This is a genomic window from Gracilimonas amylolytica (genome assembly GCF_002911695.1).
GTDB classification, from domain to species: domain Bacteria; phylum Bacteroidota; class Rhodothermia; order Balneolales; family Balneolaceae; genus Gracilimonas; species Gracilimonas amylolytica.
Map to the genome: position 1 here is coordinate 115343 of NZ_PQBS01000010.1, position 115343 is coordinate 230685.

A 115343-nucleotide genomic window follows, 5' to 3' on the forward strand; every position below is an offset into this window, starting at 1 on the left:
TTCCACCGCCCCTCCACCGGTCATCCCCGCGCAGGCGGGGATCTAATAGCTTGATAATGCACCACCATTCAACTTAGCACTAGCGCGGGCGTCTCGCCTGTGCGGTGGCAGAATAAAGTTTGTTACTTAATCATAAGTAAATCCCGTAGGGGCAATTCATGAATTGCCCCTACGGGATTTATCTTCTCGAATCCATGCCCCACATTTTTCCCAAAGATGTTGACAAAGGGTATTATCTTTGGGTGTTTTTGAATTAAATAATTACGCAATAAGGTATGGACCTAAGTACTCCTTTTAGATCGCAATCTGTGGATGAAACCATTCGGGCCGGATCTGAGTTTGGTAAGCAACTCAGTGCCGGAGACGTGGTTTGCCTGACCGGTGATCTTGGAGCCGGCAAGACACATTTTGTGAAAGGTGTGGCCTCACATTTTGGAGTGCCCCCGGGCAAGGTCCATTCACCGACCTATACCCTGATCAACGAGTATCACGGGGATATGCCGGTGTACCATTTTGACTGTTACCGCCTTGAGCATGAAGAGGAAGCCCTGGAGATCGGAGCCGAGGAATATTTTTACGGCGACGGCGTTTGTTTGGTCGAATGGCCCGAAAAGATCGACTCTCTCATCCCCGACGATGCGATTTGGATCAAAATTTCACATCTTTCGGGCACTGAACGCGAAATACATATTCATCAGAAGAACCCAGAGTGATGGCACTCTCCAAAAAACGAAAATTATCATACCGGCTTGACCTGCTTCCCGTGATCAAACCCTATCACCGGCGGGCGAATAATACCCTGAAGACAGGTGACCTGGTCTATTATGGCCCCAGTCCTGAGTATTATGGCATCGGCGAGGTGGTTCAAACGGCCGAAAAAGTGTGTATGGTCGATTTCAGAGGAACGGGTGAGCTGGGTATCCATAAAGATGAAATGCTTTCTTCTTATCTCATTCCTATTCATAAGCTGAATCTTTCCGGTGTTTTGAAAGGGCGGTGAAAATTGGGAACATTCAACACTCAACATTGAAGTTTGGGGTTGATGTTGTTTTGTGTTTGTGCAGATAATTCATGCCTGAACAGCCTTATCGGTTATGCTGATCCGCCAGCCGGCGGAAAAGCACCTTCAAAAGGTTGGTGTTACTTCGCACTTTTGCAGGTCCTTCGGTTCCTCAGGATGACCCTCTTTCGTTATTGGTGTCTTATCCATACCTATCTATCCTTATCAGTCATGCTGAGGGTACCCCCGAAGCATCTTGCATATTTAAGGTTGCCAACTAAGCCCGGCAACAATCTATACACTACAACTACTGTTGGTGCAAAGAACATCCATGCTTCGCTAAAAGCAAGATCTTTCGGAGGTATCCTCAAGATGACTCTGGGGGCAATGTTTTATATGGTGGCCACTCCCCAAGAACATTCTCATTCAATGAATTCCAATAAGGATTACGCTTTCTGATCAAATCTTCTTTCCACTTTCTGTTCTTCCCCTTTATCAATTTCTCTGCTTGAATAGCTTCATTCATGGTAGGAAAGGCTTCATACCAAATGAGAAGATAACAATAATACTTCCCTGCAAAGGATTTGGACGTCCCGCGGTCCATGTAATGCTCTACAATCCTCCTTCTCAGGTCATTGGTTACCCCGGTATAAAGTGTGGTCTTTTTAGGATTGGTTACTATATATGTATAGGCTTTCATAGCTAAATAAAATAAAAAAAGTCATTCTGAGGGTACTCCCGAAGAACCTTGCATATTTAAGACTGCGCACATAAACCCAGCATCAAACTATCCACTGCAACTATTAATACTGCAAACCGCATCTATGCTTCGCTAAAAGCAAGATCTTTCGGAGGCATCCTCAGGATGACCTTTTTTCGTTATTGGTGTCTTATCCATACCTGATCAGCCTTATCGGTTATGCTGATCCGCCAACTGGCGGAGCAGGATGACTCGTTGGTTGTTTTTGTTTTCATTGAAAACTGATTGGTCTTTTTAGATAATATCCACAGGGCTTTTTATATAGTTTCCGCCTTTGTTGATGACGTAGGCCTCGTTAGAAATTAATCCTCACCAAAATACCTTTTGAGCCTTGAGCCTATTTCTGATATTTCTTTTTCCAGCACTTGAGATTCTAAACTGTTTATGTCCTTACTTTTGGCTTGATCCGCCGAATTTCGGACAGGCTCCAAAAGTAACAAAAGGTCAAGGCTGCGAAAAAAGAGCTAAAGATGTCTTCATTCCGCTATAATAAATCAATGCTCCTTAACAGGGCTTGCAAGTAATTTAATTGCCACGCGGTATGATTTATTTCTTAACGCTCTTTTTTCTGAGGCCGAATTAATAACTCTCGACGTCCAACTTTAAAGATTTCGGCTTTTCAGTATGAAATTAAACAATTTCACAAATCGGTCATTCGGTCCATCGGTTAATCGTTATTCTTAATGATTGACGAAAGACCGAATCACCGAACTACGATGAACGATCTATAAAATATCCACAGGGCTTTTAATATAGTTGCCCCCTTTATTGATGACATGGGTATATATCATGGTGGTCTTGAGGTTTTTGTGGCCGAGGAGTTCCTGGACGGTTCGGATGTCGTAGCCGTTTTGGAGGAGATGGGTGGCAAAGGAATGGCGCAGGGTGTGGCAGGTTATTTTTTTGTTGAGCCCTGCTTTTTTAGCGGCTCTTTTCAGTCTCCGTTGCACGAAACGATCCGAAATATGATACCTGTGTTTTAATCCGCTTCGGGGATCTTTAGAAATTCGTTTTGAGGGAAATAAGTATTGCCACCGGAGCTGTATCTGTTCGTCCTGATATTTCCTGGCGAGTGCTTTAGGCAGTAAGGCTCGCCCATGTCCTTTGGACAGGTCTTTTTTATGTAATGTATCTACCTTGTTGATCTGTTCTTTGAGTTTAGGAATACATGTTTGCGGAAGAAGTGCCACACGATCTTTTTGTCCCTTTCCTGAGCGAACCCAAATTTGCTCCATATCAAAATCAATGTCCTGTACCCGTAACCTCAGGCATTCTGATATCCTCAGGCCGCTGCCGTAAAGCAGTTCACAAATAAGCAATGCCAAACCGTCCAGCTTTTTCAAAAGAGCTGATGCTTCTGCAGAAGACAATACCACCGGTAATCTTTTTGGTTTCTTCGCCCGTTCGAGATGATGAAGGGTCAACTCTTCTTTACCTAAAACCTCTTTATAGAGAAATACCAGAGCGGCTAAAGCCTGGTTCTGAGTACCGGCTGCCACATTTTGTTCATTTGCGAGATGATTCAGAAACTGCTCCACATCCTGATCAGTTAATTTTAAAGGATGGACCGTACCGTGGAATTTCACAAAACGAACCACCCACTGTGTGTAGGCCTGTTCAGTCTTGAAGCTGTAATTTCTTCTTCTGATCTCTCTTCTAACCTTCTCTAACAATTCAGACTTAGCCATATCACCCGTTGACTTTATAGATTATGGTATTATCTTGTTAGAGCGATGAGGAAGCAATTCCTTACAAAAAATGTTGTTATCCGGCGACTTTATCCGCCTAATGAGACGGATAACATCCCAATATCACCGAATAATGTGTGTGAATGGCGATTCGTGGATCTTATCCACCGCGTCCTAACAAAACCCTTGTTCGGATAATATTATGTTAGGCATATTTCATATATCTACTTTTAAAAAACTGAAATGAGACATCGAATCAATCATGAAGCGGAAAGAATACATTAAGAGTTTTTTGGGAATTTTAATCGGAATAATGTTTTATGAATTTTTCATTGATATTTCAGAGCCTTTCCAAAACGCTTGGGCAAACTATTTCACCGAAATAGGGATACTTTTAGCTTGTATCTACGGAGGTATAGGTATCATAACATTCCTCTCAAATAAATATTCTCATTTCCAGGCTAAAGAAAATGCCTAACAAAGCTTTTTAAATCGGACGCGGACGGGGTGCGATGGAAACTTGTTCCTAAAAATTTAATTTCGCTACTTCAAAAGAACTCATAATCCCCGCGCCGTTTAAACGCGGGGTCGTTATACGTACCTGTTTCTAATCTGTCAAAATTTGTAAGCAATACATCATGAATAAGCTCATAGTTATTATTGGTTCAGTTTTTACTTTTTGCAGTTGCGCATCAATTCAGACAGAGAATGTTAACGTGAAAAAACTTTACTCCATTGAACATTATACATCAGCTTCTTATGGGTCAACTTATTTAAATCTTCAATCTTTCAGTTTTGAAGATAAAGACCAATTAATTCCAGCCGCTTATCACATTAATAATATTCCATTTTATGATAGAGATAATCCAGTTAACAAAGTTCTACCTGTACTACCGGGTCAATTTAAAATAAGAGCGCTGGCTATTGGTAAAGAACCTACAGAACTAATGATAGAATTGGAGAAACGTGATTCAGTTGTCGTAACCATATATTTAAAAGACGATACTGAACCTTTGCATAAGTATGAAAAGATCGGTACGTATAACAATGCGCATTAACAGGGGACGCGGACGTGCTGTTGGTTTCCAAAGTTGCTTGTTTAAAATTTTTAACCGTTTATTAACCCATAATCTCCGCGCCCGTTATGCGCTGGGTCGTTATAATGCTTGCCAGTTAAGAACTTTTATTCACTTTTTGGTATATTAGAGGCATGAAATCAAAGAAAAATATCGAGTCTATTTCCCGTGGAGCTATGAAATCACAGCGGGCATCTTTTCGTATTGAAGGGATTAATATATCCAAAAAGAAAGCTGAGCAAATCCGCCGAGAAGTAGTTCAGGAATTTCAGCAAAAGGTTACTTCTCCAACATCCTGAAAAGCTCGATCATCGGCTGGTAATTCTTTTCTGCTGCCGATTGCACAGCTTTTATGTATTCCGTCATCTTCTTCTCTGTAATCTTTCCGAAGCTGAATTTTTCGAAATCAAACTTTTCCGCAATTAAATCTACGAAGAGTCGAGCTGTACGTCCATTCCCCTCTCTGAATGGATGAATAAATAGTAATTCTGCGTGTATTGGGGCAACATATTGTATGAGCTCTTCATATCCTTCTACATGCTTTGGAAGATCACCAAGAAACTCAGTTTCAAATTCCTGAATAATGTCTGGCAGAAATTTAGCCGTTGGAAAAGTAAATCCACCTTTGGACATATTCACTTGTCTGAGTTCTCCTGCAAATTCGTATAAATGATGTAGAGCAGTCTTGTGAATTTCCGAGATCAAATTCCAATCGAAGGAATCCACTTTATCTAATTCGGATTCAAACTTAATTTCAGCTCTAAGAAATCCCCGATACTCTTCTTCTGCGATCTTATCAGGATCGGTTAGTCCAAGTTTGTTGGGCAGGATTTCATCTTCTGATTTTGGCGTTTGATATTTCATGTCTAAAAGATAAGCCGAAACGAAGTAAAGCGCATTATAACAAGGCGTTTCAAATCGGACGCGGACGAAGATCGATCAAACTTGTTTGTATGGTATTAATTTCGCTACTTCAAAAGAAACTCATAATCTCCGCGCCCGTTATGCGCTGGGTCGTTATACCCACTACATTAATGTATCTCGCTTCCACTTCTCTTCAGTAATAATTACATTCAAGTAAACCAACTCATTTATTATGATTACCGACTTCAAAGAGATAGAAATTTCTGCCTTAAATCTTGACCGGAAGAATAAAGCCCGTCTGGCTGATAAATTATTACAAAGTATTCATGGTAAAATTGATCCTGAAATAGAACAGGCTTGGATTGATGAAGTTCAAAAGAGAAAAGAATCGCTTAAATCTGGCGAAGCCTCCCTTCATTCAGCTACTGACGTTTTAAAAGAAGCAAGAAAACGTATTCAAAAATGACTATTAAATTTCATTCAGAAGCTAGGAAAGAGTTTTTTGAAGCTTCAGAATATTATGAAGAACAAGTAGTAGGGCTTGGCGATGATTTTATTGATGAGATAGAAAAAGTTTTGGATGTCATTGAACAACAACCTTCCTCAGGAACTAAAATCACTAAAACAGAACGAAGATTTTTAGTTTCCCGCTTTCCGTACGGAATCATCTATTCGGTAGAAGATAAACTTATTACGATATTTGCATTTATGAATTTAAAGCGGAAGCCAGGGTATTGGAAGTCTCGAACATAAAATCGTGGGTATAACAAGTGTTACAAGCGGATGAGACGGAGTTCTTCGAAATTTTTATCCGTTAAAGAATTGAGTTACTTTCCTAAAATCATAATCCCCGCGCCGTTTAAACGCTGGGTCGTTATGTGGTTTTCAAAGCTTCCTAATAGATCGATTTTCCTTATATTGATTTGTAAGTACATTGTAATTATATTTGCACATGTGTTCACAAATAACCAAAGCTATGAAAACCAAGATAATTCGTATTGGTAACTCTCAAGGAGTTCGGATTCCAAAACCTTTAATTGAAGAAAGTGGGATAACCAAAGAAATTGAAATGATTCTCAGAGACAATGAAATTGTTCTTCGCTCGGCTGAAACTATTCGAAAGGGTTGGGATTCGTCTTTCAAAAAAATGGCTGAACAAAGTGATGATGTTTTATTGGATCAAAATGAGATTGAAAAATCTTCAGACTGGGATGATACTGAGTGGACATGGTAAAAGCAGATCCAGTTCAAAGGTTTGAAGTTCATCTGATTTCACTTGATCCAACAAAAGGCTCTGAAATTAAAAAAACTCGCCCCTGTTTGATCATTTCTCCTAATGAAATGAACAAATATATTAGAACTGTTATCATTGCTCCAATGACTTCTACAATCAAAAATTATCCAACGCGTGTCACTACTACATTTCAAGGCAAGAAAGGACAAATTGTATTAGATCAAATTCGAACAGTCGATAAAAGCAGATTGATTAAAAGCCTTGGGACAATCAGTTCTTCAGCTGAAGAAAAGGTATTGAGTACATTACAAGAAATGTTTGCCCCATAGATTCGCCACCTAACAATGCTTTTCAAATCGCACGCGGACGGTGTGCGATGAAACTTGACTACCAAGAATTAATTTCGCTACTTCAAAAAAAGCCCCCAAACACCGCTTAATTGCCAAACTGTTTACCCTAATAACCTTTCCCTTCTTAGACCTTTTTATTGAAACCAGTGTGATCTACAAGAATGATCTGCTTGATGATTGCAGTACTCATTAATTTTGTATCATGATCGTTCTTTTCACAAAATATTCTTCAATAAGAGCTGTATTTTTCTAACTTACCTGCATAAAAATACAGACAATATGCGCCTGACTTATTCCTTTACCTTACTTTTTCTTTTTCTACTCGCTTCGTACGGTTGTTCAGATCAGGAATCGGTTCAGGTTAAAAAAATGGATCTCGTTCAGGGGGTTTATGCTTCGGGAAATGTGATGCCGTTCGGACATTATGAGGTAACGAGTAAAGTTTCGGGGATTGTGGATGAGATCTTAGTAAAGGTGGGTGAGAAGGTGGAAGTGGGCTCTCCGCTGGTAACCTTGAAAAATGAACCGAATGAAGCCAATCTTCAGATCGCCAGAAATCAGATGGAGCTGGCCCGGAGTAAAGCCCGTGATGGTTCAGACATCCTAAGTCAGCTTTCGAAACAGGTTGAGATATCGCGAGCTACTTTTTCGCAGGATTCTGTCGAGTATGTGCGATATCAAAAGCTTCGGGATGATGACATCGGTTCCGAACTTGAGTTTGACCGGATCCGGCTTCGCTATCAAAACTCAAAGAATAATTTACAGATCGCACAAAGCAAGTATCAGGAAACCAAAGAGCGCCTTCAGATCGAACTGGATAATGCCCAAAACAACTTTCTAGCTCAACAAAGTATGACCGGCGACTATACCATACTATCGGCCATTGATGGAAAAGTATATGACATCATTCCGGAAGAGGGAGAACTTATTGCCGGCAATCGGCCGATCATGGAGATCGGAGCCACTGATCGTTTTGAAACCGAACTTCAGGTAGATGAAACCGATATCGTTATGGTGAAAGAAGGTCAACCCGTGTTTTATGATCTGGATGCCATAGAGGATACTGTGCTGAGCGGCGTGGTAAGCCTGATCTACCCACGGATCAACACCATTGAACGTACGGCTAAAGTGATCGCTTCTATCGACCCTGCTCAGTTTCCGATGTATCCGGGAATGGCACTGGAGGCAAACATTGTGATCAACGAAAAAGACAGCGTTCTGGTGCTTCCGATCACCTATATCAATGAGAATAATGAAGTGATCTTGGAAAACGGAGATCTGAAACAGATAACCACCGGCATCCGTGACCTGAACTATGTTGAGATCCTCTCCGGGCTTGAAGAAGGCGATGTTGTTTTAAAACCTGAGTCATGAACCGCTTCCCCATCCTAAAGATCGTACTTACGCATCTCACCAGCCGAAAGCGGCAGACCATCGTTTCCATGTTGGGTGTTACCTTTGGCATTACGGTATTTATCTTTCAGGCAGGTGTGATCACCGGACTTCAGGATTTTTTTATTGAGAAGACCATCAACTCCACGGCTCATATTCATATCTATCAGGATAAGAATCAAAAATCACCTCCCGTTCTCCTGGATGTTTATGATGCTGACAAAACCTGGATATCGGTACCCAACATCAAAAGCAAAGAGGAGCTCCCAAAACTAAAGCGTGGGTTGCAGATCGTGGAAATACTGGAGTCCTATCCTGAGGTGACCGGAGTTTCACCCAGCCTAAGTACACAGGCAATTTTGAAACTCGGGGTGGCCGATATATCGGGTATCATAAACGGGGTTAATGTCCGCAAGGAAAACCGATTGTTTGACCTTGAGCAGGATATGGTGAGTGGTTCCATCATTCGGCTTGAAACGGTGAATAACGGCATCATCTTAGGTTCGGGTCTGGCAGAATCACTGGGGGCGATATTGAATGATAACATTACGGTGGTTTCGCCCGGTGGCGTAGCCCTTCAAATGAAGGTTGTGGGTATTTTAGATACCGGCCTTCGGGATCTTGACAACAACCGTGCTTACAGCAGTATCCGAAATACCCAAAAGCTGATGAATGTAACCGGAAGCTATATCACCGACATTAAGATCAAGCTGGAGAATGTTGAGCGATCCGGAACACTGGCCCGTGAGTTTCAATCCCGTTTCGGTTATACCGCTGAAGACTGGAAAGAGGCTAATGAAGGCATTTTCAGCGTCTTCAGGATTCAGAACATCGTCACGTATCTGGTCATCATATCCATTTTGCTGGTCTCGGGTTTTGGGATATTCAATATCCTTTCAATGATGATCTACGAGAAAATGAATGATATCGCCATATTGAAATCTATTGGTTACACGGATGTTGATATCAGAAATGTATTCCTTCTGGAAGCCTTGATCATCGGTTTTATTGGCGGGTTGATCGGATTACTGATCGGGTTCGTGTTCTCCTGGATCACCTCCATCATACCGACCAATATTGAAGGATTTGTCTCATCTGAATACCTGAACATCAATTTTGACCCGGCCTTTTACCTGCTGGCATTGGTGTTTGGATTGGTGGCTACAGGTATAGCCGGTTATCTGCCTGCCAAAAAAGCCTCTAAGATCGACCCGATCAACATCATCAGATCACAGTAGTCATGAAGAAAGTAATAGAAGCCAAACACCTGAATAAATATTTCTACAAGCCTGTAGAATTTCATGTGTTGAAGGATATTGATCTTTCTATCTATTCCGGGGAGTTTGCTGCCATAGTAGGCCCCTCGGGAAGCGGTAAATCCACTTTGTTATATGCTCTTTCTTCATTGGATCGTGAATATGAGGGAGAGGTTTTATTTAATGATGTAGAACTAAAGACACTGACCAACCAAAAACTGGCCTATCTCAGAAACAGATCCATAGGCTTTATTTTTCAGTTTCATTATCTGCTGGCTGATTTTACTGCCCTGGATAATGTAATGCTGCCAGGACTCAAACTTGGTGAACTCCCTCCTGAAGAGCTGAAGGAAAAAGCTATGCAAAAGCTTGATCTGCTTGGGATCGCAGACCAGGCTATGAAAAAAGTGAACCGATTGTCCGGAGGGCAACAGCAGCGGGTATCTATAGCCAGAGCCCTGATCAACGAACCGCGCATCATTTTTTGTGATGAACCGACCGGCAACCTTGATTCTAAAAACGCTATGGTGGTATTCGATATGCTCAAAAACCTGACCCGTGAGTATGACCAAACCATTCTGATGGTAACCCACGACGATTCCTTTTCATCCAAAACAGACCGGCAGATACAGCTATTGGATGGGAAGATCATTGACAGGGAAACTCCATAAATATCAATTACGCCATACCCATTTGATGAAAACCTTGCTTTTACTCGCCACAGCACTGCTATTCTTTTTCCTGCAACTCATCAGATCCAAAGCCAATACCGCATGGAACCTGAATCGGTTATCTGATCTCGATAAACCATCCTAACATGAAAAATGAGGTCAGTTACAACGTCCATAACATTGAAGGCGAGCTTCAAATTGAACTTACAGGACCGGGTTGAGCCCCTATCCAAACCGACACTCCTAAGTTAAACAATGACTCCCTTTTTTATATATTCAATGAGCCGGAGGAAGGCGTAACTTTGACCTGCGATCTGGCACGATCAGAAACCGGAACCTTCGAAGGTCGATGCACCGATCCTTCCGGGAAATGGGCCCTGTTTTCTATGATTCCCCCTGAAACCCAATGACCTTAAAATATCATCGGTTTTTTATGTTCAACTCTCTTCCGCACTTGTTATCTTCACGGCTCAATTTCCCGCAATCATCACTATGGAATTTTTAGATTACATCATTGACGGTATCATCACCGGAGTTATTAATACCACCCTGCTTGAGTGGATAGCCGTTGCTACCGGACTGGCCAGCGTCTGGTATTCCATGAAGGAAAATATCCTGGTTTACCCTACGGGAATTGTCAGCGTACTCATCTATGTGTACATCGCTTTTCAATACAAGCTGTACGCCGACATGGGAGTGAATTTCTACTACTTTGTGGTGAGTGTATATGGCTGGTATTACTGGGTTCATCCAAAAAGCGATTCGAGGGAACAAGTACCGGTTACCATGAATTCACGTAACGAAAACCTATTTTCTGTGGCCCTGACGGTCGGTTCTTTCAGTATCCTGTATTTCGTGCTTTCCAATTTTACAGACAGTGATGTGGCTTTTTGGGATTCCCTGACCACTTGTTTCGCCATCCTCGGTATGTTTTTGATGGCCCGAAAAAAACTGGAGAGCTGGGTGGCATGGATCATTACAGACCTGATCTCAATTCCTCTTTATTTCTACAAGGGATTGGTCCTTACCAGTTTTCAGTTCCTGGTATTTACAGGCATTGCCTTTGCCGGCTATTTTGCCTGGAAGAAATCGATGGAGAAGGAGCAGGAATCCAAAAAAAGCAATTCGAACTCAATGGCTTCCACATCAACGTAAGGAAGTGGCATCAGCGCTCAAAGAAAAGCACTAACTCCCCCTTTTGTATCTGAATAGATATCTCATCCGAAATGGATTCATTGGAAGTGCCGTCACGCACACCGTTTTTCAGGCTTTCGTTATCAAGTGCGTATTTAAGTCCCTCAGTGGTGATCCCGGTCACCTCACCCGAGATGGGAAATAATGATACTATATTCCCAACCGGAAGCCGCTTTCTCACCTCATCCTGAACCAGAATGGCATCAAACACCTCACCCCTAAAAACAAGCTGCCTGAACCGGGAATGAAACTGGTTCAGAACGGACAGGTTTTTCAGGGAATGATCCATTCGCCGGCCGAATGCGCCCAATACCACACAGGTTTCTACACCCTGTTTGAGGGCATAAGTGAGAGCCTTTTCCAGGTCGTTGGTTTCCTGATCAGGTTTGTGGATCACTTTAAAAGCAGGACTCTCAGGAGCTTCAAAACTATCTAAATCACCGATCACCGCATCCGGGGTATAGCCATGCTTGAGAATGGTCCGGCTCCCGCCATCGGCTCCAAATAACAGGTCAGCGGTTTCAATTTCCTGCTCCAGAAGTTCTTTGGTCGGGGGAAATCCGTTACTAACTATAACTGCATGCATCAGGTTAATTCTGTTCCTTTAATTCGTCTTAAAATACATGGATTTGTGCCAATCTTCGCCTATTTTTGGTGCAAGGAGAACTTATGTTTAAAGAATTTATATCAAAAGTATTACAACACGATAAAGTAGCCATTTTTTCACACCTCAGGCCGGATGGAGATTGCCTTGGTTCGCAGGTCGCCCTGGCGCTTTGGCTGAAGAAAAACGGAGTGGAGGTATCAGCCTATAATGAAGATGCGATCCCCGAGAATATGAGCTGGCTGCTCAACTCGGTTTCCATCAAAAAACCCAGACCGGCAGACCTTGAAAATTATGATGCCTTCATTCTGGTAGATGGTAATGCCCTGCATCGGTTTGGTGGTGTAGCCGAACAGATCCTGAAAACGGATAAACCGGTGTATATGATCGATCATCACCCTGAACCTGATGATATCTTTGAGGTGCCGGTATCCGTCGTTTCGGCATCATCTACCTGCGAGCTGATTTACCATTTATATGCGGACCATAATGTGGATCAAATTGATGAGGAAGCCGCAAAAGCCATGTACCTCGGCATGGTCACCGATACCGGTTCCTTCCAGTTCGACAGCGTTAAACCGGCTACCATGCATGCCGCGGCCGACCTGCTGGAACGCGGACGGTTCACCCCAAATCTGATCGCGGAAAAGATCTACTCATCCCGGCCCCTGAGGCAGCTTAAGTTATTAAGTCAGGCTTTGGATACCATCACTTTGCATGAAAATGGAGTTTTCGCCTCCATCACCATCACACAAGAAATGTTCAGGCTGACAGACACCAGCAGTGAGGATACTGAAGGGTTTGTTCAATATCCGCTGAGCGTGGAAGGCGTAAAGGCCTGCATTCTCTTCAGAGAAGATGATAACGGCAGGATCAAGCTGAGCCTGCGCTCACAAAGTGATGACATTGACGTTAACAAATGGGCCCGAAATTTTAATGGCGGAGGACATCAGAAAGCAGCCGGAGCTCATTATGAGGGAACCCTTGCGGATGCAATAAAGGATGTGATCGCTGTTGGTGCTGAACAATTATAAACACAGCCTTATATTCCTTTAACACACTGGTACCAAGAAATTTAAACAACCCCTGACAGATGGATAAGGATTATACCCTTTTGATAATTGATGATGACCCGGCTATGCATATTATGCTTAAAACCATGCTGGGTACAGATTATAATATCATCAACGCAAATACCGCACAGGAAGGGATCAATAAGCTGGCAGAAGAGAAGATCCATTTTATCCTGACCGATATTCATATGCCCGGAATGAGTGGCCTGGAATTCCTGGAGGCCTTGATGGCCGACGCAGAAATGCAGAACATTCCGGTCCTGATCATGACCAGCCTGCCTACTATTGATAAGGAGCAAAAGGCCCTGGGACTTGGAGCAGCTGATTTCATCGACAAATCCCTGTTTAACTCAGACCGGGAAGAGCTGATCAATCGCATACGTATGAAGCTGGTGGCCAATGTGGACATCCCGGATCTGCCTGAAAAGCTTGAGCTTGATAAGAAAGAGATCACTAAAAGCGTGTTGTTTGAGGTTTCATCCGGTGATTTTGTTAGCACAGCCCAGAAACTTTGTAAGATCATCTTCAATAAGCTGGAAGCTGACCACCTTTCCTTCTGGACCTTAAACGAGGAAAACGTACAAATGCTTCTTGCTTATGGAATTCAACTTCCCCGAAAATATGGCCCCAAAGACCTTAAAGAGGAGCCTACCTTTAAGCTGGTTCAGGAGCAAAAAAGGCCCTATCTGGTGAATAATGTGTTCAATTCTGAGAAAGGGATCCTTCCGGAACTTTCGGAGGATGAAGGTTTGCCGGCAGAGATCGGTATTCCATTGTTTGCCCTCACAGAAAAGGAACTGATACAGAATAAAATGAAGATCCCGCCAAATGTGGCTTTGTTTGGCTATGTGGTCATTAAAAGAAAACGTGTATTCACCTCGCATGAGTATAAACTGACCACTCTTATGATGATGCAACTCGGCACCACACTTTGGCGACTTTACAAAGACCTGTAAGAATCTCTGCCTGTTATGGCAATTGTATGACGAATTTCTCGTTTGTAATATCCATTCAGCCAAAACATTTGAATAAGGCACGCAACCGTTATCATGATCAAATACAGTTTTAAAGTCCTATTACTTCTGATATTCGCCGCATGTTCAGCTCAGGAACCTGCCCCGGCTGATAAACCCATACCTGTCGCATCCCTAAGCCCGGCCACCGAACCACAGGAAGTGCGATCTGAGGAGGCGGCTCAGGATGAAGGAACCCCACAGATCGAAGTGGATGATTCGCGCCGGAATGCCATAACCAATGCCGTGCAAAAAGCTGGACCTGCCGTTGTAAGTATCACCGTTACAGAATTACAACGTGGATACACCCGGGAATTCGATTCCTTCTTCTTCCGATATTTTGACGTCCCCATTCAGCGTGAAGTGCAGAGTGTGGGATCCGGATTCATTATCTCTGAGGATGGTTTGATCGTGACCAACGAACATGTAGCCAGTAAAAATTCAAAGACCATCATGGTGGCTTTATCTGATGGCAATACGTATGAAGCTGAACTATTAGGCTCAGACGAACTCGCCGACCTTTCCCTTTTAAGGATCAAAGATCAAGACAGAAGCTATCCATTTGTTGAATTTGCAGATTCTGAAAATATCATGGTGGGCGAGTGGAGTATTGCCATGGGTAATCCTTTTGGATTATTTGCTGATGGGCAACCTTCCGTAACCGTTGGCGTAGTGAGTGCCAAGGAACGTGATTTCCGTCCCGACCCACAGGATCCACGTGTTTATGTTGAAATGATCCAAACCGATGCGGCCATTAACCGGGGAAATTCCGGCGGTCCTTTAGTGAATAGCAATGGAGAAGTGATGGGGGTGAATACCTTCATCTTTACGGGAGGAACCAGCAGTGGTTTTGTGGGGCTTGGGTTTGCCATTCCCAGCAATCGCGTACAAAAGATCATCTCTCAGCTTAAGGAATCAGGAACCGTTTCACTGGATTATGATCCCGGTATGAAGTTTGTGCCTGTGACCCGACAGCTTATTATGCAGTACCCCGGCATTCCGCGCGTATTGGGATTATTCGTCACAGAAGTAAACAAAAACGGGCCTGCTTATGAAAGCGGGGTCATGCCCGGCGATGTTATTGTTCAGATCGGGGAGGAACGGGTAACAAGTGATATGCACGCCTGGGCTCTTATGCGGGAATATGGTGAAGGTGAAACAATGGAGTTACACCTCATTCGTGATAATAAGCAGTATAAGACCGAAATGACCCTTAGAAAAAGAGTACAGGGCCGGTAACAAACACCCGCCCTGTTCACCGGTCAGATTGTTAACGATCACTGATCCCACTTTTCAAAAAAGACCCCTCTGGTTCTGCCGTTTGAAGCTTCAAAACCTGTGATATTTCCGGCTTCATCACGAATAAAAATAACTTCAGATATTGGGAACCCGGCACTGAATTTATCTTCGGTCGTGGGGGAAAGCGGCATGTTATCCTCGATCAGGAATGTCTTCATGGCCAGGGTACTATCATCCATGATGATATCATAAATGGTGTCAATTTCCTCACTGAAGTAACGGCCTACGTAGGTTTTCAGCTCATCGATGGAAGGTTCAAACTCGATCTTTTTCGCCAGATGATTTCCATTTTGATGTAATGTCAAAGAATCGGCCGAACCATCTTCATTCCTGTGAAAAGTAATAGAGGCATTTACCCCAACCAAACTAAAGGTAGAATCGCTGGTGGCTGTGAGATTAACCTCCGGCTGATTCGTTGCCTGAGTGTAGATCCGGTCACCCTCCCGGTCAAACTTCAAAATAAAGCCCGGCATAATGCTTAATTCGTACCGACCGGCGAGAGGATCAAATTTTTCAGGATCATATTCAAAGGCTGCCATGTCTTCGTTGGCAACCTCTTCATTTTCTTCTTCCTGAAGATGACCTGAGAAATATATGTCCGCTACTTTGTTCGCAATGCTGCCATCAAAATTCGAGAAGTTACTTTGAGTTACAACAGCTCCGTTGATCTCAGGAAATACCATGAGCATTGATCGGTGTGCAACGTCAGCTCCACTATGCTCAAACCGCTTGAGTCCTTTATATTCGCCAACAAACAATCCAAGTCCATAGCCTGTTTCTGTTCCGCTATTCAGCTTAAACGAGGTGGTCATCTCCTGAATCATACCTTCTGTTCCAACCTGAGGGTCTAACAAATTTTCGATCCATTTTTTCAGGTCCCCCATTGTGGAATGAATACCCCCTGCCCCGGCTCCACCGCCCAGGTCAGTCACTTCCTGATATCCTCCGTCTTCTGCGTAGGTGTACCCATGAGACCGATTTTCAACAATTTGATACGGACCATTTCGGACCACCGTGTGAGACATGCCAATCGGTTCAAACACATTCTGTTTCATCCAGGTGGGGAAATCCAATTCGGTCACACGCTCGATCACTTCCGTCATTAGCACATACCCGGTGTTATTGTAATTGAATTCTGCCCCGGGTACGTTTTGTAATTCAGGTTGATTTTGTACGATCTCGATAACCTTTTCCTGAGATAAATTCTGACTCATACTCTGTCCGGTCATAGCCATAAGGTTCAGGAATTCACGATACCCACTGGTGTGATTCACCAGATGGCGTAAAGTTACAACGTGTTCGAATTCCGGCAACTCAGGTATGTATTTCCTTACATCATCATCCAGCGATATCTTCCCCTGCTCTTGTAAAAGCAAGAGCCCGAAGGTCAGGAACTGTTTTGAGGTTGACCCAATATTATGCAAGGTCTGCTCATCCATTTTCAGATCGTAGGCTAAATTTTCCATCCCGTATGATCTTTGTAATACTACCTCTCCATCCTGAATGACCATGACCGCCGCTCCCGGAACCTCTCCCGAATATTCTGCCATCATCTGGTCAACTTTACCTACCGGGGTCTCGGCAACCGGCTCAATTATTGGAATTAAAATTGAGTAATCACCTTCACCCTGCTCAAAGGGTGTGATCTGTATTACATACCTGCCTTCTTGTTCAGTACTGAACCGAAATGTTTCTTTCCCACGTGCCGGGCCGTCAAACTGAGCTGCTAATTCCCCATTCGGATCAGTGATCTTAACGACCACGTCAACTGTTTTTTGATCAGCATGACCAAATACAAATATACCTGCATCTAGATCAAGTGTGTAAATGTGTTCATCACTTTTTGTTAACGACCTGTTGATCTCTTCTCCCTGTTTCAACTGAGTCGTATCCTGAGCCATCCCGTTCACCGAGAAAATGACTGCAACTATTAGTATCCATATACACCGTTTCATAAACTATCCCTGTATTTGATTAATGACGCCGTAAACGTTTGGTTTGAACACCCTAAAATGAATGCTCGGGTTTTATTCGGTCAACGTCAAATTATGTTTCAAAGCTCACCTTTTCAGGTATATCATTTGTAATAACCACTTATTGAAAACCTAAATCTTTAGTACATTCAGCCTACTCACTCACACATAATGTTTTTACCTAAACTATGGCTCAAGAAACCGACGACCTCTCCTACCCTAAAGATCAGATCAAAGTCCTTTTACTGGAAGGCATTCACCCCAAAGCTCTCGAAAATTTCAATCAGAACGGGTTTTATAATGTAGAAACCCATGATGTAGCTTTTAGCGAAGAGGAGCTTCTCGATAAGATCGAAGATGTACAATTGATCGGTATTCGCTCCAAGACCCACATCACAGAAAAGGTGATCAGGAAGGCCAGTAAATTAAAAGCCATCGGCTGTTTTTGTATCGGCACCAATCAGGTTGATCTGAAAGCCGCAACCCTGGATGGTATTACGGTATTCAACTCACCCTATTCTAATACACGCTCTGTGGCAGAATTGGTGATCGCCGAGTCCATCATGCTGATGCGTCGAATCCCGCTTCGCGATAAAAAAGCTCATGAGGGAGTCTGGCTTAAAGATGCCAATGAAAGCTATGAAGTCCGTGGCAAGAAGATCGGGATCATCGGATATGGGCATATCGGCTCACAGGTTTCCGTACTGGCAGAAAATATGGGAATGGATGTGTTCTATTATGATATCGAACCCAAACTTCCTATGGGAAATGCCACCCGGGTCGATTCCCTTAAAGAACTGCTTTCCATTTCTGACATTATCACCCTTCACGTGCCTGCCACCCCCGATACTTATATGATGATCGGCAAACAGGAACTGGCTCAAATGAAGGAAAAAAGCATTCTTCTGAACCTGGCAAGAGGCTCCGTTGTTGATATCGATGCCCTGAAGGAAGCCATAGCATCCGGCCACATTGCGGGTGCAGGTATTGATGTATATCCGGAAGAACCTGAATCGAAAGGGGAAACCTTCACGTCTGAACTTCAGAATATGCCCAATGTCATCTTAACTCCACATATTGGGGGATCTACGCTTGAGGCTCAATACAATATCGGGCTCGATGTCTCTACCAAACTTATCAAACTGATCGATAATGGCACCACGGTCGATTCGCATACGGTTCCATCGCTAAATCTTCCGGTTCAGAAAGATGCACACCGCATTCTTCATATCCACGAGAACAAACCGGGGGTGCTTTCGGAGATCAACAGCTGCCTGTCTGATATGGATATTAACATCCTTGGGCAGTACCTGAAAACCAACGAGTACATCGGTTATGTGGTCCTGGATATCGACAAGGATTACAACGATGAAGTTCTCAACGAGCTTAATAATGTGAAGCACACTATTAAGACACGGATCTTGTATTGATACTTGTTCATTCAGCCTGATTGGCTGTTTTAACAAGCTCCTTAAAGATATTGCGCTGGCGGGCTATCTGAATCAGATACTCGGGATGCCACTGCACCCCGATCACAAAAGGATACTCCGAATGCTCAATAGCCTGCCTGACTTCCGTATTCAATTCACGTGCCACGATCTGCAGTCCTTCACCCGGTTCATCGATGGCCTGATTATGAAGGGCATTTACATTACAGACATCTGTTTTCAGGATCTCACAAAGCTTACTTCCATCTTTGATCATCACCCGTTTTTTAGGAAATATGGACGACACCTGTGACTTTTCGCCATAAAACCCTCGTATATCCTGATGCAAGGTTCCATTAAAGTGCACATTCATCAGCTGCATACCACGGCATATACCCAGTACGGGGAGTCCTCTTTCAATAGCCTGACCCAACAGTTTGAATTCCAGATCATCCCGTTTTGGGTCGACGGGAGAACGCTTGGTATGCTGAAAATACCTGGCCAGCCAGTACACCGGAAAGAAGATTATGGATAACAACCACTCGAAGATGGTCCGCTTATTCCGAACCAATTTTGCCCGCTCAATTCGTTGCTGACCGTATTTCATGGGTTCCACATCGGCCCCGCCTCCCAATATCAGGGCATCTACTTCATCGATCTCTTTGGGGTTTTCGGGGGTGATGCGAAGCGGTTTACCACCCGCAAGCCTTACTGACAAGGCTGTGAACAGCCACGCCCCACCGCCACCTTCATCCGGACCTGTGATACCAACAACCGGTTTTTTATTCCACATTCTGTACCCACCTGTCCATCAATTCTACCCATTTCTTTTTCATGCTGAATACAGACTTGTCGTCCATATTTAAAAATGCTCTTGAATATTGACTTAGGGATTGTTCGTCATCTGCCAGCTTTTCTACCAACACCCAACGGTTCCATTCTGCTGCCAGCGACCATGACTTATCACCGAGTGAACAATTTGGAAGTCGGTAATGGAAAGTTGGCCGGGCAGAAGTGAGTTCCTCCTTCATCAGTCCGGAGGTAAATTCCTTCTCCATAAACATAAAGACCGGCAGCATATCCAGTGGGCGATTTCTTGAATTTTTGAAAGTAAAATAATCCCTGATCAATTCTTTTAACGCTGGCTGATAATCCTCACGAAGGATATACCTGATATAATCCATCTCATACTCATTGATATACGGAGTGAGTTTGCGGGATATATTCACATCAGCATCCTTACGGATCCACCCATCCAGCATCACATACGCCTTCAGGTGGCGAAGCAAACTATCAGCACTTAATTCCGGCACTTCAGGATTGAGATGTAACCCAAATGCATAAAAAAACGAGTCTCCTGTCCCCTTTGCTTTCCATTCGCGTAACCGATCTACCAGTTCGTTCAACCGTTTCAAATCAGAAAATCCTATGGGTGGTGTTATGATCTCAAATGGAACCACGGTCGATGCCATATCGCGCAGAGCCTCTTCAAGCTTTTCCTTGTTTTTCAGCTTGTTCACATCCAAACCAACTGTTTTAAGGACCTTCTCATATTTTTTATTCAGGAACAAACTGGCATCCAGTTCCAGTGAAAATTCACCGAATTCAGTGTCTTTTACTTTGTATTCGTATCCGCTGATCTGTTCAACTTTACCTCCATACAGCTCACAGATCATCTCGGCGGCATCATTCATTTCCACACCGGTGAATTCAAACTCGAATCCGACCGAGCGTTCTTGCCCATCCTGATTGTTTATAATTGGCGGTGTTTTAAATGTCACGTTCTTTTTCCTTTGATTTCCATCACTTTAAACAGATAGAAGGTGAGTTTCAATCCTAAAAAATTAAGATACCTGTATCCTTAAATGTTCCCGCACTTTCCTTATTTTAATGTTTCATCAACAGAGTTTTTAACTGAACGTTTTACATGACCTACCTCTCCACCGAAAACCTTTCCAAGACCTTTGGGATCAAGCCACTTTTTGAAGATCTGACCTTTGGGATCTCTCAGGGTGATAAAACCGCATTGATCGCTCCCAACGGTACCGGTAAATCCACTTTATTAAAGATCCTGGCGGGAGAAATGGAACCGGATTCAGGTAAGGTCATGACCCAGAAAGGCATTCAGATTGGATATCTTGCGCAGGAGCCGGAGCTGGATGAAAACATGACCATCAGTGAATTCATCGCTCACGGTGACTCTGACAAGATCAAGGTGGTGCAGCGTTATGAGAAAGCTGTTCAGGCTCAGGCTGAAAATTTCAATGAACAAACTCAAAAGCAGTTCGAAAAAGCATCAGCCGCCATGGATGCAGCCGAAGCCTGGGATGTGGAACAACAAATGGAGCAGATCCTGAGTGCGTTGAATATTCACGATCTGGATCAATCGATCAGCTCCTTATCAGGCGGTGAGCGCAAAAGAGTGGCTCTTGCATTTGTACTGTTGGATGAACCGGACCTGCTGATCCTGGATGAGCCCACCAACCACCTGGATGTGGAGATGATCGAATGGCTGGAACAGTATCTGGCTAAAAGTAAAATGACCTTATTGATGGTGACTCACGATCGCTACTTCCTGGACAGAGTGTGTAATCATATTCTGGAACTGGATTATGGCAAGCTCTATCACCACAAGGGGAATTACGAATATTATCTGAAGAAGAAGGCGGAACGGGAAGAGATCGAAGCGACCGAGATCGCCAAGGCCGGCAAGCTGATGAAGAAGGAACTGGAATGGATGCGCCGGGGACCGAAAGCCCGTACCACGAAATCCAAGTCCCGCATCAAGGCCTTTTATGAGACGAAAGATAAAGCCAACTCTGCCCGCGAGGAAACAGAGATGCAGCTGGATGTGAATATGAGCCGCATGGGCGGGAAGGTATTGGAAGTGGAACATCTCTCAAAAGCCTTTGACGACACTGTGATCCTGGATGATTTCAGTTATCAGTTTCTGCAAGGCGAACGCATCGGTATTCTTGGAAAGAATGGAGTTGGTAAGAGTACTTTCCTGAAAATTCTGATGGGTGAGATGAAACCAGATTCAGGCACCATCGACACCGGCGAGACCATTATATTTGGGCATTATCAGCAAAAGGGCTTTCCGATCGATGAGAGTAAGCGGGTGATCGAGGTGATCAAGGAAGTGGCTGAGGTCATCGAACTGGCGAACGGAGATAAGATCACGGCTTCACAGTTTTTAGAGCATTTCATGTTTCCCGGCAAAATGCAGTACACTCCGGTTGAGAAACTAAGCGGTGGTGAAAAACGCCGGCTCATGCTGATGATGGTTCTGATCAAAAATCCCAATTTCCTGATATTGGATGAGCCAACTAATGATCTGGATCTGCTTACTCTGAACAAACTGGAAGATTTCCTTCAGAACTTTGGTGGCTGCCTTATCATCGTTTCTCATGACAGGTTTTTCATGGATAAACTGGTCGACCACTATTTTGTATTTGAGGGACAGGGCGTGATCAGGGACTTTCACGGCACTTATGACGAATACCGTGATGAGATCCTAAGCCGTATTTCTGATGAAGACAAATCCAAACCTCAGTCTAAATCGTCTCCACAAAAAACCAAAGAAGATAAACCCGCTTCGGAATCGGTTCAAAAACTCACCTACAACGAGAGACGGGAGTTCAATAAACTGGAAAAAGAGATCGCAAAATTAGAGAAACAGAAAACCACTCTGGAAAAAGAGATGGCTGACGGGAATCTGGAATATGGCGAACTGAATGAACTGTCTAAAGAATTTGAGGCTCTTAAAGAAGAACTTGAAGAAAAAGAATTAACCTGGCTGGAAATGGCAGAGCGTGCCTGATTCTGAGTTCTGAAACATATTTCCGTATCAAACACTAAAACCTATTCAAATCCGTATCTTCCATACACTTTAAAATTTTATATACACATCATGGATATTCAAAGTAATCGTGGACTTACCATTATCGGGGCAGCCATTTTTTTAGGATTGATCGCCTTTGGGTTTATTCTTGGCAATGCAGCCATCACTTTTAAGGAATATGAGCGAACGGTAACCGTAAAAGGGCTGGCAGAGGAAGAGCATCTCGCTGATATCGTAATATGGCCCATTCAGTTTACGGAAGCCAGTAATCAGCTCGAGGACATCTACCAACAGCTTGAAAACAGTGGCGAGAAAGTGCGAAACTTTCTGACCGAACGCGGAGTGAGTGAGGATGAGATCTCGATCTCAACCCCTTTAGTGACTGATAAATCGGCACAGCGATGGGGTGGGCAACAGGATGCACAGTTTCGGTACGTTGCCGATCAGACCGTTACTATTTATTCAGAGGATGTGGAGAAAGTACGTGAGGTCATGAGCCAGCTGGCTGACCTGGGTAAACAGGGCATCACTCTTTCAGGTGACGAATATCAGGTGCGGCCGGAATACATTTTCAACAGCCTGAATGACATCAAGCCTCAGATGATCGAAGCAGCTACCAAAGAAGCACGGGCCGTGGCTGAGAAATTCGCGGAAGATTCCAACAGTCAGCTGGGTAAGATCAAAACCGCCTATCAGGGTCAGTTCAGTATCTCTCCAAGAGACAATAACAACCCACACATCAAGAATGTGAGAGTGGTTTCTACCGTGGTCTATTATTTGTCAGACTGATGTGATGTTAAAAGCTATTTCACCCAGAACATCAGATTGTGAACTCAGGCAAATCACGTTATCTTAGCAGTAAATTAAGACTTTAAAAATCAGTTCATATGCCAACGGTAAAACTCCTGAAAATTGCACACGGTCGCAGTGGCGACAAAGGAAATGGAAGTAATGTCGGGATCATTGCACGTCACCCTGAGATCTATTCCTTTCTTGAAAAAAACCTGACAGCCGACCGTGTAAAAGATCACATGAAACATGTGTGCAAGGGTGAAGTTGAACGCTATGAAATGCCAAATATCGGTGCCCTTAATTTTATACTGAATGAAAGTCTTGGCGGTGGTGGAACCGTATCCCTGAAACTAGATGCCCAGGGTAAAACCCATGCCTCTCAGGTTTTAAGAATGGATATTGACGTACCTGAAGAACTCCTGAAGCTGGTAGAAAATTAAGTTTCTGCCCATAGCCTATCACCACTTCTCATAAACGGCCGCTTTTATTTGAATTTTCAAATAGATTAAACAGTTCTATTATTTTATAATAATAGCGTACTGATTTTAAATAACTTCAATAAAAGCTACACCTCCTTGTTCTATAGGCTGCTGACGCTGAACTGGCGTATCTTTATTTCTAACCTGAACCGATTTCAGCTTTTGCTGACCATCGGCTACATCCTGTTTCTGGGGATCATGCTGGTGAACCTGATCGGTACGGCCATCGTGGTGGTATTGATGGATAGCCGCCCATGGATGCAGGTGGAACTGCCATGGCTGACTCCGGATATTTATAAGTTCATCCTCCTTGTCTTTGGAAATGCGTATTGGCTCATGCATTTCTCGTTCACCAACATGAGGCTCCTCAACATCGAAGAAAACCGGAAGCTTCTGGGATTTGGCTTTCCGCTGAAACGGCTGGCAAAATATCTGACCATCATTGGCTTTTGTCACCCCGTAAATATTATTTACAATTTTACCTGGGTGGTCTTCCTGATGATACAGGTCGACTTTGCCTATCAGATCCCGGTTGGGCTGGCGGCCATTGCCCTCAATTATGTACTTATCTATTCTGTGAAGCACCGCTTTATACGCGTGGTGGAAAAGAGATTCATTGCCGTAGTGATCGGTTTTCTCTTCCTAATCTTTGGACTGTTTCAGCTGGTTTCCCTTTTTGCCTCTAACTCAAGCCGCATCTTTGCAGAGTTCATACCCCAGGTAGAAACGGTGAATTATTTTCTTGGCTGGTTGCCGGGTGGTCTCATGATCCAAACGGTCACAGTAGAGTATGGTTGGCTGAATGCCGGTATCATATTTGTGTTTTCGACCATATTGGTTGGTCTTACCGTGATCGATCATTTCAACAAGACCAAGGAGGGATTGTTGAATCCGGGGCTCAAAAAAGCGGAAGAGGAAAGCAGTAAGCTCTGGCTCTTTCTCAGAAAGGTACTGGGAAGGAATGCCGGTAAATATTATTTCTATGTGATGAAGCATCCTTACAACCGGTTGCAGGTGCTTACGCTAACCGTTATTCCCATTGTGTACGTCCCGCTGTTATTGAACGTAGATTTTGAGATCGCCAAGACCATTCTCATACCAACCATACTTGCCGGCATACCGGTGGCCCTTTTAGCCATGGGTATGGCCAATATGTACGGCTATGAGAACCGGGAATTTCTTCTGCATCTTCAGTTTCCGATTAACCTGGAAAAGCAACTAAAAGAGCGATTTCTCGGAGTGATCGTTTTGCCACTGCTGGTGTTTTATTTGATCACCGTGTTTGAATTGCTCGTTATCCCCAAGATCGGTTCACCCTTGCAAATTTTTGTAGCCAATACTTTTTTCTTTTTGATGTTCATGCTGCTTTTTGTGTGGAGTTCTTACTTTCAATATCAACGGGCAACCTACTCCTCCTTCAGTTACAAACACCCGATCATTCCTCAGAAAGTTACCTTTGCCATCTCTTTCCTCATTTTTTCGATGGGTTACCTGGTGTTTGTACCCCTGGAAGGACTGGAATGGTACCGGCTCACGATTATGAGTACCGTTATTGTGATCATGGTGATCTACCTGTGGCGGCACATGGAAGTTTTAGTTAACCTGTTTAAAAACCGAGTATTGATGAGATTATGGAACGAGCTATAGAGATCAAACATCTGGTTAAATGTTATGAGGATGAACCGGTACTGAAAGACCTGAATCTTGAGGTCCCCAAAGGAAATATCTTCGGCTTGATCGGCCCAAATGGCGCCGGAAAAAGCACCCTGATCGGAGTGCTGACCGGTTTATTGAGTTTTGAGGAAGGATCTGTGGCTATCCACGATATGGAGCTGAATGCCAGAAACGAGCTGGAGATCAAGAAGATCATTGCTTCGGTCCTGCAGCCCCCCCTGTTATTTGAACAATTCACGAGCCTGGAGTTCATCGAATACGTTTGTGAGATCTACGAGATCGACAAGGATGGTTTGGTTGAAAAGGCCTATTCACTGATGGACTTTTTTGACATCAAGGACTTTGCCAAGATCAAGATCAACAAACTCTCATCAGGCAGCCGAAAGAAACTCGCTTTTGTCACGGCTGTTTTGGTTGAACCGAAATTAATGCTGCTGGATGAGCCCTTTGAATCGGTGGACGTCATTTCCATTGAGCGCATGAAGACGGTGATCAGGCGGCTGAAGGAAAAAGGAGTGACCATCATCATCACAAGCCACATTCTGGAAGTGGTTGAAAACCTGTGTGATGACATCGCCATTCTGCATCAGGGCAAGATCAAAGCCTATCTGGATTCAGTAAGTCGCAAGGAATTACAAAAAGATTCGAGCTTGCACGAGATCTTTGAAAAATATGTAGAGATTGAAAAGAAAGATCAGATCGTAGACTGGTTGTAGTCTTACACATCTCCCTCAAATATTGTATAATGGTCAGGTACGATCATTTAATAAAAATGGGGAGAATCATGAAATTTCTTATTCAATCAACTGTATTGGCCTTGCTTTGCTCATCGTTTGCGCTGGCTCAAAACCGACCTGATCCCGAGGTGCCACAGGGAGAAAATCTTGATGTTCCTGAGGGATGGGAAGTTCGTTTAGACCGTGATATGGACGATTTAGTCATAGGGTCAGATCCGGAATCATCTGACATTTATTTTGTGAATATGACTCCCGGCTGGCATATTACTTCAGGTCCTGCTGCAATTTACCACCACCCATCCAACACCGCTTCTGGTAGTTACGATATCTCTGCGGTTCTGCACCTGTTTGACCCCGGTGAGAGGAACAGAGAAGCCTTCGGTATTTTTATGGGAGGAAACGATCTTGATAACAACAATCAAAATTACCTCTATTTCCTGATCCGCAATACCGGAGAATTTCTGATCAAAGAGCGGATAGGCAGTGAAACTGAGGTCATTCAGAACTGGACCTCTAATGAATCCATTAATCTCTACACAGACGACCTGGAGGATTCATCCGCTCAAAACACACTAAGTGTATCAGTCACGGATTCAGATATTAAGTTTTATATCAATGACACAGAAGTTGCCTCTGTGCCGACTGATAATTACACAACCGACGGCCTTTATGGATTGAGGGTTAACCACAGTATTAACCTGCATATTTCAGACCTGACTTATACCTCACTTGATTAACTGATACATGACCTCATTTCGAGAAAAATTCGAGACCCAGATTCAACAGATCATTGAGTCTTTTCCTCAGATCCTTGGAGCGGTCGTGGCCATCATCATCTTCTTTTTTCTTGGAAGGCTGGTTAGCAATGGCATACATCAGATCCTCGGGAAGCGAAAAAGTACTGCTACCAAACAGACGCGTCAGATTCGCCGCATAATTCGCTGGGGATTCAATCTCATTGGCTTTTACATTGCCCTCAATATTCTCGGATTAACACAGGTAGCTATGAGTTTTTTAGCAGCCGGTGGTGTCGTGGCTGTGGTTCTTGGATTTGCCTTCCGTGAGATCGGCGAAAACCTGCTGGCCGGGTTTTTTCTCTCGTTCAGCCGGTCCTTTGATGTTGGCGATCTGATCGAAAGTAATGGATTGAGAGGCATTGTTAAAAGGATCGAGATCCGCGATGTGCACATCCGAACGGCGGACGGATGTGATATTTATATTCCAAGTGCCACCATCTACAAAAACCCGCTCCATAATTTTACCCGGGATGGGCTTCGCAGAACCGACTTCACCATTGGCATTGACTATGGGGACGACTTGGGGGAGGCCATTCAATTACTGCATAATACTCTCAGAAACAATCCATTGGTCTTGGATGATCCTGCCCCCGCTATTCAGATCTCGAATTTCACTCCCACCTACGTTGAGCTTCAGATCTATTTTTGGGTGAACCTCTTTGATACAGACCTGGATTTGTATGAAGTAAGATCTCGCATCATGGATGCAAGCCATCAGTCCCTTTCAGATAAAAAATATACTTTCAGCTCTAATGTTACCACCGCTATCGATATGCTGCCTGTTCAGGTACAGATCGGGGACAAGAAAGATCAGAATTCGGATTCTACCAGTTGAGCGATCTGTTCCAGCAGTGTTCGTTGCGCTTTGGTGATCGAGCCGCGGGTATTGGAATCAATATCGATCTGAGCTACAAAGGTATCACCCTTCATTATCGGAACCACGATCTCAGATTGCACATCCACGCTGCAGGCTATGTAGTTATCTTCTTCATGCACATTCTGAGAGATAAAGGTCTCGTGTGATACAGCTACCTGCCCGCAAATTCCACGCCCAAAGGGAATGCGTGCATGATCCGTAGGTTCCCCCACATAAGGACCTAAATGCAACTCTTCTTTTCCCTCCGGATCTGCAAAATAAAAGCCTACCCAGTCGAAGGTATCTACCTCCCTCTCAAGTAACTTACAGATCTCAAGCAGTTTTTCATCCCGGGCTGTGTTTTGGCAGAGAATGGTTTTAGTCTCAGTTAAGATGTGATCAATAGTTTGTTCTGTCAGGCTCATTCTTTTAATCAAAAAGTATAGAATAAAAAGGAGTTCAGGTATTTCAACCCGGTTAAATAATATAAAGCCAAAGTTAAGCTTTACCGGATGCAAAAACATCTTCTTTAAAATCAAAAAAAGCTCCTTATCTTTGGAGCTCTATGGAAGAATTTTTTAAAGATATCATTCCCTTTTCCACACTCTTTATGAGTGCGCTTGGGCTGTTTGCAGCGAGCTTTTCCTCCCTGTTCTCAGTGGTCAATCCCTTTGCGGCCATGCCTATCTATATTTCGCTGATGGAAGGGCACACGGACTCAGAAAAAATTCGCACGGCCCGAAAAGCCAGCACGTACATGTTCTTCGTGCTCATCATCTTTTTGTTGATCGGTACTTTTATCCTGAGCTTTTTCGGTATCAGCCTGCCCGGTATTCAAATTGCCGGCGGACTTGTGATCGTGCGTTCAGGATTCTCCATGTTAAGTCCCCAGAACGGTGGCAAGAAACTCACCAAAAAGGATCAGGAAGCCGCCATGGAAAAAGAGGACGTCTCTTTCAGCCCGCTTGCCATGCCCCTGCTTTCAGGACCGGGAAGTATCGCGGTTGTGATCGGTTTTGGCTCCGAAGCACAGGGGATCACTGATTATATCGTCAATGGCGTGGCGGTATTTGCCACAGCCTTTCTGGCTTATCTTATTCTTAGAGTTTCACCTAAACTCGTTAAATACATTGGCAGTTCAGGCATGTCGGTCATCACGCGTATGATGGGTTTCATTGTACTTGCCATTGGTGTGCAGTTTGTGATAAACGGTATTTCCAAGTTTTACGGCATTGGGTGATGGATCCCGAAAAAATGCTGAGATACGACAACTGGGCAAACACCCGTATCTTTAGAGCATTTAGTAACCTTGATCCTTCACAAGAAAAAAGTGAGATCCGAAAATTACTGGCCCATCTGTTAACGGCACAACGCGTTTGGGTGAACCGCATAAAAGGCGAACCCGCTCCCACTGAGATCTGGCCTGATCTTTCCGTTGAAGAACTGGTAAACCTTCTGAATGAAAATCCACCTTTGCTCCTGTCACTCATTCCTGACAAGGATCTGTCGGTCGAATATCAAAACTCAAGGGGTGAGTCCTTTCAGAATTCTGTCGAGGATATTTTGATGCACCTTATCATTCATGGTCAGCACCACCGTGCTCAAATCGCCAGCTTATTGAGAACCACAGGTGCAACCCCACCGGCAACTGATTTCATCTTTTTTCTTCGCACATTAGAAAATTAGCTGTCCGTTAGTTAGTTTCTATGCTTAATTGCAATTAAACGGACATCACTCTGCAACTGCTCGAAGAATATTTAGCGGCCTTTTCCTCTTTCATGTGGGGATACCCCCTCGTCATCCTATTGGTTGGTGGCGGACTTTGGTTTTTGATCTACTCCGGTTTCACCCCTTTCAAATTCTTCTTCCATGCCATTGATCTGGTTCGGGGAAGGTATGATAATCCGGACGATCCCGGTGATATCAATCACTTTGAAGCACTTTCAACGGCCCTGGCTTCCACGGTTGGTATGGGGAACATCAGTGGGGTTGCCGTAGCTATCTTTATGGGTGGGCCCGGGGCTCTCTTCTGGATGTGGATGAGTGCCATTGTTGGAATGGCCACCAAATTCTTTACCTGTACGCTTTCCATCATGTACCGGGGTGAAGACAGCAAAGGTAAAATTCAGGGTGGGCCCATGTACGTTATCCGGGAAGGCCTGAACAAAAAATGGATGCCCCTGGCGTATTTATTTGCCCTGGCCGGACTATTTGGTCCCCTACCCATCTTTCAAACCAATCAGCTGGTTCAGATCTTAAGAGATTTTGTGTATATCCCGAATGGCTGGGTTGAAGCTGATGCAGCCTTTTCCGGAAACCTGATCACCGGAATTGCTTTGGTCGGGCTGGTATCACTCGTGATATTTGGCGGGATCACCAAGATCGGTAAAGTGGCCTCCAAACTCGTACCTGCCATGGTGGTGATCTACTTTGTATCCGTGGTATTTATTCTGGCCGTTCATATCGGAGATGTTCCATACTATCTGGGACTGATCGTTTCAGATGCCTTTACCGGTAAAGCAGTAATGGGCGGAGCTGTTGGACAGCTGATCATCATCGGTATTCAGCGTGCAGCTTTCTCAAACGAAGCAGGAATCGGTACGGAGTCACTGGCTCACGGTGCATCCAAAACCAAAGAACCGGTCAGGGAAGGACTCGTAGCCATGATGGAGCCGGCCATCGATACGCTGATCGTATGTACGATGACCGCTCTTGCCATTCTGGTAACCGGAGTGTGGCAAACCACCGAAGCCAACGGTGTCACACTCACCCTGAATGCCTTCAATGAAGCCTTACCCACCTTTGGAACCTATCTGCTGATGATCTCAGTATTTACCTTCAGCGTCAGTTCGATGCTGTCCTATTCCTACTATGGCTCCAAATGCCTTGGGTTTCTCATCGGTGCCGAGAAGCAACATCTTTACAATTACTTCTATGTGTTCTCCATCATCTTCGGTGCCGTAGCCTCGCTTGATGCCGTGATCAATCTGATCGATGGAATGTTTGCCCTGATGGCGGTCCCTACAATGATCTCAGCCCTGCTGTTGTCTCCAAAAGTCAGAGCTGCGTCTGTAGATTACTTCAAGAGACTCAGAGCCGGCGAGTTTAAAGAATTCAAGAAGTGATGTAAATTGCCCCGGCCTTCAGGCCGGTGGTGCTAAAGAAACCCATATTACATCGAGTTTTTTTTAAAAGGACTGAAGTCCTGAAGGGCGGAGCAATTTTTTGGGGCCAATACTTTACTTTTATTTTATTCATTCTATTTTTCCTGAGGGTACAAATAATAATCAGGAGTAAGAGATATGCCTTATATAAGAATGTATGGACACTTTGTGTGGGCTACAAAGAGTCGAAAAAAGCTACTCAGTATTGAAAACAAAGATCTATTGTGTGAACACATCAGGGAATATGCCAGATCTAAAAATATTCAACTCCTGAACATTAATGGCTGGCATGATCATTTGCATGCTATCATTTCCCTTTCATCCGATCAGAATATTGCTACAATCATGAACCTGATCAAAGGTGAATCATCATTTTGGGCCAATAGAAACTTAAAGCTCCCTGAAAAATTTGGCTGGCAGGAAGAATATTTTGCCGTTTCAGTAAGTCAATCACAGCTCAAACAATTAAATCAATACATAGATCGTCAGGAAGAGCACCATATGATCAAATCATTCAAAAATGAGTATGATGAATTCATTAAAAAGTACAATTTCGATGTTATGATTTGAATTGATCATTTTTGCTCCTGTCTTAAGTTTTGCTCCGGCCTTCAGGCCGGTGATGACTATAATTGAATAGTGTAGGGCTTTAGCCCTTTACGGTTGTTAAACTCTGTACCCGAAGTTTTTGCCACTTTCCTTACCGCTTCATCTTTTGCATATTCTGAGCTGATTCTCTATTCAACATTCATCCCGTGCATTCGGGGATAATTCCAAATTCTCAGTCTTATGAAGCGAACACTACTTTTCCTGATCATGGCTTTGGTTTCATTTCAGGCCTTTGCCCAACTCCCAACTATTTCAGAAAAAACTGAAGGACTAACCAAAACCGAAGGCTTTTTCGATTACTATTATGATGAAGCCAAAGATCAGCTGTGGCTCGAGATCGATAAACTGGAAACAGAGTTCATCTACGTAAATTCGCTTACAGCAGGAATTGGATCGAATGATATCGGACTGGATCGTGGGCAGCTCGGCGATACCCGCATTGTTTATTTTGAGCGACGCGGGCCAAAGGTGATGATGATACAACCCAATTATGGCTTCAGGGCAGAGACGGATAATGCTCTTGAGAAAAAATCCGTACAGGAAGCCTTTGCCAAATCCATTCTCGGCGGATTTGAGATCGCGGCTGAAGAAAATGGAAAAGTACTCATCGACCTCACCCCATTTTTGATACAGGATGCTCATGGTGTCACTAATTCACTGCGCCGCTCCAATCAGGGTTCGTACAGTTTGGATAAGAATCGCTCGGCCTTGTACTCCGAAGGAACCATGAACTTCCCGAAGAACACCGAATTTGAAGTCACCTTAACCTTTGCCGGAAGTAATCCCGGTGGCTGGGTTCGCTCCGTGGTTCCAACCCCAGAGGCGATCACGGTTCGCCAGCATCATTCATTTGTACAACTCCCCGATGACGGTTACGAAAAAAGAGAATATGACCCACGTGCCGGCTATTTCGGGATCACCTATCAGGATTATGGCACCCCTATTGATGAGCCGCTTGTAAAACGATATATCTCCCGCCATCGTCTTGAGAAGAAAGATCCCGGTGCACGTTTAAGTGAACCTGTAGAACCGATCGTGTATTACCTGGATAACGGAACGCCCGAACCGGTCAGAAGCGCCCTCCTGGATGGTGCCCGCTGGTGGAATCAGGCTTTTGAAGCAGCCGGCTATAAAGATGCTTTTATCGTTAAGGTACTTCCTGAAGATGCTCACCCCCTGGATGTTCGATATAATGTCATACAGTGGATCCACCGCTCAACCCGTGGCTGGTCGTATGGTTCGTCCGTGCGTGATCCGCGAACGGGTGAGATCATTAAAGGGCATGTATCACTCGGTTCACTCCGTGTCCGTCAGGATTTCCTGATCGCGGAAGGGCTTCTCGCTCCTTATGCCGATGAATCTAAGGAAAACACTATGATGCAAGAAATGGCCCTCGCCCGGATCCGACAGCTTTCAGCCCACGAAGTGGGTCATACCATCGGGATCGCGCACAACTTTGCGGCGAGTGTTACCAACGATGCGTCCGTGATGGATTACCCACATCCCCAACCCAAAATTGTGAATGGCGAGATCGACCTTTCTGATCCGTATGATGTTGGGATCGGTGAATGGGATAAGATGGCGGTTTCCTACGGTTATCAGGACTTCCCGGATGGAACCGATGAAAAAGCAGCTCTTAACGAAATTCTGAATGAAGCCTACAATTCAGGCTTAAAGTACATCTCTGATCAGGATGCACGCCCACAGAGCGGAGCTCACCCCTATGCGCACCTATGGGAGTTTGGGAGTGATCCGGTTGAACAACTTCCAACCATCATGGAGATCCGCAAAACCGCCCTTGATAATTTTGGGGAAGCAAATCTTGAAAACGGACGACCCCTGGCTGAACTTCAGGATGTGCTCGTGCCCATTTACCTGTTCCATCGGTATCAGGTTGAGGCCACTTCTAAACTGATCGGCGGACTGGATTATACTTATAAAGTTAAAGGAGATGATCAGGCATATCCTGAAATTGTGGAACGCACAACACAAGAAGAAGCCCTGAATGCCATGCTGGCTACTATTTCTCCTGAAGCATTGGCATTACCGGAAGAGCTTTTGGAGATCATTCCTCCGCGGCCGGCCGGACTTGGATATTCCCGTGAGTTATTCAGTGGGAATACCGGACCTGCCCTTGATGTGCTCGGCATTGCTGAAACGGCTGCCGATCTGCCGGTCAGCTTAATACTGAATCCGGATAGAGCCAATCGTCTGGTGGAATATTCTGCCAGAACCGGCAACCTAAGCCTTGATGAGGTATTAGATGCACTCATCAATACAAGCTGGGATCAAAATTCACCAGAAGGATATTTGGGTTCCGTTCACCGTGTGGTGAAACATGTGGTCCTTAAAAATATGATCGCACTGGCCACATCAAACAGTGCCAACCCGGTAACAAAGGCTATTGTATTTGATAAGCTCACCGATCTAAAGGTCGAGCTTTCACTAAACTCAAATAATATTGCTGATAACAAGTATGCGGTTCATTTGATCGATCAATTTCTAAATAATCCTGAAGAATTTGAGGTTGAAGATGCTCCGGCTCCCCCTCCAGGTTCCCCTATCGGCAGTGGCGGCATGTACTATTGTGAGTTTTAAAAAAATATGGTGTTACAGTTCGAAGGTGTTGCGGTGTTATGGTATGCTTTGGCAGTACCATAACACCGTAACACCAAAACACCATCGCACTAACCACTAACTATGCGCATCCTTCCACCCGAAAATCTGCTTGAAGCTTATGCACAGGGCATCTTCCCTATGGCAGAAAGTAAGGAGGCTGAAGATGTCACCTGGTACACGGCCAGAAAGCGGGGCATTATTCCCATCGGCAAATTTCACACTTCGGATAACCTGGCTCGTATCATTCGTCAAAAGCGTTTCGAGGTTCGGATCAATCATAACTTTCGTGAGGTCGTCAAACAATGTGCTAATCGGGATTCCACCTGGATCAACGACCTGATCATCAATTCCTACGATGTGTTGAATCAGTATGGCAATGCCTTTAGTGTGGAATGTTATAGGGATGGCCAATTGGTGGGCGGTTTGTATGGAGTAAAACTCAAAGCTGCTTTTTTCGGGGAGAGCATGTTCAAAAAAGAGAAATGGGCTGATAAAGTAGCTTTGTTCTACTGCCATGAAATTCTTCAGAAGAATGGGTTCTTGCTGTGGGATACTCAGTTTTACACCGATCACCTGGCTCAATTCGGCTGCATTGAAATTGAAGCTGGAGAATATGACCAAATGCTGGATGAGGCCTTGAAAAAAGATTGTGAGTTTAAATTTTAGTGTTAATGTGCGAAGGTGTTACAGTGTTATGGTTGTTGCCTTTAGCACACCATAACACTGTAACACCAAAACACCATCGCACTCAAATACATAAAAAAAGCCACCCCGGAGTATAAATCAAAAACTCACCTCCGAAGCAGCTATTTGGATAGGATACTCATTACACTGATATTAAAACGAATGGTTACACCAAAAATGTAAAACTATTTTCACCCATGAATCTCAGGTACAAACCAAACAGGCACCTGGATCGATTGCACAAGATCCTGAACTTTGATGTCAGTGACAGCTTTCCAGGACCCTCTTTTCTGTTTCTGGATGCTGTATCCCGAGCGGGAATTTTTGCAGCGGTGATCTCGACTCCAGTCATATTATGGGATCTGTATAAGTTAAACCGATACGGCTGGCTGATCTCTTTTGTCCTGTTTATAGTTTTACCGACCCTTGCGTTCTACACCATGTTTGATCTCATCGGATGGCTGAATGTATTGGTCCTTTTTCCCCTGCTTTTTTTGGGAGTGTACTATTACATCCTTCGCCTCACCATTCCCAACTGGCGGGAACCGATCTTTACCACCACCCCCGGTTCAGATTACGAGTAAGTTCAGGAGTAGGTTATTCATAAACGAGATAATTCCATCATTCGGCTCAGCCTGATGAAGAGAAGTTTTTATTTTGAGAGAGCCGGGTGATGGAATGCGTTATGGGCTCGGATGGGCAATCAACCACCATCCATCACCCCGTTTTTCATCGGTACTATAACAGACCTCCGCTTCGGGAAAACGGAATGATGGATTATAGCACCCCTCTAGAACACCAGCCTTAAGCGGTACACATTTTTTCTAATTTTACAATGATACCGTCCCTAGCGGGACGAACGTTAGTCGTCAGATAAACTCAGGGATTTGATATGAACATTTTGATCTTTTTCCCGAATCAAATTCCATCATTCGGCTCAGTTCAAATGGAAAAAGTAATTTGACTCTGCGAGAGCCGGGTGATGGAATGGGCTAACTTAAGGTAAGAAGTCTTAATCGAGTTACTGATTACGTTGGGTTACTACCCCATTTTCATCTGATATAATGATCTCAACCCTTCTGTTTTGTTGTCGCCCTGCCTCATTCATATTCGTTGCTACCGGATATTGTTCACCATACCCAATGGTTTGAATTCGCTGTGCTGAGATACCATTCCTGACGATGGCCATTTTCAAAGCATCAGCCCGCCGCTGAGATAAAGTTCTATTGTATTCTTCCGAACCGACACTGTCTGTGAAGCCCTCGATCTGTATGGTCCGTTCGGGATACTCGTTCAGGAAATTTGATAACTCCTGAACCACATTTGAAGCACCGGGTTTAAGGTTCGCACTGTCAAAGTCGAAGAGTACATCCCTCAGTGTTAGCACCATCCCTCTTTCGCTTTGTTTAGCTTCCATCTCGCTCAACCGATTTGCCAGATCTTCGGCCTCACTTCTTGTTTTTTCCACTTCTTCGAGAGCTTCCTTGGCTCGCTGTTCTGCTGCCACAGCTTCTGCCCTTCGTGCTTCGATCAAAACTCTTTGGCGTTCTGCTTCGGCACGCCCCACTTCATCCTGAGCTGCATTTAGTTTAGCCGTCTCCCGTGCAATTTTAGTTTTTTGCTGGGCAATGTATGCGTAGTGTTCCACATATTTCGCATCCCCTTTCTCTCTCCATATCTGCTGACTCTGTTCCAGGGCTTCTTCAGCTTCCTTCAAAGCTACCGGAGCTTTCATCACAATCAGTGAATCATTTTCAGCCACCCGATAAGATTCCTCAGCCTGAACAAGCAGTGGATTGTTTTGAGGTGGGCCGCCACAGCCAATTAAGATCACACTTAATGTTACTATTGCCCCGTAGAGTAGTTTGTGTGAATAATCCATGATCAATTTTGCTCCCTGTTAATGTTTTTCCGAATCTCTTCCTGAAGTACCCGAATGCTTTCCCTTAGCTGATCCACGGCCTGCTGCGATTTAGAGGACAGAGTTTTAATCTGAGCCAGCTCCGCATCAACCATCGCTTTCTCAGCTACTAATTCCGCTTCCTCGTACTCTTCCTCATTGACCAGCTCCCTGGCTTTTTCCAGTTTTTTGCGGGCTTCGCGAAGTTCAAGCGGAGCATAATTCTCTGCGCCCACCTGTTCTGCCTGCTTTATGGATGTTTCAAGTTGTGTGAGTTGCTGTGAGGGAGGTTTGGTACTTGCACATGCCCCCATTATCAGGAAAAGAACTGCCGGTATAATCCAGTGTTTTATCATTTGTATCCGTTTGATCTGAGAGTTATTTATCTCTAATCCAACTTTCCTGAGTTTGTTCCCGGATGGTTTGGCAAGTACCTCTCTTCGTGCCGACCTGTCTCCCGACAAAGGCAATCGCAGAGCATCTGCACTAGGCGATGTGTTGGTGCAGGGGCTCAATCCCGGCAAGCCTCCATCATTTGAAATATGTCCCATAGGGACATTATGTTTGTAAAAAAGAGAACCTAAAGACCGTGTGCCGTAGGTACACTATGAAGTCTTTGAGGCCTAAGCATATCGTACCTCCGGCACGAGCATCATAGCTGGAAGGTCTTTTTTACAATTATACCGTCCTTAGCGGGACGAAAATCAGTCATCAGATAAACTCAAGAGTTTGATCTTACCATCCTGACCGTTTCTCCAAATCAATTCCATCATTCGGCTCAGTTCAAATGGAAAAAGTAATATGAATCTGCGGGAGCCGGGTGATGGAATGGACTAAAGGGCTCCGAGGTTGAATCAACCACCATCCATCACCCGGTTTCTCATCGATACTACAACAGATCTCCGCTTCGGGGAAACGGAATGATGGATTTGATGCTGATTGGCCTTTTAGTATTCAAGCAAGGTCTTGGTTATCCCAACACTTAATTCCGCGACGATCCGCAGAATCAACGTCATCCGTGTTCCATTCGGGTATCACCACCAACTTTGATTCTCACTCAAAAACATTTATCCACATTGTTGTTGATAACGCGGGAAAGAACTCGTATTTTTACAGGCTCTGTAATTGGCGGAGAAAAATCGATTTGATACAATACCATGTTTGAAGATCTGTCCTCAAAATTAGATAAAGCATTTCAATCCCTGAAAGGGGAAGCTCGCATCACGGATGTGAATATAGCGGAGACTGTCCGTGAAATTCGCCGTGCCCTGCTTGATGCTGACGTTAATTATGAGGTTGCCCGCCAGTTTACGGATGATATTAAGGAGCAGGTGCTCGGTTCTGATGTACTCACCAGTGTTAATCCCGGCCAACAGTTCACGAAGATCGTGCACGACAAGCTGGTTGAAACATTCGGTGGTGAGAAGGCCGATATTGCACTCGCTCAAACCCCACCTACTGTCATTCTTATAGCCGGACTTCAGGGTTCGGGTAAAACGACCTTTACCGGTAAGTTAGCCCGACACTTAAAGCAGGAGCATAAAAGGAATCCTCTTCTTGCTGCCGCCGATGTTTATCGCCCTGCCGCTGTTGACCAGCTTAAGACACTCGCATCTCAAATTGATGTTCCGGTGTATTCCATCGAACAGAAAGATGCCGTTCGCGTTGCCAAAGAGGCTGTTTCCATGGCCAAAAGTCTGGCACTCGACACGGTTATTATTGATACCGCGGGTCGTTTACATGTAGATGAGGATATGATGAACGAGGTTGCGGAGATCAAGAAGGCCGTAAATCCTCATGAGATCCTGTTTGTGGTCGATTCAATGACCGGACAGGATGCTGTTAACACAGCCAAAGAATTCAACGAACGTATTGATTTCGACGGTGTGATTCTTACCAAACTGGATGGTGACACCCGTGGTGGTGCTGCCCTCTCCATTAAGTCCGTTGTAAACAAGCCTATCAAATTTGTGAGTACCGGTGAAAAACTGGATGCTCTCTCTCCTTTTTACCCTGACCGTATGGCTCAGCGTATTCTGGGCATGGGTGATGTGGTTTCGTTTGTTGAAAAAGCTCAAAAAGAATTTGACGAGAAAGAAGCTGAAAAACTTCAAAAGAAAATACGATCGGATAAATTCGATCTGAATGACTTTCTCGAGCAAATTCAGAAGATCAAGAAAATGGGAGATTTCTCTGATCTCGTTAATATGATACCCGGCGCCAGCAAAGCATTGGATGATGCAGAGATCGATGACGATGCGTTCAAACCGATTGAAGCTATAATCTTATCAATGACGCCGGAGGAGCGCCAGGAACCAGAGCTATTGAATGGAAGTCGAAGACGACGAATAGCAAAAGGATCTGGCACCACAGTTCGTGAGATCAATCAACTCATGAAGCAGTTCGATCAAATGAAAAGTATGATGAAGACCATGTCAAAAATGGGTAAAGCCGGACGTGCGCTTCAAGGACTGAAAAATCTGCCTATCGGCCGATAAGAACTTATAACTTAAACACACATAGTGGAGAACAGCATTGTTAAGAATCAGATTACAACGCAAAGGACGTAAGAAACGCCCAATCTGGCATATCGTAGTTGCAGAGCGACATGAAGCACGCGATGGCCGTATTGTTGAGCGTGTGGGACGTTATGACAACGTTACCGAGAAAAAAGAAGTGATCTTAAATGAAGATCGTATTCTGTATTGGTTAGACACCGGTGCACAACCTACCGACACCGTACGTAAAATTCTTCGCAGAGAAGGTATTCTGTACAAGCGTCACCTCATGAGCTGGGGCAAGAGCGAAGAAGAAATTGAAGCAGCCATGTCAGAATGGAGAGAATACCGCGATTCCAAGAAAGAAGACGCTGCCAGCCGTAAAGAAGACCACAAGGCCGTTCTTGCTGCTGAAGAAAAAGAATACAAAAAGCAGATCCAGGAAAAATCCAAGCAGGCTGCTGCTGAAGTAAAAGCTGAGAAAGCTGCCGGCGAACTGGAGAAAGAAGAAGGACCTAAGTCTGACGCCGACAAAATTGAAGAAGCTTTGGAAAAGGCCGAATCAAAAGACGCTGAAGAGTCTGTAGAAGAAACAGCTGAAGTTGAAGAAAAAGCAGCTGAAGTTGAAGAAAAAGCAGCTGAAGAAACTCAGGACGAATCTGCTGAGACCCCGGTAGCAGAAGCGGAAACCGCAGAAGATGAAGCCACCGAAGAAGATGCAGAACCTGAAGCAGCTGATGCCAAAGAGGCAGCCGAAGCCGTAGAAGAGAATATCGCTGAGGCAGACGAAGAGCCTGCTGTTGAAGAAGCTGAAGCTGAGGAAGAAACCAAAGACGAAGCCCCTGAAGAAGAGGAAGCTGACGAGAAGGAAGAAGAAAAAGAAGAAACTTCCGGACAGGTTTCAACCGACATGACTGCCAAAGAGGCCATCGATCATATCAATGATACCGATCTGGAAGACCTCAAAGGATTTGTACCCGACGATGAAGACCGTGTAACGGTTCAGCGTGCCTGGGAAAGTAAACAAGAAGGATAATTAAACGATCCGGCGCCTATGAATCGGGACGCCATTACACCGGGTTTTGTACAGGTGGGGCATGTTGAACGCTCCCATGGGCTTGAAGGCAACCTGAGGGTTTTCTTTGATGTCGATGATCCTGCTAAAGTAGAAGACCTGACCCTGGTGTACTTGCGAAACGATCGGGGCGATTTTATCCCTGCCCGCATTACAGATTTACGGGTTGAAGGGAAGAGAAATCAATTTTCGTTCTTTGTACAATTTGACCATATCGCTGATCGCACAGCCGCAGAAGCACTGAAAGGCAAAGGCATCTTTCTGGAAGCAGAACACGCCGAAACCCTCTCAGATGATGATGCTCAAGCCGATGACACCCTCATTGATCATGAAGTATTCGATGACCGGGATGAATCGCTTGGCCTGGTGATCGATGTAATGGAGAATCCGGCTCACCCCATATTGGTGGTAGCAACTACCTCGGGCAGCCGGCTCATACCTTATATCGAACACTTTGTGCGAGACACCCGCGATGGAAACATCTATTGCCAGAATCTGGATGAACTGGAAGGCGTCTGATATGATGAGAATCGATATCATATCCGCTGTTCCGGCTCTGCTTGAAAGTCCGCTTAACCACAGTATTGTGAAACGGGCTATCGATAAAGAACTGGTGGAGATCCATGTGCATGACCTTCGGGACTATACTGAGGACAAGCACAAAAAAATAGATGACTATCCATATGGCGGGGAGCCCGGAATGGTGCTGACACCGCAGCCAATATTCAGTTGCATAGAGAAGCTCCGGTCTGAACGTGAGTATGACGAGATCATATTTACAGCACCCGATGGCGATGTTTTTGAGCAGGGAGATGCCAATGCGCTGTCTCTCAAACAAAACATCATTATCTTGTGCGGGCATTACAAAGGTGTTGATCAGCGTGTGAGAGATGAATTGATCACCAGGGAATTTTCCATTGGCGATTATGTGCTTTCGGGAGGTGAGATCCCGGCCCTGGCTATCACTGATGCTGTGGTCCGACTTCTTCCCGGTGTGTTGGGAGATGCGGGAAGCGCACTGAATGATTCATTTCAGGATGGATTGCTGGAAGCGCCGGTCTATACCCGGCCTTCTGAATTCAAGGGGTTGAAAGTACCCGATGTACTGCTATCAGGTGACCACAATAAAGTGGCTGAATGGAAGCACGAGCAATCCCTCAAAAGAACCAAAGAACGAAGAGAAGATCTGTACAACAAATTTAAGAAAGAACATTAATAACTGAACCTCCGATGGTCGGAGGTTAAAAATCAGAGATCATGGATAAGCTAAAACTTGTAGAGCAAAGCCTAATAAACGAGGAAGTTCCTCATTTTACTGCAGGCGACACGGTTAATGTACACTACCGTGTGCGTGAGGGCGAGAAAGAACGTATTCAGCAGTATGAAGGCGTTGTACTTTCTGAGCGTGGAAGCGGGCCAAACAAAACCTTTACTGTGCGTAAGATCAGCAGTAATGTAGGTGTTGAGCGTGTTTTCCCACTGAATTCCCCGTTCATTGCTAAGATCGATGTGAAGAAGAAAGGTAAGGTAAGACGTTCAAAACTATTCTATCTGAGAGACCTGCGCGGTAAAGCAGCTCGTATCAAGGATAAAGAAGTACAGAAGTAATCGTACCGGTTACCCTGTTCTGAACCCTTATTTATTTACAGCGATCTCATAGTTTCAGTTTTGAGGCTTAAGAGGTCGCTATTTTCTCTATATCAGGTAATTTGATGCCTGATATCCCAAGCACGATCTAAATCAGAAAACACACATTTTCTCATGAACATCATTTTATTCGGACCTCCCGGTGCAGGTAAAGGAACGCAAGCCAAAAAATTGCAGGATGAATTCAATATTCCTCAATTATCAACCGGTGATATTTTCCGTTCAGCCATAAAAAATGAAACACCTCTTGGTGTGAAAGTAAAGTCTATCTTAGACAATGGCGAACTGGTTCCGGATGAGACCGTTGTGGATCTCGTGGCAGATGAACTGTCAAAAGAGAAGTATCAGGATGGATATATCCTTGATGGATTTCCAAGAACCGTGGCACAGGCCGAGGCCTTTGATCAGTATCTTGAAAACCACTATGACGAACTCGATGCCTTTATTTCACTATCGGTTCCTGAAGAAGAATTAGTGAAACGCATCCTTTCAAGAGGAGAAGGACGGTCGGATGATACCGAAGAGAAAGTAAAAACACGGCTCGAGGTTTACCAAAAGGAAACCAAGCCGGTTCTGGATCATTATCAAAAACAGGATAAGGTTCAGGAAGTGAACGGACTTGGAACTATTGATGAGATCTTCGATCGTATTAAAGAGGCACTGAAGTAAACCTCACAGTCGCTGACCACTTTTAAAAGCCCTGTACATATTGAATGTGCAGGGCTTTTGTATTTTTGAACGAATCCCACCCATTTTCGTGTATATTAGAGTGCGTCAATTCATTTAACCAACCGAAAGAACACATGACAAGCTATACCGGAATGCGACTGATCGTTTATGGAACTATACTTGCCATCCTTGGCGCTCTTTCGGTATTACTATCCGGTTACGGTTATCAGTGGGGATGGTGGTCCTTTGGCTTTGGGTTCAGCATCATTCCATGGGGAACCGGAGCGGCTGTTCTGGGCGGCATTATTTCCAGCATCGGATTTTTCAGGATCCCGGACCGCACCAAGAATCAAACCATTGTCGGTGCCATTGGTATCGGCCTCGCACTCATTGCATTGGCAAATATTGGTTATTGGTATATGGAGGTTCAAAAAGGATACCCGCCTATTCATGACATTACCACCGATATACAGGATCCTCCCCAATTCAAAGCGATCGTGCCGTTACGGGCTGATGCCCCTAATCCATCTGAATACATTCGCGACAACGGCACACCTGAATCACAGCGTTCTTTTTACGGAGAAATCGAACCTATAATCGTAAACATGCCTTATGAAGAGGCTTTCGAGCGTGCCCTTAAAGCCGTCAATGAACTATCGTGGACGCTTGTGGATGAAAACAAAGAGGAGGGACGGATCGAGGCCTACGAAAAATTAGCCTGGTATGGTTTTATTGATGACGTAGTCATCCGAGTGGACACTACTGAAACGGGAGTCGAAATTGATATCCGGTCGAAATCACGTATAGGCCGTGGCGACCTTGGGGTTAATGCCAAACGGATCAGGGCTTACAAAAAAGCATTCAATAATTAATCAGCCCTCCGGTCGAGTTGAGCTATCACTGCGTCCGCCATTAGGTCAGCTGATTCCGGTTTAAACCTGAACCATAACTCCGGCTCAATAAGCTCCAGTTCAGAAACAGCGAGGTTCCCATCATTGTCTTTCATAATATCTACCCGGGCATAAGCCGGTTGTTCGGGGCAGGCTTTTACGGCTTGTAAAGCAAGTTCGATCTCTTCTCCGGTGGCTTCATGTTCATGAACCGTACCTCCAAAATCATCCTGAACCCTAAAATCTCCCGCTTTGGCTTTTTTGAGTATCGCATGACTGTACACTCCACCAAACACCATCAATGAGATCTCTCCTTCATCGGGAATGGAGTACTGAAAAGGCTGAAGCATAAAATCTTCCTGTTCCATCAGGTGTTTCAGGTGTTCCTCCACTTCATTCATGTTCCTTTCGGTGATCTGAAAGGTGTGCCTTGCCGCCCCACCTATGGCCGGCTTGACCACCGTGTGATTCCACCCCGTCAGGTTATGAAGCTCAGTCAGCGACAATAACGATCGGCGCGGAATGAACCGGGTTGGAATGATGGGTACACCTTTCTTTCCTAAGTCTCCCAGATAATGCTTATCAATGTTCCAGTTCAGAATATCTATGGAATTGATGAATTGGGTGTGCTCAGAAATGTTTTGAACCCAGCCGTAAAACTCTGCAAACCGATCAAAGTAATCCCAATTCGTTCGAAACAATACGGCTGAAGTTTCTTTCCAGTCAAAATCAGGATCTGACCAGGACCTTCTCCCAACACTTAAGCCCTTCTTTTCCAGGGCTGCCTTCACCAGTCCGTCTTCGGTCAGAATATTCTGTACATATTGATCCGGATCTTTAGGAGCCACGTATCTTGAATCCGTCAGGACGATCACATCATATTTTGCCATAGCATCTCATTAACTGCCAACATTTATCATTTCCTTAAGAACGAGATACCTAATCTAAAATCCAATACCTCTATTTCCTATTATTTTAGCGTTAAATTGTTTTTATTGGAAAAAAGGTTTTTCACAAATAGAGGTCACTTATGCGAATTCTCCTGATCATCTTATACACACTACTCCCCTTGTCTTTTTTACAGGCACAAACCATCGATACCTCAGAACTGAATAAGCTTCAGAACGGAGAATATTCCATTGCGGAGGGTCAGCTTCAGGTTCTGTTTTCCGATACCACCACAAGGGCCTTTGCGCTTCAGGAAATGCATAATATGGGTGTAGAGGTTAAAAGTACCGATTTTAATAGCATTTTGATGATCATTGAGAATCACCCTGAAAAGGAACACATTCGGTCTATTCAAAAGGATGAGTCCGTGTTTCTGGTACTTAATGAAGCCTCCTACGTCAATTCCGGTGAGGATCTCATGAGCACGGAAAGGAGTATCATGGAAGGAAATATTGACCCTGAATCCGTCAGCGATTTTAAGTTCAAAGATGAGTATAAAGCGGTGATGGTGCATCTAAAAGAGACCGCCACCATGAAGGATGCCAACCGGATCATGGACCGGCATCCGGACCTGAAATTGCGGGTTTTATTTGAACCAAGACGGTCTGCCGTTATTCAAACCGATCCTGATGCAGAGGATAACATCATCACTCTTCTCGAAAGCAAACCATACGTTAAGAGTGTGGCTTTTATGGGTGTTTTAGAATAAATATTCGCTTCAGAAAAGACCAAGCTGCGTATCCTGCCTGTCAGCCGGCTTGGTATGAAGAGGTGGCAGATCGACCAATTCAGACAGCAGTTCATGAAAGTACCGGCACAGTTCAGCCTGTGATACCCGGTCGGGTGAATGGATGAACACATAAGGATGTAAACCCTCACCTATCCATTCTGCCACAATGATAGCCCATTCCTTCAGGTAAGGTTCGTTATTCAGTTTATCATTCGAGCCCACATAGCGTAAAACGGGTCGCGTTCCGGTGGTATCGAATCGAACAGGCACTTTGGGTTTTTTATTTTGGGCTTCAATAATTGATGATTCGGTGGCTTTCATGGAATGAAGTTTCCGGGTATCGAAAATAACCCGGTCCACATCATAACTTTTCAGCAGCGAGATCAGGTTTCGCTCGTTCCTTCCGTGATCAAAGAAATCCTTATGCCTCATTTCCACGGAATAGCTAAAAGCTTTGGGCAAAATCGAAAAGACATCCTCCAGGCGGTATAATTCACTGGGCGAAAAAGTTTCGGGAAACTGGATCATAAACGGCCCAAGTTTTTCCCGGATCGGCTCAAACAACCTGACAAAATCGAGCACCTCCCCCTTCACATTGTACATCCTTTTTTCGTGAGTAATGTGCTTGGGGAACTTAAAGCAGAACTTGAAGTCCCTGGGCGTTTGCTGACCCCATTTTTCGATCACCGATCTTCCCGGAATGTTATAGAAGGTTGAGTTCCCCTCCACGGCATTAAAAACAGAGGCAAACTGTGACAGAAACTGAGCCGGTTTGGCATCCTCAGAATAGAAAACCCCTTTCCACTCCGGCAAACTCCAGAGGGAACACCCCAAGTGATATGGCATTACATGCTTACTCATAAAGATAATTAACAAAAATATTTATCATCATGGTATGTAAACTTTTAGGGGATAAATAAAATTTCATTATACTCTGCTCAACTTTAAAAATTTCAAACAGCCAAAGCACTTGACCATTCATGCCTTTTGAACTTTTAGATTATCTCGTTGTTGCCGGATATGTTTTACTGATGGTTGGCGTTGCCTGGGTGGCTAAAGTGCGCGGACAGGAATCCCTCGATGATTTCTTTGCCGGCGGAAAAAACCTGCCCTGGTGGCTGGTTGGGGTTTCCATGGTAGCCACCACCTTTGCCGCGGATACTCCGTTAGCCATTACAGGCATTGTTGCCCGACAGGGAATTGCCGGTAACTGGTTCTGGTGGAACTGGATGATCTCAGGGATCGTGACGGTCTTCATTTATGCCAAATTATGGAAACGGGCGGATGTACTCACCGATGTGGAATTCATTGAACTCCGTTATGGAGGAAAGCCCGCCAGTTTTCTAAGAGGATTCAGGGCCCTCTATTTTGCCTTCCCGTTCAACTGTATCATCATGGGTTGGGTAACGGTCGGTATGGCTAAGATCCTCACCGTGATCACCGGGGCAGATCAGTGGATCGTGATCATCATCTTGTACGCCCTGATCGGACTCTATATCGCCATCTCGGGTTTGTGGGGAGTTATCGTGACCGATTTTGTACAGTTTATCCTTGCCATGATCGGAACCATTGCACTCGCCTATTTTGCGGTTGATCATGTGGGAGGACTCGCTGAACTAAAGGCACAGCTGATCGATACGGTCGATTATGATGTGTTCAGCTTTAACCCGTTTACCAATCCTGAGATCGCCCTGACCACCGCCCTGATCTGGGTTGGCATGAACTGGTGGGCAGCCTGGTATCCGGGGGCAGAACCGGGCGGTGGTGGGTATATTGCTCAGCGCATGTTCTCTGCAAAGGATGAAAAAAATGCGGTAGGCGGCACGCTTCTTTTCAACATCCTGATGTATGCCGTGCGACCCTGGCCATGGATCCTCGTTGCCCTGGTTGCCATGGTGGTATTTCCAAACCTGGAAGATCCTGAAACCGGATACCCACTCATGATGCTGGAGGTACTGCCGGTTGGCTGGATGGGTCTTCTGATGGTCGCCTTTTTGTCTGCATTCGTCTCAACCATCTCTACGCAGCTGAACTGGGGAACCTCTTATGTGGTCAACGATTTCTACAAACGCTTCATCAAAACACCCGGGGAATTTGAATCGCAGGACTCGGCTCAAAAGCATTATGTGCTGATCTCCCGTATTGCCACATTACTGATGGCCGCACTTGGGGTGGGAGTCTCCTATTTCTTTGATTCGGTGTCAGGCGGTTGGGAATTCATCTTGTCACTTAGCGCCGGAATTGGAGGGGTTCTTTTATTACGATGGTTCTGGTGGCGCATCAATGCTTGGAGTGAGATCACAGCCATGGTCGCGGCCATGATCGGAGCCGTTTATTCCAATCAGATGGGATATGATTTTGCAGGCGGAATGATCTTTACGACCACCTTTTCAACAATTGTATGGCTGATCACTACCTTTATCACCAAACCGGAGTCTGACGAAACCCTAACCAAATTCTACAGTAAGGTGACTCCCATGGGTAACTGGAGTCGGTTTTCCGGAGGTAAGAAATCACCGGATGAACTGCTGCCATCCTTGATCAATATTGTTTTATCCATCGGAGCCATCTTCGGATTCCTGTTTGGACTGGGACAGATCTTCTTTGGAAATATTCTGCTTGGGATCGGATGTATCTTAGCAGGTTGTATATTGGTGTGGTCAGTTGTCAGAAAGATCTGAGTTGGTGGCTCGTATTGGAAGTCGAAGACATCCTGAACTGATACTTTTCAGTCTCCGCTTCGCTCAAGACTGAAAAGTTGAGTGAGTGGTTAAAAAGTGTGTTTAAGTGCCTTATTATAACTCTCTATTCTACTTTAGATTCTTCCAATATTGAGTGAAAGAAAAAGAGTCTTTTGTATCTTTGATACAGATTTTTAAGTATAATTTGTACGACACTTAATTTACTCCCTTGATGAGTAAACATTCATCAGTTTTTGGCCGTTTAATATTTACAGGTTTCCTCACACTGCTGGCGGTTTTGCCTTTCTCTGCCCAGGCTCAAACTACACCCACCGATACAGTTTCAATATGGTCCTTTGACCGGATACGACAAGACCTGAACGGCGATCAGGTTCCAGATCATAAGGGAGAAAATGTAGTTGTAACCGGTATTGCGAACATCAACAGTGGAATACTTCATGAAAAATTCCTGCAAGCTTTCATTCAAAACGACAGTTCGGGAATGTCTATTTTTGCCCAGGATATCGAAACCCCATTTCAGGCAGGCGACAGCCTTGTCGTTATGGGTTATATCGATCAGTACAATGGGCTCATAGAAGTACAGGTCAACTCCTATTCTGTTTATTCAGGCGAATCAAAATTACCTGTCCCCATCCCACTCACAACGGTTGCTGAGAAACCATCCGATTACCTGGGAATGATGTCAGAAGGAACCGGTCGCGTGATCGAAAAAGGTTCCACCTTCAACGGTAAATATCTGATCATATCTCTGGAGGAATCCATAAAAAGCATGATGGTGTACGTTTCAAACTTCCATCTGCATTATCAGGATTTTGATTTTGAGCTCATTAGTCCGGGAGATGTCATCCATGTTAAAGGCATAATCACCGAATATAATCCGGAATTTCCTGAGCAGAGGTCTTATAAGTTATTCCTCAGAACCCCGGCTGATCTTGAGTTTGAACGGATCCCGCGATTTTACTGGTATTTGATACTGGCCGGTTTGGGCATCCTTGTTTTAGGAACAGCCGGATGGATCTTTGGTCTAAGGCGCCGGGTCGATACCAAAACCAGGGATATTCAGAAATCTCTGCAGGAAAAAGATATGCTCCTTCGGGAGATCCATCACAGGGTAAAAAACAGTCTTGCCATTGTTTCCGGCCTGATCGAACTGCAACTGGGAAGCACTGACAGTGAAAAAGCCATCAACGTGCTTCAGGATAGTCAAAACCGGATCCATTCTGTGGGTCTTATTCACGAAAAATTATATCAGACCGAATCACTTTCCGACATTGACCTCGGTAACTACATCAAAGACCTGGTGGAAGCCATCCACGGAACCTTTACGGAGTTTAAGGATGATGTAATTCTGAACTTTGACCTCGATACCATCGAAGCTGATCCGGACATGGTCATCCCTTGTGGTTTACTTGTTAACGAACTTGTTGTTAATACGTATAAGCACGCATTTAAAAAAGGCAAACAGGGCAGTCTCAATGTAATCCTCAAACAAAAGAATGGGAAGATCCTGCTTCAAATATCCGATAATGGCCCCGGCCTCCCCTCTAATTTTCAAATGGAACAGGATGGCAGTTTAGGAACTATGCTCATAAGCTCATTTGCGGATCAGTTGAATGCTGAGATGAAGATCGACTCCGGGGAGGGAACAGGAATTACCTTCACCTTTACAATACCCAAAAGCTGAAGGGACTTAACTACTTGTACATCTCTGCGATGTCCAGTAACCTGCTAAGGTCTTCAACCCGCTCCATTTCCTTTTTTCGCTCATAACTATGTATGAGGTTACGCAGGCACCGCAGTACAATATCCAGGTTGGTGGCCATCTGAAAGTGCTCGGGCCTCGGTTCCACATTATTCTTCTTCAAAAAGAAATAACACTGATCATAGGTCACAATAGCTCCATTATCGTAGGGGTCAATGAGTAGTTCTTCCTTATCGCCCACATAATTCAGCATAAAATGAATGGGCATGTTGATCCCAAAAAATGGTAATTCGAGTCGCCTGGCCATGAACATGACGATCAAACTCAGCGAAATGGGGAGTCCCTTACGGCGGTCTATCACCTGATCGAGAAAGCAATTTTGCGGTGCGTGGTAGTTTTCCGCATCGCCCTGAAAATTCAGGTCCTCAAAGATGAAAGTAAGTAACCGCTTCAACTTACGCTTTTCATCCAGCTTATATTTGATCTGCGGCTCCACCATCTGCACAAAATGATCCAGCTTTTTCTGGTATTCACTGATCCGCAGGGTCGGGTTACCAAACCGTGCGATCGTCAGAACAGCCTCTTCAAGGGACCTCCGGGTTTTGAGCCCGCCTTCCAGGACCTCGATGAAATCCGACTCAAGCGTACTGAAGGTCAGTTTATGGATCACATCGTTCACCTTCTCCCTGGCATCGGCTCCCTTTACAGTCGATTTATACTGATCTAAAAGCGGAACCGCCTGTTCTCCCAGTTCCTGAAGCCTGTTTTGCACACTTTCCTGTACAAATGGATCGGGATCATCCATTAAAAATAAAAGCGACTCTATCTCTGATTTTGAGGTCATAGTAAAGGTTTTAAATTGGCCATAAAGATATTAATTCAACCGCCCAATTACTTCTTATAAATGCTCTTGTTATCCTTTATATTTAACGGTTCTGATAATCAACTTAGACAACCATAATATGGACATTAATGTTTCTTCTGAGATCGGTCACCTGCAGGGAGTGATCGTTCATACCCCCGGACACGAAGTATCTCTGGTTAACCCCGAACTTAAGGATGAACTGCTTTTTGATGATATCATTTTTGAGGAAGACGCTCGGGGAGAACACCTCGACATGCTTGATATCTTTAAGGCAGCTATGCCAAAAGATGGTAAGGTCATCGAGATCGTGGATCTTTTTAAAGACGTATTCAAAAAAGAAGATGCCCGTTCATATTTCATTGAACAGCTGATCAAGGAATTTCCCGAGGAAAACCTGCATGTCATAGAAAAGGAACTGCACCGACTCTCACCCGACGACCTGCTGAAGTTTGTGATACAGGGCTACCTCGAAAAATCCAAGGGATTTACCCTGCATCCATCCCCCAACCTGCTTTTTACCCGCGACCTCGCTGCGGTAGTCGGAAATGGAATACTGATCTCGCGGGCAGCCAAAAAAGCCCGCCTTCGGGAGTCGTTGATGATGGAAACCCTGGTTGAGTATCATCCCATGTTTGAATCCGTAAGAGATAACGCGATCCGGATCTCCGGGCATCAATCTATTGAGGGCGGTGATGTGTTGGTGGTGTCAGATAAACTGGTGCTGATCGGGATGAGTGAGCGAACTTCGTTCAGTGGACTTATGAAAGGAACCGAAGGCCTGCTTCAGCGGGGTGTGGAAACGGTATTGGCTGTGGATATCCCCAAACAACGATCTTCCATGCACCTCGATACCATCTTTACCTTTGCTGATGAAAGCGAATGTATCGCCTTTCCACCTGCCATCATGGAGCAACAAGACAATGTGGTGGCTCTTTTTAAAGATGGCGACACCATCAAGTCCGAAACCCGTCACTCCCTTAAGCAAGCGCTTGAAGAAGAAACCGGGCGTGACTTTACCTTCATCAAATGCGGGGGTGAAAACCGCACCAATCAGTTCAGGGAACAATGGACCGACGGTGCCAACGTATTTGCCCTGGCTCCGGGAATAATTGTCGGTTATGAACGTAATACCAACACTTTTAACACGCTTGTGGATCATGGCTATGATCTGATGACCCAATTTGAATTCGTGGAAGAATTTGCCGACAAGGAATTCAATCCGGGTAAAGACCAAAAGATCGCTATCAGCTTTCAGGGACATGAATTATGTCGCGGTCGTGGCGGTGCCCGGTGTATGACCATGCCGATCTCACGCAAGCCTTTAATCCAGTAAATTCAACAGAGACTTTTGAGCGAATACCCCTATCAGGAAGAGATCAATACAGACTATGAGGTACTATCTACCAAAGAGGAACCTAAGAACAAGCTGGATACAAGGACCATATTAAAGCACCTTGGCCTGTTTTTACTCACGGTTTTCTTTGTGACGATGACCGGAGCCAATTTTGTGGGGCTCGACCCGGTTCTGTTTCCCTTTGCCTTACCAAACACCACTGACATTTTCAGAGGATTGGTATTTGCAGGACTGCTTCTTGGCTTTTTAACGTTTCATGAATTTGGGCATTATTTTGCAGCGGTTCATCATAAAGTTAAAGTCACCTTGCCCTACTACATCCCCATTCCGTTGGGTATCGGTACGCTTGGGGCCGTGATCCGTATCAAGGAACGCATACGCAAAATGCATCAGCTCTTCGACATCGGTGCCTCCGGCCCAGTGGCGGGATTTATCGTTGCTCTTGTGGTCCTGCTTGTTGGTTTTGCCACCCTGCCGGAACCTGATTACGTGATGAATTTTGCCGGACATGACGAATTGAAGGAGTATGTTTCTGAACACGGAGCCTACCCTGAACACATTACGGACCGAACGGAACAGGGGGTGCTCACCATTGGCAATACCATCCTGTATACCGCACTTGCTTCCATGTTTGATAACGTGCCCCCCATGTGGGAGATGTATCACTTCCCATTTCTTTTTGCAGGATGGCTCGGTTTATTTTTTACGGCTCTCAACCTCATGCCGGTGGGTCAGCTTGATGGAGGACACATCCTCTACTCCCTGATCGGATACAGGCGGCATCGCGTGGTGGCGCGACTGTTTTTTACAGTGGTAACGGCCCTGGCCGGAGCGGAAGCCATGCCATTTCTGGATTCTTATCTCACCGAATATATCCCGTTGCCATTTATTGGATGGGTTGCCTGGGCCTTCATTTTGCAACTGCTCATGAATAAAGCCTTTCGCACAGACAGAGGCTGGATCTACAGCATGATGGCCGTTTCTTTAGCCGGCTCAGCCTTGTACAGTTACCTGTTGGGCGGCATCGAACCCGGGCAGGGTTCACTTATATGGCTTGTATGGAGCTTTTTCATAGCTTTTGCGGTTGGAGTGGAACATCCTCCCGTTGATATGGAAGAAAAATTATCCCCCACACGACGCGTGATAGGCTGGCTAAGTATGCTTATCTTCATACTCTGTATCAGCCCGAACCCTATTTACATGAACTAACTACTATGATGAAAAAAGTATTATTAGCTATTACCCTTCTTGGTTTTATGACCGCTTGCTCACAATCTGATGACAAGACACAAATGACCCTCGATCAGCAGGTCGACCAATTGGTTACGGAAGCCAAATTCGATGAAGCTATGGAACTGCTGGACGAGACTTCATCAGAAGAGGCTCTTAAGCTTCGTGAAGATGTACATTTACGGCATGGCATTTATCTGATCTATAATGCAGACCCTTCTCAAATGAGAGAAAATGCCAATAATGCCCTAAGAGAGTTTATTGCCGTTCTTGAACTCAATCCTGACAATGAAAAAGCAAGAGCCGAGATCGAACAGATCTTAGGTATTTATCGCAGCTTCCCTGACCGACAACCCGCTGAGGATGTATTGGAACAACTGCGTGATTTCGGCTTTCAAATATAATTAAAAGGCCTGTAATGAGGGCGTATCGCATACGCCCCAAACCGCCACAATGATCAAATAAGCCCATTCACTTCAAATAGCTCCCATGAGCGATAAAGAAAAAAAGACCACTCCCACCATTCAAAACCGAAAGGCTCGTCACGACTTTAACGTGGAAGAGACCTATGAGGCCGGTTTGGTTCTGAAAGGAACCGAGGTGAAATCGTTGCGGCAGGGCAAAGCCAGTTTCACGGATTCCTTCGCCTACCTTCAGGATGGTGAAGTGTGGCTGAGGGAGTTATATATTAAACCCTATGAGCATGGATCTTATTATAATCATGACCCCAGGCGGCCACGAAAGTTGCTGCTTCACAAAAAAGAGATCCGTGCACTCGATAAAGCCACTCAGCAAAAAGGGTATACCATTGTACCCCTGAAGTTGTATTTCAAGAATGGAAATGCCAAGGTTCTGATCGGTGTGGCCAAAGGTAAGAAGCAATTTGACAAGAGAGATTCCATCAAAGAAAAAGATGTAAAGCGACAGATCGAGCGCAATGTGAAAGGCAACTACAAGATCAATATGTAGCTCTCAATTTTAAAGGCTTTTGCTTATCATTAAGCATGGAGCCTCAACTTGATATCATCTGGAAATTACTTGCCTCCCTTGGGGTTGGACTCCTCATTGGAACCGAACGGGGCTGGTATGGGCGTAAGGAAGATGAAGGCGACCGCGTGGCCGGTATCAGAACCTTCAGCCTGACCGGATTATTAGGAGGTATCACGGCATCCCTCGTTCCCTTTGGTGGCGAGCTGATGATCCCACTCGCTTTTCTGGCCTTTACCGCTTTGGTCATTGCCTCCTACATTTATGAGATCAAAGTAAATGAAAATGATGATATCGGGATCACAACAGAAGTCGCACTCATAACCACTTTTGTACTTGGGATATGGGCCGGAATAGGGCAATATGCTGAAGCTCTTGGCAGTGCTGTTGCCGTGATGGCCATTTTAAGCCTGAAGCCGATCCTCCATAAATGGCTCAACAAAATTGAGATCGAGGTGATCTATGCCGGCATCAAATTGCTGGTGATCTCGGTCATACTCTTGCCACTTTTACCCAATCAGGGATACGGTCCCTGGAATACGCTGAATCCCTATTGGATCTGGTGGATGGTAGTTCTCATTTCCGGCTTGTCATTTTTAGGGTATATTTTAGTAAAGTATGCCGGTGAAGGAAAAGGCACTATTCTGACGGCTATCATAGGCGGACTGGCTTCCTCAACGGCTGTTACCATCAGCCTGGCTCAACTCAGCAAACAAAGTCATCGTGACAAAAACAGATTATATATAGCAGGCATTCTTGTGGCCTCTTCCATTATGCTGATCCGGGTCTTTATAGAAGTATCTGTGGTGAACCGGGACCTGCTGCATCCACTCTGGATGCCTCTGGCTGCCATGCTGATCATCACCTTAGGATGCGTTGCCTGGCTGTATTTCAGCGGTGATGCGGACACCGGGGATGACAATCCGGACCTGGACCTCGGCAATCCCCTTCAGCTTAAAACGGCTCTTCAATTTGGAGCCCTGCTCGGGGTGATCCTGATACTCTCAACCGCTTTAAAAGAATGGTTTGGCGATCAGGGTATTTACCTGCTGGCACTTCTATCGGGACTGATGGATGTGGATGCCATCACCCTTTCTCTATCTAAAATGGCACAATCAGAGATCAGTGATGCAGTAGCAACACTGGGTATCATCATTTCGGTGATCTCCAACACCCTGGTAAAAGCCGGTTTCTTTATTTTCATCGCCGGTTGGAAAAAAAGCATGGAGCTGCTGTGGCTCATTCTATTGATCTCAGCAGGTGGAGTTCTCAGTTTCTGGCTGTTTGTGTGATAAGGCAGGTATCAAAAAACAAAACCCTACTCCTTTGGGGAGCAGGGTTTCGGTCTAATTTGTAGCAGGAAAGCCTGTAAGCCGGATTCTGTCGAGGATGATCATTTATCTGTCGCGTCCCACCCGATGGCGTCACGACAAGCGGCATATACCATCTGCATGAACTTTCTCCCCGCGAGGTTTACCGTGCCCCCGACCTCACGATACGGGGCGGTGAGCTCTTACCTCACCTTTTCACCCTTACTCCGCGCATAATTGCTTATGCATGGAGCGGTCTGTTTTCTGTTGCACTGTCTGTCATCACGCCATTCCTGACGTGAAGCCTCCCCTTCGCCGGCTGAACCGGATCGGGGAGCGCGGTGCTTGTTGGAGTCCGGACTTTCCTCCCAGCACATACTTAATGGTTTGAACTAAAGATCAACCAGATATCCTGAAATAAACGTTGAGATCCTTCGCGGTAAACCTTGTACTCACAAATAGACTTGGTTGCGCTCAGGATGACAACATTGATGGGTGAAAGTGGTTGCCGTATCGAACCATCAAGTATGTACCGGGCGATCACCCGGCTTTCCTGCTGTCTTAAAATACGTGTTTTCTTTGGTTATTACATCATATTCAGGATCTGTATCCAATATATCATTCTTCACAGAATTAACATGGGTTTGCACGGGACGGTAGGTCATGCGTCTATTACCATTTGGGTTATCATGACGCTATTTGCACAAGTGTTCTGCAAGATTCTAAATCGAGCTTATAGAAATCTTAAACCCTAAATGAGAAGATCTTGCTAAGGATTGGTTTTCTTAATTACACTCGATTGTTGTCATCTTTGCCTCGGTGGCAGGCAGAGCGCCCGGCCGGTTATATTCGATATGGTATGGTAAACGCGATAGATCTCAAAATCAGAATGACATTCCAAATATGACTTTGAGATCCCTCGTGTTCAAGAGCTTATTCTTTTGATTATTTTGAGGCACTCGGGATGACAACGTTTGAGGTTGGGCACCATTGTTTTGGAAGTTTTAGAACTGATCAACACATTTTTGCCCTCGAATTACCTGACATCTACAATTCAGTAACCCGGTGAATCACAGTTCACCACTTCTTTATTTTCGATTCACCGAACGACCGATCAGCGATGGACGATCGAACCATATAGGGAAATGAATTACCCGAAATATTAACCTGTGGAGTTTTAAAACACCGATTGGTATCAACAAAAAAAGGGAAGACGCAGCTTCCCTTTTCCAAAAATTAACGATCAATGTATAATGAGTTGTCTTAGATGGACAATTCTTCTTTGGCTTTATCGAAGAATGACTGATCCACTACAATACGTCCGCTGTTCTCATCAATGATGATCTTGTTCTTGCGGCGTACTTCAACCTGTGTTTGCGGAGGCAGAGCCATTCCAAGTGCGGCACCGCGATCCATAGCCACAACGGCCATGCCGTTATTCAGGCCATCACGAAGTCGTTTGTAGCTGCGCATGTAGCGGTCGTCGATCTCTTCTTCAACTTCCTTACGCTTCTTGAGCAGCTTGTCTTCTTCTTCCTGAGTGGATTTAACCACATCATCCAGGCTGCTGCTTTTTTCGTCATGCATCTTTTGGGCAGCTTCCAGTTCATTTTCAGCGACTTCCAGCTCAGGCTCGATCTCTTCCTGTCTTTTTTCGATCTCTTTGATGCGCGATTCTGCATTTTCGATCACCTGTTTCTGAGCTTCGATCTCTTTGGTCAGTGCGTCGTACTCACGGTTATTACGAACACTCAGCTGCTGATCTTCATATTTTTCGATCTTCTCTTTTGAGCCCTGAAGATCCAGCTTCAGGTTATCCAGTTCAACCTGCAGGTTTTGCTTCTCTTCGGTCAGGCTGTTTAGTTTTGCCTCTTTTCGGGCAATATCAGTTTCCAGATCGAGTACTTCTTCAGGCAGGTCACCTCTTAACTGTTTTAGCTCGTCAATTCGGCTGTCAATGTATTGCAGGTTCGCTAATTTTTGTAATACTTCATTCATGGAGTGAGGGTCAACTTTGTTGAATAGTTTTAGGTTCAGGATCCGACACATAGATCTGCATCGGATTTGTTACTGTGCGAGTGACCGATACTTCCACATCTTCAAATGCTTCGGTCAGCTCATTTTTCAGGGCTTCAGCAATAGGGAATTCACTTTCATAATGACCTACATCAACGAGCAGAAAATCGTCCTTCTCGGTGAAATAGTCATGATATTTGATATCAGCAGTCACAAAAGCCTGTGCCCCTGCTTGGATGGCTTTATTTTTCAGAAAGACACCGGCACCACCACAAACCGCCACCTTTTTGATCTTATCCACATCGCCGGAATACCGGATGGCTTTAACATCCAGTGCTTTTGAAACCAGGTGCAGAAATTCATTCTTACCAATGCCTTCCTCAGGATATTCGCCGATCACACCCATCCCAAAATTCTGAGTGGTGGATGCGAGATCGATCACCTGAAAACTGCCTTCCTTCAGCATGCCTTCTTTTTTGAGAGCCTTCTTCAGTACCGAGACATTATGCTGATCGATGATAGCCTCAAAACATTTCAAGCCATCCTTACGGTTATTCACCTCAAAGTAATGGGCTTCCTCAGCGGAATGGTAATTCAGCAGTTTCAGAACAGCATCGCTGTCGGCATGGGAGGTGATCAACCTGATCTTACGGCTGATGGAATAGTTCTTATCGAGGAACCGAAGATTATCGAGTCCTAAAATATTGGCCAGTACAAAAGAGACGCCATCGAGAGCGGCATCCAGATTTGTGTGTGCCACCAGCAGGCCAATATCGTTCTTGATCAGTTTGTAAATGATACGCCCTTGTTCATCGGTGGGATTGATACTGCCGATCTTACTGAAGATCAGCGGATGGTGGGCAACAATGATTTCACAACCTTTTTCGATGGCTTCAGCCACTACGGCATCGGTCACGTCAAGGCAGGTTAATACTGAGGAAACGGAGGCATTGGGGTCTCCGACAAGTAATCCGACATTATCATAATCCATTTTTACCTGGGGTGGTGCCCACTGATCAAGGAAGGTAGATATTTGTCGGATTCGGGTTGACATGCTATCTATCCCCTTGTTTTATTGAATCCGACCTTTGGGTCGAAGAATAATGTTGAATTATGACTTTGAGCGTTATCAATCTCAATAAATAACCATTAATTACAATGTCTTTAGAGCTTCCAAAAATAAGGCTTATTGATGAATGATAAAAGCTTATCTTACAGTTAATTACTTAGAATCTTAAAAAACCACCCTTTTTTTGCCATGAGTAACGAGGATATCTCCCAAAATCTCAGTTCCATTCAAGAACAGATCGCTGAAACCTGTGAATCTTCCGGGCGCGATCCGAAAGAGATCACCCTGGTTACGGTCAGTAAAACCAAACCAAATGAAGATATACTGGAAGCCATAAAAGCCGGACAGCTTCATTTTGGGGAGAACCGCATGAAAGAACTTGAAGATAAGATGGCAAGCATTGCCAACCCGGATGTGGTCTGGCATTTCATCGGAAATCTTCAAACCAATAAGATCAAGTACATTGCCGATCGGGTGAATTGGATCCATTCTGTTGAAAAAGCCAAATACCTGAAAGAGATCGACAAACGAGCAGGTCAGGCAAATCGGGTGGTCAACGCCCATATTCAGGTCAACATCAGTGATGAGAAACAAAAAGGTGGCTGCAAACCGGATGACCTGGCCAGGATCCTGGAATCGGCTCAGAATTATGAACACGTGAAGGTAAAAGGACTGATGGGCATGGCCACTTTTACGGATGACCCTGAAGATGTAAGAAGTGAATTCAAATTATTAAAAGAATTATTTGATTCTCATCAATCGTACAATGGTGGGAGCGTTCAGCTTGAGCATGTTTCGATGGGAATGACCAACGACTTTAAAGTCGCCATTGAAGAAGGAGCCACAATGGTTAGAATAGGAAGTGCCATCTTCGGTGAACGCAACTATGGCTGAGTTTTTCACGTAAGCTCGACCATCGTTCTGAACAAAAACTGAAATCATTATAAAATTTAGGGCTTATGTTATTTGGATTACCATGGTATGCGATCGTAGCTATCGTCTCAATTGCGGGCGGACTCTTTTATGCTTTCAAGGAGAAAGAAATTGAAATGGAGTCGAAGAGAATGACCAACGTAAGGGAACTCAACGAACTTCGGAAAGTGGTGCACAATCTGAAATCACGGATCGAAACGCTTGAATCTGACCTGAAAACCAGGAGCAAGAATACATCCAATCATTCCTCTAATCCTTTAGGGGAGATCGAAATTGATGATGAAGTTGAGGGGCAAAATTCCGATAATTCAACAAATAAAAGTAGAAACCGCAGTTAAATAATGGATCTATGTCAGGTGAAGAATTTGTTTTAGCGATGATCGGGATATTGGGAGGGCTTGGATTTGCAGGATTTATATTTTGGAATATATTCAGCATCATCAAACAGTGGATCCACAGAAAGAGTGGCAACTCACAATTAGACCCCCAGTTTTTCAGGGCTTTGGGTGAATTCAAAAAAAATACGGAAAGAAAGATCTCTGAGCTTGAGGCTAAGATCAATGAACTTGAGGAAGAACGGTATCGTGTGGGGGAAGGGGAACATGAAAGCATGGGAGACATTGAAATAGAAGAGGAAGAGATCCGTTCATCATCCAAGCAAGACCGCGACAACAGCAATTTGCGTAACATGTTAAATGAATAAATGTTACTTTAAATAAGCTTAAGGACGACTAAAATCACTGATTTATGAAACTTACTCCGTTAGAGATCAAACAACAGACCTTTGAGAAAAACCTCCGGGGATATGACACCGCAGATGTACAGGCTTTTCTGACTCTTGTTTCCAATGAATTTGAACACCTGCTGAACAAGAATAAGGAACTTGAACAGGAAATTGACAAGCTTCAGGATCGGGTCAAGCACTATGAGCGCGTAGAGGATGCCCTTCATGAAACCCTTCAAACCGCCAAGGAATCGGTCGAGCAAAAGATGACCGGTGCCCGGCAGGAAGCCAAAAGCACCATCGAAAAAGCCGAGATGGAAGCGAATGCCATCATTCAGGAGGCCAACCACAACCGTCAGCAGATCCGTCAAAGTATCCTTCGTCTGCTCGATCGCCGGGAAGAGATCATCAACGGTATCTCAGCTTATCTGGATAACGCCAAGAAATCTATTGAGCAATTCGGAAACGATGAAATGGATGTCTTCAAGTTACCCAAAGAGGTAAACCTTGAGGAAGCCATAGATAACACCGGTAACGGTGGCGGTGCCCGATTTGTGCTGGATGAAGAGGCCGACAACGACCTTGAGGAAGATATGGATGATGAAACCACTTCCCGAAAAGAAGACGAAGATCACGCCTTCCCTCCCGGAAGTGACAGGCTTGACGACATTCTTGACGAAATAGATTAAAACAGAACGGCTCCCGTTCTATCATTGAACAACCGTTCCGCCTACAACCTTTAGAGTTTATATGAAATACGATACCGTTGAAGAATTCCGCGCCAAAAGAGATGAAGCGGTCAATTTTATCAAAGGCCAAACTGATTTTCAACCTGAGTATTTGATCATTTTGGGAACCGGATTCGGTCAGCTGGCCGACGAGATCGAAACGGTCCACACCCTGGCATACAAAGACATTCCGCACTTTCCGGAAGCCACGGTAGAATTACACCCGGGTGAACTCATCTTCGGAAAGCTCAGTGGTAAGGATGTAGTAGCCATGCATGGGCGCACTCATTATTACGAAGGTTACACCATGCAGCAGATCGTTTTTCCGGTCAGAGTGGCTAAATCGATCGGGGCCCAGACCCTGATCGTCAGTAATGCCTCGGGTGGACTGAATCCCGCTTACAAAAGTGGGGATATCATGCTCATCACCGACCATATCAATTTCCTGGGTGACAATCCCCTTATTGGCCCCAATGATGATGAATTAGGACCCCGTTTCCCGGATATGAGTGAGCCTTATACTGAACGCCTGCTCGAACTGGCTGAAAATGTGGCCCTCGAACATGCCATCAAAATGCATCAGGGAGTTTACCTCTCTGCAACCGGGCCTATGCTTGAGACCAAAGCGGAATATCGCTATATGCGCCGACTTGGAGCCGATGCCGTGGGAATGAGCACAGTGCCTGAAGTGATCGCTGCCGTACATATGGGCATGGATGTTTTGGGCATTTCTGTGATCACCGATGAATGCTTCCCCGACGCACTGGAGGCTATCAACATCGAAGATATCATGGCCGCTGCCGCCATGGCTGAACCTAAATTGACACAGGTTATCACCGAAGTACTTGCCAGGCTCTGATTTACCCATAAAAGTAAGCATCCTGATCCGCCGGCTGGCGGAGAAGGATCTTCACAGACCCATTCGTACCTCCTTGCCCCATTCACGACCTCCTCTGTCTCCTCCTTAACAAGGAGGAGGACGCCTGATTAAATCTGGTTGTCCAAATTCACTACCCTACCTGTCATTTCGACCGGAAGGAACGAGCCCCTAGGCGAGTGAGTGAAGCGGGTAATCACCCCTTTATTCGCAACGACGCAGAGCGATCGTAGTGAGATTAATTATCCAATTACCAAAACTATAAAATATGACTATTTCAATATAGGGTAATCTCTACTTGAGGGGAGAGGGCAAATCAGCTTGCTGATTTGACCGAGGGGTGTACGGGAGCGGATGCAAGTACACCTGCCCGATTCGAGCAACTGAACTCACATAACATAAAAGCAACCGGGTCGGCACAATCTATCTGTCAGACGACTCTTTGCAGGTTTCAAATACCTGCCCATGTTTCAGTCGTCAGACGGGACCTGGATATTAATTCTACAATAATTCATCGATATTCAACGGGTCATCCTGATCTGCCTGCCGATGAGGTTGGGCAGACAGAGTGCCCTGTCGGTTATATTCGATATGGTATGGTGAACGCGATGGATCTCAAAGGTTGAATAAATGATTCACCGATTAGCGATTGACCGAAGGTAGTTTCAGATGGCAACCTATGCCCATGATTGCTCGACCTCTTTACTTGATCTCACCCAAACATTAGAATTTCAAATTGATGGTTTTATTTACATCTCAGACAGATTAATTATCCACAAAAAGCGTTATTTTTCCACAAAGTATTGCATAACTATTCACAATTCTTTTCTTATAACAAACAGTAACTAATGGCCTGCTTATATGCCTCAGCATTTTGATGGATTCGATGACGAACAATGGGATGAATTCAAGTGGGAAGCTCACCTGAACGAAGTTGAGAGAAAAAGTGAACAGTTGCGAAAATTTATCACTTCTGACCCTAAGGGTAATGTACCGCGATGGCTTACTTTGTTAAAGGAAAGTCAGGATGAGGATGATGCCTTTGAGGCCTATGTAGAAGAAGAACTGCTGATGGACGAGGCCTATTTCCCGGAAGACGAAGATGACTGGGAAGATGAGGAGGACGACGACTGGGACGACGAAGACTTTTTGTTTGGCAATGCAGCCGATCATTTCATGGATATGGGTCCTGATGAGGACGATGAATTCGATGATTTTGAAGATGGTGACGAATGGAAGAGCCTCAGTGATGATTACATGTACTCGGATTACTCCGATATCGATGACCTCGGTATTTTTGTAGATGCCAAAGACCTGGCTGTGGATGTGTTAAAATGGGCTGAGACCATCCACCCGAAATATCAGACACAGGAATTTCAGGATTTTGTGGATGAAACGCTTAAGATCGGTGCCAAGATCGCCGGCGGACATTCTTTCGGGTTTGAACCGGAATATATCGGAGCCAATATTGCCTATTCCAAGAAAGCCCTCAAATGTGCCAACCACGGATTAGAGCTGATGCCCCTCTTCAAAAAGAAAAAACTACTCAAAACCCACCAATACCTGGATCTCCATGCCCGCCTCTTTGAGCTCCGAAACGATATTGGTGTCTATATTCAGGAATTGAGAGATCAATTTAGACTCGGGCTAGACTAAGTTGATTAAATATCCAATATCCAACAAGGAATATTGAATTTCGAAGTGAACAGAAGCTCTTCCTTCTATTCTTAGGTTGGTTTCGAAGTATATTCATACTCAAATTAAACACCCAAACTCTCTCACAGATAAGGTGTCATTCAGAGGCACCGAAGGACCTTGCCTATTCGTACCTTGTTACCCTAATCACGACCTCCTCTGTCTCCTCCTTAACAAGGAGGAGGACGCCTAATTATTTATAGTCACCCATATTCACCTCCCACTGCAACTCGTTACGAAGGTTCCCTTCGTAACGCCTTCTGTGAAACCTGCTTACCGGCGAGGCAGGCTCCGGCTTCACATTTTTTGTTTGAATGAACGAATTACCGATTTGCGATGGACCGACAGACCGATTTTTTACTCTAGGACATGCTCGATATAGAGTCACGGGGACCGGGAGCCTGCCTGCCGGTTGAGGTAGGGGCCCGCCATGCGTTCTCCCGATTACATCGGGAAGGTTGGGAACGAGGTAAAATATGACTATTTCAATATGGGGTAATCTCCCCTTGAGGGGAGAGGGTAAATCAGCTTGCTGATTTGACCGAGGGGTGTAAGGGAGCGGATGCAAGTACACCTAACCGATTCGAGCAACTAAACTCGCATGACAAAAAAGCAACCGGGTCTGCACAAGCTATCGGCCGGACGACTCTTAACTGGATTCGGTTGCCTGCCCTGTTAAAATGCGTAAGACAGAGCTCTCCATTCGCTACGACGCAAAGCGATCGTAGCGAGTCTTAAAAAAGTATTCAGCCCCACTCAGCACTAAAAATTAATCACTTAACACTACCAACTACTCCCAGATACCTACTTCTTTGTTGCCATCTGAATCAGTAGCAGCACGGAACATGGAACCTGTGTTTGTTTTCATGGAGTAGTTGCCATATTTATCGACTGCAATGAAGCCGGCATCACCGGGTTCAAGGACCTCATCCACCAGGTAATCCATAGATTCCTGCAGGGTAGCTCCTTTTAGCTTATAAAACATGGCAAGGGTGTGAGCCGAAACATTCAGCATGATCTTCTCTCCCCAACCGGTCGCTGAAACCGCTACTTCATCATTGGCATAGGTTCCGGATCCGATGATCGGCACATCGCCCACACGACCATATTTTTTGTTGGTCATACCACCGGTGGAAGTCGCTGCTGCCAGGTTTCCATTCACATCTTTGGCAACTGCGCCAACGGTTCCATATTTCCAGGCTTTTTGCTCGTCAGTAAGTGGCGTCAGGCCGGATTGCTCCTCTTCCTGTTCAAGGGCACGCTGAAGTGACTGATAGCGACTTTCTGTATAGAAATAAGAAGGATCTACGCGTTCAACATCGGTTTCATCCGCAAAGGTCTCCGCTCCATCTGCTGAAAAGAAGACGTGTTTGGAATCGGTCATAACTTTACGCGCCAGGGAGATCGGGTTTTTCACGGTGGTCACCCCAGTGATGGCGCCCGCATTCAGGGTAGATCCGTCCATGATAGCCGCATCCAGTTCGTTGCGACCCTCTGAAGTGAATACCGCCCCTTTTCCGGCATTATAGAGTTCATTATCCTCGAGGTAATTCACGGTCTTTTCAATAGCATCCAGTGCTGAACCGCCATTGGCAAGGATCTCTGAACCAATTGACAGAGCTTCTTCCAGGGAAGCCATATAAGCCTCTTTGCGATCTTCGGGCATATTCTCGGAAACATAGCCGGCTCCGCCATGTAAAGCGATCGACCATTCTTTGGTTTCCTGTGGTTCAGAATTCGTCTGCTCTGCCGGCTGGCAAGCAGTGGCAAGCATGAGAAGTGAGAATATGGTTAAGAGAGATAGATATTTTTTCATAACGATCATTGAGTTTTGTTTTGCAGATTATACTGCACTCTCAGCGATTATTAAAGAACTGATTTATGCTTTTACTGTTTTTAGCAGCAAATCCCTTTTTAACCCCTTAATCTCGTGACGCAATTCTGCTTCAAACCGAGTATCTCTAAAATTAATCACAGTGATTGAACGGTGAGTCCTACCATAGCAATGAATGGAACGCGGATGACTCAGATAATGCAGATGGCATAATATAAAAAAAGGCGTCCTTGTTAAAACAGGGACACCTTTCGGAGATCAAATAAACAATATTGTCAGGTCAGTTTTCAATGCTTCATCTATTCTAATTTGAGGCTTAGGTTCTACACCTGCATTTGTTATAATCATAGGATTCCTGTTTTCACGGGAATGACTAAATTACATTGCAGTTTTTAAACCTAACTGACCAACAAGTAGCCGGAATTACTCCGCTTCCACTACCTGAACGTTCATGAGCAGTTTCACTTCGTCGCCTACCACTACGCTGCCGGCTTCTGTTACGGCGCTCCATTTCAGGCCAAATTCTTTGCGGTTCAGGGATCCATTGAGCTCAAAACCGGCTTTAGTTTGTCCGTATGGATCTTCAACGGTTCCGCCATGGGTAACATCGAGGGTGATCTCTTTGGTGACGTCACGGATGGTCATGTTACCGGTTAGTTCGTAGTTGTCTCCACCGGTGTTTTTGAAAGAAGTAGATTCAAACTTCATTTTTGGATACGCCTCTGCATTGAAGAAATCATCTGATTTCAGGTGAGTGTCGCGATCTTCATTGTTGGTATCCACGCTATCGATATCCGCCTCAAAAGTGATCTTTGCGCCTTCAAAGGAGTCTCCTTCCGATTCAACGGTTCCGTTAAAAGAACGGAAATATCCGGTCACGGTAGAGATCACAAGGTGCTTTACTTTAAACTGAATTTCTGAGTGAGTTGGGTCAATATTCCAGGTCGACATAGTTAATAATATTAGGTTAGTATTAAATTGTTTAATGTTGAACTAAATATACGCACCCGAAGTTCCGACTGCAATAGATAAAAATGATCGGGGTTATTAAGGAATTGATAATTTTGTGAAATGAGATGCGAATATATTCCCGAAATTTTATTTTATTAGTTCAAAATTAAACCAATAAGCCCAAGCGACATGTTCAAGAAGTTACTCTCAACCGATCCAAGCAAATTCATTGACGTAAACCTATCCATATTGCTTCTCCGTATTGGAGCCGGCGGTATTTTGTTCACACACGGTCTCCCAAAGTTGATGAAGGTTTTTTCCGGTGATTTTTCTTTTGCGGATCCGATCGGCCTGGGCCCGGAGATCTCGCTCATTCTTGCGGCTTTTGCAGAAGGTATTTGCAGTCTTTTTGTTGTGCTGGGTTTTGGCACGCGTCTTTCCTCACTTGTGATTGCCATTAACATGGCGGTGGCCTTTTTTATTCAGCACTCCGGCGACCCATTTGGCCAAAAAGAACTCGCTCTTATCTTTCTGATGATGTTCGTCATCACCTTTTTCACAGGCGGCGGCAAGTATTCTGTGGATAAGAAGATCGCATAGTAGGCTCGTTCCCAACCTTCCCGATGTAATCGGGAGAACGCATGTCAGGACCCTACCTCAACCGGCAGGCAGGCTGAAGGACGGGGCTATTGGGGTCATCCCTCAGGATCCCGGTGCACGTGGATAGATAATACCCTATTGGGTTTCACGATCGAGTGTATCATTTGTGAATCGCGGATTCAGGGGATTTTGGGATTTCGCGGATGTTCGATCTTACAGCGTCACCTCCACCAGTCATCCCCGTTGTACATCTTCAATTAGTATAAAATTCGGTCGTTCGGTCCATCGCACATCGGTGAATCGGTCTATCATATCCCGTAATCCTAACCCGTGTTCATCAGCAGGATCCGTGTCATCCGCGTTCAATTTCGATAGGTTTAGCTCATTCCCAACCTCCGAGCACCCTCCGAATCTTTACCACCCACCGGGCGTAGGTTCTTTGGTCTGTCATTCTAACCCCGCCCCTGCCTCGCCGGCAGGCAGGCTGAAGGACGGGGCTAATGATTTCATCCCTAAGAGATGAACCCACAAATGAATACAATCCCCGTTGTACATCTTCAATTAGTATAAAATTCGGTCGTTCGGTCCATCGCCGATCGGTGAATCGGTCTATCAAATCCCGTAACCCTAACCCGTGATCATCTGCCGGATCCGTGTCATCCGCGTTCAATTCCGATAGGTTCAACAATTAAAAACCAAAAATACTGTCCCCTTTACTCCATCTTACCGCCTCATCCCCTACAAACACTATATATATTACCTGTAAATTCTTATTTTATTGAAAATAGGTTAACAATCAACGTATCGTTTCTTGAGATGAAGGATAGGCTTGTCCGTCTAATCATTACTTTAGGGCTTTTTGTTTTTGGTGTGTTGAATGCGCCCGCTTATGCATTTTCATATCACGATTATGAAATACCCACGAGCCTGCTTCAAGATGGTGAATTGCCTGAGGAAAACGCGTATCCCGTACTGATCGGAAGGGATGGGATCTACGCAGATATCGACACGGTGAACCGGGTTTTATACGTGATGGTACGGAATGAACTATGGGATTATGACCTGAATTCCAAGCAATGGACTCAACGCCACGTCTTTGAACAGGAAGAGATGGACAGACTCTTTCAGGACCCCAAGGAGTTTGGTTACGATCACGTAACGGGTACTATCTATTTTTGGTCGACGGGCGTAGGCCTGGTTTTTGAGCTCGACCTTAAAACCCACTCTCTGGTACGCATCGACCGGTCATTCGATCATAAAAATCAGTTTGGTCATGTCCCTTTTTTCTACAACGGAATGATCCACGCTTTCGGCGGATATGGCTACTGGCAGGATAAAAACCTGATCACTTATTATCTCCCGAACCTGAGGGAATGGAAGATCCTCACACCGGCCAAGGGATCGGATTATCCCCCCGAGATCGTAGGTGCCAAAGGAATCTATGTTGAAGAGGAACAGGCCTTTTTTATTTACGGAGGATCCTACATTCAAAACAGAGGCCACGATGACGGAAATTCAAACCGGGTCGCGAATCAGTCTCTCTGGAAATTTGATTTCGAAACGATGCTTTGGTCGCGTGAAATGACCATTGACCTGACTGATGGCAAGATCCCTCAAGCCTTCGGAGCATTTAATGAAAATGGCATTGGACGCAGTTCGGTGTCGGCAAGTGCCTACAGTCGTCAAACAGGAAATTGGTATCTGCCGGTTCAAACATCTGAAGGAAACAGGCCTGCCATTTCAATAAAGACCATTGGGCTCACGCAGATGCAAAACTACGAGTTGTTTGAACTGGAGCAAACCCTGGAGGCAGAGGTTATTACCACCAATATTTTGTTTGATCAGAAAAGTCAGGAATTGATCTTACTGGGATTTCAAAATATCACCAATGATAACGCTCACCCAATTGTAGTATTGAAGATCCCGGAACAGGATCTCATCAGCAAGCTTACTCCCGTTAATGATAACTCTATTCTGCTTTTCGGGTCACTTGTGGGATTAGGCCTACTGCTGATCCTTGGCTTTGTGGTCATGAGGTACAGAGGTTCGGTTCCGGGTATAAACGGCCGGACACCCACTGTGCAAATTGAAGAGTTGATGGTTGACCTTAATAAAACTGAGAAATTGCTTCTCAAAACGATCATGGATGCTGACCAAATGCCGGAAACCAGTGACCTGGAAGAGATGGTGTGGCCTGAAGTGGATAATTATGATTATCGGCGAAAATTAAGGAACGAGACGATACGGTCGATCAATAAGAAAACTCAGGATGCCTTTGGCGTGCACGAAAAGCTCATCATCCGCCAGCGTGACACAGAAGACAGCCGCCGTTTCCGCTATGGCATCAACGATGAGCTTATGAATATTGAACATTGAACCTGCCTCACCGGCAGGCAGGTAAGGAACATTCAATTTCGAAGTGGGTTTTCTGTCCGAATTAAGCAGCCTGGTTTACACAACAAAAAAGCCGTCATACTGATCCGCCGGCTGGCGGAGAAAGACCTTGCCTATTCTTACCTCCTTGCCCCAATCACGACCTCTCTATGAATATCCAATATCCAACAAGGAACATTCAATTTCGAAGTGGTTATACTGCCTTAATTTAGCAACCAAACTTACACAACATAAGAGGCCGTCTTCCTGAGGGAGCGAAGGATCTTCACAGGCCTATTCTTGCCCAACTGCCCCAATCACGACCTCCTCTGTCTCCTCCTTAACAAGGAGGAGGACGCCTGATTATACATAGTTGCCCATATTCACCCCCTCATTGTCATTTCGACCGGAAGGAACGAGCCCCAAAGGCGAGTGAGTGAAGCGGAGAAATCTATGGTAGTTTTAGATGGGCAACCAACTTTGCTCTAACTAGCCACCGCATCCCGACTTTCGGGATAACGCCTGCGCTAGTTCCAGGTTTGAGATTGGTTTATGCCTGAATTAGGCAACCAAAACCACACAACCACAAAAAGCCGTCATACTGATCCGCCGGCTGGCGGAGAGGGACCTTGTCTATTCTTACCTACTTGCCCCAATCACGACCTCCTCTGCCTGCCTGCCGATTTGGTAGGTCTCCTCCTTAACAAGGAGGAGGACGCCTGTTATACTTGGTTAATTGATTGCAAACCATGGGCTTTGGTTACTGCCTCGTTTTGAACCGGGATTGATGGGATTGGCAAGGAATTTACAGGATTCACGTCGAAATATATCTGAATTTTTTCAGTTACCACCGCAGGATAAGGGAACGCCTTTGTTAATACGACGTACCGTCTGACGACTTAAACATGGGCATGAAGGAAAATCTTGCAAAGAGTCGTCTGACGGAGAGCTTATTTTCTGCACAGCATCCCGACTTTCGGGACGACGCCTGCGCTAGTTCAAGGTTTGATGTCGGTTTATGCCTGAATTGTGCACCCAAACTCACAAAACATAAAAAGCCCGTCTTCCTGATCCGCCGGCTGGCGGAGAAGGATCTTGCCTATTCATACTTGGTTGCCCGTATCCGCAACCCCTCTTTGTTTCTCCCCTATTCTTAGGGGAGAAGACGCTGTAACAACCTCATTCCTCATATTCACCATCCTTCTTTGTCATTTCGAGCGGAGAAATCTATGGTGGTTATTGAACGACCGGTTCACCGATCGGCGATGGACCGGTGGTCCTGGCATGCGTTCTCCCGATTATATCGGGATGGTTGGGAACGAGTATCTACGCTGTATTTACCTCATTGCTTGTATTCACCAAAACCCTTGATCATTCGATATTGGAGATTCAACTGTGGAAATTCCAATTAGCCACATGCACAAAATTGTAAAAATGGAATAAATCCGATTTAGATGGAGAATGATTCCAACGGTGAGTTCGTAGTTTTAGTTGTGAAAGCCCTATGAACCAACTTATAACTATGACTTCACGACTTTCAGTCACGTTTTCAACACTAATTACCTTACTTTTACTGCTGCCGGCGTCGGTATTTTCTCAGGATGTTCAGATCACCGGACAGGTGGTTGATAATGAGTCGGAACCCCTGATCAATGCTACCGTGGCGGTGTATGATGAGGATGCCCCGGAAACCCCACTATCCGGTACGGTGACCGATGTAAACGGCGACTTCAACCTTGAGGTAGATCCCGGGAATTACCTGCTTCGCATTTCTTTTTTATCGTTTCAGGATCATGAACAACCACTTGAGGTGGCATCCGGGCAGGATATTGACCTGGGGACCATCCGTCTGCAACCCACACAATCTGAGTTGGGTGAGGTGGAAGTTCAGGGGCAGCGTTCTTACATGGAAATGAATTTCGACAGCCGGACTTTCAATGTGGAGGAAGATGTGACGAGTCTTGGCGGTTCAGCCCTGGATGTGTTGGATAACGTGCCTTCCATCACCACTGATTTTGAAGGAAATGTGAGCCTACGGGGTAATCAGGGCGTGCAGATACTCATCAATGGGCGGCCATCCAATCTGGTTCGAAATGGAACTGATGCCCTCAGCAGTATTCCGGCCGGACTGATCGAAGAAGTGAAGATCATCACCAATCCCTCTGCACGGTACTCGGCCAACGGCACGGGCGGTATTATTGATATCATCCTGGTAGATAATGCCGAGTTAGGATTTAATGGCAGCGTTCGGCTCAACACCGGTATTCCACAAGATCATTCGGTTGGGGTGAACCTGAATTATCAGCGAAAGAACATCAACTGGTTCGTGAATACACAGCTTGAATATGAACAGGATCCGCGCTCAAGCCGAACCTTTCAGAGTTTCAGTGCCGATACCACCTTTGCCTATTCCGAAAGCAGTGACTGGGATGAGAAAGAGATCGAAGGAAGCATAGACCTTGGGGCCGATATCTTTCTTCCGGCAGATCAGGTCCTGACCGTGGAGGGTCGCCTTAACCTTGAGACAGGCGAGGAAGACCGAAACGTGAATTACACGGATTACGACCCGCTGAATGACGAGGTCTATCGATCTGTAAATAGCAGCTGGCCGGTCATAGCGGAAAGTATCCGGGAAGTCAATGATGAGCAAAATGAATCTGATTACGAAGCCCGCATACAGTACGAAAAGATCTTTGGCGGGAATGACGATCACATGCTAAGAGCGGATGCCGATTTCGAATGGGGCGTGGAAGATGAAAATTCCCTTTTGGATCAGCGGATCGTGTCCGGAACCGGAGATGAGGAGCGACAGCGCACCTTTGGTAACGAAACCTACCGTGACCTCCGGATGGATGTGGATTATGAGCGTCCCATTCGGGAAAACGATAAATTTGAGGCCGGATTTCGGTTCAACTATGAAACTGAGGACAGTGATTACCTGGTGGAAGAATTTGTGAATAATAACTGGGTGGAAGCCTCTGAAGAATTTGGCGCCACGGACAACTTCGAGTATCTGGAAAATGTAAATTCTGCCTATGCGATCTATTCCGGTGAACTGAAGCCTTTCACCTATCAAATGGGTGTGCGGGCCGAAAATACGCGTATTGAAACGGAACTCACCAACAGTGGTCAGGGCAGTGACCAAAATTATCTGGACTTGTTTCCAAGCTTATTTCTTTCCTATACTTTGAACGAACAAAATTCCGTTCAGGCGAGTTACAGCCGCAGGATCTCGCGCCCGAGGTCATGGTACCTGTTACCCTACACCGAGATCACCGATAACAGAAATCGAAGAACCGGAAACCCTGATCTCAAACCTGAATTCGGCGATTCCTATGAGGTCGGATACCTGAGATATTGGGAGACCGGTTCTTTACTTACCAGCTTTTATTACCGCCACCGCACGCAGGTGATCGAGCGGGTTTCCATTATTGAGGAAAACGGTATTACAACGCGAACGCCCATCAACCTGGCTACGGAAGATGCCTGGGGGATCGAACTTTCAGCCGATCAGGATATCACTGAAAACCTGCAGCTTTCGGGCAGCGTGAATCTGTATCAGTCGGAATCGGAAGGAGAATTTCAGGGCGTGGTGTACGACAGTGAGTCGGATAATTTCACGAGCCGGCTCAGAGTCCGCTGGACTTTCCTAGATAACTGGAATTTTCAATCCTATTTCTACTACCGCGGGGCAAGTGCCACCACACAGGGCCGCCGGCCGTCTCGTTCATTTGTGGGAAGCGGCCTGTCCCGCAAGCTTTTGGATGATAAAGCCACTATTTCGGTCAACGTGCGTGACCTCTTTAACACCAGAAATGGCGACCGTGAGATCATTGAGCCGTTTACTTACACAAGAAGCGATTTCAGCTGGTCAAGCCGAACAATTCGGGTCAATTTCAGATATAACTTCGGGAGATAGGGTGGGGAGTTTTTAGTGTTTAGGTTTTAGTGATAAGTGATAAGTGATAAGTAATTAGGTTTTAGTGGTATGTACTGAGCAAACAAATTCAAACAACCAAAAGAAGCTGTCATCCTGATCCGCCGGTTGGCGGAGAAGGATCTTGCCTATTCGTAGCTGGTTGCCTCAATCACGACCTCCTCTGTCTCCTCCTTAACAAGGAGGAGGACGCCTGATTATACCTCATTGCCAATATTCACTCACCTGCTGTCGAAGGAACGAGCCCACAAGGCGAGTGAGTGGAGCGGAGAAATCTATGGTGGTTTTAGATGAGCAACCAAATTTACACAAGCACAAAAAGCCCGTCATCCAGAGGTAACGATGGACCTTGCCTATTCATAGCTGGTTGCCCTATTCACGACCTCCTCTGGCTCCTCCTTAACAAGGAGGAGGACGCCTGATTATACCTCATTCCCAATATTCACTCACCTGCTGTCGAAGGAACGAACCCTAAGGTGAGTGAATGGAGCGGAGAAATCTATGGTGATTAAAAATGAGCAACCAAAACCACACAAGCACAAAAAGCCGTCATCCAGAGGCAACGATGGACCTTGCCTATTCATACCTCCTTGCCCCAATCACGACCTCCTCTGTCTCCTCCTTAACAAGGAGGAGGACGCCTGATTATACCTCATTGCCAATATTCACTCCCCTGCTTGTCATTTCGACCGGAAGGAACGAGCCCCTAAGGCGAGTGAGTGGAGCGGAGAAATCTTTGGTGGTTATTGAACGACCGGTTCACCGAATGGCGATGGACTGAACGAACGAATTTTTATTAGACCTTAGACGGATGACCAGAAACCATATTATTTCGTGGTCTCATCCCAACGGGATGACATCTTTAGCCCCGGGATTTATCCCGGGGTAAGAAAGAAAAACAAAGAACCTCTGCGTGGCAGGTGAAACAGTATAGGATGTCGTTCAGAGGTTGGGCTATAGACTCGATTATAAAACTCACCGGGCTATCACCCAATCCGTCAGACGACTCTTTGCGAATTTATACTGCCTGTCTATGTATTAGTCTCAGACAGAGAATTTATATTCTGTACCGCACAAACGAGGATATAGCACCCTCAGCTAATATAAAAACCATTCAAGGAAGCAACTAAAAGGTCCATATCCGCCTTTTCTATGGGATGTGGAGAATTTGGAAGCACTACTAACTCCCCATTCGGAAGTGCGTTGTAAACGTCGATACTTTGAGCAAGTCCTGCCGTTTGATCCCGGTCTCCTACGTGTATTCTCACTTTATTTTTAATATCTGACCAATCTGAATCCTTAATTCGGTGTTCCTTGCCCAGGTCTGTTAACAGCTCTTTGGTTTTGGAAGTAACCTGCTTCCAGCTGCCCGGGTGACGTCTGTCCAGCTCTTGCGCAAACTGTGGCACTTTCTCTGTGATCTTCGCGGGGTTCAGGAATTTAACCTCCCGGCCGGCAACCTCAGGCGACCACTTCAATACCGTCCCCAGGGTTGAGATCTTTCCAATCCGATCCCCGTGATGTAATCCTAACAACAATGCTACATAACCTCCCATGCTATACCCAAACAAATCAGCTTTTTCGATTGAGTTTTCCTCCATATAATTCAGCACGTTTTCGGCAAAGTGCTCCATCCGGAATGGTCGCTCCAAAACCGCTTCTGTACCATGACCTTCAAAATTAAGCAAATGTACGGGGCGATCCGCATTCAGCTTATCGGCTAAAGGCTTCACTTGATCGGAGGTCCCCAATGCCCCATGCAATAGTATCAGTTGATTCATTTTTTGATCAAATTTTAGGTTTACTTTTCGCCAAGAGTATAAAATTTGTGGAAGAAATTCATTTCAATATTCAATAAACAAGGCCGTCATCCTGATCCGCCGGCTGGCGGAGAAGGATCTTGCCTATTCATAGCTGGATGCCCCAATCACGACCTCCTCTGTCTCCTCCTTAACAAGGAGGAGGACGCTTGATTAAATATGGCTGCCCGTATTCACCACCCATAGAGCCTCGTTACGAAGGTCCTCCTTCGTAACGACTACTGTGAAGCTCCAGCTTCACTCCCCTGCTTGTCATTTCGACCGGAAGGAACGAGCCCTAAGGCGAGTGAGTGGAGCGGAGAAATCTATGGTGGTTTTAGATGAGCAACCAATTTGCTCTAACTAGCCACCGCATCCCGACTTTCGGGACGACGCCTGCGCTAATTCCAGGTTTGAGATTGGTTTATGCCTGAATTAGGCAACCAAGCTTACAAAACATAAAAAACCCGTCATCCTGAGGGAGCGAAGGATCTTGCATATTCATACCCGGTTGCCCATATCTGCAACCCCTCTTTGTTTCTCCCCTAAACTTAGGGGAGAAGACGCGGTAATTACACCATTGCCCCCTATTCACTCCCCCGCTTGTCATTTCGACCGGAAGGAACGAGCCCCAAAGGCGAGTGAGTGGAGCGGAGAAATCTTTGGTAGTTTTAGATGGGCAACCAACTTTGCTCTAACTAGCCACCGCATCCCGACTTTCGGGACGACGCCTGCGCTAATTCCAGGTTTGATATTCAACGAGTACCCACTTAATCCAGAACTACCACCATTTTTGCGCCGCCTTTGTCGAAGCGTTGAATGCGATCCACATAACGATTGGTGTCGGCATCCAGATCAAAGGCACCGAACAGCTGCAGTTTGAATTTTCTGTGCAAATGCATGTTGATATGCAGTGTCACCCTGTTATCTACCCTGCGGCCGGTATTGATATAAAACTGTCCCCAGTTGCGCACGAGGTTATGAATTTCTTCTGATGCTTGCAGAGCATTCAGGTCTTCATTGGTAGTTCGCAATTGTGACTGATATCGCGAAGCGATGGACAACTTAGGACTTACCTTGTACATCAGTCCGGCATCCAGCATCCAGCGGCGTTCTTTCAGGTCAAATTCCTGATCGACTACCGAAACCCCGCCATTTTCGCCAGACTGAAAATCGTTATAATATTCTCGTGAGATCCTGAGCAATGGAGTCCATTTCCAGGCCTTGCCTTTTGCCACCAATCCCACTTTATAGTTATTCTGCTTTGCGGTGTAATCCACCCGGTTTTGATCTGCCACTCCGTTTCTTTCCTCATTGTTGAAGGTCTTGTATCCAAACACTCCAACGGTGACCGGCCCCACATTTACATCCACGACTCCATTCAGCACATAAAGCCACTCCCTGCTATCCACCGAAAATTCATCTTCTGCATTATTGAAGATATTCTTCTTGACCGGCGGCTGAACGATAAAACTCAGATCCCAATGGAATCTCTGATCACCCGGACTGTTCCACCTTCCCAGAAAAAGGGTATTGGGTGATTTGATCTGCTCCTGAAAATTCATGGCCGCTTCTTCCGGCGTCTGGAAATAGGCATCATTCCCCACTTTGTTAACCACGTTGTTCAGGTAATCCTGATAAGTGAAATCAAATCGAAAGTCACCCATCTCACCTCCCTGATACCGGTACGACAACGTCAGGTCCAGGTCACGCTTGAATTCAGCCACCGTGTGTTGAAAATAGAGACTCTGTCTTTCTGAGAGTTTCCTTTTGTAGGTAAATTCAAACAAGGCTCTTTCCGCTCTTCCATGTTGCTGAAGGTGGGTACTTAGCCCAATGGCTGATTTATCTGATAACTCACTGTCTACATGAAGTTCTGTAAATACCGCCCATCGACCCTTATCATAACTGGAGAACCGGCTTCTTAAACCTTGTTGGCCATTTTTATGCCAGGCAAACTGATCCCCAAAGAAATACTCCTGCCCCATCATATCGAGCTCATATTCATGCTTGGTCAACGGAGTAAGGACTCTTGAAAATCCACGATCATACAAGATAGTCCCGTAGGCATGACTCTTATCAAGGATCTGAAACCTCAGATTTTGGGTCCAGTCAAAAGTGGAAAAGTGTTCGGTGTCCTGATAGAGAATCTGTGCCTGAATGGAGCCATTCAACAGGCAAAAAGTGAGTAAAAGTATCCCTGTAATTACTTTTAAATTTTTTATAGGCAAAACTTCTCTGTGCTATTTTAATTTTTGGAAACGATAATCCTAACAATGTTATCATCTTAGTTCAATTAAAACAAACCGATTTACTTCTGATTTAGATATTCAAATATCTTTTATACCGATCAAATTTCTTTTGCATGACGGCTCAAATCAAAGAAACCATCAAATATGAGGGAAGAACCCTCAGTATGGCTGCTGAACCGCTGAATTCATATCTAAGAAATAGATACGATCTTCAGGTCCAATTGAATTCACTTGGAACAGCATGCCGGCGGGGTTACATGGGCGAGTGGGAAGTAAAGGATGACAAACTCTACCTGACAAATTTAAAGATCAACCTATCTCATGATTCCAGGAAGGGAGTTGAAACTCTCTTCCCGGGTCAACAAGAAGTATTTGCTGAATGGTTTACCGGTGAAGTACGAATCCCAACCGGATATAGGCTGCAATATGTACATATGGGATATGCTTCAGTTTATGAAAAGGACCTCTTTTTAATGTTTGAAGAGGGTAAACTTATCGATAAAAGGATTGTGGATAATCGGAAATCTAATGATCAATCTTCTTAGTTTTATGCACTTCCTAAAAACACAAAAACCCTAAGACATTGTAAGTAAATATCTTAGAGCTTGGCGTTAGTACGTCTATGTACGCCCGGAAGAAAGCAAAAGTGTTCATTCTATTACACTTAAACACCCTTTATTGATCATTAGAAACAGATTCAGTTTTTCGTTTAAGTGGGTGAAGTGAAGGCAAATGAAAGATTTGATTACAAATTACTTCACTTACACTGCCTATTAATGTCCGTTACCGTCCGATAGCTTGTCCGAAAATTTAATTTCAAGAAACACGACACTCAGCGCCTCTGATACTTTCCAAGAATCTTAACTTAATCACTTTATAGTTGTATTTAAGCCGTCTTTTTTAGTTCTTAACTGCAAAACGGGTGGAACTTCAACCCTTTTTGCAGTTAGAAACTAAAATTTATGAGTGATACTCACTACGAATATTTAGACGTTTATCTGGATGAAATGAGAAGCCGGGGCCGGTTTACCTTTACTTCTAATGAAGTAATTGAAAAATTTCATCTCACTGAAAATGCGTTTAAAAAAACAATACAGCGGTTATTACATAAAAACCGAGTGGCTAGACTGCGAAATGAATTCTACCTAATCATCCCTCCGGAATACGCATCCCGCCAAACCCTGCCATTGAGCTATTTCATTGATGACCTGATGAAATTCTTGGAAAGGGATTATTATGTGGGACTCCTAACCGCAGCTATGTATTATGGAGCCGCTCATCAACAGCCACAAACACAATTCGTAGTCTCTGAGCCTCCTTATTTAAGACCAATCAAAAACAAGCAGCAATCTATTGTCTTTTGCCTGAAAAAAGGTTGGAATACTGATTTTGTATCTCAGCAGAAAACAGATGCGGGTTACATAAATATTTCGAGTCCGGCATTAACGGCTCTTGATTTAGTCTTTTACTCAGACCGTATCGGGGGCATAAACCGAGCCACCACGGTTTTGGCCGAATTAGTCATTGAGCTGAAACCAGACACACTGACAAAAACCGCAGAGGATTTTTCTCAAACGACAACCCTTCAACGCTTAGGTTTTTTGCTTGATGAGGTTCTTCAGGAAACCACACTGGCTGATGCCATACATATTGTATTAGACAGCCGGAAATACTACCCAGCTCAGTTAAATCCCAAGACAGAAAGTGAGAATCAAAAAACACCAAACCGTTGGAAAATAATACCAAATATGAAGGTAGAGGTTGACGAACTATGATCCCTAAAGCGTATATAGATGCCTGGCGGTCTGTAGCTCCCTGGACTGAATCTTCACAGGTTGAACAGGATTTGGTTATTTCCAGAGCCGTTGTAGAGATCTTTTCCAATGATTTTTTGAAGAAAAACCTCGCATTCCGTGGAGGTACAGCTCTCCATAAATTATTCTTAAGCCCACAGGCAAGGTATTCTGAAGATATTGATTTGGTACAGTTACATTCTGGTCCTGCCAAACCCATGCTTGAAGCTATTCGGGATCAATTAATATTCCTGGGTGGGAAAGATGACCGGCAAGTAAAACTGAATGAACATAACTGTACGGTATATTATCAATTTGAGACGGAAGTAAGTCCCCCACCGAGCATGAGGGTAAAAATTGAAATCAATACACGGGAACACTTCAATGTGTTGGGGTTACAGAAAGAAATTTTTTCAGTGGATAACCCTTGGTATCAGGGCAGTGCAGAAGTGACAAGCTACCTGCCGGAAGAGCTTTTAGGCACCAAACTCAGAGCGTTATACCAGCGAAAGAAGGGACGAGATTTATTTGATCTACATTATGCTATTGAGAACCTTGATCTGGACATCGACAAAATCATTGAGTGTTTTCATGCCTACATGGATCAGGAAGACAACAAAGCACCTACAGCCCGTGAATTTGAGCTTAATCTGGAAGAGAAGATGCAGGATAATGAATTTACCGGGGATATTATGGCTTTGCTACGACCAGAGATTAGGTATGAACAAGAACAAGCTTACACAAAAGTCATGACCGAAATTATTAGTCAGATATAAGGTATTGTTACAATACACTCTAAAAATAATTGGGAAATTATGTATTCAACTTATTTTAGAATGACTCCTTTTTCAGATAATACTTCAAGGACGCAATGAAAATCATTTAAGTGAAAATGTTTGCCATATGTTGGCCGCTCTTAAAAACACAAAAGCCCTAAGATATTGTAAGTAAATATCTTAGAGCTTGGCGTTAGTACGTCTATGTACGCCCGGAAGGATTCGAACCCTCAACCTTCTGATCCGAAGTCACGATAAATATTTGGTTTAAAGCACTTTAGAGGTTGATTTCAAATTTCGTGTACTACTAAATGTACCCCCGTTATTGAAGCATTTGAACGGGGTTCACATGAATTCAATTCACAAACGCTTCCCTCTTTCCCGAAATTCTGAGCGTGAATTCTTGTCCTTCCTGAACCGAAAATTGTTGGCCACCTTCCATCTTTTTATAAACATATATTGTTAACTTAGTTAACAACTAAGATGATTTTTATCGGAATAATTCGTATGTTCAATCATCATGAATCCAGAAGAAATCACACAATTAAGGGAAGAGTTAGGCTGGAGTTTAGCCAAATTTGGCAAGTACTTCGGTGTTACCGCACAAGCAGTTCTTAAATGGGAACGAGGCACAGCCCTTCCTAATGATTTTGCCTTGGCATCCATGATACAGCTCAAGCGAAGGTTGGATGAGGCCAAAGGAAATAATCAAAAACAACAATTCATTAATGGGTTAAAGCAAGCGCTGCTTACCGGCGGTATCATTGCTCTACTAACCTACTTATTTAATCAGGATGATTCATTATGAAAACAAACGATACAACCATCTCATCTACCGATACCCGAATCTTTCTAAAAGGAAAACAATTGGCCGAAGTTTTAGGGGTTACACCTCCAACTTTATCAGAAGCCGTAAAGAAAGGCTATAACTGTATGGGATACCCCGTGGGGGATTGGGCCATCGAAACAAAATCAGGTCGGGTGAAAGGATTTGAAGTTCCTGGGCATATTCTTTCCGGTAAACCGGATAGCATTAAAAGAGAGAATCCCACTCAAAGCCACCCTAATTTGCCTAATTTCAACCTAAATAAGGCTAAGAAACCAAAGAATGATCGACCAAACATCGTAAATCACAACTATTCTCTTCTACCTGAAGGAGAAGATTATGTTAGACCGGTTGGCATGATTACCCTTCCGTTAATTTTAAAGAAAGCGTTAGAAAACGATACCCCACAGAGCAGGGCAATTATCGCAGGTGGACTGACAGCCTTAGGTGCGATCGTTGGTCAGGCCGTGACAGATAATGCTTCAGGTGCAGGAATTGGAGCCGGTACCGGATTGGCCATCACCTTATTAGTCTATAAATACTTCAATCCTTCGATGAACCCGCAGTTACAGGGGTTCAATGTAAACCAATTCGTTAAACAAAAAGCCATGGCTGTACAGACCAACCTCCCTAATCAGTCCGGTTTTCTGCCTAATTAAGGCTAATTAGCTGCGATCTAATAGATCCTACATCTTCATTATCATAACAATTAGATATTCCTGTTTTTAAGCCCTAGAAACAACGCCCGACTTGTATTGTACAAATCGGGCTTGTTGATTATTCAATCTGTTCATACTGGAATAAATTGATCTATTATTAATAAAAAGGCTGAGTTTCTCAGCCTTTTTACTTTTTTTATTCCGTCTCAAACTGTGCCAACAGGGCCGGGATGACGACCATGTTCAGCAAAGTTGAACTCAATAGTCCACCAAGAATTACCTGTGCCATAGGAGATTGTATTTCATTGCCAGGTTCTCCGGCAGCAAGTGCCAGCGGTATAAGGGCGAGCCCTGCGGTAAGTGCGGTCATCAGGATAGGATTGAGTCGTTCCATCGCGCCCTGACGTATGGCTTGCAGAAATTCTTTCCCTTCTTTCCGTAACTGTTGGTAATGGGATACCATCAGAATACCGTTCCTTGTGGCAATCCCAAATAAGGTGATAAAGCCGACTAATGAGGCAATGGAAATGATACCGCTGGTAAACAGTACCGTGTAAATTCCGCCGATTAATGCAAATGGAAGGTTTACCATGACCAACAAGGCGGTTTTGAGAGAACCAAATTCCAGGTACAATAACAGATAAATCGCCGCGATAGCAATAATGCTTAGCAACGAAATAGTCCGGGTGGCCTGTGCTTCGCTTTCAAACTGTCCGCCGTATTCAACAAAATAGCTCTGCGGGAAGCTTACGTTCTGAGCTACATTGGCCCGGATCTCATCCACGGTACCACGCAGATCTCTACCCGCGACATTAGCTGAGACCACGATCTTGCGCTGCACATTCTCTCGGCTGATGGTATTAGGACCACTTCGGGATGTCACCGAAGCCAGTTCAGCTAGCGGCACAATGGTTCCGTCTTCTAGGTTAAAGGTTGCTTTCTGTACTGCTTCTATACTCCCCCGATGATCTTCATCGAAGCGAACCAGCAGGTCGAACATCTTGTCGCCTTCCAGTATCTGCGAGACCACTTCACCAGCAAAAGCCACATCCACCATCTCAGCAAGTTGTTGAATGGTAATTCCGTAGCGAGCCAATGCCCGGCGATCGGGACGAATTTGAATTTGTGGCACATTCTGTTGCTGCTCTACCGACAGATCAACCACACCTTCTACCGTTTCCATTTGTCCGCGCACTTCCTCAGCTAGTGCCCGAAGCCTGAATAAATCCGTACCAAAGATTTTCACGGCAATGTTGGCGCGCGTCCCGGAAAGCATGTGGTCAATGCGGTGGCCAATGGGCTGACCAATAGTGATGTTGGTTCCTGAAACTACACTCAGGTCTTCCCGAATCTCAGCCAACACTTGTTCTTTGGTCGTTCCTTCCGGAATATCCAGTTCCGCATCGATCTCAGAAGCATTCACGCCCTGTGCGTGTTCATCCAGTTCGGCTCGACCGGTACGTCGAGAGGTTGATTCAATGGCCGGGTGCTCCAGCAGGATCTCCTCAATTCGTTTTCCAATGGCATTGGATTCGGTTAGTGAGGTTCCTGGAATGGTCACTGCACTGATCACCAACGTACCTTCATTGAACTCGGGGAGGAATGACCTTCCCAGAAATGGCAACACCACTAATGTTCCAAGAAACAGCACCAAGGTTCCAATCAGAACGGTCTTCTTGACGCGAAGTACTACATTCAACACATGCTCATAGCCTGATTTTAACTTGTTGGTGAACCAGCTTTCTTCCAGTTTTCCTTTGGAGGCCTGGCTCGGTAGCAGGTAATAACACATGGCCGGAGTAACGGTCATGGCAATGACTAATGAAGCCCCGATGGAAATGATATAAGCCAGTCCCAATGGTTGTAGCATGCGTCCTTCGATTCCACTTAAAAAGAATAGCGGTAGAAAAACGATCATAATGATCAGTGTGGCATTAATGATGGATGATCGAATTTCCTTCGACCCTTCAAATACCACGTCAATGGCCGGTTTCTGCTTAGCTTCCGGCAGTTTTGAGTTTTCCCTGAGCCGCCTGAACACGTTTTCCACATCAATAATGGCATCATCCACGATCACCCCAATGGCAATAGCCATCCCGCCCAAGGTCATCGTGTTGATCGTAATATCAAAGAATTCCAGCACGAAGATCGAAAAGATCAGTGCTAATGGAATGGCGGTAAGTGATATCAAGGTGGTGCGGAAATTCCCCAAGAACAGAAACAGGATCACGATCACCAAAAAGGCCCCATCCCGCAGGGCTTCAATGACGTTATCTATTGCGAGTTCAATAAATTCAGCCTGTCGAAACAGGTGGGTGTTGATCTCAAAACCGGCAGGCAGGCTCGACTCAATCTGTGCTAAGGTTTCATCTACGCGGGAAGTTAGTTCCAGGGTATTTGCACCGGGCTGTTTTTGGATGGAAATAATGACCGCCGGCTCAGCATTCACCGAGGCATCCCCGATCTTTTGAGCGGCTGCAATCTCAACCGTAGCTACATCGCCGATCGTGATCGGAATGTTATTGCGCTGAGTGATGACCGACTGCTCCAGGTCCTCCACCGAATACGCCCGGCCTATACCACGAATAGTGTACTCCTGACTGTATTCCCTGAAAAAACCTCCGGAAAAGTTTTCATTGGCCTGCTCAGTTGCCTGAAGTACCTGATCTAAGGTGATGTTGTATTGCTTCAGTTTTTCAGGGCTAACCCGCACCTGATATTGTTTCTGCCCACCCCCGATGGGGATGACCTGAGCCACTCCTGGAATAGCCAAAAGCCTTCTTCTGATTTCCCAGTCGGCGGCTGTTCGCACTTCCAACTCAGAGTGCTCATCGCTGTTCACACTCACCAGCATGATCTCTCCCATAATGGAGGAGATCGGTGCCATAATGGGCGGCGGGACTTCTTCGGGCAGACTGGTTGCTACCAGCTGCAGTTTCTCATTCACAATTTGACGGGCCCTGAAAATATCGGTGCCCCAGTCAAATTCGACCCATACAATGGATATACCTTTTGCGGTGGACGAGCGAACCCGTCGCACGCCCGTCGCTCCATTTACCGACGTCTCGACCGGGATGGTTACCAGTCGTTCTACTTCTTCCGGGGCCAGCCCATGGGCTTCGGTCATTACCGTTACGGTGGGAGCCGTGAGATCCGGAAATACGTCTACCGGCATCCGGTCCACGATATAAATTCCGGCGGCCAAAATGACCACCGAACTCACCAGCACAATTAGCCGGTATTTTAACGATCCTCTGATTATTGCATCTAACATAATATAATTTCCTTAGTCTGATTAATGAGCATGTCCGTGTGCAGGCGCTTCAGAAGACAACGAAGCCAATTTGACCTGGTAGGCATTGGTCGTTACGATGTGTTCATCTTCTTCCAGGCCAGAAATTACTTCCACCCAGCCGCGGTTTCTGATGCCTGTTGTAATTGGGCGTTTCTCAAATGACTCCCCGGCTACATGCACGTACACCACAAAGTTTCCTTCCTCTTCTATAAGGGCTGATTCCGGGATGGCGACCACGTTTTCTTTTTGATCGGTGTCGATTTCAGCGGTTACAAAGAGTCCGCTATGTAATCCTTCTCGATTATCAATTTCATAGATCAGCGAAAGCGTTCGTGTTTGGGGTTCCACTTGCTTGCCCGCGCTAAGCAAGCGTCCGTTAACCTCGTCCATACCGTACATTTTCTCATTCCCCTGCACATAAAAAACAGCAGCGCCGGGATTTTGAATAGCTGTTCGTTCAGCAGCCGGAACATGCACACTCAGCCACATTTTGCTCATATCGACAATTCGAAACAGAGGCTCTCCGGCTTTTACCTGCATACCGGGTCGTACATAGGTTTCTACCACGGTTCCGGAGATCGGTGCTTTCATTTCAAATCGGTAAGAGGACTCTGAGTCGCCATAGGTATCTACCGTTGAAGTATCAATTTGAGCGATCTCGTTGATCGTCTGAAACTGAGTGAGCGCCTGACGGTATTCAATCCGGGCTTTTTCCAGTTCTACTTCCGGTATGGCCTCTTTTTCATATAACCGCTTCGACCTCTCCAGGTTCTTTTGGGCCAAAGACAGTTGTGAATGCGCATTGATAAACTGCTGGGCATAGTTTTCTCCATCGGCAGATTGAATGGATGGATTTAACTGCACTAGCGAGGTACCTTTGCTGATGTCTTGCCCTTCAACGGGTAGGCTTTGATTGGCGCTGCTCAGGATGATCCCTGAAAAAGGTGCCGAAACCGTAACTTCTCTGCTTTGTACCGGCTTGAGTTCTCCGTGTGCATCTACACTTTCAGATAAAGTATGCCGTCCAACTTTTTGAGTGGCAAAAGGGATCTTCCACTGTTGTTCTTTCAAAAAGGAAATCAGATTTGGATCTTCTTCCTCATGAGCTGCTGGAACATCTTCTGCGGATGCATAAACGGGAATACCATTCACCTGAAGGGTATCATCTACCATCCCTTGAATAATTATGGTAAGGTCATATCGTCCTGCCCGGTCAAAAACTACATCCGGTCCATAAATGCCCGGAATTTGCACTTCCGTTTCCGTAAGAGAACCTTCGTTGCCCCTTTCAGAGCTAAACACAAACTGCACTTCGGATTCAGAAATGGGTTTGAAATCTGAAAGGCGAGTCAGGTGAACGGCGAAGGTGGCTTCCTGACCTACAATCAGTTCGGGATATTCCATGAACAGTTCGGTTTTATCCGTCCATTGTGTGATCACTCCGGCTCCCTCCAGTTGGGCATCCTCCCCATGACTATGGGCGTCTTCACCTTCATGGGAATGGCTGTCTTCTTCCTGTGCTTGCTGGGCGGGCTGCTCGTGGGTATGGTCACCGTCTTCTCCATGGCTATGATCTTCGTCACTGCCACCACCGCACCCCATCATCAACAGGGATGTACTTAGAATTAGTAATGTTATAAGATGTTTCATTGCTTCAAAATTTGTGCGTGATAAGTTTGTTGAATGGTTGGGATTTAGTGGCTGTGTTCTTCATCACCGTGAGAATGGGTATCTTCTTCGTGCGTATGATCCCCATCTTCCTCATGACTATGGTCGCCTTCTTCATCGTGAGCATGAGTTGAGTCATCTTCTGCTGAATGGTGGTCTCCACCTCCAATACGAACAGCATCACTGTCATCACCTGATGATTGTTGAGCCGGAGCTTCATGGGTGTGATCCCCGTCCTCGCCATGACTGTGTGATTCTTGTTCTGAGCCGCAACCGGTGATAATAAATGCAATGCTTACAAAGAGTACTGTGAATAAATTTTTCATTGTTCTGAAGTGTTTTGAGTTGAGAATATTTTTCCTGAAGTGATGGTATCGAGCATAAAAAGAGCTTGTTGGTAATCTGCAGTGATTCGATGCTGAAGGCTACGACCATCTACGTAAGCCTTGGTGGCATCCAGCAATTCAACCAGCGAATAACGTCCTTCCTGATAAGCAGATCGTGCCGTTTCCAACATTTCAGCAGAAAGTGAATGCTGTTGCATCTCCTGCCACTGCGTGTATAAATTCTGAACGCGTTGATAGGCCACATCCACCTGATCGCGAATAGCTCGTCGTTGAATATGTAGAGACGTTTCTACACTTCTTTGTTCTGCCTTCGCTACGGTGATATTTCCACTGTTTCGGTTAAAGATGGGCAGTTGTATGCCCCCGCCAATTACAAAACCTTCCGAGCCGTCCGACTGATTTTTATAGCCGAAATTCACCTTTAAGTCCGGCAGACGTTCTCGTTTTTCGACTTTGTATTTAAGTCCGAGAGCTTCTGCTTCCAGCTCAATAGCTTGTAAATCGGCCCGGTATTCCAGGGCGTACTGTTTCAGTGTTTCCGAATCTTCCATGATCGGCTCCACCGGCAAATCAGCTTCCACCTGAAAGTCAAAGCCGGCTTCTTCCGAAGTAGTGATCATAGAAGCCAGTTGCTTCCCTGTTTGCATCATTTCCAGCTCAACTTCATTGCGCATACGCAAGTACCGATTTTTTTCCACCGTAAAACGCTGCACCTGAAGACCTGACTCAGTGCCTTCCGTTTGTCGGGCTATGGCTGATGCCAACACTTCGTGAATAACATCAAGTGCTTGGTTATATACCTGAAATTTGTGCTGTAAAAACCAATATTCGGCATACAAGCTTTTTACTTGTTGTATGAGAACCGAGCGGTTATACTCATAGCTAAATTCAGCGGCCTCACTGCTTTTATTAGCACTTTTGTTTCGGAGGAACGGCTGACCCAGCAGTTCAATCGGCTGCGAGATCTGGTAGGTCGTTTCATCATAATCGAGCGTGCCGGAATTGAGCTGCTCGCTGAAGATGCTGACCTCGGGATTCATGTACGATTTATACTGTTGAGCCGTTCCCTGCTTTCGAAGCTTGTCAAGCTCTGCCAGTTCTTGCTGGAGACTGTGTTGCTTGAACCGTTCAACAACGTCCTCTAAGGAAAGGGTTTGGGATTGGGCGTGAACCTGTAATGGTACCCATAGGAATACCAAAAACAAGATCCACCACTTGGATGAATTCATAAATTTGATGTATTAATGGTTATAGAATGTTAATGGAGATAGCTGATAAGAGATGCTATCTGGTAAAGGGAAGTATTATCCCAGAGGTGGGCCGCGTAAAAAGAGAGGAGGAAAATCTTCGGGTGAGTTGATAAAGTCCGGCGGGGGTAAATCCAGTAATTCCGGGTTCTGATCTATAATCTTGGGTACTCGTGGAGATTCAACAAATTCAAAAAGGATATTTCTTTCGCTGAATGCTTTAGTAGAAGTTTTCTGAGTCAACGTACCCGTTAAATCAACAGTAGCCGTTGGATGTTGGTGGGCATCTTTATCATCAAACTCTAAGTTGTGGCTATGATCTGTATCAACCGGATGTACATGTACATACGTATGAATGTCTCCATGATCGAACAAATGATTAAAAACGGAGTGCAGATGTAGGCCATTGCCAAATAGGGTACATAGAAATAGCGCAATCAAAACAAGATTGATTGTGAACTTTTTATATGTAGTCGATTTTTTTGACATTACTCTTAATATAGCCTCTGTATTAAGTAATCACAAGCTTTGGAGCTTGCGGTATGTTATAATTGAATCCGCACTTACAAGGATTCAATGTAAACCAATTCGTTAAACAACAGCCTATGGCTGTACAGCACAATCTGCCTAATCAGTCAGGTTTTTTGCCTAATTAAGCCTAATTAGTCTCGATCAAGTATATTATCGTCAATGGAAATGACGATGATGTGCTTTTGATTTTCGATTTCATGGCTAATATCCCTGACTTTAAAGTAGCCACCTCCACTCATATTATTCCGTAAGAAAGGAATAGTAATCCGGTCACCCACATTCGGCAAGAAACCCAGTCTTTCGGGGCTTATCATCCAATAATCTTCGTGCATGTTTGATGCACAGATAAGTATCTCTACTTCTTCAATTGGATAATTCCCATGTCTTGATATCCCGGAACAGAATTTATCATACATTTCTCGCATCAAAGCAATGAGTGCTTTACGTTTTATGCCCAAAGTTTTTAAAAGATCTTTCTGTTTTGGCAAAGGCTCATCGTCATCAATGTCGTACTTGCTGATTTCACTTAAAAGTTTGTCATACTTTTCTTGTCCTTTCAGAACTTTAGCTATGGCTTTTTTCTCTGAAATAAGGGCTATGAGTAGTTGTCTGAAATTAAGCTCAGTACCTTCCATGTGTAATTTAATTTTTTGTCCTTTCTATTTAATTAGATAGAACCATTTTTCATACTTATTTGGGATTTATTATAATTTATGCTCTTTTTTAATCTACCTTGGACGATGATACATATAACTGTTACCCTTCCAGTAGATCCTGAGCAAGGTTCAAATGAAAATAGTAATAGAAAAAAATTTAGACTTAATAACTTAGCCTTCACCCATGCCCGATAACCACACCGATCACATTAATTTCATCTGGACCATTGCTAACCTTTTAAGGGGGCCATACCGACCTCCTCAATACCGAAAGGTCATGCTGCCAATGACGGTTTTAAAGCGCTTGGATTCGGTTCTTAAGCCTACCAAGGATAAAGTAATTGCCAAGTACGAAGAAATTAAAGATGAGGGCTATCCGCAGAAGACCTTAGATAAGATGTTGGAGAAAGAGGCTGGGCATAAATTTTATAACACGAGCCCTCTAACTTTTGATAAGATGGTGGCTGCACATGAAAACATTGGGCAGGACCTAAAGAATTACATCAAGAGCTTTTCACCCAATGCTCAGAAAATTATAGAGCGGTTTAAATTTGAGGCAGAAATTGACAAGCTGGATGAATCAAATCGCCTGTTTAAGGTAATGAAGGAGTTTGCCAAAATTGACCTCAGTCCAGATGCGGTAAGCAACCTTCAAATGGGTTATATATTTGAAGAACTCATTCGAAAATTTAATGAGCAGGCGAATGAAGAAGCCGGAGATTATTTCACACCTCGTGAAGTTATCCGCCTCATGACCCATTCGCTATATGCTTATGATGATGACTTCTTTAATACCGAAGGTCTTGTAGTCAAGATTTATGATCCAACCTGTGGTACAGGAGGAATGCTTTCAATTTCTGAAGAATATATTCACGAGCATAGTGAAGGTTTGAATATTGGACTATTTGGCCAAGAGTATAATGACGAATCATGGGCTATTTGTGCTGCTGATATGTTGATTAAGGGTGAAAATCCCGAAAACATTAAATACGGTGATACCTTAGGTGATGGAAAAACAGAAGATCAGTTTCCTGATGAAACGTTTCACTATATGCTTGCCAATCCTCCTTATGGTGTAGAATGGAAGCCGGAAGAAGATGTTGTAAAGAACGAATACGATAAGAAAGGCTTCAACGGACGATTTGGCGCTGGGCTTCCTCCAATTAATGATGGCTCGCTACTCTTCCTACAACACATGATTTCTAAAATGGACCGTCCACCTGAAAAAGGTGGTCGTGGTTCCCGCATAGGAATAGTCTTTAACGGTTCTCCGCTTTTTTCTGGAGACGCAGGTTCCGGGCCAAGTAACATCCGTCGCTGGATTATTGAAAATGACTGGCTGGAAACCATCATCGCTATGCCGGATCAGCTTTTCTATAACACCGGTATCTATACTTATATCTGGATTGTCACGAATCGAAAAGAAGAAAACCGTAAGGGAAAAATTCAGCTTATTAATGCGGTCGATTATTATGAGAAGATGTCCAAAAGCCTTGGTCATAAGCGTAATGAAATTTCGGATGACCAAATTGATGAAATTACACGGATCTATGGAGCTTTTGAGGAGAATGATCACAGCAAGATTTTCAGTAATCATGAGTTTGGATATATTAAATTAACCGTGGAACGCCCTCTGCGCTTAAACTTTCAGGTTACCCCGGAAAGACTTCAGAAACTGTGGGAAGAAACCAGTTTTAAAAACCTGGCAAAATCAAAGAAACGTAAAGACAAGGCAGCCCGAAAAAAAGAAATTGCTGAGGGAGAACAATTGCAACAGTCTATCATTGATGCCTTATCCTCCCTCGATACCGGATATTTGTACATGGATCGAGAAAAGTTCCTGGATGACGTGGAAGAGGCTATGAAGAAAGCAGACATCAAGCTGAAAGCAAATATCAAAAAAGCCATCTGGAAGGCCATCGGTGAACAGGATCAAAATGCTGAAATTTGCAGAGACAGCAAGGGGAACCCTGAATCTGATACCGATCTTAGAGACTCTGAAAACATCCCTCTCCCTGAGGATATTTCTTTACCGCTTCCCTATGGGTACGACAAAGATTCGGATTTATCTGAGTTGTTACCTCTGATTAAGCCTTATTGCGAAGCTTATATGAAAGAAGAGGTCCTTCCGCATGTACCGGATGCATGGGTGGACTGGGATAGAACAAGAATTGGCTATGAAATCCCAATTAACCGCCACTTCTATGAATATAAACCACCTCGTGAGCTCAGTGAAATAGAGTCTGATATTAAGTCCATAGAACGTGAAATAGTGGATAGTCTGGCTGAAATAACCGGGTCAAACCTTTCATAATCAGTAATAGAAGGCATGAGCAGATACAAAAAGTTAGAAATGCAGAGGGCGGCTTTTTAAAGTCCCATATTTTGCTATTACCTTGAGTAATCACTTGGGTTTTTCGTATTACCATCAATTACAAATAGAAATGCTTTTGAAGGGAACCTTTTCTCTTCATCATGGCCTCCATGAGTTTCAACATCAGTAATTAGAATGTTATTTCGAATATCACCAACTGGCTTGGTTTTTTCTGTTAAATCAAGTACAACCACAATACTAACTTGTTTTCCTTCACTTCCTTGATACTGAACAGGTTGACCAGTGTATTTTTTTAATAAATATTGTCTGTTACCATTCTCTTTTTCGACTTTAAGTTCAATCACAATTCCTTTATAAACTAAATCTGTAAATCCTCCTCCTTGCTTTTTATGTTCTTCAACTTTCTTACCCAATAGCCCTCTTAAATCATCTCTTAATTTGTTTTGGAATTCAGGTTCAGATATTATTTCTGATTCCTTGAATACAGCTCCTTGTGTATAAGTTCCAAGTAAGTTGTTTAAGCTTATTAATACCTCTAATAAATCGTCAATATAATCATTGATACTTGTATTCTTCTCAATCAATTCTGTGATTAGATTATAGATATGAGAGTCTAAGACGGAATAACCACTATCGATTTTCATCGACTTTTTGCTGAGAACGCGAAATTTAAGTTCAGAATGTCCAATTATTTTAACTTCTTTCTCTTCTCCATTCTCAAGTTGAAATGCCCCTCTAGTTTTAAAAATTACTTTATCCGAAAGAATTCCTTGCTCTGATCGAAATATAATGTTGCCATGTAGTTTAGCTTTAAACTTATTCTCTTTATCAAGTGTAGGTTTAGGTAGCTTTAAAGCAGAAATTGAATATTCATCTTTTTGATATGTTGTCAAAAAATCAAATTCTAAACTTTTAGCATTCTTTGGCCAATTTATACCCTCAATTTCAATTTCTAAGTCATGATTTATTCTCGGTTGTACTATTTGTGGGCTTACATGAGGAGTTTTGTCAATAAAAGCTATTAATTTAATTAGAGGTAAGCCTGAATTATTATTTTTATTAATCTTGTTTTTCGGAAACCGAGTAGAATTTTTGTGATTATTCTTTTCAGTAAAATAGAGGCTAGGATAATCTAAGTTCAGTAAAAAACTTTTCATTTCTGACAAATTAAAATCTGTCTCTTCTTCCTTATTAAAGACTGCTTGAATGTGAGACTCCAGATGAAAAGTCTTGCAGGCGCTCCTGAAAGTTGTTTTAAGAATCTTAAATTTTTCTTTCTCACTTAGAATATTTCCATCATCATTTTCAGCAATTTTGATTAATGCTAAACGTGATCTCATGAGATTCAATCCGGATGATAAAACCTTCCAGTTGTTTGTCGTCGTCGTTTCGGGTAATTTAAGAAGTAGATTTTGCACGCTTTCAGTAGCCTCGTCTAATTCTTTTAAAATCAAGTCTCCTTCAAGTAAAGCTCTGATTTTACTAATTATTTTTGCGGAATTTTCAGCTTTTTTTAAGTCAACTAGCATTGGAAATTAACTCTGAATTGGATTTTGCATTCTCTCTTAGTTGCTTATATATCTCTAATAAATCATCATGCCTAGTTACCCCTTTATATTCTTCGATTACATGGTTGAGCAATGACAGTTCTTCTTGATAACATTTGAATTTTGCAAAAACAGCTACAAAATACCTTACTATAAAAATGTCTCTTTTTGCGATCTTTTTTCCTGAGTCAAGGAACAATTCTGAATATTTTGTAAACTTGTCCTGCTCTAATTCAATCAACCAGTTAAAAATCTTTTCTTCTATTGAGACTCCAATCGAATTATAACTGCGTTTATAGTTTATTAAGAAGTTGATTAAATGGGGTACTAAACGTTCTGCTTCTTTTTCTTTTGGAGTCAGATATCTTAAAAGTTCTTCGATCAGATCTTTATCGATATAATATTCATTAGTAGGAAGACAATCTATTACTTCCGTAATACACTTCGTTTTGCCAACATTTAAACGATTAGATATTGATAAAAGACTTGTAACAATATCTTTTATTTCAAAAGGTGATGCTCTATATACATCTAACAAATTGAGTAGCCTTAATAAAACATTATAGGCTAGCTCTCCATCAAACCAGTAAGTATGGTGTTTAACACATCGTATAGCAGCTTTGTGAACAATTACGTATTGATCTCCTAGATGTAATACGATCATTTCTATAACATTTTTAGGAGGATTATTCTTTGCCCTCTTGAATAGATCGTATAAACTATCTAATGCTGTTGCTCTCAATAATTGCGATTCAAAATCTACTAAGGCTTTCATTATATAAGGCAATGCATCTTTTCTGAGATCATAGTCTGAACCGACTACTCCCAATAACTTTATTACGGCTGATTTAAAATTTTGGTGTTTTTTTGAATCTAACCTATCGTAGGTATTTGTAAGTGTTGTAACTAAACTGTCTGGAAATCTTTTGGCAGTTTTCTTTACTATTGCAAGAATATTGGACTTCAGCCTTGCCCAGGTAAGATCGTTATTTTGCTTATCTAAGGCTTTTAAATATGGATCTGTTTTATCTGAAGGAAGAAATATTTTGGGCTTCTCCTTATAGTCTTCTTCAGATATTAAAGCATAGTAGCCTAGAATTGAATCAATATTTTTATTGACTATACTACCCCCATAAATAGCTAACATTCCTAGAGCTTCTGCAGCTTCTGCACGAGTTTCAAGCTCTAAAGAGTCATTCTTTGCAGTTTCAAATGTGAATGCATAGATTCTTTTTTCAATATTTTCTCTTATTTCTTCATCAATTTCTAGTTTTTCTATTTTAAAAACTAACCTTCTATAAATGTTTACTATCTCATCTTGTACAGCTTCTCTCTTCTGCACAAATTTAGCTCTAATCCTTTTATCAACTTTTTCAGGCATTTTGATATAGGCCTCAATTATACAGTCTTTTGCTCGACTATCGGCTGAGTCATAGTCTAGTGATAATGGTTTATCTATAGAGTCGATTAAGTTGTCAACTAAATTTAAACCAATGTCGGGCTCAATCTTCTGGAGTTGTAGCAAAGAACCGCATGCATTTATACGTACTCCGTCTCTATCACTATTTAAATACTCCTCATATCTATTAAGTATTTGTTTTGGGTTTTCTCTATATGAGTTTAGTAAAAGCTCAGTACAATTAGGATAGAGACTTACACCCATACCCATTAACCCTCTGACATGTGATTGCCCCAATATGAGACTTTCAATAATTTCTTTTTTTAGTGGGTATTCTGGGAAGCACTTTAAATAAATGCCTGATGATAGTTCTAAGTCTTTTCTTTTTATTATTAATTTTTCTATTTCTACTTTAAATCTTTTTACTGAATAGTCTGACTCAGATAATTGAGATATAATTCTTAAGAAAATAGAGGTGTAGCCTTCTAGACTTAAATTTTCCTCAATTATCTCAATCAAGCTATCTGAAAATAGATCACTTGCAATCTTGGCTGCATTCATTATCGACTCTAAACTTTCAGTTCTTTCTTGGTCTTCATCAGAGAATAGTCCTGTAAACAGATTAAAGATTTCCTTTTGGGTAATGTCAGCTTCATTCTTTTTCTCTTCTGGAAGTGCTTTTAATCTTTCTCTTATCTCTCTTTTTCTTTCCTTTTCACTTTCTTCCCTTTCGTAATTTTTTTGCTCTCTAATATTATTTTCTCTTATGAGTTTTTCTCCCCATTCAGCTCCCCCATTTGGTTTGTGATAGCTACATCCGTCGCAATTCTTAATTACAAACTCAGGTAAAATCCATGGTAAGTTCATCGATTCCGATGATTGCTTTGCATGTTTACATGAGAGTTTTATGGAGCCGATTGGTAATCCAGTCATTTCCGCAAGCAATCCTGCACTAGTCATTTTGCATTCGAGGTGCTCACACCATTTTTTAGCTTTTTCGATGCAATCTACATTCTTTCTCCCAAGCTCTATCGCCTCTTCATTTCTTTTGTCGAATGACTCGTTGCGTTTATTCATTTGTACACTATAGATTTATCGCTTAGTATAACAAAAGTGTACTATTTGTTCTCCTTGAAATGCACTTTAATTATCAATAAATGTAGATCCTGTTTTCAGTTTAGGCAGGTGAATTGGAAGGAAGTTACAGATTTTTTTACCGGGTCTTTCTTCCTGAGTTATCAGGTTGTACTTATCCATACTCGGACCAGGAGGTCCAAACAAGCTTCTCCAACTAGGAAGTTGGCAACAAAATTAAAGCAGATCAGTTACTTAATACTTGTGTTTAATCAAGCTTTTTTAGTTCTTAACTGCATAACTGGATGAATTCCGTCCAGTAATGCAGTTGAAAACTAAAATGAACAACGGGAACACATACGAATACCTTAGCCGATACTTAGACCAACTCCGAAGCAGAGGGCGATATACGTTTACCGGTGATGAAGTAATTTCGGAGTTTAATTTATCTGATGAGGCCTATCAAAAAGTTATTCAGCGCTTATCCGATAAAGAACGGATCTCAAGGCTCCGGCAAAATTTCTACCTAATCATCCCTCCGGAATACGTATCCCGCCAAACCCTACCGTTGGGCTATTTCATTGATGATCTGATGAAATTCTTGGAAAGGGATTATTATGTAGGACTCCTAACCGCAGCTATGTATCATGGAGCTGCTCATCAACAGCCACAAACACAATTCGTGGTCTCTGAGCCTCCTTATTTAAGACCTATCAAAAACAGGCAGCAATCTATTGTCTTTTGCCTGAAAAAAGGTTGGAATGCTGATTTTGTAACTCAGCAGAAAACAGATGCTGGGTACATCAATATTTCGAGTCCGGCATTAACGGCTCTTGATTTGGTTTTTTATTCAGACCGTATCGGGGGAATAAATCGAGCTGCAACGGTTTTAGCAGAATTAGTTCATGAAGTTGAACCCAAAATATTGGAAAAAGTGGCAGAGAGTTTTCCCCAAACCACTACTCTGCAAAGATTAGGCTATTTACTGGAAGAAATACTTCAGGAGGCTCCATTGGCGGATACTTTATCTAGCGCATTAAACAACAGAAAATTTTATCCGACTCAATTGAACCCCAAAACAGACAGCGAAAACCAAAAAGCACCAAATCGTTGGAAAATAATACCAAACATGACTGTAGAGGTTGACGAACTATGATCCCTAAAGCGTATATAGATGCATGGCGGTCAATAGCTCCCTGGAGCGAATCCTCTCAGGTTGAACAGGATTTGGTTATTTCCAGAGCCGTTGTAGAGATATTTTCCAATGATTTTTTGAAGGAAAACCTTGCATTCCGAGGTGGCACAGCTCTCCATAAATTATTCTTGAGTCCACAGGCAAGGTATTCTGAAGATATTGATTTGGTACAGCTACGTTCTGGTCCTGCCAAACCCATGCTTGAGGCTATTCGGGATCAATTACTTTTCCTGGGTGGGAAAGATGACCGGCAAGTAAAACTGAATGAGCATAATTGCACCGTGTATTATCAATTTGAGACGGAAGTAAGTCCCCCTCCAAGTATGCGGGTAAAAATTGAAATCAATACACGGGAGCACTTCAATGTGTTGGGGTTACAGAAAGAAACGTTTTCAGTGGATAATCCTTGGTATAAGGGAAGTGCAGAAGTAACGACGTACCAGCCGGAAGAGCTTTTAGGCACCAAACTCAGAGCATTATACCAGCGAAAGAAGGGGCGGGATTTATTTGACCTTCACTATGCTATTGAAAACCTGGATCTGGATATCGCCAAAATCATTGATTGCTTTCATGCCTACATGGATCAGGAAGACAACAAAGCCCCTACAGCTCGTGAATTCGAGCTAAATCTGGAAGAGAAGATGCAAGATGATGAATTTACCGGGGATATTATGGCTTTGCTACGACCTGAAATTGAATACGATCAGGATAAAGCATATGAAATGGTGAGCACTAAAATAATACAGAAACTATAAGCTGATTAAAAATGCCACACTTATTTGAAATAGATGAAATTCAAGAGGCTTACTTAAAGCTTAAACAGCATATGTATTATGATTCTTCCAATACGAATCTCCCTTTGCGTAAATCAATATCAGAATTTGAAAACCTTGGCAAAGAGAAAAAAGAAAAATTGTATGTAGAAATTCAAAAAGCTTTTTTGACGAAAAAACAAATGGATAGTTTTTTAAATAAGTACCTATCTGAAATTGGCTATAATCTTATTCCTAAAAGCATAAAACCAGAAAATGGCACTGACGACTCTGTAATAACAAACAATAGAAAGTTCAAAAGTAAGAACATTGCCGACCGATACAATCTGATTATTGATGCCCCAATAAGCATACACCTAATTTCAGTTTTGTGGATTATGCAAAAAGGGCCTGATTTCGATAATAAACTATCAGATACATGTTATGGGAACCGATTAATTCTAAAGGAAAATGAATCCGGAGTCGTTAGTGGACGTGGTTGTTTTAAACCTTACATAAAACAGTATCAATCTTGGCGAGACGATGGTGTAGAAAAAGCAAAAGCCAATTTGGATGCTGGAATTGATGTGGCTTTTGTGAATTTAGATATCACAGAATACTACTATCATATAAAATTGAATTGGAATGATTTACCTAAAAGTGATTTCAAAGCTCTAAATAAAATTAATTACCCCTTAAAAAGAATTCATCAATACTATTCAAATCTTCTATTCGATGATTTTGAGGGTGAATTCCAATTCTCAAGTAGGAAAAAAGAGAAAGAGACTGATATTAAAGAAACCATTCTTCCTATTGGGCTAATGTCATCATATGTGTTAGCAAATTACTATCTATTAAAATGGGACAAATTAGTTAAAAATGAACTTAAACCACTCTACTATGGTCGTTATGTCGATGACATTTTAATGGTAATCTCAAACCCAAATTCAGACTACAAAGAAATTGAATCCTTACTCAAAGATAAAATTAAAGGATTTAACAGTGAGGTATCCGAGGTTCCCGATAGTGTAAAGTTTGTAGTAAAAAACTTGCCAACTGTACTAAATATCGAACAGTTCCAATCTGGTGAGAAAAGTCGAGAAACTGACTATAGAATCAGGTTGAAAGAATTAGATGAGTTATTCCTTCAGCCTAATAAGATGATGCTTTATGAATTCAAAGCAGATCAAAGTCTTTCAGTGATAGAAAAGCTGAAGAAAGATTTGGAGGAGAAGAGTAGTGAATTCCGGTTTTTAGCAACTGACATGGATGGATCATTTGATTCCAAGGCGTTTGAACTGCTATATGACAATTCGTTCGGTAAGCCTAAAACCTTAAAAGATTATAAAGAAAACAGATATGGTATTTCGGCATTCCTTGCAAAAAGGATAAATGCATCCCTAAGGGTTGAGAGAGAGCACGTTGTACATGAATCTGAAAAAATTCTGGCCTTTTTTCAAGGTGTTAATGCAATTCGATTTTATCAGCAATGGGAACGTATTTTTACTTATTTGATAGTTAACCAAAGGAAAATGGAGTTGCTCAAGTTCTACAAAATTGTTCTTAAAGAAATTGATCAAGTTAGGATCAGAAAAGATGACGAAAATTATGACGATGATTTATCACAGAATATCAAAAGGTCTCTCTTTAAATACTTAAATATCTCTTTGTCTTTAGCCCTTTCTCTTGATCCTGGTTTTTTTAAAGGCTACCTACAGAAGCAGTTTAATTTTATAGAGAATAATCCTGAATATCGTATCGGGCAGTACAATGAATAATTTCACAGATAAAATACTTGAAGACGCTAATGGGTTTCGTAAGTCAAACTTACTTCGTCATCATTATGTAGTTCAACCGCTACTAAACTTCACTAAGTATAGTGTCACAAAGCAAGAAGGGATTTATCCCTCTCTTATTGAGCCAAAATTCAATTTTGGTAATATTGAACCTCCTATGTTGGAGCTTATGGATAATTTAGAGTCCCCAAGAAGGATAAAATTTTATGAAGCCTGTTTAAGTACGTTAGATCAAAAAATTGCCTCATATAATACTTACGAAAAATCAGAAGGAATTCTTGAAGTGTCAGATATCCATGAGATTGACATTTTAAAACGAGCTTATGAAAGGTATAAGAGAATAAACACTCCTGACTATATTCCAGACCAAGATGAATTTTATCAAACATTTCCTGAAGAAAAAACCTTAGGTGAAGAAGAAAATATTACGGATGAACCAGTAATCGAGATTAGTTGTAAACATGAAAAATCTTATAAAAAAGACTTTAAAGTAGCCTTAGCAAACACTGTTGTTGATTGGAAAAATCAAGCAAGCAAGGCTTTACTGGGGCAACCTGATTTATCAAATATTCGAAGGCGTAAGTTTGCTGAATTCATCAATAAGTTTGAAGAAGAGTACATTGGTTCAGACAACTCTAATACAGCGGATCTCCTTGTACTTCCAGAAATAAGTGTCCCTCATGCTTGGGTATTTGAATTAGCTGGATTTTGTTCACCGCGGCAAAAAGCAATGATATTTGGAACCGAGCACATTAAATCTTGCAATGTCTGCTTTAATTTTATTTTCACAATTCTTCCGATCGAAGTTGAAACAATAAATGGGCATGGCAAAATTAAGGATGCAATAGTCATTCCTCGCTTAAAGAATCATTATTCACATGAAGAAAAGCAGCAAATTAATGGACACCAAATGGCTGTAGCAGTACCTAAAGTTAATCACTATGATTTATTTCATTGGTGTGACTTATACTTCACAGCATTCTATTGCTTTGAACTTTGTGATATTGTCCATAGATCATGGTTTAGGGGGAAAGTAGATTTTATTGCTGCTCCTGAATATAATTCTGATACGAACTACTTCTCTTCGATAGTTGAGTCCACTGCAAGAGACTTAAGTTGTTATGTAGTACAAGTAAACAGCTCAGATTACGGAGACTCAAGAGTAACCATTCCGGCCAAAACAGAGGCACGAGATCCTCTTAAGGTTAAAGGTGGAAAAAATGATGTGGTTTTAATTGAGTCCATTAATTTTGAAAAATTCAGAGAACATCAGTTTAAAACATATCCTTTGCAAAAAGAGGGTGGCAAAAAGAATAAATTAAAACCTTCACCCCCTGACTTTGATGTAGACTTAGTTAAAAGAAGAATGAAAAATCTTACAATATTGGATTCAGAAAGCGAGGTTTGCTAAAGTGAATATAAGTGACGACCACTCAACAGGAAAAACTTACAGAAATTCTTTAGGCTACTAATGAAATTAAACTCAAAAAAATATCCAGACTATAAGAATACCGATATCGAGTGGATGGGAGAGGTTCCAAAACATTGGGAAATAGACCGCTTAAAATGGGCCACGGAGCTTCCTGTTAATGGTACATGGGGAAGTGAAGCAAATAATGATGAACATGATACTCTTTGTATTCGAGTTGCTGACTTTGATCGACAAAGACTTATCGTTGATAGACAAAACGAGAAAACCTATCGTGAAATTGAAGAGAAAGACTTAAAAAACCGTTCTTTAGAAACGGGGGATCTTCTTTTAGAAAAATCAGGTGGAGGAGAAAAACAATTGGTCGGAGCGGTTATTCAATATGATTTAGATGAGAGAGCTGTTTGCTCGAACTTTGTTGCCCGAATGAGACCCCGAGAGAATTTTGATTCTCGTTTTCTTACTTACCTCTATGATCATTTGTATTCTGGAAAAGTTAATTACTGTTCGATAAAGCAGACTACTGGCATTCAAAACTTAGATTCTCAAGCCTATCTGGATGAAAAAGTAGCATACCCACCTCTTCCCGAACAAAAGGCCATCGCCACCTTCCTCGATCAACAAACCACCCGCATCGACCAACTCATTGAAAAGAAGAAGCGGATTTTAGATCTGCTGGATGAGCAGCGACAGGCCATCATCACTCGTGCCGTAACCAAAGGTATTGACTCTAATGCCAAGATGAAGGACTCAGGTATTGAATGGCTGGGTGAAGTACCGGAGCATTGGGAGTTCAAGCCAATCAAATATTTAGTCGATATTGACAGTGAAAAGTTGAAAGAATCAGAAGACCCAGATCTTGAATTAGAATATATTGATATAGGAAGTGTTGATTCAGAAGGAAACATTAATAATAGAGAATCGATGAGATTCGAAAAGGCTCCCTCAAGAGCTCGAAGGATAGTTAAGAAAGGAGATACGATATTAGCCACTGTCAGAACGTATTTAAAGGCAATTGCTCAAATTGATTATGATTTCAACACGCTTCAAATTTGCTCTACTGGGTTTGCAGTTTTAAGACCTAAAGAAGTTTTTCCTCGGTTTTTATTCTATTGGGTAAGATCCGATTATTTTATTGGTGAAATTGTTTCAAGATCAGTAGGTGTTAGTTATCCAGCTATCAGTTCATCTGAGATAGGAAAACTACCTATCCCAGATTTGGCAGTTAATGAACAGAAACAAATCGCTTCTCTAATTGACAAAGAAATTGTCCGTATCGATAGAATTAAAGAAAAGATAAAAACAGCAATTAACCATCTCGAAGAATACCGTTCTTCTCTCATCACACAGGCTGTGACTGGAAAGATTGACGTTCGGAATGAAGTTTCGGAACAAGAATTAAGTTACGCAGCCGAAGAAGGAGAATCGTACACAACAAACTAAATTGGGGTTCTATGCCGGTAAATTACAAAGAAATTGCATTTGAACAGGCTATCGAAGCCTTTTTGCTAACCGAGGAAGGCGGATATGACAGCGTTCATTCTAAAGCCTTTGACAAGGAATCGGCTTTATTTCCAACTATTCTGTTACCCTTCATACAAGAAACTCAGCCTAAAGCCTGGAAAGCCATTGAAAGCTTTCACGGTAAAGATACCGAAAGCTTTATCCTCAAAGAGCTGCGCTTAGCCATCGATCATCAGGGACTGTTGGATGTCATCCGTCATGGCTTTAAATGTTTTGGTAAGCGGCTTCGGGTGGCATGGTTCCGGTCTCCCCATGGAATGAATCCTGAAGCTGAAAAGCTGTATAAACGAAATAAGCTAACCATCACCCGGCAGCTTGTGTACAGTTCGGCACACAGTAAATCCATTGATGTGGTACTCTCCTTAAATGGCATTCCGGTCATAACCGCAGAGCTTAAAAATCCTTATACCGGACAAACGGTTGAACATGCCAAAAAACAGTATGAAAACGACCGAAGTCCAAAAGACCGGGTGCTTTCCTTCAATAAAGGAGCCTTCGTACACTTTGCCCTTGATCCTGATCTCGCTTATATGGCCACTAAGCTGGAAGGTAAAGACACCTACTTCCTTCCGTTCAATAAAGGACATAACCATGCTGCCGGAAACCCTCCTAATACGGATGGATACCGAACTCAATACGTGTGGGAAGAAGTACTGCAAAAAGACAGCCTGATGGATATCATTCATCGTTTTCTTCATTTGGAAGTGGAAGAGAAAGAGCTTGAAACGGCAAAAGGACTCAAAAAGATTCGAAAGGAAAAGCTCATTTTCCCGAGATACCATCAATTAGATTGTGTTCGCAAGCTGATTGCAGACACCACAAGTGAAGGGGTCGGGAAAAACTACTTGGTCCATCACTCAGCCGGATCAGGAAAAAGTAACTCCATTGCCTGGCTCGCACACCGGCTATCCAGTCTTCATAATGAGAAAGACGAAAAAATATTCAGTTCCATTGTTGTTATCACCGACCGGGTGGTACTCGACAAACAGCTACAGGACACTATTTATCAGTTTGAACACAAGCAAGGCGTCGTCCAAAAAATTGAAAAGGATTCAACCCAACTTGCTGAAGCGATTGATGCACGGACTCCTATTATCATCACGACCCTTCAGAAATTTCCGTTCATCCATGAAAAAATCGGGAATTTAAAAGGCCGTACGTTTGCGGTAATTGTGGATGAGGCACATAGTTCTCAATCCGGTGAGACCGCAGCGGAAATGAAATCTATTCTAAACAAAGAGGGCATTGAAAAACGAGTAAAAGAACAGGCAGAAGAGGAAGATTTAGATGCTCACGACCTGTTTGTATTGCGGGAAATGGAGAAGCGTGGAAAACAAAACAACCTCAGCTTTTACGCCTTTACGGCTACTCCAAAATACAAAACAGAGAAACTGTTTGATGCTCCCGGTTCAGATGGAAAGCCACCTTTTCATCTTTACTCCATGCGGCAAGCCATCGAAGAAGGCTTCATCATGGATGTGCTTAAGCACTATACGACCTATAAGAGTTACTATGGCTTGATCAAGAAAATAGAAGATGATCCTGAACTGGATAAGAAAAAAGCAGCAAGAGCACTGGCACGTTTTCTTAAGCTTCATCCTTACAGCATTGCGCAGAAAACAGAAGTAATGATTGAGCATTTCAGGAATAAAACCATGCATAAAATTGGAGGCCGGGCCAAAGCTATGGTGGTAACGGGATCACGCCTCGAAGCCGTTCGGTACAAAAAATCCTTTGATAAATATATCGCTGAAAAAGGTTACGACGATATCCGAACCTTGGTCGCTTTTTCCGGCTCTGTAGAAGATCCTGATGTGCCGGATATGCATTACACCGAAGTCCAAATGAATAATGGCATTCGGGAAAAAGAATTGCCGGAGAAATTCGGTACAGATGAATTCCAGGTATTGCTTGTAGCTGAAAAATACCAAACGGGTTTCGACCAGCCCTTACTTCATACCATGTATGTGGATAAGCGCTTATCAGGCATTCAGGCTGTACAAACGCTTTCTCGGTTAAACCGTGTCCACCCCGGTAAAGAAAATACCTTTGTGCTCGACTTTGTGAATGATGAGGAAGAGATCTACAACTCATTTAAGCCTTATTACGAACGAACTCCCTTTGCTGATGATGTGGAACCCAGAAAACTGTATGAAATTCAGCATCGCTTAACAGAATACAAGCTATTCGATGACACAGATATTGAGGCCTTCTTTCAAATTTACTCTCGTCCTGGCTTTAAAGGAACCGAAAAAGATCATGCAAAACTATACAGTGTAATTGATCCGGTGGTAGAACGGTTTGATACACTGGAAGAGGAAGAACAAGATGATTTTAAATCCACTCTTACCAGCTTTCGGAATTTGTACGGCTTTATGTCACAAATCATCCCCTTTCAGGATTCAGACTTGGAGAAGCTATACATCTTTGGCCGCTTTTTATTAGCTCGACTCCCGAAAAGAGACACAGGGGGTGGATATGAGTTTGATGATGAAGTTTCACTCAAGTACTATCGCCTGCAAAAAGTAAGCGAAGGCTCTATCGACCTTACTGATGGTGAAGCGGATGAAATCAAAGGACCTGATGAAGTTGGAACGGGGCGGGTTCAGGAAGAATATGTAGCTCTTTCAGAATTAGTAGAAATCCTGAATGATCGTTTTGGGACAGATTTTACCGAAGCTGATCAACTTTTCTTTGATCAACTGGAGGTTGAGGCTGCCGACAATGAAAAGCTCCAGAAAGCAGCTAAAGCTAATACCCTTGAGGACTTCAAATTTGTATTCGACCGAGAATTCGAAGATCTGATTATTGGCCGCATGGAAGGCAACGAAGACATCTCCACAAAACTCTTAAAAGATCAAGACCTAAGAGAAGTGGCCATGTTGCACATGCTTCAAAACGTATATAAGAAGATACGGGATGAGGAGAGTTTGAGGTATTGAATTAAATAGTAAGTTTCTCAAAAAATACTGGCTCGAAATTTCACTTCTAAGCCCCGATCTCAAGCCCCATTAATACTAAACCATGTCTCTGATATTACTGAAATTCACCCAAACTTCGGGTTATCAAATAATCAGCCAAATCTAATCCCTTATTTTTTTCAAAAACTCCGGATTTTGATTCTAAAAGATTCGAGATTGAGATGTCGCAAAAAGCTGAAAAGCTTTCCAACTTTGCAGACCAATCTTGGTAAGCTCCGATGTCTGGAAACAGAGTAACCGACCTACTCTCAAGTGCTTGGGCATACTCTGGTTTTAGTGTGGACTTAGTACCAGTGGCCAACCATACAAATTTCGGGAAATAGATACTGGCAATGACTGCCGTTTTCTCTGACTCAACAATAGCTACCGGTTTGTCATTATCTTTGAGAAGATGTTCTCCAAAAAATCGCCATTTGGGATAATACTGCTTATCAATATTTAGTTGACAGTGCACGGAGTTTATCGCCCCTCGATTCCCAGTCTCAGAATTATAGACCATAATTTTACCTCTCCTGACCTTGCCTTTAATATCAATCTGATAAAAGATGCATCCACCCGTAATCTTAAGTGAGGTTCCTATTTTGTAGGTATCATTTACCTTACTAATGGTCTCACTATCAAAATGCCTTCTCATGAATCTGATGAAATTATTTTGATCATAGTTACCCAGGCTTTTCTCAAATAGCGCCTTTGGAATATATTTTGGTGGGTATTTAACCTCTGAGGGTTTTTGATAGTTTATCTGTTCTCTCTTAAAGCTGTCCACTTGATAGGGGGAATGGAAATAGCCGCAATTCTGCTCTCGATCGCATCTCCCAAATTTAAGCTCAAGATAATCTCTTGTTTCCTGGTCAATAAATCGTACTAATCTTTTTCTGTTACAGCCAGGACATTCAAATTTCCTACTGGAATCGTCTAACTGGTACCGGAAAGAATTCATAAAAAAGTTTTTAAATCATCAGCAGTATTGACAGTAACATCAGAAAACGGCCTTTTATGGGTGTTGGGGCGAGTCGCTGATGTTACTGCTGTTCATGTCACTCATTTTGAACCTTTTTTATTTTTGGATGAGGTAGAACACTTTGCCGTATTCTTTTCGCTCGGAGTTAAAGCCTGCATTAGTCAAGCGGGAGCTGAATGTTCGGCTTCCACAAGCCCGGTATCCTTCATCTTCACAAAAGCGACGGTAGCTTTGGTATAATTCTTTTAGACTTGTATAAGCCGTGAAGCTTTGCTGATAGGAACGCTCGCTTATAAATGATAGCACGCTGTCTGAATTTCTTCGGAACGATTCGATTTGCTCTTCCACTTCTTTACAGTGCGTAAAACCCTTTTGGTTCAAAAGCCTTTTCAATCCATTCAATACCCAGTTAAAAACACCGGATAACTCACTGGCTATAATTTTTTGCGAAAGTTGCCGGTCTTGGTGTTCTTCTGGAATAGTTACATCAAAGGGAACGATCAAAAATCTTCTAAAGAATGCATTGGTATGCTCCACGTCGGTGGGAAGTTCGTTACAGTTGAAGATTAGCTTCGCATAATTTGTGAGAGTAAATGGATCTTTATAAGGAAGTCGGGCTTCTACAGGTTCACCGGATACCAACTGTTTAAAAATGGCAGTCTCCAATTGTCCGTCAATCTCGGAGGCATAGTTAACCAGTCGATTGGCGATCTTTGCCCTATGATATCCATTGTTATCGGTTAAACTTCTGATGGTAAAGTTTGAAACATTAACCTCTCCAAGTAACGCATTCACAATTTCAAAGAATACCGACTTGCCATTTGCTCCACTGCCATAGAGAAGCAGTGCTTTTTCCAGCTTCAAAGTCGAAGTTCGTACAAACACATAGCCGATGTATTCAGCCATAAGCTTTTGAAGGTTCTCACTCGGCAGTACTTCATTGAGGTATTTTTGAAATAATGGAGCCCTTGCGTGTGGATTGTAAGCAAATGGAAGCTGATAGGTTAAAAAGTCTGAGCCTTCTGGGTTTCTCAGTACAACCGCTTCTTCATTTTGGGGATTTATTTCCACTGTTCCATTCTGCAGGTTTATCAAAACAACGGAGTTGTGGAATTCCGGTGCCGGAATGTGAGCAGTACTCATGAATTGTTTAACGAGTTCATCCCGGAACCGGTGATATTTTGATTCAAACTTATTCACGCCCATCTTTTGGGCAGCTTTGCCTAAAAAAATTTGTAAATCATCATCCTCAACCGGACTCCAGAAGGCTCCATTATAGAGGTAAATGAAACCGTTTCGTTTAGAAAGACCCCAGTTGTGGTCATTGGCCAGCTCCAGGATCTTTTCGATGGTTATGACTACATAGTGCTTTTTTTGAAGTTTTTTATCCGTATTGGCTTCACTCTGGAAATCAATTTCCTCGATTTCTTCTAAAAGTTTGTCCAATACCTGCTTATGAGGAGTGAAATTAGGGCCTAATTTAGCCTTATTAGGCGCTCTTAATTGATGCATCATCTCTTCCTTGATGTCTTTGGGAGAAATACTCAGCTCCATGATTATCGTCTCCTTCTTTTGTATAGCGATGTTGGCTCCAACAGGCGTTCAATCACTTTACGCTCAAAATACTTTCGCCGACCTTTGCCACTTATTTTAAGGCTGGGGATAAATCCGTTTTGGCTCGGATGCATGTTGCTTCGATTGAGAACAGTGCGTTGATCTATTCCGAATTCGGCTTCAATATCTTGTGCCGTCAAGTATTTAGTAGCATCTCTTTTCTTTTGAAGGGCGCTAACAACGAAGTCTAGCTTGTCTTCAATATTGGTGATTTTATTGATAAGGGTTTGTTCAATTGTCATGATCTTAAGTTTGCGTTCGTGTTTAATTACGCAATAAAGATCTCGGTCTTATGAACTATAAGCTATTGATTTCACTTGTTTAAGGTTCACTTTTTAATACCAAGCCCCGTGTTTTAACCCTCATTTTTATTAAAAAGTTGAATGCTTTAAAAAAGATGGATCCTCTTCTCCTGAATAGGGTAATGATCCCTCTGAGCTTTCAACTTTTTAAACCCTAATTAGCCTAACTTTTGCCTAATTTAGCCTTAAAACTGTTATAGACTGACTGGTAGTACAGCTTATTGTTTAACAAAAAGTCTGTTTTGTTCTCAATTTCATACTCTCTTATAGCTTTATTTACCAGTTCTTTTAAAGATTCTTTCTTTTGGAGCCCCGGACTTCCCATCAGGTGATAGATTTCATCTACACTTTTGGCAATTTGTTTAAAGGAATAGCTACCATTGAGATCAATATGTAGCTGAACATGATCATATGCATCCAATTTAGCCTGATTAACTGCTACTTTATTCACTAAAGACCTCAATTCTTTTAAAAGATAGTCAGGAAGCGAACATAGGATCACTAAATCTTCTTCATTTGACCTACTTTCCATCAATTTTTTAAAAGGTTCGTACTGAATGTGGGCGTTTTCAATTCGATGAAACTTTAATGATGTGGCTCGTCCCGCAAACTCTTTCAATAAAAACTGATATAAATCCTCCACGGCTTGTTGCAACTCTCTTATCGCAATATCAGTAATCCTTTTTTTAAACGAATCGGTGAATCGTTCTGCCTTAGTTCCATCCATTTTTCGTAATTCCACATGAAGCATTTTCTGATTTTCTTCAAAAAAAGAGACATAACTCTTACATAGTTTGATGGGTACGGAATAATACTCATCCGGATAATGAGCTGAGTGATGTTTGTATAAGGAATAAGCTACCAGCAGCAGATATCCATCTTTTATTGTAATCTTTTGAGGGGTTCCATTCGCCTCTTTGGTATATAATTGCTCTTCTTTCATTTAACTGCCGAAATTAGGCCTAATTCTTTTGCTCTTCGTTTACGATCATTCACTACCAAGCTTACATATCGCATGGTCACCTCAATGCTTCTGTGGCCAAGCATGTCTTTCACCATAGTTACATCAAATCCCTTACGTATCATGTAAGTAGCACACGAGTGTCTAAGTCCATGGAAGTGGATGGATTTAGGTAATTCAGCTTCTTCACTAACATAATATTTGAAGGTTCTGGATACATTATTACCAATTAGTTTGATCTCCAGCTTATCTGTTGATCTCGGACTTGGAAAAACCAATCCCTTTTTGGGAGAGCCACAGAATTTATGCCATTTCTTTAGAGCCAAATAGGCCGTATCAAAGATCACTACCGTTCGCTCTAATCCATTTTTAGTATCCGTCACATGAATTTCCCGTTCTTTTAAATTCACCTGCTCCCAACGTAGTTGCACCAGTTCTTTTCTACGCAAGCCGGTATAGTAAGCGGTTGTAACGAGTGGTTTAAACCAAAGCTGTTGATGAGATGGATGTTCGTTTTTCTTGTCTTTTCTTAGCTTTGCATGGTATTTATCAAATGCCTTAAAAATGGCTTCAAGAGTCTTTTCATCAAAGATCTTATCGACCAATTTATCCTTTTTCTTTGGAGGCTTTATTTCCTTGCAAGGGTTTTCTTCAATGATTTCCTCTTTTTCCATCCAGTTAAAGAACGCTTTTAAATGACGAAGATAATTTCTCTGTGTTGCATTAGAGTATTTACTATTGAAACAGAAGGTTCGGATATCACTAGGCCTAATTAGGTTGGCTGTCATTGATTGACCTACATGCCCAATGAATAATTTAATGACTGACTTATATCCTTTCTCCGTGGCTGAACTCACATGTGATTTGTACTCCAGGAATTCTTCTTTCAAGTCGGTCAGATAAAAATTTCCTGAAATGGCATTTGAGGCACCGGAAGATTGAGACAGCTCATAATCTTTCAGACTCCAGTTTGGGTCAAAGGGATCAATCTCTCCCCGTTGATATAATTTCTCGTACTCGGTCTTTTTGTGCTCAGCTATTTGTTTGTAGGTAGTACCTAATGCATAGGTCTTTGTTATCGTCTTACCGTCAATCGTTGCCTTGAAAATTAATGAGTAATTTTTTCCCCGCTTTTTGAGACTTGCCATATAGTACATTTAAGGATTTTTGTTCACTAAAAATGTACCACCATTTGTACCACTGAATCCAGATTAATTGCCTAATTTGTGAAAATATTTACCGAAAAAAGCTCCCTAAATTTGGCTAAAAAGCATTAAAAAACCCGCTTTAACGTGTATTAAAGCGGGTTTTTGTAAGTGTACGCCCGGAAGGATTCGAACCCTCAACCTTCTGATCCGAAGTCAGACGCTCTATCCGGTTGAGCTACGGGCGCATATTGAAAATCGAAACTTACCAAGGTACTTTTAATGAAGCACCTGATTGTGGTTAGTCTTTCAAAGGGCAACAAATATAAGAAGAGTTGTGGTCACATACACCCGAAATTCTTATGCGATTATTGCTGTTTGGTATATAAATCCCGAACTTTAGGTCCACTAAATCAAGAGGAAATTATGTTAGAGTTTATAGTTGCAGTTGGATTGATCGGCATCGGTTTTGCCGGAATTGCCGTTAAGATATGGGCTAAGGAAGATGGTGAATTTTCCGGTACTTGTGCCAGTCAAAGTCCCTTCCTGAACAAAGAGGGTGAAGCCTGTGGGTTTTGTGGAGCTACACCTGAACAGAAGTGTAAGAGCCCGAATTCTTCCAAAAAGAATGACGATGGCTTCAGTCCGTTTGTCGGCTAATAAAATCGGCTTTTCTAATTTACAATATACTGCTCGAAGCCTTCGGTAGTAAATGTTGTCCAGTTACCTGGATCAACGTCGTATACAAGGTATCCCTCTAAATTGTCTTTAGAGTTTAGAAATTCCTTACACCCCTCTACTCCTCTGACCATACACACAGTCGCGTAAGCATCTGCATCCATGGATGAGCCCGATATGATGGATACACTCAATAGCCGGTTCCTGGCGGGATAACCGGTTTTTGGATCTATGGTATGAGAATATCGTTCACCTGTTTCCTCGTCCACCCAAAACTTTCTGTAACTTCCGGAAGTAGCCAGTGCTTTATTTTCCAATTCTAATATAAACTGGAACCTTCCTTCAGGGTCTATCTCCTCAGATGGTTTGTCAACCCCTATCCTCCATACCTCACCTTTCTGATTTACCCCTCTTGCTCTAACTTCTCCCCCAACTTCAACCATGTAATTCGTTACCTCATACCCTTCCAGATAGTCCGCAATGTAATCTACTGTGTACCCCTGAGCAATGGCATGAAAATCGATCTGAAACCCTTCGGGTATCCTTACACTGTCACCCTTGATTTCGATCTGCTTATACCCTACCCGTTCTAACCTATCATTGACCATCTCCCGGTTTACATCTTGCCTGACCTCCTCAAATCCGAAACCCCATAAACTGACCAGCGGACCAATCGTCGGGTCAAAATCACCGTTTGATTCATTAGCTATTTCAATTGATCGGTCAAGTACTTCCAGGAACAGTGTATCTACATGTACAAGTGTATCTCCTTTATTGACGGTGGAGATCAGTGAGGTTGGCACATACGTGCTCATAGATAGATCTATGCGCTTAAAGATCGCTTCAATATCATCCTTAAAATTCTTGCCATTGGGAGCTTCATACTTGATCTGATAAGTCGTTCCCTGGGCTCTTCCGTTTAACTCAATATATGTGGAATCCTGTATTTGAGTACAGGATATAACAAATATTGATAATAGCAGTATTGATAAGATCTTCTTCATATATGTGTTAGGATAAAGCTTAAACAAAAAAACCCCGTATCAAATACGGGGTTTTTTAAAATTAAAAGGTTGACCTTAGCCGCCAAAGTCATCAAATGAAACGTTCTCTTCAGGAACACCCCATTCGTCGCACATTTGCAGTACGGCCTGGTTCATCAGAGGAGGGCCACAGAAATAGAATTCTATTTCTTCCGGCTCCGGATGATTAACCAGGTACTGATCGATCACAGCCTGGTGAACAAATCCTAAGAAGCCATCGCCTTCTTCATCATGTATATCTTTTTTCTCAACCCAATTATCTTCTTCAAGCGGCTCAGACAGAACCACGAAGAACTGGAAGTTGTCAAATTTTTCTTCAAGCTGACGGAAATGATCCAGATAGAAAAGTTCACGCTTGGAACGTCCACCGTACCAATAAGTCACTTTTCGACCGGTTTCCAGAGTCTTGAATAACTCATATAGGTGAGAACGCATTGGAGCCATTCCGGCACCACCGCCTATGTATAGCATTTCCTTATCACTTTCTTCCTTGATAAAGAACTCTCCGTATGGACCTGAGATCGTTACTTTGTCACCCGGTTTTCTGGAGAAAATATAGGATGAGGCAATACCGGGGTTCACGTCCATCCAGGTATTTTTCTCACGATCCCATGGTGGAGTAGCCACACGTACATTCAGCATGATCCTGCGTCCCTCTGCAGGGTAGCTGGCCATAGAATAGGCACGTTCAACAAACTCGGTATTTTTCATCTTCAGGTCCCAAAGGCCATATCCATCCCATTCTTTCTGGAATTTATCCGGCTCACCGGGGTGCTCTTCAGGATGCGCAGTGATGTCAATATCCTTATAATCAATTTCGCACGGCGGGATCTCGATCTGAATGTATCCACCGGCTTTGTAGTCCATATCCTCAGGGATCTCAACCACAAATTCCTTAATAAATGAAGCCACATTGTAGTTTGAAACCACTTCTGCTTCCCACTTCTTGATCCCGAATACCTCTTCAGGCACCTTGATCTTCATGTTGTCTTTCACCTTCACCTGACAACTCAAGCGCCAGTTGTCTTTGATCTCTGCACGGGTAAAGTGAGGCTCTTCAGTAGGAAGGATCTCTCCACCGCCTTCAAGAACCTGACATTTACATTGAATACAGGTACCTCCACCACCGCAGGCAGATGGCAAAAAGATCTTATTATCACCCAGGGTACTTAAAAGTGTACTTCCGGAATCTACTTCCAGATCCACTTCATCATTGATCTTAATGTGAACCGGACCGGAGGGTGCTAAATATGCTTTCGCCGTTAACAGGATGGATACCAGTATAAATATCACCATAAAAAATACGATGATACTTGCTGATACGATCAGGGTTGTATTTGCTAATGTTGCTAATATCATTTTTAAAAGCTCTTCTTATATAATGATTATAACTTGATACCCATGAACGACATGAAGGCAATGCCCATCAGGCCAGTTACAATGAATGTGATTCCTAAACCTCTTAGGGGTCCCGGAACGTTCGAATACTGGATCTTCTCCCGGATGGCGGCAATAGCTACAATAGCCAGAAACCAGCCGACTCCACTTCCCAATCCAAATACAGACGCTTCGGCAATGTTGGCGTAGTTTCTTTCCTGCATGAATAATGAACCACCAAGAATGGCACAGTTCACAGCGATCAATGGCAGGAATATTCCCAGCGAGTTATACAGTGCCGGAGCAAATTTCTCTACCGTCATCTCTACCAGTTGTACCATCGAGGCGATGATCGCGATAAAGAGGATAAAGGAAAGGAAGCTAAGATCTACATCCGCAAACTCAGGGCTGAGCCACGCCAGGGCTCCTTCTGATAACACATAGTTATCGAGGAGGTAGTTGGCCGGAACCGTGATTCCCAATACGAAGATCACAGCTAAACCCAAACCTACACCGGTTGATACTTTTTTAGATACGGCGAGATATGAACACATGCCCAGGAAATAGGCAAAGATCATATTCTCAACAAAAACGGCTTTTACAAATATGTTAATTAACTCTTGCATAGTTCTCTTAAGCCTCCTCAATCAATTTGGTATTTCTTGCACGCTGCACCCAGATAATGATACCCACCACAATAAGTGCCATAGGTGGAAGTAACATGAACCCGTTGTTCACATAATAACCGCCATTGGCAGCATACCATGCATCCGGTATCACCTGATAACCGAACAGGGTTCCTGAGCCGAGTAATTCCCGGAAAAAGGCAACCGCAATAAGTATGGCACCGTATCCGAAGGCATTACCCAATCCATCAAGAAATGATTTCCAGACTCCGTTACCAAGGGCAAAGGCCTCAAGGCGACCCATGATGATACAGTTTGTGATGATCAAACCGACGAACACTGAGAGTTCTTTCGAAACATCAAAGGCGTAGGCTTTCAGCACCTGATCTACTAATACTACTAAGGACGCGATCACAACCAGCTGTACAATGATACGAATCCGGTTAGGGATCAGATTTCGCATCAGTGATACAATCACGTTGGCCGATACCATAACAAATACTACGGATATCGCCATTACCAATGCCGGATAAAGCTTAACGGTGATCGCCAAAGCCGAACAGATCCCCAACACCTGCACGGTGATCGGGTTGTCATCATTGAACGGGTCCGTTATTAATTTTCTATTCTTCTTGGAAAATAAAGGTTCTTTCGGGGCTTCAATTACTTCAGCCTCGTCCTTTACTCCTTCTTCAATTGATTCTGTTGCTTCTGCCATAACGCTAAATAGTTAAGTTGCGCCTTAGTTTGTGAACTTAATTGGATTAATTTTCTTCGGTTTGATCCGCGGAGGCTGTTGAGCCAGCGTTTCCTGTATATTCTTTCAGGAATGGAATATAAGCCTGCAGGTTATCTGCGATCATTGCTTCCACACCATCGGATGTAATGGTACCGCCACTGATCCCGTCTACTTCATTGGCTTCATTGGCATCTCCTTTTCTCACATCAATGCCCACCAAATTACCATCATCACCCAGGATCTCTTTGCCCTTGAACTGATTTTGTAAAGCATCGGTGTTGATCTCAGCACCCAAACCCGGTGTCTCAGCCTGGTGATCAAATACGGCTCCGTATATTGTGGACAGGTCCTCTTGCAGTGAGATATATCCCCAGATCGGGCCCCAAAGTCCGGTTCCTCTTAATGGAATGATATAAAAGGTTTCCCCTTCTTTATCAGCTACGTAAAGAGGAGCCTGACGCTCAGAGATCGGTTTACGGATCTCTTTCGCCATATCAATGTTAAAGGCATCTCCTTCAATTTGCTCGTTGTTTTGGAGCAGTAACTGACTGGTGATGTAATCATTATATACTTCAGCCGCTTCTTCACGGGTCTTCTCCACTTCTATGGAGCGCAGAATACTCTGCATCTTTTCCATTTCGAC

The 115343-nt window shown here is 43.6% G+C and carries 107 protein-coding genes, 1 tRNA gene and 1 other RNA gene (1 of these 109 cut by a window edge); 69 read left to right on the forward strand and 40 right to left on the reverse strand.

What is annotated here, in order from left to right:
- The first annotated feature begins 275 nt into the window (after positions 1-275).
- A complete protein-coding gene (gene tsaE / locus C3B73_RS02835; protein WP_103664123.1) occupies positions 276-713 on the forward strand; it encodes a tRNA (adenosine(37)-N6)-threonylcarbamoyltransferase complex ATPase subunit type 1 TsaE in 438 nt (145 codons plus the stop codon).
- Positions 713-1000: a hypothetical protein gene (locus C3B73_RS02840; RefSeq protein WP_103664124.1), complete on the forward strand. Its 288-nt coding sequence runs from the start codon at positions 713-715 to the stop codon at positions 998-1000. Before tsaE ends, C3B73_RS02840 begins: the two co-directional genes overlap by 1 nt.
- Before the next feature lie 367 nt (positions 1001-1367).
- On the opposite strand, the gene C3B73_RS02845 is transcribed toward C3B73_RS02840, so the two are convergent.
- Together C3B73_RS02845 and C3B73_RS02850 are read right to left on the reverse strand one after the other, a co-directional pair.
- The gene (locus tag C3B73_RS02845) at positions 1368-1700 is read right to left on the reverse strand and encodes a GIY-YIG nuclease family protein (RefSeq protein ID WP_103664125.1); all 333 of its coding nucleotides are present in this window, start codon (positions 1698-1700) and stop codon (positions 1368-1370) included.
- 785 nt (positions 1701-2485) lie between these two features.
- Entirely contained in the window at positions 2486-3448 is a 963-nt protein-coding gene (locus tag C3B73_RS02850; protein ID WP_103664126.1) for an integron integrase, read from the reverse strand.
- Between the two features lie 262 nt (positions 3449-3710).
- Between C3B73_RS02850 and C3B73_RS02855 the strand changes: the two genes are divergently transcribed.
- From C3B73_RS02855 to C3B73_RS14055, 3 genes are all read left to right on the forward strand, one after another.
- The gene (locus tag C3B73_RS02855) at positions 3711-3926 is read left to right on the forward strand and encodes a hypothetical protein (RefSeq protein WP_103664127.1); all 216 of its coding nucleotides are present in this window, start codon (positions 3711-3713) and stop codon (positions 3924-3926) included.
- Positions 3927-4086: 160 nt separating this feature from the next.
- The gene (locus C3B73_RS02860; protein WP_103664128.1) at positions 4087-4506 is read left to right on the forward strand and encodes a hypothetical protein; all 420 of its coding nucleotides are present in this window, start codon (positions 4087-4089) and stop codon (positions 4504-4506) included.
- 152 nt (positions 4507-4658) lie between these two features.
- A complete protein-coding gene (locus C3B73_RS14055; protein ID WP_232802958.1) occupies positions 4659-4823 on the forward strand; it encodes a hypothetical protein in 165 nt (54 codons plus the stop codon).
- Here the strand turns inward: C3B73_RS14055 and C3B73_RS02865 are convergent.
- Complete coding sequence (locus C3B73_RS02865) at positions 4804-5388, reverse strand: Fic/DOC family protein (RefSeq protein WP_103664129.1); 585 nt, start codon at positions 5386-5388, stop codon at positions 4804-4806. The two genes, C3B73_RS14055 and C3B73_RS02865, sit on opposite strands and share 20 nt — an antisense overlap.
- Positions 5389-5620: 232 nt before the next feature.
- Here C3B73_RS02865 and C3B73_RS02870 point away from each other — a divergent pair, with 232 nt between their 5' ends.
- The 8 genes from C3B73_RS02870 (at position 5621) to pnuC (ending at position 11446) form a co-directional block, all read left to right on the forward strand.
- Positions 5621-5854 carry an addiction module protein gene (locus C3B73_RS02870; protein ID WP_103664130.1) on the forward strand — a complete coding sequence of 78 codons (234 nt, stop codon included), beginning with the start codon at positions 5621-5623 and terminating at the stop codon, positions 5852-5854.
- Positions 5851-6141 (forward strand): type II toxin-antitoxin system RelE/ParE family toxin, encoded by a 291-nt coding sequence (locus tag C3B73_RS02875; protein WP_103664131.1) that lies wholly within the window; start codon positions 5851-5853, stop codon positions 6139-6141. Before C3B73_RS02870 ends, C3B73_RS02875 begins: the two co-directional genes overlap by 4 nt.
- A gap of 223 nt (positions 6142-6364) precedes the next feature.
- Positions 6365-6622 carry an AbrB/MazE/SpoVT family DNA-binding domain-containing protein gene (locus C3B73_RS02880; protein WP_103664132.1) on the forward strand — a complete coding sequence of 86 codons (258 nt, stop codon included), beginning with the start codon at positions 6365-6367 and terminating at the stop codon, positions 6620-6622.
- On the forward strand, positions 6616-6951 hold the full coding sequence (locus tag C3B73_RS02885) for a type II toxin-antitoxin system PemK/MazF family toxin (protein WP_103664133.1): 336 nt from the start codon (positions 6616-6618) through the stop codon (positions 6949-6951). Before C3B73_RS02880 ends, C3B73_RS02885 begins: the two co-directional genes overlap by 7 nt.
- A 300-nt stretch (positions 6952-7251) precedes the next feature.
- Positions 7252-8346, forward strand: a complete 1095-nt coding sequence (locus C3B73_RS02890; RefSeq protein ID WP_103664134.1) for an efflux RND transporter periplasmic adaptor subunit — start codon at positions 7252-7254, stop codon at positions 8344-8346.
- Positions 8343-9602 carry an ABC transporter permease gene (locus C3B73_RS02895; RefSeq protein WP_103664135.1) on the forward strand — a complete coding sequence of 420 codons (1260 nt, stop codon included), beginning with the start codon at positions 8343-8345 and terminating at the stop codon, positions 9600-9602. The genes C3B73_RS02890 and C3B73_RS02895 overlap by 4 nt, the downstream gene beginning before the upstream one ends.
- Before the next feature lie 2 nt (positions 9603-9604).
- Positions 9605-10291 (forward strand): ABC transporter ATP-binding protein, encoded by a 687-nt coding sequence (locus tag C3B73_RS02900; protein ID WP_103664136.1) that lies wholly within the window; start codon positions 9605-9607, stop codon positions 10289-10291.
- A gap of 492 nt (positions 10292-10783) precedes the next feature.
- Positions 10784-11446, forward strand: coding sequence for a nicotinamide riboside transporter PnuC (pnuC, locus tag C3B73_RS02905; protein WP_103664137.1), 663 nt, complete (start codon positions 10784-10786; stop codon positions 11444-11446).
- A 10-nt stretch (positions 11447-11456) separates the two neighbouring features.
- Here the strand turns inward: pnuC and C3B73_RS02910 are convergent, their stop codons facing one another.
- Positions 11457-12071, reverse strand: a complete 615-nt coding sequence (locus tag C3B73_RS02910; protein WP_103664138.1) for a thiamine diphosphokinase — start codon at positions 12069-12071, stop codon at positions 11457-11459.
- Between the two features lie 83 nt (positions 12072-12154).
- On the opposite strand from C3B73_RS02910, the gene C3B73_RS02915 reads away from it, so the two are divergent.
- The 3 genes from C3B73_RS02915 (at position 12155) to C3B73_RS02925 (ending at position 15414) form a co-directional block, all read left to right on the forward strand.
- Entirely contained in the window at positions 12155-13123 is a 969-nt protein-coding gene (locus C3B73_RS02915) for a DHH family phosphoesterase (protein WP_103664310.1), read from the forward strand.
- A 59-nt stretch (positions 13124-13182) separates the two neighbouring features.
- A complete protein-coding gene (locus C3B73_RS02920) occupies positions 13183-14118 on the forward strand; it encodes a response regulator (RefSeq protein WP_103664139.1) in 936 nt (311 codons plus the stop codon).
- A 93-nt stretch (positions 14119-14211) separates the two neighbouring features.
- Positions 14212-15414: a S1C family serine protease gene (locus C3B73_RS02925; RefSeq protein WP_232802960.1), complete on the forward strand. Its 1203-nt coding sequence runs from the start codon at positions 14212-14214 to the stop codon at positions 15412-15414.
- Between the two features lie 38 nt (positions 15415-15452).
- Here the strand turns inward: C3B73_RS02925 and C3B73_RS02930 are convergent, their stop codons facing one another.
- A complete protein-coding gene (locus C3B73_RS02930; RefSeq protein WP_103664140.1) occupies positions 15453-17429 on the reverse strand; it encodes a serine hydrolase in 1977 nt (658 codons plus the stop codon).
- A 206-nt stretch (positions 17430-17635) separates the two neighbouring features.
- Here C3B73_RS02930 and serA point away from each other — a divergent pair, with 206 nt between their 5' ends.
- Positions 17636-18877 (forward strand): phosphoglycerate dehydrogenase, encoded by a 1242-nt coding sequence (gene serA / locus C3B73_RS02935; protein ID WP_103664141.1) that lies wholly within the window; start codon positions 17636-17638, stop codon positions 18875-18877.
- Between the two features lie 7 nt (positions 18878-18884).
- On the opposite strand, the gene C3B73_RS02940 is transcribed toward serA, so the two are convergent.
- Together C3B73_RS02940 and C3B73_RS02945 are read right to left on the reverse strand one after the other, a co-directional pair.
- On the reverse strand, positions 18885-19667 hold the full coding sequence (locus tag C3B73_RS02940) for a gamma-glutamyl-gamma-aminobutyrate hydrolase family protein (RefSeq protein WP_103664142.1): 783 nt from the start codon (positions 19665-19667) through the stop codon (positions 18885-18887).
- Positions 19657-20655 (reverse strand): amidoligase family protein, encoded by a 999-nt coding sequence (locus C3B73_RS02945; RefSeq protein ID WP_103664143.1) that lies wholly within the window; start codon positions 20653-20655, stop codon positions 19657-19659. The genes C3B73_RS02940 and C3B73_RS02945 overlap by 11 nt, the downstream gene beginning before the upstream one ends.
- A 146-nt stretch (positions 20656-20801) precedes the next feature.
- Here C3B73_RS02945 and C3B73_RS02950 point away from each other — a divergent pair, with 146 nt between their 5' ends.
- From C3B73_RS02950 to C3B73_RS02980, 7 genes are all read left to right on the forward strand, one after another.
- Complete coding sequence (locus C3B73_RS02950) at positions 20802-22697, forward strand: ABC-F family ATP-binding cassette domain-containing protein (RefSeq protein ID WP_103664144.1); 1896 nt, start codon at positions 20802-20804, stop codon at positions 22695-22697.
- A gap of 90 nt (positions 22698-22787) precedes the next feature.
- On the forward strand, positions 22788-23507 hold the full coding sequence (locus C3B73_RS02955; RefSeq protein ID WP_103664145.1) for an SIMPL domain-containing protein: 720 nt from the start codon (positions 22788-22790) through the stop codon (positions 23505-23507).
- Positions 23508-23605: 98 nt separating this feature from the next.
- A complete protein-coding gene (locus C3B73_RS02960; protein ID WP_103664146.1) occupies positions 23606-23950 on the forward strand; it encodes an AtuA-related protein in 345 nt (114 codons plus the stop codon).
- A gap of 135 nt (positions 23951-24085) precedes the next feature.
- On the forward strand, positions 24086-25636 hold the full coding sequence (locus tag C3B73_RS02965) for a hypothetical protein (protein ID WP_103664147.1): 1551 nt from the start codon (positions 24086-24088) through the stop codon (positions 25634-25636).
- Entirely contained in the window at positions 25621-26379 is a 759-nt protein-coding gene (locus C3B73_RS02970; RefSeq protein ID WP_103664148.1) for an ABC transporter ATP-binding protein, read from the forward strand. The genes C3B73_RS02965 and C3B73_RS02970 overlap by 16 nt, the downstream gene beginning before the upstream one ends.
- Positions 26380-26447: 68 nt before the next feature.
- A complete protein-coding gene (locus C3B73_RS02975) occupies positions 26448-27137 on the forward strand; it encodes a hypothetical protein (RefSeq protein ID WP_232802962.1) in 690 nt (229 codons plus the stop codon).
- A gap of 7 nt (positions 27138-27144) precedes the next feature.
- Positions 27145-28032, forward strand: a complete 888-nt coding sequence (locus C3B73_RS02980) for a mechanosensitive ion channel family protein (protein WP_103664150.1) — start codon at positions 27145-27147, stop codon at positions 28030-28032.
- Here C3B73_RS02980 and C3B73_RS02985 read toward each other — a convergent pair.
- Positions 28008-28478, reverse strand: a complete 471-nt coding sequence (locus C3B73_RS02985) for a GAF domain-containing protein (RefSeq protein ID WP_103664312.1) — start codon at positions 28476-28478, stop codon at positions 28008-28010. The genes C3B73_RS02980 and C3B73_RS02985 overlap by 25 nt on opposite strands.
- A gap of 140 nt (positions 28479-28618) precedes the next feature.
- Between C3B73_RS02985 and C3B73_RS02990 the strand changes: the two genes are divergently transcribed.
- The 7 genes from C3B73_RS02990 to C3B73_RS03020 all read left to right on the forward strand — a co-directional run bounded on the left by C3B73_RS02990 (position 28619) and on the right by C3B73_RS03020 (position 35713).
- Positions 28619-29293, forward strand: coding sequence for a MarC family NAAT transporter (locus tag C3B73_RS02990; protein WP_103664151.1), 675 nt, complete (start codon positions 28619-28621; stop codon positions 29291-29293).
- Entirely contained in the window at positions 29293-29739 is a 447-nt protein-coding gene (locus tag C3B73_RS02995) for a DinB family protein (RefSeq protein WP_103664152.1), read from the forward strand. Before C3B73_RS02990 ends, C3B73_RS02995 begins: the two co-directional genes overlap by 1 nt.
- Before the next feature lie 92 nt (positions 29740-29831).
- A complete protein-coding gene (locus tag C3B73_RS03000; protein WP_103664153.1) occupies positions 29832-31178 on the forward strand; it encodes an alanine/glycine:cation symporter family protein in 1347 nt (448 codons plus the stop codon).
- 177 nt (positions 31179-31355) lie between these two features.
- The gene (gene tnpA, locus C3B73_RS03005) at positions 31356-31787 is read left to right on the forward strand and encodes an IS200/IS605 family transposase (protein WP_103664154.1); all 432 of its coding nucleotides are present in this window, start codon (positions 31356-31358) and stop codon (positions 31785-31787) included.
- Between the two features lie 219 nt (positions 31788-32006).
- The gene (locus C3B73_RS03010; protein ID WP_232802964.1) at positions 32007-34424 is read left to right on the forward strand and encodes a zinc-dependent metalloprotease; all 2418 of its coding nucleotides are present in this window, start codon (positions 32007-32009) and stop codon (positions 34422-34424) included.
- A 102-nt stretch (positions 34425-34526) separates the two neighbouring features.
- Positions 34527-35111 (forward strand): leucyl/phenylalanyl-tRNA--protein transferase, encoded by a 585-nt coding sequence (gene aat, locus C3B73_RS03015; protein ID WP_103664155.1) that lies wholly within the window; start codon positions 34527-34529, stop codon positions 35109-35111.
- Positions 35112-35326: 215 nt separating this feature from the next.
- Positions 35327-35713, forward strand: a complete 387-nt coding sequence (locus C3B73_RS03020; RefSeq protein WP_103664156.1) for a hypothetical protein — start codon at positions 35327-35329, stop codon at positions 35711-35713.
- Between the two features lie 437 nt (positions 35714-36150).
- On the opposite strand, the gene C3B73_RS03025 is transcribed toward C3B73_RS03020, so the two are convergent.
- Positions 36151-37011, reverse strand: a complete 861-nt coding sequence (locus tag C3B73_RS03025; protein ID WP_103664157.1) for an OmpA family protein — start codon at positions 37009-37011, stop codon at positions 36151-36153.
- Positions 37012-37013: 2 nt separating this feature from the next.
- Positions 37014-37580 (reverse strand): DUF4398 domain-containing protein, encoded by a 567-nt coding sequence (locus C3B73_RS03030; RefSeq protein ID WP_103664158.1) that lies wholly within the window; start codon positions 37578-37580, stop codon positions 37014-37016.
- Between the two features lie 606 nt (positions 37581-38186).
- On the opposite strand from C3B73_RS03030, the gene ffh reads away from it, so the two are divergent.
- The 7 genes from ffh (at position 38187) to C3B73_RS03065 (ending at position 43790) form a co-directional block, all read left to right on the forward strand.
- Entirely contained in the window at positions 38187-39527 is a 1341-nt protein-coding gene (gene ffh / locus C3B73_RS03035; protein ID WP_103664159.1) for a signal recognition particle protein, read from the forward strand.
- A 37-nt stretch (positions 39528-39564) separates the two neighbouring features.
- Complete coding sequence (rpsP, locus tag C3B73_RS03040; RefSeq protein ID WP_103664160.1) at positions 39565-40563, forward strand: 30S ribosomal protein S16; 999 nt, start codon at positions 39565-39567, stop codon at positions 40561-40563.
- 18 nt (positions 40564-40581) lie between these two features.
- Complete coding sequence (rimM, locus tag C3B73_RS03045) at positions 40582-41121, forward strand: ribosome maturation factor RimM (RefSeq protein WP_103664161.1); 540 nt, start codon at positions 40582-40584, stop codon at positions 41119-41121.
- 4 nt (positions 41122-41125) lie between these two features.
- Positions 41126-41818, forward strand: coding sequence for a tRNA (guanosine(37)-N1)-methyltransferase TrmD (gene trmD, locus C3B73_RS03050; protein WP_103664314.1), 693 nt, complete (start codon positions 41126-41128; stop codon positions 41816-41818).
- A 41-nt stretch (positions 41819-41859) separates the two neighbouring features.
- Positions 41860-42210: a 50S ribosomal protein L19 gene (gene rplS, locus C3B73_RS03055; RefSeq protein WP_103664162.1), complete on the forward strand. Its 351-nt coding sequence runs from the start codon at positions 41860-41862 to the stop codon at positions 42208-42210.
- 153 nt (positions 42211-42363) lie between these two features.
- Positions 42364-42918, forward strand: a complete 555-nt coding sequence (locus tag C3B73_RS03060) for an adenylate kinase (protein WP_103664163.1) — start codon at positions 42364-42366, stop codon at positions 42916-42918.
- A 134-nt stretch (positions 42919-43052) separates the two neighbouring features.
- Positions 43053-43790 (forward strand): DUF1499 domain-containing protein, encoded by a 738-nt coding sequence (locus C3B73_RS03065; RefSeq protein ID WP_103664164.1) that lies wholly within the window; start codon positions 43053-43055, stop codon positions 43788-43790.
- Here the strand turns inward: C3B73_RS03065 and C3B73_RS03070 are convergent.
- Positions 43787-44698 carry an ATP-grasp domain-containing protein gene (locus C3B73_RS03070; RefSeq protein ID WP_103664165.1) on the reverse strand — a complete coding sequence of 304 codons (912 nt, stop codon included), beginning with the start codon at positions 44696-44698 and terminating at the stop codon, positions 43787-43789. The genes C3B73_RS03065 and C3B73_RS03070 overlap by 4 nt on opposite strands.
- A 140-nt stretch (positions 44699-44838) precedes the next feature.
- Here C3B73_RS03070 and C3B73_RS03075 point away from each other — a divergent pair, with 140 nt between their 5' ends.
- Positions 44839-45465: a hypothetical protein gene (locus C3B73_RS03075; protein WP_103664166.1), complete on the forward strand. Its 627-nt coding sequence runs from the start codon at positions 44839-44841 to the stop codon at positions 45463-45465.
- A gap of 9 nt (positions 45466-45474) precedes the next feature.
- On the opposite strand, the gene C3B73_RS03080 is transcribed toward C3B73_RS03075, so the two are convergent.
- Positions 45475-46347 carry a DUF72 domain-containing protein gene (locus tag C3B73_RS03080; RefSeq protein WP_103664167.1) on the reverse strand — a complete coding sequence of 291 codons (873 nt, stop codon included), beginning with the start codon at positions 46345-46347 and terminating at the stop codon, positions 45475-45477.
- A gap of 119 nt (positions 46348-46466) precedes the next feature.
- Here C3B73_RS03080 and C3B73_RS03085 point away from each other — a divergent pair, with 119 nt between their 5' ends.
- Both C3B73_RS03085 and C3B73_RS03090 read left to right on the forward strand, forming a co-directional pair.
- The gene (locus C3B73_RS03085; RefSeq protein ID WP_103664168.1) at positions 46467-48167 is read left to right on the forward strand and encodes a sodium:solute symporter family protein; all 1701 of its coding nucleotides are present in this window, start codon (positions 46467-46469) and stop codon (positions 48165-48167) included.
- Positions 48168-48399: 232 nt separating this feature from the next.
- Positions 48400-49872 (forward strand): histidine kinase dimerization/phosphoacceptor domain -containing protein, encoded by a 1473-nt coding sequence (locus C3B73_RS03090; RefSeq protein WP_103664169.1) that lies wholly within the window; start codon positions 48400-48402, stop codon positions 49870-49872.
- Positions 49873-49882: 10 nt separating this feature from the next.
- Here C3B73_RS03090 and C3B73_RS03095 read toward each other — a convergent pair whose 3' ends face one another.
- A complete protein-coding gene (locus C3B73_RS03095) occupies positions 49883-50734 on the reverse strand; it encodes a transglutaminase family protein (protein WP_103664170.1) in 852 nt (283 codons plus the stop codon).
- Between the two features lie 118 nt (positions 50735-50852).
- On the opposite strand from C3B73_RS03095, the gene C3B73_RS03100 reads away from it, so the two are divergent.
- From C3B73_RS03100 to C3B73_RS03120, 5 genes are all read left to right on the forward strand, one after another.
- The gene (locus tag C3B73_RS03100) at positions 50853-52088 is read left to right on the forward strand and encodes an arginine deiminase (RefSeq protein WP_103664171.1); all 1236 of its coding nucleotides are present in this window, start codon (positions 50853-50855) and stop codon (positions 52086-52088) included.
- A 15-nt stretch (positions 52089-52103) separates the two neighbouring features.
- Positions 52104-53318, forward strand: coding sequence for a site-2 protease family protein (locus C3B73_RS03105; protein WP_103664172.1), 1215 nt, complete (start codon positions 52104-52106; stop codon positions 53316-53318).
- Positions 53319-53326: 8 nt separating this feature from the next.
- Positions 53327-53743: an outer membrane protein assembly factor BamD gene (locus tag C3B73_RS03110; RefSeq protein ID WP_232802966.1), complete on the forward strand. Its 417-nt coding sequence runs from the start codon at positions 53327-53329 to the stop codon at positions 53741-53743.
- A gap of 85 nt (positions 53744-53828) precedes the next feature.
- Positions 53829-54308, forward strand: a complete 480-nt coding sequence (gene smpB, locus C3B73_RS03115; protein ID WP_103664174.1) for an SsrA-binding protein SmpB — start codon at positions 53829-53831, stop codon at positions 54306-54308.
- 35 nt (positions 54309-54343) lie between these two features.
- Positions 54344-55618 (forward strand): MgtC/SapB family protein, encoded by a 1275-nt coding sequence (locus C3B73_RS03120; RefSeq protein WP_103664175.1) that lies wholly within the window; start codon positions 54344-54346, stop codon positions 55616-55618.
- Positions 55619-55679: 61 nt separating this feature from the next.
- Here C3B73_RS03120 and rnpB read toward each other — a convergent pair.
- From rnpB to C3B73_RS03135, 4 genes are all read right to left on the reverse strand, one after another.
- An RNA gene (rnpB, locus tag C3B73_RS03125) (RNase P RNA component class A) lies at positions 55680-56051 on the reverse strand.
- Positions 56052-56157: 106 nt separating this feature from the next.
- Positions 56158-56301 carry a hypothetical protein gene (locus C3B73_RS13905; RefSeq protein ID WP_157939406.1) on the reverse strand — a complete coding sequence of 48 codons (144 nt, stop codon included), beginning with the start codon at positions 56299-56301 and terminating at the stop codon, positions 56158-56160.
- Between the two features lie 598 nt (positions 56302-56899).
- Positions 56900-57634, reverse strand: coding sequence for a zinc ribbon domain-containing protein (locus tag C3B73_RS03130; RefSeq protein WP_103664176.1), 735 nt, complete (start codon positions 57632-57634; stop codon positions 56900-56902).
- 10 nt (positions 57635-57644) lie between these two features.
- Positions 57645-58706 (reverse strand): Nif3-like dinuclear metal center hexameric protein, encoded by a 1062-nt coding sequence (locus C3B73_RS03135; RefSeq protein ID WP_103664177.1) that lies wholly within the window; start codon positions 58704-58706, stop codon positions 57645-57647.
- Between the two features lie 204 nt (positions 58707-58910).
- Between C3B73_RS03135 and C3B73_RS03140 the strand changes: the two genes are divergently transcribed.
- From C3B73_RS03140 to C3B73_RS03170, 6 genes are all read left to right on the forward strand, one after another.
- Positions 58911-59615, forward strand: coding sequence for a YggS family pyridoxal phosphate-dependent enzyme (locus C3B73_RS03140; protein ID WP_103664178.1), 705 nt, complete (start codon positions 58911-58913; stop codon positions 59613-59615).
- 65 nt (positions 59616-59680) lie between these two features.
- Positions 59681-59992 carry a hypothetical protein gene (locus C3B73_RS03145; protein WP_103664179.1) on the forward strand — a complete coding sequence of 104 codons (312 nt, stop codon included), beginning with the start codon at positions 59681-59683 and terminating at the stop codon, positions 59990-59992.
- 11 nt (positions 59993-60003) lie between these two features.
- A complete protein-coding gene (locus C3B73_RS03150) occupies positions 60004-60357 on the forward strand; it encodes a hypothetical protein (RefSeq protein WP_103664180.1) in 354 nt (117 codons plus the stop codon).
- Positions 60358-60401: 44 nt separating this feature from the next.
- Positions 60402-61067, forward strand: a complete 666-nt coding sequence (locus C3B73_RS03155) for a DivIVA domain-containing protein (RefSeq protein ID WP_103664181.1) — start codon at positions 60402-60404, stop codon at positions 61065-61067.
- Positions 61068-61128: 61 nt separating this feature from the next.
- Positions 61129-61965 (forward strand): purine-nucleoside phosphorylase, encoded by an 837-nt coding sequence (locus C3B73_RS03160; RefSeq protein WP_103664182.1) that lies wholly within the window; start codon positions 61129-61131, stop codon positions 61963-61965.
- A gap of 879 nt (positions 61966-62844) precedes the next feature.
- Entirely contained in the window at positions 62845-63639 is a 795-nt protein-coding gene (locus tag C3B73_RS03170; protein WP_103664184.1) for a hypothetical protein, read from the forward strand.
- Between the two features lie 829 nt (positions 63640-64468).
- Here the strand turns inward: C3B73_RS03170 and C3B73_RS03175 are convergent.
- Together C3B73_RS03175 and C3B73_RS03180 are read right to left on the reverse strand one after the other, a co-directional pair.
- Positions 64469-65494 carry an isoaspartyl peptidase/L-asparaginase family protein gene (locus C3B73_RS03175; RefSeq protein WP_103664315.1) on the reverse strand — a complete coding sequence of 342 codons (1026 nt, stop codon included), beginning with the start codon at positions 65492-65494 and terminating at the stop codon, positions 64469-64471.
- A 441-nt stretch (positions 65495-65935) separates the two neighbouring features.
- Positions 65936-66463: a YceI family protein gene (locus C3B73_RS03180; protein ID WP_103664185.1), complete on the reverse strand. Its 528-nt coding sequence runs from the start codon at positions 66461-66463 to the stop codon at positions 65936-65938.
- Between the two features lie 189 nt (positions 66464-66652).
- On the opposite strand from C3B73_RS03180, the gene C3B73_RS03185 reads away from it, so the two are divergent.
- From C3B73_RS03185 to C3B73_RS03195, 4 genes are all read left to right on the forward strand, one after another.
- Positions 66653-67063 carry a DoxX family protein gene (locus C3B73_RS03185; RefSeq protein ID WP_103664186.1) on the forward strand — a complete coding sequence of 137 codons (411 nt, stop codon included), beginning with the start codon at positions 66653-66655 and terminating at the stop codon, positions 67061-67063.
- 816 nt (positions 67064-67879) lie between these two features.
- Positions 67880-69439 carry a hypothetical protein gene (locus C3B73_RS03190; RefSeq protein WP_103664187.1) on the forward strand — a complete coding sequence of 520 codons (1560 nt, stop codon included), beginning with the start codon at positions 67880-67882 and terminating at the stop codon, positions 69437-69439.
- 902 nt (positions 69440-70341) lie between these two features.
- The gene (locus C3B73_RS13910) at positions 70342-70593 is read left to right on the forward strand and encodes a hypothetical protein (RefSeq protein ID WP_232802967.1); all 252 of its coding nucleotides are present in this window, start codon (positions 70342-70344) and stop codon (positions 70591-70593) included.
- Between the two features lie 365 nt (positions 70594-70958).
- Positions 70959-73355 (forward strand): outer membrane beta-barrel family protein, encoded by a 2397-nt coding sequence (locus tag C3B73_RS03195; protein ID WP_198597260.1) that lies wholly within the window; start codon positions 70959-70961, stop codon positions 73353-73355.
- Between the two features lie 1112 nt (positions 73356-74467).
- On the opposite strand, the gene C3B73_RS03200 is transcribed toward C3B73_RS03195, so the two are convergent.
- Both C3B73_RS03200 and C3B73_RS03205 read right to left on the reverse strand, forming a co-directional pair.
- Positions 74468-75154: an alpha/beta fold hydrolase gene (locus C3B73_RS03200; RefSeq protein WP_103664189.1), complete on the reverse strand. Its 687-nt coding sequence runs from the start codon at positions 75152-75154 to the stop codon at positions 74468-74470.
- A 788-nt stretch (positions 75155-75942) separates the two neighbouring features.
- The gene (locus C3B73_RS03205) at positions 75943-77403 is read right to left on the reverse strand and encodes a hypothetical protein (RefSeq protein ID WP_157939408.1); all 1461 of its coding nucleotides are present in this window, start codon (positions 77401-77403) and stop codon (positions 75943-75945) included.
- Between the two features lie 134 nt (positions 77404-77537).
- Between C3B73_RS03205 and C3B73_RS03210 the strand changes: the two genes are divergently transcribed.
- From C3B73_RS03210 to C3B73_RS03230, 5 genes are all read left to right on the forward strand, one after another.
- Positions 77538-77969 carry a hypothetical protein gene (locus tag C3B73_RS03210; protein ID WP_103664191.1) on the forward strand — a complete coding sequence of 144 codons (432 nt, stop codon included), beginning with the start codon at positions 77538-77540 and terminating at the stop codon, positions 77967-77969.
- 417 nt (positions 77970-78386) lie between these two features.
- Entirely contained in the window at positions 78387-79199 is an 813-nt protein-coding gene (locus tag C3B73_RS03215) for a type IV toxin-antitoxin system AbiEi family antitoxin domain-containing protein (protein WP_103664192.1), read from the forward strand.
- Complete coding sequence (locus C3B73_RS03220) at positions 79196-79993, forward strand: nucleotidyl transferase AbiEii/AbiGii toxin family protein (protein WP_103664193.1); 798 nt, start codon at positions 79196-79198, stop codon at positions 79991-79993. Before C3B73_RS03215 ends, C3B73_RS03220 begins: the two co-directional genes overlap by 4 nt.
- Positions 79994-80513: 520 nt before the next feature.
- Positions 80514-80801 (forward strand): helix-turn-helix domain-containing protein, encoded by a 288-nt coding sequence (locus C3B73_RS03225; protein ID WP_103664194.1) that lies wholly within the window; start codon positions 80514-80516, stop codon positions 80799-80801.
- The gene (locus C3B73_RS03230) at positions 80798-81478 is read left to right on the forward strand and encodes a glycine zipper family protein (RefSeq protein WP_103664195.1); all 681 of its coding nucleotides are present in this window, start codon (positions 80798-80800) and stop codon (positions 81476-81478) included. Before C3B73_RS03225 ends, C3B73_RS03230 begins: the two co-directional genes overlap by 4 nt.
- 196 nt (positions 81479-81674) lie before the next feature.
- On the opposite strand, the gene C3B73_RS03235 is transcribed toward C3B73_RS03230, so the two are convergent.
- From C3B73_RS03235 to C3B73_RS03260, 6 genes are all read right to left on the reverse strand, one after another.
- Positions 81675-84752: an efflux RND transporter permease subunit gene (locus C3B73_RS03235; RefSeq protein ID WP_103664196.1), complete on the reverse strand. Its 3078-nt coding sequence runs from the start codon at positions 84750-84752 to the stop codon at positions 81675-81677.
- A 21-nt stretch (positions 84753-84773) separates the two neighbouring features.
- Positions 84774-86423 (reverse strand): efflux RND transporter periplasmic adaptor subunit, encoded by a 1650-nt coding sequence (locus C3B73_RS03240; protein ID WP_103664197.1) that lies wholly within the window; start codon positions 86421-86423, stop codon positions 84774-84776.
- A gap of 44 nt (positions 86424-86467) precedes the next feature.
- Positions 86468-86767: a hypothetical protein gene (locus C3B73_RS03245; protein WP_103664198.1), complete on the reverse strand. Its 300-nt coding sequence runs from the start codon at positions 86765-86767 to the stop codon at positions 86468-86470.
- Positions 86764-88017, reverse strand: a complete 1254-nt coding sequence (locus tag C3B73_RS03250) for a TolC family protein (protein WP_103664199.1) — start codon at positions 88015-88017, stop codon at positions 86764-86766. Before C3B73_RS03250 ends, C3B73_RS03245 begins: the two co-directional genes overlap by 4 nt.
- A gap of 75 nt (positions 88018-88092) precedes the next feature.
- Positions 88093-88524, reverse strand: coding sequence for a hypothetical protein (locus C3B73_RS03255; protein WP_157939409.1), 432 nt, complete (start codon positions 88522-88524; stop codon positions 88093-88095).
- Positions 88525-88697: 173 nt separating this feature from the next.
- Entirely contained in the window at positions 88698-89201 is a 504-nt protein-coding gene (locus C3B73_RS03260) for a hypothetical protein (protein ID WP_103664201.1), read from the reverse strand.
- Positions 89202-89406: 205 nt separating this feature from the next.
- On the opposite strand from C3B73_RS03260, the gene C3B73_RS03265 reads away from it, so the two are divergent.
- Positions 89407-91536, forward strand: coding sequence for a type I restriction-modification system subunit M (locus tag C3B73_RS03265; protein ID WP_103664202.1), 2130 nt, complete (start codon positions 89407-89409; stop codon positions 91534-91536).
- A gap of 77 nt (positions 91537-91613) precedes the next feature.
- Here C3B73_RS03265 and C3B73_RS03270 read toward each other — a convergent pair whose 3' ends face one another.
- A complete protein-coding gene (locus tag C3B73_RS03270; protein ID WP_103664203.1) occupies positions 91614-93086 on the reverse strand; it encodes a hypothetical protein in 1473 nt (490 codons plus the stop codon).
- Positions 93076-95580 (reverse strand): hypothetical protein, encoded by a 2505-nt coding sequence (locus C3B73_RS03275; RefSeq protein ID WP_103664204.1) that lies wholly within the window; start codon positions 95578-95580, stop codon positions 93076-93078. Before C3B73_RS03275 ends, C3B73_RS03270 begins: the two co-directional genes overlap by 11 nt.
- A 337-nt stretch (positions 95581-95917) precedes the next feature.
- On the opposite strand from C3B73_RS03275, the gene C3B73_RS03280 reads away from it, so the two are divergent.
- The 6 genes from C3B73_RS03280 to C3B73_RS03305 are packed head-to-tail and all read left to right on the forward strand — an operon-like array spanning position 95918 to position 105215.
- A complete protein-coding gene (locus C3B73_RS03280) occupies positions 95918-96733 on the forward strand; it encodes a type IV toxin-antitoxin system AbiEi family antitoxin domain-containing protein (protein ID WP_269800975.1) in 816 nt (271 codons plus the stop codon).
- Positions 96730-97527 carry a nucleotidyl transferase AbiEii/AbiGii toxin family protein gene (locus C3B73_RS03285; RefSeq protein WP_103664206.1) on the forward strand — a complete coding sequence of 266 codons (798 nt, stop codon included), beginning with the start codon at positions 96730-96732 and terminating at the stop codon, positions 97525-97527. The genes C3B73_RS03280 and C3B73_RS03285 overlap by 4 nt, the downstream gene beginning before the upstream one ends.
- Before the next feature lie 11 nt (positions 97528-97538).
- Complete coding sequence (locus C3B73_RS03290; protein WP_103664207.1) at positions 97539-99302, forward strand: reverse transcriptase domain-containing protein; 1764 nt, start codon at positions 97539-97541, stop codon at positions 99300-99302.
- Positions 99295-100731: a hypothetical protein gene (locus C3B73_RS03295; protein WP_103664208.1), complete on the forward strand. Its 1437-nt coding sequence runs from the start codon at positions 99295-99297 to the stop codon at positions 100729-100731. Before C3B73_RS03290 ends, C3B73_RS03295 begins: the two co-directional genes overlap by 8 nt.
- Before the next feature lie 60 nt (positions 100732-100791).
- A complete protein-coding gene (locus C3B73_RS03300) occupies positions 100792-102192 on the forward strand; it encodes a restriction endonuclease subunit S (RefSeq protein ID WP_103664209.1) in 1401 nt (466 codons plus the stop codon).
- Between the two features lie 11 nt (positions 102193-102203).
- Complete coding sequence (locus C3B73_RS03305) at positions 102204-105215, forward strand: type I restriction endonuclease subunit R (protein WP_103664210.1); 3012 nt, start codon at positions 102204-102206, stop codon at positions 105213-105215.
- A gap of 94 nt (positions 105216-105309) precedes the next feature.
- Here C3B73_RS03305 and C3B73_RS03310 read toward each other — a convergent pair whose 3' ends face one another.
- The 6 genes from C3B73_RS03310 to C3B73_RS03335 all read right to left on the reverse strand — a co-directional run bounded on the left by C3B73_RS03310 (position 105310) and on the right by C3B73_RS03335 (position 110485).
- Positions 105310-106194 (reverse strand): DUF6371 domain-containing protein, encoded by an 885-nt coding sequence (locus tag C3B73_RS03310; protein WP_103664211.1) that lies wholly within the window; start codon positions 106192-106194, stop codon positions 105310-105312.
- A 117-nt stretch (positions 106195-106311) separates the two neighbouring features.
- Positions 106312-107769 carry a DNA primase family protein gene (locus tag C3B73_RS03315; protein WP_198597261.1) on the reverse strand — a complete coding sequence of 486 codons (1458 nt, stop codon included), beginning with the start codon at positions 107767-107769 and terminating at the stop codon, positions 106312-106314.
- Positions 107770-107771: 2 nt separating this feature from the next.
- Entirely contained in the window at positions 107772-108071 is a 300-nt protein-coding gene (locus tag C3B73_RS03320) for a hypothetical protein (RefSeq protein WP_103664212.1), read from the reverse strand.
- A gap of 223 nt (positions 108072-108294) precedes the next feature.
- Positions 108295-109074 carry a hypothetical protein gene (locus C3B73_RS03325; RefSeq protein WP_103664213.1) on the reverse strand — a complete coding sequence of 260 codons (780 nt, stop codon included), beginning with the start codon at positions 109072-109074 and terminating at the stop codon, positions 108295-108297.
- Positions 109071-110240, reverse strand: coding sequence for a tyrosine-type recombinase/integrase (locus C3B73_RS03330; RefSeq protein ID WP_198597262.1), 1170 nt, complete (start codon positions 110238-110240; stop codon positions 109071-109073). The genes C3B73_RS03325 and C3B73_RS03330 overlap by 4 nt, the downstream gene beginning before the upstream one ends.
- 171 nt (positions 110241-110411) lie before the next feature.
- Positions 110412-110485 (reverse strand) — tRNA-Arg (locus tag C3B73_RS03335).
- A gap of 178 nt (positions 110486-110663) precedes the next feature.
- Here C3B73_RS03335 and C3B73_RS03340 point away from each other — a divergent pair.
- A complete protein-coding gene (locus C3B73_RS03340) occupies positions 110664-110897 on the forward strand; it encodes a membrane or secreted protein (protein WP_103664215.1) in 234 nt (77 codons plus the stop codon).
- 14 nt (positions 110898-110911) lie between these two features.
- Here C3B73_RS03340 and C3B73_RS03345 read toward each other — a convergent pair whose 3' ends face one another.
- The 5 genes from C3B73_RS03345 to nqrC all read right to left on the reverse strand — a co-directional run.
- On the reverse strand, positions 110912-111919 hold the full coding sequence (locus tag C3B73_RS03345; RefSeq protein ID WP_103664216.1) for an FAD:protein FMN transferase: 1008 nt from the start codon (positions 111917-111919) through the stop codon (positions 110912-110914).
- Between the two features lie 75 nt (positions 111920-111994).
- Positions 111995-113317 carry an NADH:ubiquinone reductase (Na(+)-transporting) subunit F gene (gene nqrF, locus C3B73_RS03350; RefSeq protein WP_103664217.1) on the reverse strand — a complete coding sequence of 441 codons (1323 nt, stop codon included), beginning with the start codon at positions 113315-113317 and terminating at the stop codon, positions 111995-111997.
- Positions 113318-113343: 26 nt separating this feature from the next.
- Entirely contained in the window at positions 113344-113961 is a 618-nt protein-coding gene (gene nqrE, locus C3B73_RS03355; protein WP_103664218.1) for an NADH:ubiquinone reductase (Na(+)-transporting) subunit E, read from the reverse strand.
- A gap of 7 nt (positions 113962-113968) precedes the next feature.
- Complete coding sequence (locus C3B73_RS03360) at positions 113969-114679, reverse strand: NADH:ubiquinone reductase (Na(+)-transporting) subunit D (protein WP_103664219.1); 711 nt, start codon at positions 114677-114679, stop codon at positions 113969-113971.
- 46 nt (positions 114680-114725) lie between these two features.
- Positions 114726-115343: the 3' portion of an NADH:ubiquinone reductase (Na(+)-transporting) subunit C gene (gene nqrC / locus C3B73_RS03365; RefSeq protein ID WP_103664220.1), read on the reverse strand. 114 nt of this gene lie beyond the right edge of the window; only the last 618 of its 732 coding nucleotides appear in the window; its start codon lies off the right edge, out of view; the stop codon is at positions 114726-114728.

Bases quoted from the DNA above. Each gene is read 5' to 3' on its own strand.
- tnpA (WP_103664154.1), top strand. From the start codon at position 31,356: ATGCCTTATATAAGAATGTATGGACACTTTGTGTGGGCTACAAAGAGT.
- C3B73_RS02880 (WP_103664132.1), top strand. From the start codon at position 6,365: ATGAAAACCAAGATAATTCGTATTGGTAACTCTCAAGGAGTTCGGATT.
- C3B73_RS03235 (WP_103664196.1), bottom strand. From the start codon at position 84,752: ATGTTAGATGCAATAATCAGAGGATCGTTAAAATACCGGCTAATTGTG.
- C3B73_RS13905 (WP_157939406.1), bottom strand. From the start codon at position 56,301: ATGACCTACCGTCCCGTGCAAACCCATGTTAATTCTGTGAAGAATGAT.
- nqrE (WP_103664218.1), bottom strand. From the start codon at position 113,961: ATGCAAGAGTTAATTAACATATTTGTAAAAGCCGTTTTTGTTGAGAAT.
- C3B73_RS03085 (WP_103664168.1), top strand. From the start codon at position 46,467: ATGCCTTTTGAACTTTTAGATTATCTCGTTGTTGCCGGATATGTTTTA.
- C3B73_RS02915 (WP_103664310.1), top strand. From the start codon at position 12,155: ATGTTTAAAGAATTTATATCAAAAGTATTACAACACGATAAAGTAGCC.
- C3B73_RS03215 (WP_103664192.1), top strand. From the start codon at position 78,387: ATGAGTGATACTCACTACGAATATTTAGACGTTTATCTGGATGAAATG.
- C3B73_RS03315 (WP_198597261.1), bottom strand. From the start codon at position 107,769: ATGGAGCTGAGTATTTCTCCCAAAGACATCAAGGAAGAGATGATGCAT.
- C3B73_RS03030 (WP_103664158.1), bottom strand. From the start codon at position 37,580: ATGGGACATATTTCAAATGATGGAGGCTTGCCGGGATTGAGCCCCTGC.
- C3B73_RS03060 (WP_103664163.1), top strand. From the start codon at position 42,364: ATGAACATCATTTTATTCGGACCTCCCGGTGCAGGTAAAGGAACGCAA.
- aat (WP_103664155.1), top strand. From the start codon at position 34,527: ATGCGCATCCTTCCACCCGAAAATCTGCTTGAAGCTTATGCACAGGGC.
- C3B73_RS03025 (WP_103664157.1), bottom strand. From the start codon at position 37,011: ATGGATTATTCACACAAACTACTCTACGGGGCAATAGTAACATTAAGT.
- C3B73_RS02870 (WP_103664130.1), top strand. From the start codon at position 5,621: ATGATTACCGACTTCAAAGAGATAGAAATTTCTGCCTTAAATCTTGAC.
- C3B73_RS03295 (WP_103664208.1), top strand. From the start codon at position 99,295: ATGAATAATTTCACAGATAAAATACTTGAAGACGCTAATGGGTTTCGT.
- C3B73_RS03150 (WP_103664180.1), top strand. From the start codon at position 60,004: ATGTCAGGTGAAGAATTTGTTTTAGCGATGATCGGGATATTGGGAGGG.
- C3B73_RS03255 (WP_157939409.1), bottom strand. From the start codon at position 88,524: ATGTCAAAAAAATCGACTACATATAAAAAGTTCACAATCAATCTTGTT.
- C3B73_RS03020 (WP_103664156.1), top strand. From the start codon at position 35,327: ATGAATCTCAGGTACAAACCAAACAGGCACCTGGATCGATTGCACAAG.
- ffh (WP_103664159.1), top strand. From the start codon at position 38,187: ATGTTTGAAGATCTGTCCTCAAAATTAGATAAAGCATTTCAATCCCTG.
- C3B73_RS03135 (WP_103664177.1), bottom strand. From the start codon at position 58,706: ATGTCAACCCGAATCCGACAAATATCTACCTTCCTTGATCAGTGGGCA.
- pnuC (WP_103664137.1), top strand. From the start codon at position 10,784: ATGGAATTTTTAGATTACATCATTGACGGTATCATCACCGGAGTTATT.
- rplS (WP_103664162.1), top strand. From the start codon at position 41,860: ATGGATAAGCTAAAACTTGTAGAGCAAAGCCTAATAAACGAGGAAGTT.
- C3B73_RS03180 (WP_103664185.1), bottom strand. From the start codon at position 66,463: ATGTCGACCTGGAATATTGACCCAACTCACTCAGAAATTCAGTTTAAA.
- C3B73_RS03175 (WP_103664315.1), bottom strand. From the start codon at position 65,494: ATGAAAAAATATCTATCTCTCTTAACCATATTCTCACTTCTCATGCTT.
- C3B73_RS03265 (WP_103664202.1), top strand. From the start codon at position 89,407: ATGCCCGATAACCACACCGATCACATTAATTTCATCTGGACCATTGCT.
- C3B73_RS03075 (WP_103664166.1), top strand. From the start codon at position 44,839: ATGCGAATTCTCCTGATCATCTTATACACACTACTCCCCTTGTCTTTT.
- C3B73_RS03155 (WP_103664181.1), top strand. From the start codon at position 60,402: ATGAAACTTACTCCGTTAGAGATCAAACAACAGACCTTTGAGAAAAAC.
- C3B73_RS03300 (WP_103664209.1), top strand. From the start codon at position 100,792: ATGAAATTAAACTCAAAAAAATATCCAGACTATAAGAATACCGATATC.
- tsaE (WP_103664123.1), top strand. From the start codon at position 276: ATGGACCTAAGTACTCCTTTTAGATCGCAATCTGTGGATGAAACCATT.
- C3B73_RS03285 (WP_103664206.1), top strand. From the start codon at position 96,730: ATGATCCCTAAAGCGTATATAGATGCATGGCGGTCAATAGCTCCCTGG.
- C3B73_RS02925 (WP_232802960.1), top strand. From the start codon at position 14,212: ATGATCAAATACAGTTTTAAAGTCCTATTACTTCTGATATTCGCCGCA.
- C3B73_RS03245 (WP_103664198.1), bottom strand. From the start codon at position 86,767: ATGAAAAATTTATTCACAGTACTCTTTGTAAGCATTGCATTTATTATC.
- C3B73_RS02995 (WP_103664152.1), top strand. From the start codon at position 29,293: ATGGATCCCGAAAAAATGCTGAGATACGACAACTGGGCAAACACCCGT.
- C3B73_RS03110 (WP_232802966.1), top strand. From the start codon at position 53,327: ATGAAAAAAGTATTATTAGCTATTACCCTTCTTGGTTTTATGACCGCT.
- C3B73_RS02850 (WP_103664126.1), bottom strand. From the start codon at position 3,448: ATGGCTAAGTCTGAATTGTTAGAGAAGGTTAGAAGAGAGATCAGAAGA.
- trmD (WP_103664314.1), top strand. From the start codon at position 41,126: ATGAGAATCGATATCATATCCGCTGTTCCGGCTCTGCTTGAAAGTCCG.
- C3B73_RS02910 (WP_103664138.1), bottom strand. From the start codon at position 12,071: ATGCATGCAGTTATAGTTAGTAACGGATTTCCCCCGACCAAAGAACTT.
- C3B73_RS03210 (WP_103664191.1), top strand. From the start codon at position 77,538: ATGACGGCTCAAATCAAAGAAACCATCAAATATGAGGGAAGAACCCTC.
- C3B73_RS03010 (WP_232802964.1), top strand. From the start codon at position 32,007: ATGAAGCGAACACTACTTTTCCTGATCATGGCTTTGGTTTCATTTCAG.
- C3B73_RS03330 (WP_198597262.1), bottom strand. From the start codon at position 110,240: ATGGCAAGTCTCAAAAAGCGGGGAAAAAATTACTCATTAATTTTCAAG.
- C3B73_RS03185 (WP_103664186.1), top strand. From the start codon at position 66,653: ATGTTCAAGAAGTTACTCTCAACCGATCCAAGCAAATTCATTGACGTA.
- C3B73_RS03345 (WP_103664216.1), bottom strand. From the start codon at position 111,919: ATGAAGAAGATCTTATCAATACTGCTATTATCAATATTTGTTATATCC.
- C3B73_RS02975 (WP_232802962.1), top strand. From the start codon at position 26,448: ATGAAATTTCTTATTCAATCAACTGTATTGGCCTTGCTTTGCTCATCG.
- nqrF (WP_103664217.1), bottom strand. From the start codon at position 113,317: ATGATATTAGCAACATTAGCAAATACAACCCTGATCGTATCAGCAAGT.
- C3B73_RS03145 (WP_103664179.1), top strand. From the start codon at position 59,681: ATGTTATTTGGATTACCATGGTATGCGATCGTAGCTATCGTCTCAATT.
- C3B73_RS03240 (WP_103664197.1), bottom strand. From the start codon at position 86,423: ATGAAACATCTTATAACATTACTAATTCTAAGTACATCCCTGTTGATG.
- C3B73_RS03320 (WP_103664212.1), bottom strand. From the start codon at position 108,071: ATGACAATTGAACAAACCCTTATCAATAAAATCACCAATATTGAAGAC.
- C3B73_RS03275 (WP_103664204.1), bottom strand. From the start codon at position 95,580: ATGAATAAACGCAACGAGTCATTCGACAAAAGAAATGAAGAGGCGATA.
- C3B73_RS02930 (WP_103664140.1), bottom strand. From the start codon at position 17,429: ATGAAACGGTGTATATGGATACTAATAGTTGCAGTCATTTTCTCGGTG.
- C3B73_RS03190 (WP_103664187.1), top strand. From the start codon at position 67,880: ATGAAGGATAGGCTTGTCCGTCTAATCATTACTTTAGGGCTTTTTGTT.
- C3B73_RS02860 (WP_103664128.1), top strand. From the start codon at position 4,087: ATGAATAAGCTCATAGTTATTATTGGTTCAGTTTTTACTTTTTGCAGT.
- C3B73_RS02955 (WP_103664145.1), top strand. From the start codon at position 22,788: ATGGATATTCAAAGTAATCGTGGACTTACCATTATCGGGGCAGCCATT.
- C3B73_RS02940 (WP_103664142.1), bottom strand. From the start codon at position 19,667: ATGTGGAATAAAAAACCGGTTGTTGGTATCACAGGTCCGGATGAAGGT.
- smpB (WP_103664174.1), top strand. From the start codon at position 53,829: ATGAGCGATAAAGAAAAAAAGACCACTCCCACCATTCAAAACCGAAAG.
- C3B73_RS02855 (WP_103664127.1), top strand. From the start codon at position 3,711: ATGAAGCGGAAAGAATACATTAAGAGTTTTTTGGGAATTTTAATCGGA.
- C3B73_RS03360 (WP_103664219.1), bottom strand. From the start codon at position 114,679: ATGGCAGAAGCAACAGAATCAATTGAAGAAGGAGTAAAGGACGAGGCT.
- C3B73_RS03325 (WP_103664213.1), bottom strand. From the start codon at position 109,074: ATGAAAGAAGAGCAATTATATACCAAAGAGGCGAATGGAACCCCTCAA.
- C3B73_RS02970 (WP_103664148.1), top strand. From the start codon at position 25,621: ATGGAACGAGCTATAGAGATCAAACATCTGGTTAAATGTTATGAGGAT.
- C3B73_RS02875 (WP_103664131.1), top strand. From the start codon at position 5,851: ATGACTATTAAATTTCATTCAGAAGCTAGGAAAGAGTTTTTTGAAGCT.
- C3B73_RS02980 (WP_103664150.1), top strand. From the start codon at position 27,145: ATGACCTCATTTCGAGAAAAATTCGAGACCCAGATTCAACAGATCATT.
- C3B73_RS02845 (WP_103664125.1), bottom strand. From the start codon at position 1,700: ATGAAAGCCTATACATATATAGTAACCAATCCTAAAAAGACCACACTT.
- C3B73_RS03195 (WP_198597260.1), top strand. From the start codon at position 70,959: ATGACTTCACGACTTTCAGTCACGTTTTCAACACTAATTACCTTACTT.
- C3B73_RS03250 (WP_103664199.1), bottom strand. From the start codon at position 88,017: ATGAATTCATCCAAGTGGTGGATCTTGTTTTTGGTATTCCTATGGGTA.
- C3B73_RS03090 (WP_103664169.1), top strand. From the start codon at position 48,400: ATGAGTAAACATTCATCAGTTTTTGGCCGTTTAATATTTACAGGTTTC.
- C3B73_RS03220 (WP_103664193.1), top strand. From the start codon at position 79,196: ATGATCCCTAAAGCGTATATAGATGCCTGGCGGTCTGTAGCTCCCTGG.
- C3B73_RS03280 (WP_269800975.1), top strand. From the start codon at position 95,918: ATGAACAACGGGAACACATACGAATACCTTAGCCGATACTTAGACCAA.
- C3B73_RS02840 (WP_103664124.1), top strand. From the start codon at position 713: ATGGCACTCTCCAAAAAACGAAAATTATCATACCGGCTTGACCTGCTT.
- C3B73_RS14055 (WP_232802958.1), top strand. From the start codon at position 4,659: ATGAAATCAAAGAAAAATATCGAGTCTATTTCCCGTGGAGCTATGAAA.
- C3B73_RS03225 (WP_103664194.1), top strand. From the start codon at position 80,514: ATGAATCCAGAAGAAATCACACAATTAAGGGAAGAGTTAGGCTGGAGT.
- C3B73_RS02990 (WP_103664151.1), top strand. From the start codon at position 28,619: ATGGAAGAATTTTTTAAAGATATCATTCCCTTTTCCACACTCTTTATG.
- C3B73_RS02960 (WP_103664146.1), top strand. From the start codon at position 23,606: ATGCCAACGGTAAAACTCCTGAAAATTGCACACGGTCGCAGTGGCGAC.
- C3B73_RS03140 (WP_103664178.1), top strand. From the start codon at position 58,911: ATGAGTAACGAGGATATCTCCCAAAATCTCAGTTCCATTCAAGAACAG.
- C3B73_RS02920 (WP_103664139.1), top strand. From the start codon at position 13,183: ATGGATAAGGATTATACCCTTTTGATAATTGATGATGACCCGGCTATG.
- C3B73_RS02900 (WP_103664136.1), top strand. From the start codon at position 9,605: ATGAAGAAAGTAATAGAAGCCAAACACCTGAATAAATATTTCTACAAG.
- rimM (WP_103664161.1), top strand. From the start codon at position 40,582: ATGAATCGGGACGCCATTACACCGGGTTTTGTACAGGTGGGGCATGTT.
- C3B73_RS03200 (WP_103664189.1), bottom strand. From the start codon at position 75,154: ATGAATCAACTGATACTATTGCATGGGGCATTGGGGACCTCCGATCAA.
- C3B73_RS03120 (WP_103664175.1), top strand. From the start codon at position 54,344: ATGGAGCCTCAACTTGATATCATCTGGAAATTACTTGCCTCCCTTGGG.
- C3B73_RS02885 (WP_103664133.1), top strand. From the start codon at position 6,616: ATGGTAAAAGCAGATCCAGTTCAAAGGTTTGAAGTTCATCTGATTTCA.
- C3B73_RS02865 (WP_103664129.1), bottom strand. From the start codon at position 5,388: ATGAAATATCAAACGCCAAAATCAGAAGATGAAATCCTGCCCAACAAA.
- serA (WP_103664141.1), top strand. From the start codon at position 17,636: ATGGCTCAAGAAACCGACGACCTCTCCTACCCTAAAGATCAGATCAAA.
- C3B73_RS03230 (WP_103664195.1), top strand. From the start codon at position 80,798: ATGAAAACAAACGATACAACCATCTCATCTACCGATACCCGAATCTTT.
- C3B73_RS03130 (WP_103664176.1), bottom strand. From the start codon at position 57,634: ATGAATGAAGTATTACAAAAATTAGCGAACCTGCAATACATTGACAGC.
- C3B73_RS03170 (WP_103664184.1), top strand. From the start codon at position 62,845: ATGCCTCAGCATTTTGATGGATTCGATGACGAACAATGGGATGAATTC.
- C3B73_RS03305 (WP_103664210.1), top strand. From the start codon at position 102,204: ATGCCGGTAAATTACAAAGAAATTGCATTTGAACAGGCTATCGAAGCC.
- C3B73_RS02985 (WP_103664312.1), bottom strand. From the start codon at position 28,478: ATGAGCCTGACAGAACAAACTATTGATCACATCTTAACTGAGACTAAA.
- C3B73_RS03310 (WP_103664211.1), bottom strand. From the start codon at position 106,194: ATGAATTCTTTCCGGTACCAGTTAGACGATTCCAGTAGGAAATTTGAA.
- C3B73_RS03270 (WP_103664203.1), bottom strand. From the start codon at position 93,086: ATGCTAGTTGACTTAAAAAAAGCTGAAAATTCCGCAAAAATAATTAGT.
- C3B73_RS02950 (WP_103664144.1), top strand. From the start codon at position 20,802: ATGACCTACCTCTCCACCGAAAACCTTTCCAAGACCTTTGGGATCAAG.
- C3B73_RS03340 (WP_103664215.1), top strand. From the start codon at position 110,664: ATGTTAGAGTTTATAGTTGCAGTTGGATTGATCGGCATCGGTTTTGCC.
- C3B73_RS13910 (WP_232802967.1), top strand. From the start codon at position 70,342: ATGGGCATGAAGGAAAATCTTGCAAAGAGTCGTCTGACGGAGAGCTTA.
- C3B73_RS03160 (WP_103664182.1), top strand. From the start codon at position 61,129: ATGAAATACGATACCGTTGAAGAATTCCGCGCCAAAAGAGATGAAGCG.
- C3B73_RS02895 (WP_103664135.1), top strand. From the start codon at position 8,343: ATGAACCGCTTCCCCATCCTAAAGATCGTACTTACGCATCTCACCAGC.
- C3B73_RS03070 (WP_103664165.1), bottom strand. From the start codon at position 44,698: ATGGCAAAATATGATGTGATCGTCCTGACGGATTCAAGATACGTGGCT.
- C3B73_RS03290 (WP_103664207.1), top strand. From the start codon at position 97,539: ATGCCACACTTATTTGAAATAGATGAAATTCAAGAGGCTTACTTAAAG.
- C3B73_RS02890 (WP_103664134.1), top strand. From the start codon at position 7,252: ATGCGCCTGACTTATTCCTTTACCTTACTTTTTCTTTTTCTACTCGCT.
- C3B73_RS03000 (WP_103664153.1), top strand. From the start codon at position 29,832: ATGTGGGGATACCCCCTCGTCATCCTATTGGTTGGTGGCGGACTTTGG.
- C3B73_RS03080 (WP_103664167.1), bottom strand. From the start codon at position 46,347: ATGAGTAAGCATGTAATGCCATATCACTTGGGGTGTTCCCTCTGGAGT.
- C3B73_RS03260 (WP_103664201.1), bottom strand. From the start codon at position 89,201: ATGGAAGGTACTGAGCTTAATTTCAGACAACTACTCATAGCCCTTATT.
- C3B73_RS03065 (WP_103664164.1), top strand. From the start codon at position 43,053: ATGACAAGCTATACCGGAATGCGACTGATCGTTTATGGAACTATACTT.
- C3B73_RS03095 (WP_103664170.1), bottom strand. From the start codon at position 50,734: ATGACCTCAAAATCAGAGATAGAGTCGCTTTTATTTTTAATGGATGAT.
- C3B73_RS03100 (WP_103664171.1), top strand. From the start codon at position 50,853: ATGGACATTAATGTTTCTTCTGAGATCGGTCACCTGCAGGGAGTGATC.